A 114,993-nucleotide genomic window follows, 5' to 3' on the forward strand; every position below is an offset into this window, starting at 1 on the left:
CCTGCTCAACTTCCCCGAAGTACTGTCCTGGCAGACATTGTGGACCGAGAGCCAGCGACAGCTGTACCGCGACATCTACGGCGTCACCAAGGCGATCTCGCCCGAGGTACAGGTCGGCTGGCACGTCTACCACAACATCTCGTTCAGCCCGTTCTACCGGGCGGACCAGGACTACACGGAGATGGCGAAGTTCTCGGACTTCATCAAGGTCGTCATCTACAACAACTGCGCCGGCCCGCGGTTCTTCACCTGGGTGAAGAGCATCTGCGGTGCGTTGTTCGCCGACGCGGAGCCCGAGGACGTGTACCCGCTGATGATGAAGCTGCTGCAACTCGACGAGGGCTCGTACGAGAAGCTGCCGCAGACGGGCTTCACCGCGGACTACGTACGCCGGGAGACCGAGCGGGCCGTCGCCGGTGTCGGCGGGCAGAGCGCGATCTACCCGGGGATCGACATCGACATCCCGGTCGGCGTCGCGAAGCAGCGCGGGCTGGAGAAGCCGCGTGACGTCGGCACGAAGATCAACTGGGACGACAACGAGGGCGAACTGACCGCCTGCACGCGCGAGTCCGTGCGGGACGCGACGCTGGCCGCGTTCGAAGGCGGCGCGGAAGGCGTCGTACTCAGTCGCAAGTACTCCGAGATGCTGCTCGAGAACCTGTCCGGTGCCGGCGATGCGGTCCGGAGTCTGAAGTGAAGCCTTGGTATCAAAGGACTTTGAGGTGGGCGCAGACGAATCTCACCGAGAAGGACCCGGCCCGGTACGACGCCGAGTGGTGGCGGGAGCACTGGCGTCGTACCAAGGTGCAAGGGGTGATCGTCAACGCCGGCGGGATCGTCGCGTACTACCCGAGCAAGTTCGAGCTGCAGCACCGCGCTGAGCACCTCGGTGACCGCGATCTGTACGGCGAGATCGCCAAGCTCGCGCAGGAGGACGGGCTGACGGTGCTGGCCCGGATGGACTCGAACCGGGCGCACCAGCCGTTGTACGACGCGCATCCGGACTGGTTCGCGATCGATGCCGACGGCAACCCTTATCGGGCCGGGGAGCTGTACGTCGCCTGCGTGACCGGGCCGTACTACAAGGACTTTCTGACCGGGATCCTCGAGGAAATCATTGAACGCACTGAACCGGACGGGCTGACCGACAACAGCTGGAGCGGCCTCGGACGGGACTCGATCTGCTACTGCCCGAACTGCCGCGACACCTTCGGGCAGGACCTCCCGGCGTCACCGGACTGGGCCGATCCGGTCTACCGGCAGTGGATCCGCTGGAGTTACGACCAGCGGCTCGCGGTGTGGGACCTGAACAACGAGGTGACGCGGCGCGCGGGCGGTCCGGATTGTTTGTGGATCGGGATGAACGGGGGCGAGGTCGTTGCCCAGAGCAAGAGGCTGCGCGACGACGTCGAGATCTGCAAGCGGGCGTCGATCTTCATGCTGGACTCGCAGTGGCGGCACGAGGAGTCCGGGTTCCAGGCGAACGCGGACTCCGGCAAGCGCCTGCACGGGCTGCTCGGTTGGGACACGCTGATCCCGGAGAGCACGGCGATGTACGACGCCGGCGTACCGACGTTCCGGCTCGGGAGTAAGCCTGAGCCCGAGGCGCGGATGTGGGCGATCGAGGGATGGGCCGGCGGGATCCAGCCGTGGTGGCACCACATCGGGTCGGTGCATGACGACCGGCGGCAGTATGCGACGGCGCAGCCGCTCTTCGAATGGCATGAGGCCAACGAGGAGTTTCTCGTCGATCGGGAGCCGGTGGCCACTGTCGGGCTGTTGTGGAGTCAGCGCAGCGTGGACTTCCACGGGAAGGACTCGGCTGAGGAGGTGAGCCAACTGCCCTACCGTGGGTGGGTGGATGCGCTCGTTCGTGCGCGTATCCCGTACTTGCCGACAAGTGAAGTAGATGAACGCTTCCAGGTCATAGTCGTGCCCAACGTGGGCGTGCTGACCGACGAGCAGATCACGCAGCTGCAGGCCTATAGCGGCCGTCTGGTCGTGACCGGGGAGTCGGGGCTCTACGACGAGTGGGGCGATCGCCGGGATGACTGGGCGTTGGGCGACCTGCTGGGGGTCCGGCACGCGGGCAAGCGGCTGGGCGACGGGACGGTGACCGACTGGGAGAACTACGACAGTCACAGCTACCTGCGGATCGAGGACCGATCGGTTTTCGACGGCGACACCGACGTACTGCCGTTCGGCGGGCAGTTGGAGGTGGTGGAGGCCGACAAGCCGGCGCTGACCTGGATTCCGCCGTTCCCGATCTATCCGCCGGAGAAATCGTGGATGGAGGAGCCGCGGAGCGATACCCCGGCTCTGGTCCTCGGCGAGCGTACGGCGTACTTGGCGGCGGATCTCGATCGGCAGTACGCGAAGCATCACCACCCGGATCACGGGAAGGTGCTCGCGAACCTGGTCCGGCACGACGGCATCCCGCTGCGCGTGGACGGCGCCGGCGTACTGGATTGTCAGCTCTACAAGCAGGGTGACCGGCACATCCTGCACCTGGTCAACCTTGATCAGGGCGGCGCCTGGCGCGGTCGTCTGGAGGAGTTCACGCCTGCTGGCCCGTTCACGGTGTCGCTCAGGGTGACCGGGTCGAGTGCGCGACTCCTCGTCTCGGGTGATGAGGTAGAAGTGAAGGAGCAGGACGGCTGGATTACGGTCGAGGTAGACCGGATCACCGATCACGAAGTCGTAGTACTGAGCTAAGGGAGCGACACGTGTCCATCGACGTCACCGGCCCGATGAACGAGCGGTACGACGAGATTCTCACCGAGCGTGCGCTCGGACTCATCGAGACGTTGCACCGCACGTACGACGGGCGGCGGAAAGAGCTGCTGGAGCGCCGCGAGCAGCGGGTCGCGGAGATCGCGGCCGGGGCGTCGCTGGGGTTCCTGCCGGAGACGAAGGACGTCCGGGACGACCCGGAGTGGCGGGTCGCGCCCGCCGCTCCGGGCCTGATCGACCGGCGGGTGGAGATCACCGGCCCGACCGACCGCAAGATGACGATCAACGCGCTGAACTCCGGCGCCAAGGTCTGGCTGGCCGACCAGGAGGACGCGAACACGCCCACCTGGGAGAACGTGGTCGGCGGCCAGCTCAACCTGTTCGACGCAATCACCCGGCGCATCGACTTCAGCACCGACGCGAAGAGCTACGCGCTGAAGCCGGACGAGGAGCTCGCGACGATCGTCGTACGGCCCCGGGGCTGGCACCTGCCGGAGAAGCACATCCAGGTCGACGGTGAGCCGGTCAGCGGTTCGCTGGTCGACTTCGCGCTGTACTTCGCCGCGTGCGCGGAGCTGCAGATCGCCCGCGGACAAGGACCGTACTTCTACCTGCCGAAGATGGAGTCGCACCTCGAGGCACGGCTGTGGAACGACGTGTTCGCGACGGCACAGGACACGATCGGGATCCCGCGCGGGACGATCCGGGCGACCGTGCTGATCGAGACGTACCCGGCCGCGTTCGAGATGGAAGAGATCCTGTACGAACTGCGGGACCACTCCGCCGGGCTGAACGCCGGACGCTGGGACTACATGTTCAGCGTGATCAAGACGCACCGGACCCGCGGCACGGACTTCCAGCTGCCGGACCGGAACAGCGTGACGATGACCGTGCCGTTCATGCGCGCGTACACCGAGCTCCTGGTGCGGACGTGCCACAAGCGCGGGGCGCACGCGATCGGCGGGATGGCGGCGTTCATCCCGAGCAAGGACCCGGCGGTCAACGAGCAGGCGTTCGCGAAGGTCGAGGCCGACAAGACCCGCGAGGCCGGCGACGGCTTCGACGGCTCGTGGGTCGCGCACCCCGGCATGGTCGAGACCTGCCGGACCGTGTTCGACTCGGTGCTGGGCGACAAGCCGAACCAGGTCGACAAGCTCCGCGAGGACGTTGCGGTGACAGCCGATCAACTGCTGGACGTCGCCTCCACGCCCGGTGAGGTCACCGAGGCCGGCCTGCGCAACAACGTCAGCGTCGCCGTGCAGTATCTGGCCGCCTGGCTCGAGGGCACCGGTGCCGTCGGCATCTTCAACCTGATGGAGGACGCCGCCACCGCGGAGATCTCCCGCTCGCAGATCTGGCAGTGGCGCCGCAACCAGGTCGTCCTCGACACCGGCGAGACCGTAACCACGGATCTGGTCGAACGGATCGCGGACGAAGAGATCGACAGGCTCGGCAACCCCGACCGCTACGCCGCCGCCCGCTCGCTGTTCCTCGAGGTGGCCCTCGCCGACGAGTACACCGACTTCCTGACGCTTCCGGCGTACGAACGCTTCAGCTGACAAGGAGCTCTGCCGCCTTTCGGGATCGCTGGTCGCGATCTTTTCGGTAATGGCCGTAAAGCGTTGACATCGACGCTCTGACGGCCCTACGGTCGCGACCATAAGTCGAGTTCCGGACGCCAGAAAGGCGGCACTCCCTTGCCCAAGCCTGTGTGGTCTAGCTCGGTGCCGCCGGTCGGTCAGACCCGGCGCGACTTCCTGCGACTGTCTGGTCTGACCATCGCCGCACTCGGCGGCAGCTGGTCGCTGACCGGCTGCGGACTGTTCGGCGACGACAACGACAAGGCCGCCAACGGCCAGTCGACGCTGAAGATCGACTACGTCCCGGTCGAGGTGCTCGACCCCCAGGTGATCACCAACGGCATGTGGATCCTCAGCCGTGGGATCTCCGAGGGCCTGGTCACCCAGACGGAGAAGGGCGACAACGTCCAGCCGGCCGTCGCGTCCGAGTGGAAGGTCTCCGACGACCACCTGACCTACACGTTCACCCTCCGGGACAACGCTCAGTGGTCCGACGGCAAGCCGGTCGTCGCCAAGGACTTCGAGCGGACCTACAAGCGGCTGTTCACCCCGGCCGGCGGCTCGGCCGGCGGCACGACACTCGGTGCCAACAGCTACCAGACCGCGACCGGGATCAAGGGCGCGCAGGACTTCCTGTCCGGCGTCCTGACCGACTGGTCGAAGGTCGGCGTGAAGGCGAACGGGGACCATGAGTTGGTCCTCACGCTCTCGAACCCGAACCCGGACTTCCTGCTCGCGCTCACCCATCCGGCGATGCTGCCGCTGCCGATGGATCTGGTCGAGGGCAAGCCGAAGGACTGGCAGAACCCGCCGAACTACGTGTCCAACGGCCCGTACACGGTGACCGAGTGGGTGGCGAACTCGCGGCTGATCCTGGTGCCGAACGAGAAGTACTGGGACCGCGACAACGTCAAGGTGAACCGGATCCAGGTCAACCTGGTCGAGCCGAGCGCGGCGGCGACCGCGACCGTGCCGTACGAGAACGGCGAGACGGACCTGGTCCAGCTCGCCGGCCCCGACGTACTGCGGTTCCAGAAGGACGCGGACCTGTCGAAGCAGCTCGAGCAGACCGAGAACTACAGCATTCTCTACCTGGCGAAGCTGCGTAGCCAGCACAAGGCGATGGAGGACGTCCGGGTCCGCAAGGCGTTGTCGCTCGCGCTCGACCGCAAGACGCTGGCCGGTGTGCAGCCCGGTCAGGAGCCGGGGGTTTCGCTGGTGACGAGCCGGACCGCCGGCTGGGACGAGAGCATCGGGATCAAGGACGACGCTGCCGAGGCGAAGCGGCTGCTCGCCGAGGCCGGCTACCCGAACGGTCAGGGTCTGCCGCCGGTGCGGCTCCTGGTCGGCGTACCGGACACCACGCTCGCCGACGCGATCGTGGACAGCTGGACCAAGCAGCTCGGCATCAAGGCGAGCGTCGACCACGTCGAGGCCGGTGTGTACACCGAGCGGCGCTGGCAGGTCCAGAAGGGCAACTACATCGGCTTCTACTACGGCACGTTCGCCGGGCTGCCGACGTGGCCGACGATGGTCGGGTCGCTCTGGTCGCCGAAGAACGTGCAGGAGATCAGCCTGCCGAGCGATCAGTGGCAGAAGTACCAGGCGTTGCAGGACAACAAGAACCTGAAGCCGGCGGACAAGACCGCACAGCTCAACGCCGTGCTGGCCGAGCACGCGACGGCTCCCGCGCGGGAGATCGGTGCGCTGGTCGACAAGGCCAATGTCGAGCCGGACGACGCGAAGCGGATGGACCTGTACAAGCAGGCCGCGAAGCTGCGCGAGGAGCAGTACCTGTACCTGCCGGTGCTCTGGTTGAGCCTGTTCCACGCGGTCAAACCGAAGGTGCACGGTCTGCAGTTGCGCGCGTACCCGGACTACTTCTACCTCAAGCCGCTGAGCGTAGGGAGCTGACCGTGGGGCTCGCCACCTACATCGGCAAGCGGCTGGTGCGGTTGGTCCTGTCCTTGATCGCGGTATCGATCCTGACCTTCACGCTGCTACAACTTGCCCCCGGCAACTTCGCCGACCTGCAGCGGGTGAACAGCGGCGCGACGAACTTCGGCGGCGTCGGCACCGAGTCGATGGTCGGCGAGCTCGAGACCCGGTACGGCGCCGACGTACCCGTCTGGAAGCAGTACCTGATCTTCATGAAGGGCGCGGTCGTCTGGGACTTCGGGCCGTCGTACAAGTACGCGAGCCGGAATGTGCAGGACATCATCGCGGAGGCGTTCCCGGTGTCGGCCACGTTGGCGTTGCTCGCGGTCCTGCTCGCGCTGCTGATCGCCGTACCGGTCGGGGTGTTCGCGGCGTTGCGGCAGAACAGCAAGACCGATCACGGGACGATGTTCGTGGTCACGCTCGGGCACGCCTTGCCCAGTTATCTGAGTGCGGCGTTCATGATCTTGTTGTTCTCGGCAACCTTGAAGTTGTTGCCTTCCGGTGGTTGGAACGGTCCGAAAGATCTGATTCTTCCGGTGCTTGCTTTGAGTCTCGGGCCGGCGGCCGTGTTGGCGCGGTATGTGCGGTCGAGCATGTTGGAGACGTTGCGTGAGGAGTACGTCACGGCTGCGATTGCCAAGGGCGGCCCGCGGCGTACGGTCATCGTCCGTCATGCGTTGCGCAACTCGTTGATCCCGTTGGTCACAGTGGCTGGTCCGCTTCTGGCAGCGCTGATGACGGGAACTGTCTTTGTCGAGGCGCTGCTGCGGATCCCCGGCCTCGGGTTGTACTTCGCGAACGCGGCGGCGAGCCGGGACATGCCGCTGCTCATGGGTACGGCGTTGTTCTTCGCGCTGATCCTGATGGTGACGAACCTGGCCGTGGACCTGATCTATCGCTTCCTCGATCCCCGAATCCGCACCGTGGGAGGTGTGTCCGATGACGGCCACTGAGGGCATCTCAACCGTCGCCGGCGAGTCCTCGCGCGCCGCGCGTGGGCCGTTGGCTCGGGCGTGGTCGCGGTTTCGCAAGCATCGGTTGGCGTTCGGCAGTCTGATCTTCTGTTCGCTGCTGATCATCACCGCGATCGCGGCGCCGCTGATCGCGCCGTACGGCTATGAAGAGACCGACATCCAGCACAAGCTGGCCGGCCCTTTGTCCGAAGGGCATCTGCTCGGCACTGATCTGCTCGGGCGGGACATTCTGAGCCGGCTGATCTACGGTTTGCAGACTGCGTTGACCGTTGCCTTCGGCGCGGAGTTGACGGCCCTTGTGCTGGCGTTGGCGATCGGGCTGCTCGCTGGGTATCTCGGCGGCCGGGTCGAGTCGTTGCTGATGGCATTCACCGACGTCATGTACGCGTTCCCGAGCTACCTGTTCGCGGTGGTGATGGTGACGGTGCTCGGTCGCAGCATCTTCGCGCTGGTGGTCGCGATCGGGATCGCGTCGTGGGTCACTCAGGCCCGGCTGGTCCGGGCGCAGGTGATGACGATCAAGGAACGCGAGTACGTCGAGGCGGCGAGGTCGATGGGTGCGAAGGGCAGCACGATCGCGATCCGGTACATCCTGCCGAACGCGATCGGACCGATCCTGGTCACCACCAGTTTCGCGATCCCCGCCGCGATCGCCGCCGAGGCCGGTCTGGCTCTGCTCGGTCTCGGTGTCCAGCCGCCGACGCCGTCGTGGGGCGCGATGATCAGCGAGGGCAGTCGGTACCTGCTGGCGGCGCCGCACATGCTGGTTGCCCCGGCGGTGCTGTTCGCCTTGACCCTGTTGGCGTTCACGTGGATCGGTGACGGCGTACGGGATGCCTTCGACCCGAGCGGGGAGCAGCGATGAACGACGAGGCTTTGCTGTCGGTGCGCGACCTGCGTACGACGTTCGGCGGTTCGTTGACCGCGGTCGATGGGGTGTCGTTCGACGTACGGCGTGGGCAGGCGCTCGCGATCGTCGGCGAGAGCGGCAGCGGCAAGAGCGTGACGATGCGCAGCGTGATGGGGATCCTGCCGCGAACCGCGCGGATCACCAGCGGCCACGCGTACTTCGGCGGCCGCGACCTGCTGGCAATCGGCGACAAGGAACTACGTCGCGTCCGCGGGCGCGAGATTGCGATGGTCTTCCAGAGCGCGATGGAGGCGATGAATCCGACGCTGACTTTGGAACGCCAGCTGACCGAACATCTGATCTGGCACGGTATTTGCAACAAGTCTGAGGCTCGGAAGCGGGCGGTGCGGGCGCTTGGTGATGTCGGGATCCCTGATCCGGAGAAGCGGATCCGGACGTACCCGTTCCAGCTGTCCGGCGGGATGCGGCAGCGGGCGATGATCGCGATGGCGATGGTGACCGAGCCGGACCTACTGATCGCCGACGAGCCGACGACCGCTGTCGACGTCACTGTTCAGCGTCAGATCCTGGATCTTTTGAAGGGGCTGAAGGATCGTGGCACTGGCGTCATCATGATCACGCACGACCTTGGTGTGGCGCGCTACTTCTGCGACGACGCTGTCGTGATGTACGCCGGGCGTGTGGTCGAGCGGGCGCCGATGGCTTCGCTGCTTGACGATCCGCGGCATCCGTACACCGTGGGCCTGCTCGGGTCGAGCGTCGAGGTCGGCGGGCGGGAGCTGGCGCTTCGGCCGATCCCTGGTAGTCCGCCGGATCTGTCGCGGCGTCCTGTTGGGTGTGCGTTCCATCCCCGCTGCCCGCGCGCCGAGCTGCCTCGATGCCAGACCGAACAGGAGATCCTGACGATCGGCCCCGACCGGGACGCCGCCTGCTGGAAGGTGACCGTCGATGCCTGACGAACTAGCCCCCGCCCCGACGCGTGACGAACTGGCTCACACCCTGTCGGCTGACGAGGTGGCCCGCGCCTCGGCGCGTGACGAGTTGGCTCACACCGCGTCGGCTGATGAGGTGGCCCGCGCCTCGACGGGTGACGAGCTGGTCCGGGCCGAGTCGGTCACGAAGGTCTTTCGTACGCGCGCGGGTGAGGTCCGCGCGGTCGACGACGTTTCGCTGACGGTGCATCGTGGCGAGACGCTCGGCCTGGTCGGCGAGAGCGGCAGCGGGAAGTCGACGGTGGCCCGGCTGATGATGGGGTTGCAGCCGTGTACGTCGGGCCGGGTCGTATTCGACGGAAAGGATCTCGGCCAGCTGCCAGCACGCGACCTACGGATCCTGCGCCCGCGAATGCAGATGGTCTTCCAGAACCCGTACGGCTCGCTCCTCCCACACTTCAGCGCCATCGGCAACGTCATGGAGCCGCTCCGCCTGCACGACCGCGGCGACAAGACATCCCGCCGTACCCGCGCACTAGAACTCCTAGACCTAGTCGGCATCAACACCCACAACGCCGAGCTGTATCCACGCCAGTTCTCCGGCGGCCAACAACAACGAATCGCAATCGCCCGAGCCCTGGCCCTCGAGCCCGAACTCCTGGTCTGCGACGAGCCGACCTCCTCCCTGGACGTCTCAATCCAGGCCCAGATCCTCGAACTCTTTACCGACCTGCGAAACCGCCTAGGCCTCTCCATGCTCTTCATCTCCCACAACCTCGCCGTAGTAGAACGCCTAGCCGACCGCGTAGCCGTCATGAACAAAGGCCAAGTAGTAGAGGAAAGCCCCACCGAAGCCCTCTTCCGCGCCCCCCAAGCCCCCTACACCCGCCAACTCCTCTCCGCCGTCCTCCCAGTCCGCCAGCACTAACCCCCGCGAGCAGTCGGTCCTTGCGCCGAGTCGTGGCGATTGGCGATCGGGCCGTGGACCGAGTCGTGAGTTTCGGCGGTTTTCGGCAGCCCGGATCCACGACTGGACGGACCGCGCCGCCGCGAATCCCCACGACTCGGTGGTTCGCCGTACCTGGCCTAGGTGTCTGTCGTAGGCTTACCGCGATGTGCGAAGTTGGCTCGTCGCATGTGGGGGAAGCGGGGTTGCTCGGGGTGTTGCCTGGGCGCTTCGAGGGGGTAGGGCTCCGTTAGGGCGGGGTGTTGACGGCAACGTGGGGGGCCACGTGAAGGTTTTCGTGGGCGGGGAGCGGGGGCCCGATCGCGGAAGAGCGTCGATGCCGAGCCTCAGGTCGCTGCGCTCCTTGGCTTCGCTGTCCTCGGACTGCGATGGGCCGCGTTTTCTGCCTAGATTTCAGGAGTTGGCCGATGGATGACGAGATTCAGCTGATCAGTGACGATGATGGGTTGGCGGTTCTCGGGGATCCGGCGGTTGTCGAGCGCTTTCTGGTCTCTGAGGGGCTGCAATCGAAGGATCTTGGGCTGCCGCGGCTCGGATCTGTTCTTAGTGCCGGGGCTGTTGCCGCACAGGCGGGTTCGGAGATTGCGGCGAACTCGGGTCGTTGGGTGAAGATGACCAAGGAGTCCGCGCAGTTCGCCAAGAAGCTGGGGCTGAGGCGAAGCTCCAAGGGCTACAGCACTGGTGTGTTGAAGGGGAATCACGGCCAGATCAAAGGGTTTGTTGAATTCACCAAGGGGTCGCTGCTGACCAACCCGGCGGTTCTGGCTGGGGCGGCGGGGATCATGGCGCAGCTTGCTATGCAGCAGGCGATGGATGAGATCACCGACTATCTCGCCACGATCGACAAGAAGGTCGACGACGTACTCCGTGCGCAGAAGGATTCTGTGTTCGCGGACCTGATCGGCGTGGATTTCGTACTGCGGGAGGCCATGACCATCCGGGAGCAGGTCGGCAGGGTTTCCGAGGTCACGTGGTCGAAGGTGCAGGCCACCACGCTGACGATCGCGACAACTCAGGCGTACGCGCTGCGTCAGCTCGACGCACTCGCGGAGAAGCTGGAGGGCGAGTCCAAGATCGGTGAGCTCGCCAAGACGGCCAAGGAAGCCAAGGCCAAGGTTGAGGAATGGCTCGCCGTACTGGCCCGCTGCTTCCAGCTACAGGACGCGATCGCCATCCTCGAACTCGACCGCGTCCTGGACGCCTCTCCGGACGAACTGGACCACCATCGCCTCGCCCTCCGCGCTGCACGGAACAACCGGCTGGATCTCATCTCCAAGAGCACTGAGCGCCTGATGGCCCGCATGGATGCCGCCGCCGGTACGGCGAACACGAAGGTCCTGCTGCATCCGACCTCCTCCCGGGAGGTGGTGGACTCGAGCAACCAGGTCGCGCAGAACGTCGTGGAGTTCCACGGGCGGCTCGGGATCGAGCGCGGTCGGGAGTCGTTGGAAGCGAGAAGGTGGACGGACGCGGCCACGGAGGCGCGGGACAAGGCTTTCGATGCGGGGGCGGATGGCGTCGACGCTGCCAGGCGCCTCGGTAACGAGACCTTCGACCTGGCCAAATCGACGACGGGCAAGCTCTCCAGCCGACTCACCGACCGAGTGTGGCGCCGACGTACGGACGACGCGGAAGCCGACCAGCAAGACTGAGTCCGCGCCGGCGCTAAGCGAGGCCGACGCTGGAGGTGAGCTGGCGGAGGTGGTCGAGCTTGTCGGGGAGGCCTCGCAGTAGGTCGGCGATGGCGGCGTCGATCGTGGCAGGCTCGCCCATCCAGCGAGCGGCTGTGTCCTCGCCGACCGAGACGCGGATCTGCTCGGCGAGGATCTGGATGTGATTGCGGGTCACGCTCAGGAAGAGGTCAGGTCCGGCCCATCCGAGTTCGCCGCCGGCTCCGACGTACGCCGTGAGGATCTTGTTGATCTGCTCGGGATCGCCGGCGCCGAAGATGTACGCGACCCGTCCGGCCTCGAGCGCTGCGCTGTCGGTACGCACGCTGTCCCAGTCCACGAGCACGGGGCCGGAGTCGGACATGACGATGTTGTGGGTTTTGAAGTCGCCGTGCGTTGTGATGATGTCTGGAGCGACGTCGAGCAGCTCGGTGATGCGTTCGGTGGCCGAGAGGATGTGCGGAAGGCTGTCTGTGCACGGACCCGCCCAGGAGACGTCGCGATCCCTGGCCTTTGTGAACCAGTCCTGCCAGGTCTCAGGTGGTTGGATTGCGGGCCGCCACCAATCAGGCAGGCCAACTGGTCCGGCTGGCTGCAGTTGATGGACCTGCACCATCGTCCGCCCGAGCCAGGTCGAGACGTCTCGGTCGTACGGCCGGTGGTCGATCCAGCGGTAAACCCGAAACAGCCGATCCTCGATGCGGGTCACACAATCCAGAACAGGATCGATCGGCATGACCGGCTCTGGCATGTCGATGCCAGCTGCACGCGCCTCGCGCTCGAACGCCATCGCGACTGCCAACTGGTCGATCAGCTGCTCGCCGTTGAACTGACTGCCGATCGTCGGAAAGTACCCTTTGACGAAATAGCTTCCGCTTGAGGTGTCAAGCCGCCAGGTATCGGTTCCGCCTCGCCTGAAATGCACGACCTCGCCGTCAGGTTCGCCCAAGCCAAACGCGAGCGCGATCTCCTCGGCGGTCGGCGTGTGCAACTGTTCCTCCAATGACCCCTGCAGTTACCTGACTGCTTCGGTGATGGTGGTGGCGATCGTTCGGGTTTGGTCTTCGGTACCTAGTAGATACGTCTGGGGGAGCCAGATCGTGTCCGCGGACACGGCGTCGGCGTGAGGGCAGTTCGCGGTTGGGTACGGCTGGCCGAGCTTCTCGGTGATGGCTTTTGATTCTCGGAGTACGGCGGCGTTGCGGTGCAGGGGGACATAGCCGGTGGAGGCTCGGGTGAGGCCGGCTGCGGTTAGGGAGGATAGGACGGCTTCGCGGTGGTTGGGGAGGCGGAGTAGGAAGAGGTGGCGGCCGTGGGCGGTGATTGCGGGGTCTTCGGGGGCTAGGTGGATGCCGTCTACGTCGCGGAGCAGGCTGATTAGGAGGCGGGCGTTGCGTTCGCGGACCTCTTGGACGGCCGGGTGGCGGCGGAGTTGGACGCGGAGGATTGCTGCCTGGAACTCGGTTAGGCGGAGGTTGTAGCCGACCGCCTCGTGTTGGTACCAGCCGCCACCGGGCACCCGGCCGACGTTCACGAGGGAGTACAGGGCACCGGCCAACTCCTCGTTGTCGGTGAGTACGGCGCCGCCCTCGCCCGCGGTGATGTTCTTGCTGCTCTGGAAGCTGAACGTACCCAGGTCACCAAGAGCGCCCACTGGACGACCCTTGTACGCCGCGCCGTGCGCCTGGGCCGCGTCCTCGATGATCGTGAGGCCGCGCCGCGCACCCAGCGCGGTGAACGCATCCATATCAGCAGGCCGACCCGCGAGGTGGACGACGATGACCGCCTTTGTCCGCTCAGTAATCGCAGCCTCGGCAGCCACAGGATCGAGCAGGTGCGTGTCCGGGTCCACGTCCGCGAAGACCGGAACCGCGCCAACGAACAGCGCCGCCGAAGCAGTCGCGATGAAGGTGTACGGCGGCACGATCACCTCGTCGCCGATGCCAACCCCAGCGGCACGCAGGGCTGCTGCGATGGCCAGCGTCCCGTTGCTCAGGCAGATCCCGAAACCCGCCTGCTGGTACGCCGCGAACTCCTGCTCGAACGTCGCGACGACATCGCCGCTCGTGCTGCCCCAGTTCCCCGAGTTCAGTACCTCGAGCAGGGCCTTCGCCTCATCGTCGTCGTACTGCGGCCACTCAGGCATCATAGTGTGATCACCCATCTGTTGTCTCCGGCAACGAGATCTGCGGACAGTTCGACGAAGGACCGGCCGTGCCGTACGACGATCCGGGCCGATCCCTCGCCTTCCTTGACGATCGGGTCAGAACCACCTTCGGGTACGGCGAGCAGCACCGCGGCACCCTCGACCGGCTCAACCGCAAACGCCTGCACAGCAAGCCCGTCCGCCACCGGCTCGACCGACAGCGTCACGCCGCGCCGACTGCGTTCCCACGCGTTGATCCGACCGGCCGTCCACCACGGCATACCGCGCCGCCGCGCCTCGGCGGCCAGCTCAAGACATGCCGCCCGCGTCGCCGGGCGCTTGTGCAAGTGCGGACCGTGGAACAGAAAGTGCGCAACGCCGTGTACAGCCGCAGCTCCGTCCAGGATCACATCGCGTACGGCAGAGTGCCCTGCCCAAGCGAGATCCTGCGTGTGCAGCGGCAGATTCAGTACGTCGAACAACCGGTTGCCCTCAGCAACCGGACCCATCGGGTACGACACGTGTGCCGCGCCGAACACGAACCCCACATCACCCTGCTTGCTCGGCCCACGCGACTCGTCGATTTGGATGCCGAGCCGCTCGCACCAGAGGTAGAACTCGGTCCAGCCTTCCCAGCGGGTGTAGTGGTTCTTGTTCGAGATGATGTCCTCAGTGCTCGTCACGGCCTGAGCCCAGGCGTACTGCGCCCGCATCTGCGGCCAGCCCCACACCGCAAGGTCGGCGTCGCCCATCGCGTTGTAATGCAGGGCATTCTCGTGTCCGGCCGCGGTGATTTCCGCGTGCAGTTCAGCGGAGTACCCACCGGGGAACACATGGCACCAGGTGACCGAGACGTCGGCCTCGGCGAACGCGTCGAGCGCCGCCTGGCCTTCCTCTTCTTCATTGCCGTCCGAGTCGTGCGACATATGCGCGACCGCATCGACCCCAGCCGGCCAGTACCCGAGCCACGGCACCACCGCACCGCTGTGCGACGCGCCCCACCACAGGCTCTGCGCGAACAGCGAGCACCACCAGTCGGCCTGCGGCTGGTCGAACATAGGTACGGCGCTGGGCGGTGGATACGTATGCATGAACGGCTCGACCAACTCCGGCTCGCCCGGCGGCATCGCCCGGTCCCGTTCGAAGCTGAGCGTCATCCCGTCCTCGCACTTGAGGACGCCGTCGTCGATCGGCGCAGTGCCGTCGGCGGCCGGCTCACCGTCGGCGGTCACGACGTACCCCTGCTGGATGCGGACGATGCTCTGCCACAGGTCGACGCCGTACGTCAGCACGACGCCCGCGCCGAGCCGGCGCAGCGTGATCGCGGCCGCATCCGAGGACTCCCAGGATGCGAGCACCTCGACATCCGCGCCGATCAGCCGACTCCCGCCGACGGCGTGCAACGCAACAGGCGGTCGCGACGACCACACAGGGCTGTCTGCAACCGCGACGTGGTCCTCTAAAACGGAGCCGTCAGCAGATACCCCAGCGAGCCCAGCCAGTGGGCCCGGATCGCCAACCAGGATCAATACGCCGCCGTCGCGCACCCACTGCTCTAGCCCAGGGTCCGCCTCAGCGGTGGTCGCGAAGACCAAGACATCGCCATCCGAAACACCAGCTTCGGACAGAGGGATCTTCCGGTATGGCAGGCGCAGATGCCCGAGCACCTCATCCAGATAGACCCACCAGGCGTCCTGACCCGCCTGATGGGCCTGCTCTGTTGCCACCTGATTGTCCACGACCGAGACCGCATGACGTTCTGGCACGCGGCCAACCCTGCCGTACCCCTAAAACTTCGGCAAGACCCAAATATCAGTTATGGACGCCCGTAATAACTACCGAGGTGAGTCGACGTTGACCGTGGGGATGCCGCCGCCCGCCCGCGCGATGATGGCGAGGGACGGGTCCGAGCTGGGGTTGCTTTCGCGGTGGATGGTGAAGGCGGGGACGTGGACGAAGTCGCCGGCCACCGCGTCGAGGTACTCGCCGGTGCCTTCGAACTCGAGGCGGAGTACGCCGCGGACGATGTAGAGGCTGCTCTCGTTCTTGTCGTGGTGGTGCCAGCCGGAGATCGCGCCGGGCTGGGTGATGACCTGGCCGGACCACAGGATCGGGAGTTCGAAGGCTCGCATCCGGAGCATGCCGTCGGTGGGATCGGCGGCGACCAGCTCGCCGGCCTTGATGACGCGGACTGGTTCGGGCATACCCCTCAGTGTTGCAGCAATGCTTTCGCGACGGCGGCGGTTTCGGCGTAGACGCCGGGCTTGCCGGCCTGCGCGCAACCTTGTCCCCACGAGACCACGCCGAGCAGTCGGCCGTTCAGCACCAGCGGTCCGCCGGAATCGCCTTGGCAGGCGTCGATCCCGCCGTTGAGGTATCCGGCGCAGATGTTGGTCGACGCGGCGTACCCGTTGCTGACGTAGCTCTTCACCGCCAGGCAGGTCTTGTCCCCGAGGTCCGGCACCGCCGCCTTCTGCAGGGTGTCGTCCAGCCCGGTCCCTTCCGTGTCACCCCACCCGTAGACCGTCGGTACGACGCCCTTGCGATCCGCCCGCACCCGCGTCTCCAGCGGCAGCACCGGCACACCGGTGAACGGCCGCGCCAACGTCAGTACGGCGAAGTCGTAGCGGTTGTCCTTCGTGTTGTACCCGGGATGGATCCACACCTTGCTGATCGCCGACGTCCGCCCCACGGAGTCGTCAGCGAGGTTCGCCCGCCCCTGCACGGCGTAGTACGTCGAGATGTCCTCGTCCATACAGTGCGCGGCGGTGACGATCTTGTTCGGCGTCACCAGCGCGGCCCCGCAGTACCGGCCGCTGGAGTCCGCGGACTGGGTGTTGTTCAGCGCGATCGCCCACGGCGCCTCGGTGGAACTCGCCAACGTCCCGCCGACGACGACCGGTTTCGCGCCGGCCGTGACGGCCAGCAGAACCCCGACAACAAGTGCAGCCCGCTTCAACATTCACTACTCCATGTGAGATGACGATCGCTGCAAGTAAACTCCCACGCCGAGCAGGATCGTCCACAGCCCCCACGCCGTGCTCCCGAGCAGTCCGGCCGCATCCCACACCGGGAAGCCGGGCACGGCGGTCGCGAGTACGTCGCCCTGGTTGGCCAGGTAGAGCAGACTCGCCGCCAGTCCGACCCAGCCGATCCAGCGCGGCAACACGCCGGTCTGCAGTACGACGACGCTCACCAGAATGCTCCACACAATCGCCAGCACCTGCCCCAGATGCTCACCCAGCAACGCCCCGCCGAACTGATGCTGCGCGGTCCACGCCGCAGCCGCCGTACTGTCGCCGTCCATGTAAGCGTGAGCCAACGGCGGTACGACGAAAACCCAGCGCAGGAAGCCGATCAGCGACAGCAGTACCGACACGGCCCCCAGGGCGGTCGCCACTCGCAATACCGTCGAATCTGTGCGTTTGATTGCCTGTGGCAACATCAGGATCGGGATCGCCAGCAGCCCGTACGTCCAGGCGGTGGCGAACCAGGTCCAGGTCAACCCGGCGCCGCCGTCGACGTACGACCTCAGCACCTTGTCGGCCGGCTCGCGCAGGATGTCCGGCCAGTCGAACGTCGCGGACAGCACGCCCGCCGCGACGGCGAAGCTCGCGGCGGCGATGACGAACAGGATTCCAGTGGTACGGCGCATGATCCCCTCCAAGAAATTGTACGGTGTACAGAGATAGTCTGCAGGTAACTCTGTACGCTGTCCAGAGATGGCTACGAGAGGGCGGCCCGGGCCGCGACGAACCCTGACCGAGGACGAGCTCCTGACCGCCGCGCTCCAGCTCCTGGACGAGGGCGGCCAGGCGTCGATCCGCGGCATCGCAGCGAAGGTCGGCGTCGCGCCGAACGCCGTCTACACCTACTTCCCTGATAAGTCAGCGGTGATCGCGGCGCTGGTCGAGAAACTGCTCGGCGACGCCGACCGCGGCGGCTTCGCCGACGACAATCTGCCGTGGCGCGACCGCATCGAGGCCCTCGCCCTCGACGTCCGCGAGAACCTGGTCGCACACCCCGGCGCCGGCGCGCTGCTGATGACCGGTCCGATGGACGGTCCGCGGACGACGGCACTCAACGAGCGCCTGCTCGGTCTCCTCATCGACGCCGGGATAGACCCGGTCGAGGCCGCGCGGTCGACGTACCTGCTGATCGTCTACGTGCTCGGATCGATCGCACTCGAGGTCTCCGACGAGACCGACCCCGGCCCGCTTCCGCCCGAAGATGTCCGCGTCGCACGCCGTCGCGCTACCTACGAGCAGATCCCCGCCGAGGTCTTCCCGCGCTCCGCCGCCGCGGTCCCCACCATGGCCCGCTTCGTCACCACCGAGCAGTACCTCTGGGGCCTGCACCGCATCCTCGACGGCATCACGAAGTAGTAGTAGGCGCCTGCAGGCTGCCGTAGCGCTCCATGCGTTGCCAGCGGAGCCGGGTGCCGGCCAGTGCGGTGAAGACCGACTGGATGACGACCAGATACATCAGCTGGCGGTAGACGAACTGCTGCAGCGGCAGCGTCCACAGCGGACCGGCACGTTCGCCGTCCAGACGGAACGCGTAGAAACCCATGGTCAGTTGCAGGAGCATGAAGCCGAGCCACACCGCCAGCACGCGGACCGGGTTGAGGAACACGAGGCCGTAGATCGCGAACACGTCCACTACCGGCGCCAGCAGCGGAAGCAGTACCTGGAAGAGCATCAGGTACGTCAGCCCGCGTCGCCCGAACTTCCCGGCCGTACCGCGCTGCACCATCGCGCCGCGATGCTTCCACATTGCCTGCAGCGTGCCGTAGCACCAGCGATACCGCTGCCGCCACAGTGCATCGAGCGAGGCCGGCGCCTCGGTCCACGCCACCGCACTCTCCTCGTAGACGACCCGCCACCCGTCCCGGCACAGGGCCATGGTCAGGTCGGTGTCCTCTGCGAGCGTCACGTCGCTCAGCCCACCGATCCGCTCCAGCGCCGTACGACGGAATCCGCCGACCGCGCCGGGGACTGTCGGCATGCACTCGGCCAGGTCGAACAGCCGCCGGTCCAGGTTGAAGCCGATCACGTACTCGATGTGCTGCCAGCGACCGAGCAGGCCGCGCCGGTTGCCGACCTTGGCATTGCCCGACACCGCCCCGACGCTCGGATGTGCGAACGGCTGGACCAGATTCCGGACCGCATCGGGTTCGAAGACCGTGTCGCCGTCGACCATGACGATCAGCTCGTACCGCGCGGCGCGCAGGCCGGTGTTGAGCGCGACCGGCTTGCCCGCGTTCGCCTGGCGGATCACCCGGACCCCGGGGATACGCAGCGCCTCGACGAGATCCGCCGTACCGTCGGTTGACCCGTCGTCGACAACGATCACTTCGACTGGATGGTCCGAGGCCACCAGCGACCGGACAGCCGCCTCGATCCCCGCGCTCTCGTTGTACGCCGGAACGATCACGCTCACGGGCTCGGTGACCGGCGGACCCCAGGTCCAGCCACGCATCCGGGCATGGCGACGGGCCGCGATGACGGTGGTGATGGCACGCAGCACGCTCAGCGCGCCGGCGGCGTACAGGAGCCAGGTGATCAACGACAGAACTGCGTCGCTGATCCGCATCACCCAGATCACCGCGAGACCCCGGCCGCGGTCGAGCACGCCGGCATGGCGCGTCGGGTCCGGCAGACCGACGGCGTCGCTGACGGTGGCGAACCGGAACCCGCGGGCTTTCAGCCGGGGCAGCAGTTTGCTCAGCGCCTCGACGGTCTCGCTGCGGTCGCCTCCCGCGTCGTGCATCAGCAGCACCTGTCCGGCAGTGCTGCGCGGCATCGAGTTGGCGATCACCTGGTCGGTCCCGGGCCGCCGCCAGTCCTCACTGTCCTGACTGGTCAGTACGGCGAGGTAGCCCGCCTCCCGGGTCTTCTGCAGTGCGGCCCAGTCGCGATCGGTCAGCGCGCCCGGCTCGGACGAGTACGGCGGCCGGAGCAGCGTCGTACTGACTCCGGTGGCACCGGCGAGGATGAGCTGGCTCTGCCGGAGCTCGAGCGAGCGCCGCCAGGCCGCAGTGGTCGACAGATTCGCGTGAGTGAAGGTGTGCACGGCGATCTGATGGCCTTCGGCGACAATCCGGCGGGCCAGCTCCGGGTGCGCGGCGACCGCCGTGCCGACGACAAAGAAGGTCGCGTGGACCTTCTGCTCGCGCAGCAGGTCAAGGATCTTGGGTGTCCAGACCGGATCGGGTCCGTCGTCGAACGTGAGCGCGATGGTGCGCGCGTGTGGTGACACCGAGCGCGGTACGCCGGAACCGGCGTCGATGACCGGTCCGCCGGTGACGATCGACCGCGGCACCGTACTGTTTCCGCCGGCCGACTTGACCGCGCCGTCGGGCTCCGCCCCGAACATGTGGTGCGTGTAGCCGTTCAGCAGCAGCATCGTGGACAGACAGACCAGCAGCATCGTCAGAACGATCCAGTGCGTCCGGAGCGGAACCGGTTTGGCTCGCCGCGCGACCGGCCGGCTCACGGCTTGTTCGGCGTCTTGGTATGGCCGGGTGGTGTCGTCGGCTTGTTGCCGTGCGTCGTGGTCGTGGTCGTGGTCGTCGTGGTCGGCGTGGCGGTCGTGCTGGGTGAGTTGGTCCGGCCCGGTGGGGTCGTCGGTGCGACGGTCAGCGTCGGGGGCAGCACGGTCGCCGGCGGGACAGCCGTTGCGGTCGGGACGGCGGTGGGGTCGCCGGTGGGAGCCGTCGTACCTGTGGTCGACGACGGCTGCTCGGTGGGTCCGTCACCTGGCGTCACCGTGTGCTCCGCGGTGGGCCGGGGTGTCTGCGCAGCGGCTTCAGCAGGCGGCGTGGCCGGCCGGTGGTGAGGCTTCGCGGCCTCGGGGAGCGGGATGAGCGGGGTGTCCATGCGCGGCCCGCCGAGGAGGCTACTGGCCATGAGGAGGAGGTAACCGACAGTAGGCACGGCCAGGAAGGCGCCGGTTCTTCGGATAGTGCGACGACGACGCCCGGTCGAATCCAGGAAAACGGGCCGCCGAGGGGAAGGCGGTTTCACAAGCGCTGGAGCTTAGTCGAACTGTGTCGGTTTTGGGATGTTAAGGCTCTTGCAGCTTCGTGCAACCCCTTGCCCGGTGAATTCTCGGGACAGAAACACCCCGCCGTGGAGTGACCGGGGGTGGAGGTGGCTACTGTCGTCAGGTGCAGAAATGGCCTGGTCGTCCTTACCCTCTCGGTGCCACGTATGACGGCGCCGGGACGAACTTCGCGGTGTTCTCGGAGGTTGCCGAACGAGTGGATCTGGCGCTGGTCGGTGACGACGGCAGCGAGCAGCTGGTGCAGCTGACCGAGGTGGACGGCTTCGTACACCACGGGTACCTGCCGGCGGTGCAGCCGGGGCAGCGGTACGGCTTCCGGGTGCACGGGCCGTACAACCCGGCCGAGGGTCACCGCTGCAACCCGTCCAAGCTCCTGCTGGACCCGTACGCGAAGGCGATCGACGGGCAGATCGACGGGGACGAGTCGCTGTTCAGCTACCGGTTCGAGAAGCCGGACGAGCTGAACACGATGGACAACCGCGAGCACACCATGCTGTCGGTGGTCACCAACCCGTTCTTCGACTGGAGCAACGACCGCCCGCCGGGCCACGCGTACCACGAGACGGTGATCTACGAGGCGCACGTCAAGGGCCTCACCAAGACGCACCCCGGTCTGCCGGAGAACATCCGCGGCACGTACGCCGGTATCGGGCACCCAGCAACCATCGAGCACCTGAAGGAGCTCGGGGTGTCGGCGATCGAGCTGATGCCGGTGCACCAGTTCGCCCAGGACGGCCACCTGCAGGAGCTCGGCCTGTCCAACTACTGGGGCTACAACACGATCGGCTTCTTCGCGCCGAACAACGCCTACTCGTCCACCGGCACCCTCGGGCAGCAGGTGACCGAGTTCAAGGCGATGGTGAAGGCTCTGCACGAGGCGGATATCGAGGTCATCCTCGACGTGGTCTACAACCACACCGCGGAGGGCAACGAGTTCGGCCCGACCCTGTCGTTCAAGGGCATCGACAACGCGGCGTACTACCGGCTGGTCGACGAGGACAAGCGGCACTACTACGACACCACCGGCACCGGCAACAGCCTGCTGATGCGGCACCCGCACGTGCTGCAGCTGATCATGGACTCGCTGCGCTACTGGGTCACCGAGATGCACGTCGACGGCTTCCGCTTCGACCTGGCTGCCACGCTGGCCCGTCAGTTCCACGAGGTCGACCGCCTGTCGGCGTTCTTCGACCTGGTCCAGCAGGACCCGGTGGTGAGTCAGGTGAAGCTGATCGCCGAGCCGTGGGACGTCGGCGACGGCGGCTACCAGGTGGGCAACTTCCCGCCGCTGTGGACGGAGTGGAACGGGAAGTTCCGCGACACCGTGCGCGACTTCTGGCGTGGTGAGCAGTACACGCTGGCCGAGTTCGCCTCCCGGCTGACGGGTTCGTCGGACCTGTACCAGGACGACAGCCGCCGGCCGCTGGCGAGCATCAACTTCATCACCGCGCACGACGGGTTCACGCTGCGCGACCTGGTCTCGTACAACGACAAGCACAACGACGCGAACGGCGAGGGCGGCAACGACGGCGAGAGCCACAACCGCTCCTGGAACTGCGGCGTCGAGGGCCCGACCGACGACCCCGAAGTACTGCGACTGCGGGCCAACCAGCAGCGCAACTTCCTGACCACGCTGCTGATCTCGCAGGGCGTGCCGATGATCGCCCACGGGGACGAGCTCGGCCGGACGCAGCAGGGCAACAACAACGTGTACTGCCAGGACAACGAGATCGCCTGGGTTGACTGGGAGCTGTCCGAACCGCAGAAGCACCTGCTGGAGTTCACTCGCTCAGTGGTCCGGCTGCGCAACAACCACCCGGTGCTGCGTCGTCGCCGCTTCTTCCACGGCGACACCGGCGTAGACGGCCTCGGTGACCTGGTTTGGTTCACGCCCAAGGGCACCGAGATGCAGAACGGCGACTGGCAGCAGAACGACGCCCGCTCGATCGCGGTCTTCCTGAACGGCGACGCGATCTCCGAGCCGGACCCGCGCGGCGAGCCGGTGGTCGACGACTCGTTCCTGGTGCTGATGAACAGCAACTACGAGCCGGTGGACTTCCTCCTGCCACCGGAGGAGTACGGCGAGAGCTGGACAGTGGCTGTGGACACGGCGAGTGCCACCGGCGGCGCGAGCGACGAGCCGCATCCAGCTGGCAACACCGTCCAGCTGGAGGCCCGCAGCACGCTCGTCCTGACCCGCCCGAGGCAGGCCGCCGGATGAGGGGGGTCCCGCAGGCCACCTACCGGTTTCAGCTCCGCGCGGAGTTCGGCTTCGACGCCGCCGCCGCGGTAGTCCCGTACCTGCAGAGCCTCGGGATCTCCCACGCGTACCTGTCCCCGATCCTCCAGGCTGCGCCCGGTTCCACGCACGGGTACGACGTGGTCGACCACAGCAGGCTGTCCGAGCCGATGGGCGGACGGCCCGCGTTCGACCGGCTGTCGGCCCGGCTGGCCGAGAGCCGCATGGGCGCGATCGCGGACGTCGTACCGAACCATGTCGCCGTACCGACGCCGGCCAGCTTGAACAAGGCGCTCTGGTCGGTGCTGCGGCTCGGCCCGGGTTCGCAGTACGCGGAGTGGTTCGACGTCGACTGGGGTTCCGGCAACCAGCCGCTGTTGATGGCAGTGCTGGGTCAGCGGATCGGCAAGGTGCTGGCCGACGGCGAGCTGTCCGTCGACGACGGCGTACTGCGGTACTACGAGCACGAGTACCCGCTGCGTCCGGGGACTGAGGACCTGCCGATTGCCGCACTGGTCACTGAGCAGTGGTATCGCCTCGCGCACTGGCGGGTCGCTGACGAGGAGCTGAACTACCGGCGCTTCTTCGACGTCGACACCCTCGCTGCGATCCGTCAGGAAACACAGGAGGTCTTCGACGCGACACACCAGCTCCTGCTGGCGTTGCTGAACGAAGGCGAGCTCAACGGCTTCCGGATCGACCACCCGGACGGTCTGGCCGATCCACGCGGCTACCTGCGCCGACTGGCCGAGCGCACTGGCGGTGCGTGGGTAGTAGTGGAGAAGATCCTCGAGGGCGACGAAGAACTGCCCCGCGACTGGCCCTGCGCAGGCACGACTGGGTACGACGCCCTGCTGCGTGTCGGAGGTCTGTTCGTCGACCCCTCCGGCGCTGCACCACTCGCAGCCCTGCACTCCGAGCTCACCGGTGCTCCAGCCGACTTCGGGCCGGTTGTGGAGGAGGCGAAGCGCGAGATAGTCCAGCACGGGCAGTACGCCGAGGTGCATCGTCTGGTCGAGCTGCTCGCGCGCATCTGCCAGGACGACGTACGGCTGCGTGACCACACGAGGCGGGCGTTCCACGAGGTCGTCGCCGAGCTGCTGGTGCACTTCGACGTCTACCGCGCGTACGTCGTACCGGGGGAGGAGCCGTCGCCGACTGCGGTGGCTGCGTTGGAACGGGCTGCGGAGAAGTCACGCGACAATCTCGACGAGGACCGGCAGGCCACGCTCGACCTAGTACTGCACCTCCTGCTCGGTCGGGAGACCAGCACGATCGACGAGCGGGCGCGGGCCGAGCTGATTGTGCGCTTCCAGCAGACGTGCGGTCCGGTGATGGCGAAGGGCGTCGAGGACACCGCGTTCTACCGGTGGTTCCGGCTGACGTCGCTGAACGAGGTCGGTGGCGACCCGGAGCACTTCGGTGTCACGCCGGAGGAGTTCCACGCGTACTCCACCCAGCTGAACAAGCACTGGCCGAAGACGATGACCACGCTGTCGACTCACGACACCAAGCGCTCCGAGGACGTGCGTGCGCGACTCGGCGTACTGTCCGAGCAGCCCGCGGCGTGGTCAGAGGCGGTTCGCGAATGGCGTCGCCTGTCGGAAGACCACCGGAGTCCGCTGCTGGACGGCAGTACGGAGTACCTGTTCTGGCAGACGCTCTTTGGCACGTGGGATGACGGGCCGCTCGCTGAGGACCGCATGCAGGCCTATCTGCTGAAGGCGATCCGTGAGGCCAAGCGCAACACGTCCTGGATCTCACCGGACGAGGAGTACGAGCAGACGGTCGCTGCCTTCGTCAACGCTGTCCTGCATGACGAGGGCGTCCTCGACTCGGTACGCCGCTTCGTTGACGACCAGAGCGCCTACATCAGGGCAGCCACCCTCGGGCAGAAGCTCGTGCAGCTCACGATGCCCGGCGTACCGGATGTCTACCAGGGCACCGAGCTGGTGGACCTGTCCTTGGTTGACCCGGACAACCGGCGGCCGGTGGACTACGAGCGGCGCATCGAGCGGCTGCAGCATCTGGACGGTGGTGGCAAGCCGGAGAACCTGTCCGACGAGAAGCTGCTGATCACCTCACGGGCACTCCGGATCCGCCGGCAGTACCCGGAGGCCTTCGCCGGCAGCTACACGCCGCTCCCGACGTCCAACGGGCATGCGGTCGCTTTCGCCCGTGGCGACGCGGTCATCACCGTGGCGACCAGACTGCCCGCTGCGCTGCACCGTCTCGGCGGCTGGGGCGAGAGCGCGGTCGTGCTGCCGAGCGGGCAGTGGAAGAACGTGCTGACCGGTCGCGAGGTGGGTAGTGGTGCTGCCAGAATCGAAGACCTGCTGACAGACCTGCCAGTGGCCCTGCTGGTCAGGAGCTGACATGCATACCTTCCGTGTCTGGGTGCCTGAGGCAACCAACGTCGACCTGGTACTGCGGGACGGTGTGCTGCCGATGCGCTTCGCACCGGACGGCTGGTGGGAGCGGCACGTCGTCGAAGCACACCACGGCACCGACTACGCGTACTCCGTCGACGGCAGCGACCCGATGCCCGATCCACGCAGCCCTTGGCAGCCGGACGGCGTACACGGGTTCAGCCGGGTCTTCGAGCCGGACCGCTTCGAGTGGAGCGACGACAACTGGACCGGTCGCGACGTACGCGGCTCTGTCTTCTACGAGCTGCACCTGGGCACCTTCACCGCAGGCGGCACGCTGGACGCGGCCGCCGAGCACCTGGACTACCTGGCCGTGCTGGGCGTGGAGGTGGTCTCGCTACTACCGGTCGCCGCGTTTCCCGGCGTACAAGGCTGGGGGTACGACGGTGTGGACCTGTACGCCGTCCACGCGCCGTACGGCGGACCTGAAGCGCTGCAGCGGTTCGTGAACCACTGTCACGAGGCCGGACTGGCCGTTTGTCTCGACGTCGTCTACAACCACCTCGGCCCGAGCGGGAACTACCTCGCCAGCTTCGGTCCGTACTTCACCAACCGCCACACGACGCCATGGGGTCCAGCGGTCAACCTCGACGACACCGGCAGCCAAGAGGTACGCCGGTGGATCTGCGACAACGCACTGCGCTGGTTCCGCGACTTCCACATCGACGCGTTGCGGCTGGACGCCGTACACGCGCTGGTGGACGACAGCCCGACGCATCTGCTCCAGCAGTTGTCTGACGAGACCGCCGAGCTCTCGGGTGAGCTCGGACGACCGCTAGGCCTGGTAGCCGAGTCCGACCTCAACGAGCCGCGCACCGTCGAGCCGGTCTCCAGCGGTGGGATGGGCATGACCGCGCAGTGGAGCGACGACTTCCACCACGCACTGCACTCGCTGCTGACCGGCGAGCGCTTCGGGTACTACGTGGACTTCGGCGACCTTGCGGTGTTCGCGAAGACGCTGACGCGGGTGTTCATGCACGACGGGACGTACTCGACGTTCCGCGGCAAGATCTGGGGACATCCGGTCGATCCGCGCAAGGAACACGGCAGCCAGTTCCTCGCGTACACGTCGAACCACGACCAGATCGGCAACCGGGCTCTCGGTGACCGGCCGGCGCTGACGCCGGGGCAGCTCGCGATCGGCGCCGCGCTGGTACTGACGTCGCCGTACACGCCGATGCTGTTCATGGGTGAGGAGTGGGGCGCCTCGACCCCGTGGCGGTTCTTCACCGACTTCGGCGAGCCCGAGCTGGCCGAGGCGGTCAGGACCGGGCGCCGGCGGGAGTTCGCGGAGTTCGGCTGGAATGCCGACGAGATCCCGGACCCGCAGGATCCCCAGACCTGGCGCAGCTCGGTCCTCGATTGGTCGGAGCCGGACGAGACTCCGCATCATGAGGTGCTGATGTGGTACCGGCATCTGCTCACGTTCCGGGCGCGGATGCCGGAGCTGCGGGACGACCGGCTCGAGTCCGTCGGGATCTCGTTCGACCCGGCCGGTGCGTGGTTGGTGGTGGCACGCGGGAGCCTGCGGGTGGTGGCGAATCTGGCCGCCGAGGACGCCGTGGTGCCGGTCGATGCGGACCCGGACTACCTGGTGATGTCGTTCGGCGCGGCCGAGCTGGCCGACGGCGGACTGTGGTTGCCCGGTCACGGCGTCGGCATCGTCTCCGTCTGAGACTTTCCAACGCTGCACATTTGTGGGGCAAACCAACAGAACTCGGCGTTCGAGCATGTTGATCCGTGGTGATTTCCGGAATCGCTTGTCTGGTGGCGCGGTCGTGACGGACTGTTGATGGGCCAGCAGGGGACGGGGGTCAAAGGGAGGACCGGATGACTGTCGGAGGCGTCGATACTTACTACGACTACGAAGAGAAGCAGTGGAAGAGCCGGAGGCTGGGCGGCGGTCCGATCCGTCGCGGCCCGGTGTGCCCGGCTCCACGTGCTGCAGACCACGCGGTGCACGACACGACCCACGAGCGGCGCGCGTCCGGCCGCGACCAAAAAGTGCCGAAAACCACGCTGGACTAACGACACCCGGTGGCAGGGCCCGCCAGACCAGGCCACCGTTCACCTCTGAACCAGCCGTATGAGCGGCCGTCGCCCCAGCCCCCGACGACGGCCCCTCCGGCTTGGCTTTGACGCACGGACCCGCGAGGGCGCAATCACGATGCTCGCTCCAGGAGCCAGCCGCGATCAGCAGCCTTGACGCCGGCCTGGAAACGGCTGCGGGCGCCGAGGCGGTTCATGATCTGCGCGACCATCCGGCGTACCGTCCGGACCGAGATGCCGAGCTGCGCGGCGGCGACCTCGTCGGTCGCGCCGAGGGCGAGCAGGCGGAGCATCTCCTGCTCCCGCAACGACAGGTCGGTGTCGTCCGGCAGGTCGCTGTCGGCCAGCGGTACGGCGTCCGGCCAGATCCGCTCGAACAACTCGAGGGCCGTGACGACGACGCTGGTCAGCCGCAGTACGGCGACGCTGCCGTTCGTGGTGTCGGCGGGCAGCACTGCGACGGCGCCGTCGATGACGATCGCGTTCATCGGCACCTGTGGGGTCGTCCGCACCGCGACGCCCGCCAGCGATAACGCACCGAGGTGTCGGCCCAAGGTCGGCGTGGTCCGTGCGTGGTCCGGGTAGATCGCCCGGTAGCGCACGCCGTGCTTGACCTCGCGCGGCCCGAACGTCGGCCCGGCCGGGGTCAGCGTGCTCATCGCGATCACCTCGTTCTCCGCGGAGGCGAGGAGCTCGGCAAGGCCGCCGTGGGCGGGGATCTGCTGGAAACCGGTTGGCCGGTTGAGCATCGTGACAGTCATAGGAGAGGTACCCCCCAAGGGAAGGGTGGTCGGGACGGAGTAGGCCGCGGCCGGGTGTGACGCGCTCATGCGACCAGCTCCGCTTTCGGTCCGGTTGCGATCAGCAGCTGGTTGGCGTGGTCGCGTACGACGGGCTGGACCTCGAAGCGTCCCGGCGCCGGCTCGGTGACCAGGTTGTGGTCCATCAGTACGTCGACCATGAGCTCGGCGTCGGCCCGATCCGTGCCCGTGACTCGCGCAGCCTGACGGAGATCGAACCGCGGTGTCATCGCGATCAGCCGGTACAGCCGCTGCGCCGGGCCGGGCAGTGCGTCGTACACGTCGTCGAAGTGGGCGAGCAGGTCTGCCAGCGCCTGGCTCCGGGCCGCCGGATCTTCGAAGCGGGCAGCCATCCGCGTAACGGTCCAGGGCTGCCGGTTGCGTAGCCGCTCGGCCAGCTGCCGGATCGCGCCCGGATGACCGCCGCAGCAGCTCAGGATCTGCTCGACATCGGTCAAGCGCGCAGCATCGTCTGGTGACAGCACGTCGAGCGTGATCGCCGCCGTACGGTCCAGGCCGGCGAGCCGGCGGCGGCTGATGACCAGTACGAGCGCGTCCGGGTCGTTCGGCAGCATATGCCGGATCTGGCCCGCCTCCTCGGCGTTGTCCAGGATCAGCAGATCGGTTGCCGTGGGCAACGACGTCGGCCGGTCCAGGTCGACGTACTGCTGGGTCTCGATACCCGACGCCGCGGCGACCTCGAGCGCGAAGGCGGTTTTGCCGATGCCGGGCATCCCGTCGATCGTGACCACGCCGCGGGCCCCGCGCAGGGCGCGCAGCTCGGGCTGACGGCCGACGAAGCCGGGGACGCGCGGCGGCAAGTTCGAGCTGACAGGCGTCGTGACTGTGACCGGCCCAGGCTCCTCACTGAGGATCTGCTGGTGCAGCGCGGTCAGCTCAGCGCCCGGCTCGATCCCGAGGTCGCGGACCAGCGCGGTCCGAGCCCGCTGGTACGCCGCCAGCGCGTCGTGGCGGCGTCCCACCTGCCGGTACGCCGCCATTAGTCGGGCCCACGCCAGTTCGCGGAGCGGCTCCTCCTCGGTGAGCGCACGCAGTACTGCGATCGCCTCGGCGGGCCGATCGAGCAGCAACTGGGCGTCCGCCAGGTCCTCGCGCAACGCCCGGTGCAGCTCGGTCAGCCGGTCGACCGTCGACGTGGCATCCGCAGTCAGACCGTCGTACGGCGCACCACGCCACAGCCCTAGCGCTCGCTCGACGACCTTGATCGCCTCGGCGGAGTCTGAGTGGGGGTCTGCTGGTTCTGTGCCTACTGCGCGGCACCTCGTCACAGCTCCCCTCTGACGGCTGAGCAGCTCGCGGGCCTGGTCGCCCAGGGCGGTGGCGACGTCGGCGTCGAGTTCGCCGGCGCGGACGTGCACCCGGTACGCGCCCGGACGGCTCTCGATGCGGTCCTCCGGGAGCGAGCGGCGGAGCTGCCACACATACGTCTTGAGGTTGTTCTGCGCGGATGCCGGCACGTCCCGGCCGGCCCAGACCGCGTCGACGAGCTGTTCGGTGCTGACCCAGGCATTGCGGTGCAGCAGGAGCAGGGTCAGCACGGTCGCCGGCTTGCCGCCGCAGAGGTCCAGCGGGTGTCCGTCGGGCCCGTCGACCTCGAGCGGGCCCAGCACCCGGAAGCTCAACCGGTCCAGTGTGTGCGCGGCGTGACCGTTCATGCCACCCACGATCCGGGGAGCCGATGACATTTTGATGACACCGGGAGATGGCTGCGCGCGTACGCGAGAACGACGGGGCGCGCCGGGTGAGCTGTCCGACCTCGAGCCGGTGCCGCCGGAAGGCGTTGCGGCGGTGTTCGGGAAGCGGTCGGTGGAACGTGACTGGCCGGGGTCCGGAGCGAGGTAGTTTCCGCGTCGCATAGAGTGACAGCTGTCTCGACAGGAAGGACTCCGCGCGATGGCTGACGCAGGCGAGCAGGTGGGCTCGGCGTACCCGTTCGACACCAGTAAGCCGAGCATCGCCCGGACGTACGACTACCTGCTCGGGGGCAAGGACAACTTCGCCGTCGACCGCGCGTTCGGGGACCGGTTCATCAACGAACTGCCCGGCTCGCGGATGATCGCGTACGACAACCGCGGCGCACTGATCCGGGCGGTCCGGGAGATCGTCACGAACACGCCGGTACGGCAGTTCATCGACCTCGGCAGCGGCCTGCCGACGGCCGACAACGTGCACCAGGTCGCCCAGCGGTTCGAGCCGGACGCGAAGGTGGTGTACGTCGACAACGACCCGATCGTGCTCGCCCACGGACGCGCGCTGCTCGCCGAGAACGACAACACCACCGTCATCCAGGCCGACCTGCGCGAGCCGAAGGCGATCATCGAGCACCCCGACACCGTGCGGCTGATCGACTTCAGCCTGCCCGTCGGCGTGATCTTCAGCGCCACCCTCCACCACGTCAACGACGACGAGGACCCGGCCGCCATCGTCCGCTTCTGGCACGACCGCATCGCGTCCGGCAGCCACATCTTCATCACGCACTTCCGCAGCGAGAACGACCCCCGCAGCCAAGAGCTCGAAACCCTCCTCCAGGGTTCGCTCGGCCGCGGCCGCTGGCGCACCGACGACCAGATCCTCGCCCTCTTCGGCGAAGGCTTCACAGTCCTGGACCCCGGCCTCGTAGCAGCCTCGGACTGGCGCAACGACAACCCCCCCGAAGACCCCAACGACTACCAACGCCTAATAGCCGCAGTACTCGCCCGCAAGAACTAAGTCCCACGATGTGGGGTTACGTGGGTAGGTGGATCGACAGGGTTGTGGATAGGTGTTGGCGGGCTGCGTCTTCTAGGGGTTGGGGCCAGGGGAGGGCGCATTTTGTGTGGAGGGTGCGGGCTAGGGGGAGGAAGTGGGTGGCGCAGGTGAGGTTGGCGGTTATTACTGCGTCGCGGGTGGCTTGGAGGGGTGGGAGGCTGGCGAGGAGTTGCTGACGGTCCGCTGGTAGCAGGCGGTCTAGGTGTAGGGCGCCGCCTCGGTCTTCGACGGCGACGTCTTCGAGCATCAGGTCGATCAGCATCTGTCGGAGCAGGCCGGCGCCTGACTGGCCGACGACGTACTCCTCGCGTCCGATGGCGACCGGCAGCAGGCCGAGTACGCGGAGGAACTCCACAGTGATGGACTCGACGCGGGCGGGGTCCGGCTGTTTCGGTGCGCCTGGTGCTGCGAGTCCGGCACTCAGACCGTGCGGGTCGTACAAGGGCTTGGCGGTCGATCGCGTACGGCTGCCGATCGCGTCCGGCGTACTCACGGAGACGTCGAAGCGAAGCCAGTCCGGCGTGATGTGGTTGAAGACCCGCGGGCCGAGCGCGCGACGGAACACCGTCGGCGAGATCTCGTCCGAGGTCTTCGGCCAGTCGTCGCAGAAACTCTCGGCATCGTCCGCGGCGACGACGACCCACAGATCGACGTCGCTGAACCGATCGTGCGTACCCCGGCCGAAGCTACCCACCAGCCACACGCCCAGCACCCGATCATCCTTGCTGAGAACGTGTTCAGCCCGTTCGATCAGCGCTTGCTGCCCCGAGTCCGCCGCACCGCTGCTGGCCAAGTATTCGCGAGCATTGTCAGTCATGGACGTCCATGATGCCCCTAGGCAAACAGCTTCACCGGGGAGACCCATGCGCGTTAGAGCTGGTCGAGGGCTGCCTCGAGGAACGCATCGCGCCTCGCAGTCGCCTCGGGGCTGTAAAGAGTCGTCGGGGTGTTGAGGGCGGCGACGGCGTCCCAGTACGGGATGTTCGTGGCCGCCGTACCAGAGGCTTCTTCCCAGGCTTCCACGATGTCTGCGGTTGTCGCGCCGTACGTGATGGCGATCTGCTTGCGCAGTTCGCCGAGATCGACGCCGGGGTTGCCGACACCAGCTGTCTTCCAGTCGATCAAAGTGCAGCTGGCGTCGTCCGTCCAAGCCATGTTGCCCGGCCAGACATCGCCGTGGACAAGGACGGTTTCGCCCTCCGGCTGAGGCATGCTCCGGATCAGGTCGTCTGCTTGTCTGAGGAGTGGCGTCGTCGGCATCTGACCCAGCCGGCGGTCTCTGGCGAAGTAGTCGACCGCGATCGGACGTATTCGAAGCGGCAGGTGCGGGCCGGGCTCGAGCCGGATCGCATGTACCTGTGCGAGTGCCGCACCGGCTGCGCGGAGCCGCCGCGACAGGCAACGCCGACGGCCACGTTGTGTTGCCTGCAGCAACAGTTTCGAGCGTTGCCGGTACGCCGGCCGCGCGACCGTCGAGGTCCTTCGCGACGAGCCGCGGAGCCGGCAATCCGTGTACTTCGGCAACCTCGAGAGCGGCCGCGCCCGTAGCGATCAACTCCGCGTCAATGCGTGGCGTGAGCGAACGCAGTACGAAATGTCTCTCACGACCACGTACGTCGGCACGCAGCCGCCATGGGCCTTGGTCGTCGTGCAGTGTTTGCACCGACTCGATCGTGGCGTCGCCGCCGATCGAATCGACGGCCCAGTTCACTGTCCGCTCGGTCGGCTGCGCGCCGCCTGCACCTCTACCCGTCCCGCACTCGGAGATCCTGGCACGTGACCGGGTAGGGGTCCAGGTCTATGGGGTGAACAGCTTCCACTGGCCCTCGGAGACGACCTCGACGGTGCCGTCGACCACCTTGATGGCCGAGTCGTCGTCGATCGCGTACGTCGGCGCAGGGATGTGCGCTGCCCACTTCTCGGCGTTGGCCAACGAGGCGTCGGTGTGGTCGGGGTGTTCGAAGTGCGGGATGACCGCGAAGTCGACCAGCCCGACTCCTTCACCGGTGACGAGGAGCCGGTGGAGGTCGCCTTCGGGGGTGCTGAAGACGATGTCTTCCGACTTCAGCGGTCCGTCGGTGCCACGGGGCTGTTCGGTGTACGTCTCCACGAAGGTCGAGGCGGCGGTGATGGCGCCGGCGCTTACCCCGACGTACACGGCCTCGGGACGCAGCGTCGGCAGGAGGTCGGCGAGACCGGAACGGCGCATCCAGTTGGCGAGGAACAGCGGATCGCCGCCCCAGAACAGCAATGCGTCGGCCTCGCGGACCGTCGGCACCCAGGCGTCCTCTTCGATGCTGGGCAGCACCGACAGTTCGAGGAGACCCAGCGATTTCCAGCCCAGGCCGGTCAGACGCGACGGTCCGTTGCCGGAGAGCATCCGGTACGCGCCGAACTGCCCGCCGCGGAACGGGTAGATGGCGGTCGGGATGACGAGTGCGGTGGACTCGGCGATCGGTTTGCCCAGCAGGTCGACCAGCGCGTCCTCGATCGTCGCGTTGTGAATCCCGGCGGAAGTCAGCAGAAGCTTCATGGTGCCTTTCCTTGGTTGTCCGTACGGCGGAGCGTGCGGCCGCTCACCCCTGCAACGAACAGCCCCGCCCCGATCCGACACCGCCGCCAAGAATTTGTCCAGAACCGCGCTGTGGTCTCGCCGCGGAGTTGGGCAGATGATGATGGCGTGACCGTCGCGGACGAGACGTCGCAGGCGCAGGCACCGGTGTGCTGGTGCTGCGGCAACCAGTTCGAGGAGAACGACCTCGTACGACTCGGCTCCCACCCCGAGGTGGGCGTCTGCTTCGGTTGCGCCCGATTCCTCCACCGCCGCGCCGTCGGCCAGGAGGACCAACGCCGTACGTCGCTCGCCGGGCGGATCCGGTCCGCGATCAGCGGCGTACGCGAATGGGTCATCGCCCACAACTGGCACCGGCTACCGCTGGTCGGCCTCCTCCTACAGCGCCTCGACCGCCACCTGCCCTAGCTGTCCGCCAATCGCCGTGCGGCCAGCGCAGCCCGCAGTTGTTCGGTGGACGGCACTGGGACGATCCGGCCGGCCTCATCGCGATACAGCCGGCAGGCGAGCCCACACTCGGCCGAGGCGGCCTCGGCGAAGGGATCGATCCCGTCGATCAGCAGGGTCGGAGAGCCCGCCATGCCCACCTTGACAGCGTCGTCGTCGCTCCGGATCTCGCGAGTGGTAACAGGACGATCGGTGACTTCCGCAAGCCGCTCCAGCATCGGAGCCAGGTTGGGACAGTCCGGCACATGCAGGACTTCAAGGGTCATTTCGAGTCCCGGAACTGCGCCTTTGTGAGGAAGGCGAATTGGGCTGTCTTGGTCGAGCCGTCGGGCTGGGGGATCTTGGCTTCGGGGCCGAGGGTGAAGCCAGTGCGGTGGAAGCGGTCGATGGCTCGGGTGTTGCGTACGTCGGGCTCGACCACCAGGCGCGGATGCCCGAGATGCTCGAACATAAACTGTGCAAGGGCTTTCAGCAGGTTGGCGGTGAACCCCGGCTGCGGATCACCGGGTGCGATCAGCAGATGCAGCCCGAGATCGCCCGCTTTGATGTCGTACGCCGCCCCGGCTGGATCCGCCTGCGGATCATAGGTTTGCAGCAGCGCAACCGGCATCTCATCCAGCCGCACGACGTACACATGATGCGTGGGCACCGAGTCCAGGAAGCGATACGTGGCAGCGATCTCGTCGCGCGACAGCTCGCCCATACCCCAGTACGTCGCCCGCTCGGCCGTTACCCACTCGTGAATCAGATCGAGGTCCCGCGCCGGATCGGCCTCCTCGAGCCGGACCGTGCCGAACCCGTCCAACTCAACCGAATACCCGCGATCCTCACGACCCGTAGCAGCGACCGCCGAAGCCAACGATCCGCTCAACCACAACGGCAGTTGGTCGTGATGATGCGGATCCCCGAGTACGCCGGACGCGCCGAGCGGCACGATCCACTTGCTGGCCGAACGATCGGCAAGATCCCAGGCGTACCGCGCCGCCGACGCACGGATGCAGACGTCGGTGAGCCCCGGCAGGCTTGACGTCGACATGACGCAATGATGATCGCCGGAGAGGGCCAGATCGTAAGGCTCCTCATCTCGCGTGAACACCGGCCCGCGCAACGCATGCAACGGCGAGAGCTGATGCGTCTCGCCCCACGGCGGTCGAGGCTTGTGCGCGGCAACCTCCTCCAGCCCCTCCCGCGCCAACCAGCCGAAGTTGATCTCTGGCAGGTCCGCCGCCACCAGGTTCTCGAGCGCGTAGGAGACGTGCGTCAACGGATCCATCCACGGCGCGAAGACCTCCGCGACCTCGGCGTTCTCGAGGATCGTGAAGTGGTCGGTGAGCCGCGATATCAAGGCCTTGCGGAGCGCGGCGTACGACGAGGCCGTCGTACTCTCCGCGTTCATGTGGCGGTCCCAGGCGAGCAGTTCGGTGCGCAGGGCAACGGCCCGCGTGGAGAGATCTTCGAGGTCGATCAGGAGGTCGAGGATGGAGCCGGCCGAGCCGAGGAACGTATCCTTGTGGATCGACGGCATGTCGTCGACGGACCAGTCGTCGCGGGCGTTCACCAGTTCTCGGATCCGGTCCGAACGATGCATTGCTGCGAACTCGACGCCCAACGGCGACGCCAGTTCACGAGCATTCGCCATCACCGCGGGACCGTCCACGTCCTCCCGCGGCATCGGGTCGTACCACCCGTCCCACTGATGCTCCGCCTCCCAAGCCGGTACGACGCGCATCCGGTTGCTCGCATGCCGTCGCGGCACCAGCCCGGCCGTACGGTGCAGCAGCCCGCCCGCGGTGTCGGCCGCCATCACCACATTCACCGGTTCGATCCACTCGTCGAAGGCGGAATCGACGTCCGCGACAGTGGTTGCCCGCAGCAACTTAGCCATCACCTGGAATCCGAGCCGGCCGGTCACCCGCGGCGGGTACCGCAGACTGATTCCGTCCTGGATGACCGGACCGCGCTCGGTCTCGATCACCTCGACCTCGATCGGGTCCGCGCCGGCGACCTCGACCACCTCACGATGCGCAGCGGCCGGCTTCCAACCGTCCGGGCCCAGGGCCTCCACCCCGGTAGCAGTTCGACGGAGCTGCTCGGCGTACAGGTCCTGGTAGTCGGCCATCGCGTTCGTAATCGCCCACGCGACACCACCCGTGTGCCCGAAGTGCGCCAGGCCCGGAATGCCGGGGACGGCAAGCCCCAGTACGTCGTACTCCGGGCAGGTCAGCCGGATCTGCTGGTAGACGCCCGGGCTCTCGACGTACCGATGCGGATCGCCGGCCACGATCGCCTGCCCCGACGCCGTCTGCGATCCCGGGATCAGCCACCCGTTACTTCCGGCCCCGTGCGGTCCCTCGGACGTGAACAGATCCAACGCGTCCTCACCGAGATGCCGCGCGACATGCGTCCGCCACAACTTCGTCGGGAAGCCGGCGAACAGCACATGCACCGCCAGCCAGATCCCGAGCGGCGTCCACGGCTCCCATTCCTGCAACGTCAACCCGGTCTCCGCGAACTCCGGCGCCCGCAAGGCCCCACCGGGCAGCGCATGATTCACGCCCTCGACGTACGCCGTGACCCACTCGCGCGTCTCGTCGTCGAGCGCCTCGAAACACCGCTGAGCCGTGTCCGCCAACCGGGCCTGTCGCGCGAACACATCCCACCCGGCCGCCTCGGCCCCGAGGAACGCCGCGCTGGTGCCGAGGTAGCGGCGGCGCTCCAGCTCGATCTGCCAGGCACGGTCCCGGGCGGCATTGACGCCCTGCAGATAGACCAACGCGAGAGGGTCGCCGGCCTGGAGGTGTGGCACGCCGTACGTGTCCCGGAACACTCTCGCATTCACAACGTGCCTCGTTTCAGTTAGGTTAGGCTGCGCTAACTTACGCAGCAGCAATCCGTCGCCGCAAGAGCAATTGTCGCTGGAGGTGTGTAGTGGGGCACGGCTGGGAAGGCGTGGTGCTCAAGCTGTTTCGCGGGAAGGACTTCGTCTTCACCGTGACGGGTGCCGAACAGGTCACCGAGCGCTATCGTCGGGTGCATTTCACCGACGGCGGGCTGCTGCAGGCGACCGGCGTACATCCGACGATGTGGGTGCGGCTCTGGTTCGACAACGCGGGCAAGCCGCATCAGCGCGCGTACACGCTGGTCGATCCGGACATCGAGGCCGGCACGTTCAGCCTGGAGTTCGCGCTGCACGACGGATGTGCGAGCGACTGGTCCCGGAAGGCCGAGCCCGGCGACACGATCGAGGCGACGGTGCAGGGGACCGGCTTCGAGGTGCCGGACCCGCTGCCGCCGCGGATGCTGGTGATCGGCGACCCGGCCTCGTTGCCCGCTATCAACTCGCTGCTCGCGGTCGCCCCGAAGCTGCCGGCGACGATCTGGTTCGAGACTACCCACGACCTTGACCAGGAGCTGCCGTTCCGCACCGAGGAGCATCACGACCTGAGAACCGTCCCGCGGTCGCGACTGGTCGAGCATGTGAAGACCGAGCTCAAGGACGAGATCAGCCCCGACACGTTCGTCTGGATCGCGTGCGACACCGCGACCACGCGCGCCCTCACGTCGTACGTCCTGAAGGATCTCGCCGTGCCGAAGCATCGCGTGAAGTCCCTCGGCTACTGGAAGGCCGCGTAATCTTGCCGGCGTGATCACGCCGCTCGACCTCACCGACCAGATCCTCGCCGAGCGGTTGCTGCAGATCCAGCACGCCGCGTACGCCGTCGAGGCCGAGCTGATCGGCTTCGACGGCATCCCGCCACTCCAGGAAGACCTGGCCGGACTCTTGCAGTCCACCGAGCACTGGCTCGGCAGGTACGACGGAAGCATCCTGGTCGGCGCGGTTGCGTATGAGTTCCCGGACGACGACACGGTCGAGATCGCCCGCCTGATCGTCGACCCTGCCCACGCCCGCCGAGGCCACGGCAAAGCCCTGCTCGACCATCTCGACCATCTCGAACCGCGACCAACCAGCCTGGTCTCGACCGGCTCGGCCAACACTCCCGCAGTCAACCTCTACAAGTCCCGCGGTTACGCAGAGGTCAACCGGCTGGAAGTTGCCCCCGGCATCTTCGTCACCCAGTTCAGTCGCGGGTCCTGACCTGCTCGAACCCGTAGTACAGGGCGAGCAGGAACACGATCAGCAGGGTCACCTGGGCCGAGATGAACGAGATCCCGATGCAGGCTCCGTAGATCACCGTGCCCATGGAGTAACGGATCAAGGACCTGCGCATCTGCGACTTCGTCATCTCGTGCTCGACCAGATGGTGGCGCAGTACGTACCACCAGATCAGGCTGAACGCGATCGCCGCCAGCGTCAGGTTCGCGCTGTAGACGGCAGCTGCGACGTTCGCGTTGATGGAGTGGTCCTCGAGATGCTCGGCGAACAGACTCGTCGGGAACGGCAGCAGCGTCGCCCATAACAGCAGCAACAGGTTGAGGAACATCAGCCCGCGATCCGCGCGCTGGATCTGGCGGAACATCGAGTGGTGGTTGACCCACATGATGCCGAGGATCGCGAAGCTGGTGAGGTACGCCGCGAACTGCGGCCACTCGTCCAGCAACGCCGGCCACAGCCGCTGCCCCTCCTCGAGCTCAGGGCTGTGCAGCTCGAGGACGAGAAGGGTGATCGCGATCGCGAAGACGCCGTCGCTGAACGCTTCCAGCCGGTTGGTCTCCGCGAGGTCAGACTGAGTGCTCACGAGCACCCAGTCTGACCTAGTACACCGGTGAACGGACCGCGGAACTGATCGCCTTGAGCGTAATCGACCTCAGTCCGTCGACAGTGAAATGGCTGTCCAGCTGATGGCCGGGAGGGTAACGGTCAGTTTGCCGTCGACGAGGGTGGCCGCGTCGAGCTGTTGCGGTACGACGCGGTCGGGGTTGGTCGCCGAGTTGGTTGCCAGTGGGTCCGCGTCGTGCACGATCAGCGCTTCGGCGACGGTCGTGACGCCGGTGCGGCTGACGTCGACGGTCACCTCGATCGGCCCCTCGGTCGACCGGTTGACGGCGAAGATCGCGACCTTGCCTTCGTCGTACGTCGCGACCGCGTCGACCGCCGGTACGTCGCCGTACTTCTCGGTCGTGGTGAGAGGCGAGTCGGTCTCGACCCGGAGGACCTGACCGGACGCGAGCCGGGACGTGATCGCGAACGGGTGGAACGTCGGCTGCCGCCAGGCCGCGCCGCCGGGCTCGGTCATGATCGGAGCGATCACATTCGCGAGCTGGGCCAGGCAGGCGACCCCGACCCGGTCGCTGTGCCGGAGCAACGAGATCAGCAGGTTGCCGAGGACAACGGCATCGGTGACGTTGTACTCGTCCTCGATCCGTCGCGGCGCCACCTCCCACTGGTCGTGCGGGCCGTCGGTACGGCGGGAGCGCTCGCCGTACCAGACGTTCCACTCGTCGAACGAGATGCCGATCTTCTTGCTGCTCTTGAGCTCCGCGCCGACGTGATCGGCGGTCGCCACGACGGACTCGATGAAGTGGTCCATGTTCACCGCGGACGCCAGGAACGAGGCGGTGTCGCCGTCGTCGTTGCCGTAGTACGCGTGGCAGGAGATGTACTCGACGAACTCGTACGTTTCCCGCAGTACGTCGCGCTCCCAGGTCCCGAACAGCGGCATCCGCGACGACGACGATCCGCACGCCACGAGTTCCAGGTCCTTGTCGACCATCCGCATCACCCGCGCGGTCTCGGCCGCGAGCCGTCCGTACTCCGTCGGCGTCTTGTGACCGACCTGCCACGGCCCGTCCAACTCGTTGCCCAGGCACCACAGTTTGATCCCGTACGGCGCTGCGCCGTGCTGCTCACGCAGGTCGGACAACGCCGTACCGCCCGGGTGGTTCGTGTACTCGAGCAGGTCGAGCGCCTCCTGGACACCCCGCGTCCCGAGGTTGAGCGCCATCATCGGCTCGACGCCGGCCTTCACACACCACTTGCTGAACTCGTCGAGGCCGAACTCGTTGGTCTCGATGCTGTGCCAGGCCAGGTCGAGCCGGCGCGGCCGCTCGTCCCGCGGACCGACACCGTCCTCCCAGCGGTAACCGGAGACGAAGTTGCCGCCGGGGTAACGCACCACGGACACGCCGAGCTCACGAGTCAGCTCGAGGACGTCCTTGCGGAAGCCGTCCTCGTCGGCGGTCGCGTGGCCGGGTTCGTAGATGCCGGTGTAGACACACCGGCCCATGTGCTCGACGAAGGTCCCGAAGGTACGACGGTTCACGGGCGCGATCGTGAACGCAGGGTCGATGGTCAGATTGGCAGCGGGCACCAGGTTGCTCCTGTCATAGTTTGTCTAGCCCTTGATCCCCGCGTCGCCCACACCGCGGACGACGTGGCGCTGGAACAGGGCGTAGACGATCAGCAACGGAAGTCCGCCCAGTACGGCCGATGCCATGATCTGGGCGTAGCGCAGGCCGTACGAGCCCTGCACGTTGGCGAGGCCGACCGGGATCGTCATCATTGACGGGTCGGTGGTCACGATGAAGGGCCAGAGGAAGTTGTTCCAGGCCCCGATGAACGTGAAGATGCCGACGGCAACGAGGATCGGCCGCGACATCGGCACCATCACACTCCAGACGATCCGCCACCGAGACGCGCCGTCGACCCGGGCGGCGTCCTCGTAGTCGCGGGAGATGCCGTCGAAGAACTTCTTCAGCACGAACACCATCACCGGCGCGACCACCTGCGGAAGCACGATGCCCCAGTAGGTGTCGACCAGGCCGAGGCCGGTCATCTCCTGGAACAGCGGCACGATCAGCACCTGCGGCGGCACCAGGATGCCGGCGATGATCAAGCCGAACAGCACCCGCCGGCCCGGGAACGTCGTCCGCGAGAAGCCGTACGCCGCCAGGACGGAGACGATCAATGTCAGCGCCGTCACCAGGATCGAGACGACGGTGCTGTTCAGGAACCAGCGGATCAGATCACCCTGGTCGATGACGCTCCGATAGGCGTCGGCGGTCGGCGTCTGCGGGAACCAGGTGATCGGCGCCCGGGTGGTCTCGGGCTCCGGCTTGAGCGAAGTGTCCAGGGCCCACAACAATGGAACGAGCCAGACGACGGCGAGGATGACGGCGCCGACGGCGGTCGCCGCCTTCGGAAAGGTCCAGCGTGGTGGGCGGCTCGCCGCCGACTTGGTGGCTGTAGGCAACGCGACGGTCGTCATTCCGCCTCCCCTCGACCGGAGAACAGTTTGAACTGCAGCAGCGCGACCACCACGATGACCGCGAAGAACATGTACGAGATCGCCGACGCGTAGCCGATCCGGTAGTTGGTGAAGCCGTTCTCGTAGATGTACTGGATGATCGGCCGGGTCGCGAAGTTCGGCCCGCCGTCGGTCATCAGGTAGACCTGGTCGAAGATCTTCAACGACGCCACCAGTTGCAGTACGACGATCAGCCCGGTGGTCCGGCTCAGCAACGGCAGCGTGATCCGGAACAACTGCTGCCGGCCGTTCGCCCCGTCGATCGCGGCCGCCTCGTAGACCTGGGCCGGGATCCCTTGCAGGGCGGCGAGATAGAGCAGGAAGTTGAACCCCACGGTCCACCAGACCGTGGTGATCACGATCGCGAGCATGGCGCGGTTCTCGGTGTTCAGCCAGTCGATCTCGGCGAACCCGCCGGCCGTCAGCAGCCCGTTCACCAGGCCGAAACCGGGTTGGAATATCCACACCCAGATCAGCGTCACCACAGTGGCCGGCAGGACGAACGGAGCGAAGTACGAGAAGCGCAGCAGCCAGCCGAGCAGTCCCTTGCGGTTGGCCAGGAGCGCCATCACCAGCGCGACGATCACCAGCGGCGGCGTGCTCATCGCGGTGAAGACCAGGGTGTTCTTCAGCGACGACCAGACGGCCGGGTCGCCGGCCATCTCCCGCCAGTTGGCCAGGCCGAGAAACTGGTGTTTCACCCCGGCCAGGCTGGTGTTGAAGAAGCTGTTCCACAGCCCGGACACGATCGGCCAGAGCATGAAGACCGCGAAGAGCAGCAGGAACGGCGCCACGAAGAGCAGCCCGCCCCAACGCTCCTGCCAGGGCCGGCCGGCGGCCTGCTTGGTCGCGGCCGGCGGGGTGGCGTCGATGGCACGAGAGGGTGTTTGCACAGCCATGATGGGCCTCCTTTCAGACCGGGGACGGGGTGTCGAGCAGCTTCTGCGTCGCTGCCTTGAACTGGGCGAGGGCGGTCTTCGGAGTGGCCTGTCCGCTCGCGATCCCGCTGAAGGCGGCCGCCGATTCGTTCTCCAGTTGGGCTCCCGACCCGCTGAACCACGCGTCCGGGTCGTACAGCACGTTCGGCGCGACGCTGCGGTACTCCGCCTGCGGCTTGAGGTTCAGGTACTCCGTGCTCTTCACCACCGGCTGGTACGCCGGGATGTGGCCGCCGGCCGCCCACTCGGCGCTGTGCTTCAGCATCCAGGCGATGTACTCGATCGTCGCCTTGGTGTCGTCGGCGTTGCGGTGCGCCTGGTGCGGCAACACGAACGTGTGGGAGTCGCCCTGGAACTTCGGTACGTCGTACACGACCGGGAACGGCGCCATGCTGAACGGCAGCTTCGCGGTCTGGTACGTCGTGACCTCCCACTCGCCGTTGAAGCTCATCCCCGCGTCGCCGTTGGTGAACTGCGCCACCAGCGCCGCGTAGTTCGCAGACTTCGGGGTCAGCCCTTCACTGGCGAGCTTCGCGATCAGATCCAGGGCTTCGAGCGCCTTGGCATCGTCGAGCACGAGCTGCGTGCCGTCCTCGTTGAAGAACTTGCCCTCGAGCTGGCCGTACAGCGTGTACCAGAGCCGCCAGGGGCTGGTGGTGTCGACCGAGACAGCGTACTTGCCGGTGACGTCCTTGACCGCGCGGAGCATGTCGAGGAACGGGTCCACGCCCTTGACCGGCTTGATCTTCCCGTCCGCGTCGAGCAGCCCGGCCTTCTTGCAGATGTCGGTGTTGTAGTAGAGGACGAACGGATGCTGGTCGAGCGGTACGGCGTACAACTTGCCGTCGATGACGCAGCGGTCCCAGGTCGCCGGCAGGAAGTCGGACTGCTGCACCCCGGCGGAGTTGAGCAGGTCGACCGGAATCGGGTCGAGCATCGTCGTCGGGCTGAATCCCTTCAGCCGGGACATGTGCATGGTCGCGACCTCGGGTGCCCGGCCGCCGGCCGCCGACATCGCGAGCTTGGTGTAGAACGGCGGACCCCAGGCGAGCGTGGTCGCGCTGAACCGCACGTCGGGGTGCTCGGCGACGTACTGCTGATGGATCTGCAGCAGCCGGGCGCCGTCACCGCCGCCGAACAGGTTCCATTCGCGGACCCTCGGCTTGGATCCGACGGATCCGCAGCCGGTGAGGGCGAGTGCACCGAGCAGGCCACCAAGTACTGCTCGACGCCCGGGGCGCAGGGGTGGTGAATCAGGGGGCATGAGTCTCCTCCAGGCGGGGGCGGAGCGCGCTTCTACACCGATGTACTACATCGGTGTAGGGATCATGCCCGGACGCTCGGGGAGCGTCAAGGTCTCAGTTGATACCGAGCGTGGATTCGCGGATGTGGAGCTCGTACCGCGCCGCGATCTCCTCGTGTTCGGAGTCGTCCCCGGCCATTCGGCGTACCAGCAGGTCGACGGCCCTCTGCGCGATCTCCGCGCGGCCCGGGTCGACCGTGGTCAGGCTCGGGGTGCTGTAACTGGCCTCGTCGATGTTGTCGAAGCCGGCGATCGCGACGTCGTCCGGCACGCGGATGCCACGCTGGGTGAGCACTCGGAGTGCCCCCAGCGCGAGGGTGTCGTTCAGCCCTAACAGAGCGTCGAACTTCAGGCCTGACGCGAGTAGTCGCTCCGTCGCCTCGGCTCCGGTCGAGCGGTGCCAGCGCCCGGCCGGGAACGCCAGCTCCTCCGGGACCTTGAGACCGTGCTCGGTGAGGGCCTCGGCGTAGGCGCCGTACCGGATGGCCGCCGTACCGATCTTCTCGCCGGGATGTACGCCGAGGACCGCGATCCGGCGGCGCCCCAAAGCCAGCAGATGTTCGACCGCGGCCTTGGTGGCCGGGACGTTGTCGATCATCACGTGATCGACCGGGCTGTGGAAGATCCGCTCACCGAGCAGCACCATCGGCGTGTTCGACTTCAGGTGGCCGATGTCTTCCTGGCCGAGGCCGAGCGGACTGTAGAGCAGGCCGTCGACCAGGTGGCCGCGAGGGCGCCCGAGGACGCTCAGCTCGCGATCACGGTCTGCGCCGGTCTGTTCGATCATCACGGTCAGGCCGTGATCGTCGGCCGCCACGATGACCTGGTCGGCGAGCTCACCGAAGTACGGCAGGCTCAGCTCCGGTACGGCGAGGCCGATGACACCGGTCCGCCCGGACTTCAGGTTCCGGGCGGAGATGTTCATCCGGTAGCCGAGGGCATCGATCGCCGCGAGCACCTTCGTGCGCGTCTCGGCGCGGATGTACGGATAGCCGTTCATCACGTTCGAGACCGTCTTCGGAGACACGCCGGCCTCGCGCGCGACGTCGCGCATCGTCACCGCCATGGCATGTCCCTCATGGGCAGCCACGGTAGTGCAGAGCTCACTCCTCCGGGGCCGCCTCGTTGTGCGGCGGACGGCGTGGCGGGTTCGGCTGCGGGCCGGCCGAGCGGCCGCCCGGGTGGTCGGCGATGTCCGGCTCGTTGTCGTCGTCCAGCTCCACACCCTCCTCCCGCAGCACGTCCTCCACCGCAGGATCCACCTCATAACCGGGATTTGGCAGCCCTGGCCTGTCGAAACTCATCGCACCCTCCCTGGCAGTTCGTTCCTGAGGCCACGATACGCCTCCCGCCATCAACCGAAAGATAACAACAAAAGAAGAGAAGCTTTAAAGACGATTGAAGAAAATACGAAAGACAGGCTCTGAGCAGGCTTCAGGAAGAGACTAAAGAAAGAGCAAAAGGAACAGATTTAGGGTAGTGGTCGGCTCCGGTGACCGCCCGCAAGCTCACTGAGCTGCGAAGCGTGTCAGGAAAAGACCTTGCCCCCCGTGGCGGAGGAATCGGAGCTGGGGCGCACCGTGCCCGCCGGCTCCGGGGCGTGCCGACCGGCACTGGAACGGCGGCCGTCGCCGAGACCGGCGATCTCGACCGCAAGCCCTGACCGCGATGGCCGTTGCGCGTCCGTTCGGCTTGTAAATAAGGGGTTCCGCGGCTCGGCCGATTTGGCGTGCTGATCTCGAACAGATAGAATCGAACACATGTTCGACACGGATCTGGAGACGCTGTCGACGGCCGACCTGCTCGAGTCGGCCGCCGAGCACCGCGCGATGGCCAATCAGGCCGACGCGCGGCTGCTGCAGCATGCCCAGATCTACGCCGACCGCTTCCACCCGTCGGTCTGTGGCCTCAGGCCCGGTCGCCGGACCGCCGATGGACGCGAGCGCGCGGTGGTGCTCGGCGGTGACGGCTGCCCGGAGATCGCGGAGTTCGCGATCTCCGAATTCGCTCTGATGCTCGGCATCTCCTCGACAGTGGCCGCCGGCTTCCTTGGTGAAGCGCTCGCGCTGCAGCACCGGTTCCCGCTCACCTGGGCCCGCGTCCTGTCCGGTGATGCCACCCCGTGGAAAGCCCGCCGCCTCGCCTCGGCCTGCCTGAAACTGTCCGAACAAGCCGCCCGCGCCGTCGACAAACGCGCCGCATCGCTGATCGACTGCATTACGCCGTACCGGCTGGACAGGATCATCCGTGCCGCCAAGGCACACGCCGACCCCGACCTGGCCCGCGACGAGGCGGCCGAAGCAGCCGACGAGCGGGGCGTGTTCGTCGGCCGCAGCGATGAGAGATGCCATGAAGTGACACACTGGGGTCATGAGCAGGATTGTTGCGCTGTACTGCCGGATTTCGAAGGATCGGAACGGCAAGACCGAGGGTGTGAAGGCTCAGGAGAAGTGGGGCCGCGAGTATGCGGCCACCGCGTGGCCGGGTCAGGCGGTCGAGGTGTTCAAGGACAACAACATCTCGGCGGCGAACGGCGATCACCGGCCGGAGTTCGAACGGTTCCGGGAGTGGGTCGCGGCGGGGCGGGTCGCGCACGTCTGGGCGGTGGAGCAGTCCCGGTTGGAGCGCCGCGAGGTGGGCTGGTTCGTACTGGCGGCCGAACTGGATGCGGCCGGGATCACCGAGTTGCACACCAACCGGGACGGCATCGTTCGGGTGCGGGATGAGGTCGCCGGAATCAAGGCGGTGCTGAATGCGGGTGAGGTGCGCAAGCTGAAGAAGCGCGTGACCGACCGATTGGCCGAGGTCGCCGCGTCGGGCCGTCCTCCGGGGGGCACCGTATTCGGCTATCGGCACACGAAAGATGCTGAGGACAACAAGACGTTGGAGATCATCCCGGAGCAGGCTGACGCGATTCGTTGGGCCGCTGATCAGGTGTTGGCCGGGTGGTCGCTGACGAACATCGCCGCCGAACTACGGGCGCGCGGTCTGACCGGTTCCCACGGTGGCCGGATCGGCGTGAGCGCGGTCCGGTCGATGACCACGAATCCGGCGGTGTCTGGCCTCCGGGTTTATCGGGGTCGCGTGGTTGGCCCGGGTGTGTGGGAACCGATCCTGGACGAGCAGATCCGGCGGGCGGTGAAGGCCAAGCTCGACGTGGACCGGGTGGTTCGGCGTAAGGACGGCGGTACCTATGCGGTTGGTGCGCAGCATCGCGGACACGCCAAGGGCCGCAAGTACGAGTTGACGGGGCTCGCGCACTGTGGTGTCTGCGGCGCGCCGTTGGTTGGGACGCTAAAGCAGCGGAAGAAGACCAAGACTGGCAAGGTCACGAGTACGCCGTACCTGCTGTGCACGCCGGGACGGCAGTGGACCGATGAGAACGGCGTACGCCGCAACGGGCGCGGCTGTATCGGCATTGCCCTTGAACCGACCAGCCGGTTCGTGGTTGACCAACTGTTCGCTGAACTCGACAAACCCGAGTTCCTGGAAAAGGTTGCCGCCGACAACCATGCTGACCGCCGGCAGAGGATCGCTGCCGCGCTGGAGGCCGTCGAGCGCAAGCGGGAGGAGCTGGCCCACTTCTGGAACCTCCCCGCCGGACACCCGGACGCACTGACAACGGCGGAATGGCAGACTGCGCGGCGTGCACAGAATGAACGCGAGGAGGAGCTGAAAGCCGAGCTGCGCGCCGTGCCGCCGCCGGTCGTGAACGTGGATATCGCAAAGGTCCGTGCGACGTGGCCGCCGACGCCGGAGGACCGTGGTCGGGACGGGCGTATGACTTTGGATGAATGCCGGGAGTTTTTGCGGTTGTTCATCGATACCGTGGCTGTCCACCGGGCCGCACCAGGAACGCGGGAATTCGACGGGGGCAGGGTCGAGATCAGGATGCACCCATGAACGTGTTGATCGAGTGTCCTGGTTGTCACCGTCCCGTGGGCACGTTGCATTGGGTCGGTACTCGCGCCGAGTTCGCCGGAACGATCGTCCCCGACAGCGGCGACCCCGGCGGGACCTTGACCAGTTCGGGCGGTCGCCGGGGACAGGCGGGTTGGGTGACCCGCGTTGTCGATGCCGACCTGACTGGGGGCCCGGACTCGTCATCGAGCGTCGGCCGGAAACGGCTTGAATGCCGAGGTCGCGGGCATCGCGGCAGGACCCTGAGCAAGACCATCGGGCAGCAGACTCTGGATGCGAGCTACCACCGGCTGGTCAGGGAAGGCCGGACCCGCGCATCCTGGCTGGACCTGCACACCTGACAGGTCTGGGCCGTGTACTGTGGGCCGCACAACACAGATGCGGTCCGCAGCGAAGCCGCCCGTCAAGTCGCTCCCCGGCACTCCCCAGCAGGAGGGCTTGAGGAGCGATGTTCTATGTTCGCCCAGTCCAACGCGGCTCGTACCGCGCCTGCGCGCAACGCGGCATTGCGCAACGCGGCTTTGCGCGCGACCGATGATCCTGTCCGACTCGCGCGCGCCGCCCGGATCGTTCGTGCCGCTCTGGAACGCGGCAGGCTCACTACCGACGACCTGAACGGCGAAATCGTTGCTTCCGCCAACGACACGTCAGGTGGTGGTGAGAGTGACGCCGTCTAGAAAGAGGCGAGGGGCACCCGCTGCCGAGTGCCCCTCCAAGACCTACCGCCACCAAGCCGTTGATCTTTCCCACAGCGTACGCGAAGCCGCCGACGCGTTGGAATCACCCGAGTGCGTTGCACTGGCGGATCTGGCCCTTGCGGGTAACGGGATTGCCGAAGGTTCGGTACGCGGTGTGCACGTGATTGCGGTGTCGGATCTGGTGCTTGCGCTCGCGCCGGCCAAGTTGCCTGAGGCCCCAACTCTGGTCCGCGCGGACGGCCGCTGGGTCGTCCTTTTCCGGTCGCCGGATGGTGCGCGATGACCGGCGCACTGGTCCCGGAGCTGGTGGAGGTCGCCCGGCGATGGGCTGCGGCGGGGTTCGCCGTGATCCCGGCAGCGACCAACGGCAGTAAGGCCCCGGCCGTGGCCTGGAAGCAGTATCAGGAGGAGCGACCGAGCGAGGGCCAGCTCACGGCGTGGTTCGGCGGCGATGCGTACGACGGCCTCGGCCTCGTCTGCGGTGCGGTCTCTGGACAGCTTGAGATGTTCGAGGCAGAGGGGCGCGCGGTCGCTGACGGCACCTTGGAGGCGTTCCGGCTGGCCATGGTCGACAACGGACTCGAGGATCTGTGGGACCGGCTCAACGCGGGGTATGTGGAGCTGTCACCGTCCGGCGGGATGCACTGGCTGTACCGCGTCGACGGTCCTGCCTGCCCAAACACGAGGCTGGCCCGGCGTCCAGCGACTGCCGTTGAACTCGGCAACGAGCCGGACGAGAAAGTCAAGGTGCTGTTGGAGACGCGGGGTGAGGGCGGCTTTGTGGTGGTCGCCCCCTCGGGTGGTCGCACGCACCCGAGGGGGAAGCGGTGGCGTGTCTTGCTCGGTCGCCCGGACACCATCCCCGTGATCACGATTGATGAACGCGACGCGCTCTATGCCATCGCGGCGATGTTCGATCTGATGCCGGTCACGGTCCCCGAGGTGCCGTCCGGCCGGGGCATGCTGCACGGTGATGGTGCTCACGGCAACCGGCCCGGCGATGACTTCAACGCCCGTGGGTCGTGGGATGACATTCTAAACGGCTGGACTCGTGCGCGTCGGTTCGGCGGCAACTGCTGGACGTGGGTGCGGCCGGGGAAGAATCCGCGCGACGGGATCAGCGCCACAACCGGCCGCAACGACGGCGACAACTTGTATGTGTTCTCTACGTCGACCGAGTTCGAGGCCGAACACCCGTACAGCAAGTTCGCCGCGTACACGCTGCTTCATTATGGAGGCGACTACAGCGCCGCCGCCAGTGCGCTCCGGGCCGATGGATACGGCTCGCCAGCGCCGACACCGGCTCAGCCGGCCGACGTAGTCATGGACCACGAACCAGTTGCTATCGGCAACGAGGTGGCCGAGGTCCACGGCGGTCGGACCGGACACCGGCCCTGGCAGCCCGTCGACCTTTCGCACGTGCTGGACGGCACCTGGCAGGCCCCGGAACCCACGGTGGGACAGCGCGCGGACGGGGTCGGATTGTTCTACCCGGGCAAGGTCCACACCGCCGCGAGTGAGTCCGAGGGCGGCAAGACATGGTTTGCGTTGGGGGGGTGCTTGACCGAGATGGACCGGGGCAACAGTGCGGTGTACCTGGATTTCGAGGACGACGAAGGTGCGATCGTCAACCGGCTGCTGGACATGGGGGCCAAGCCGAACCAGATCCGCGACCACTTCACCTACCTACGGCCGGACGCTGCCCTCGGCAGCGGCATCAACCGTGACGACCTCGCTGCCGTGCTGGCCGACAGCCGCCCAACGATCGTGATCCTGGACGGTGTCACCGAGGCTCTGGCGTTGCACGGTCTCGATGCCAACAAGAACAACGAGGTGGCCAGGTTCGGCCAGATGTTGCCGAGCTGGATTGCCAGGCGCGGGCCTGCTGTCGTCAGCCTCGACCACGTCGTCAAGAACGGCGAGAACCGTGGCCGGTACGCGATCGGCGCGGTACACAAGCTCAATGGCATCGACGGCGCGGCGTACGTGCTGGAGAACCGGCACCCATTCGGCGTCGGGGTTCGGGGAGTCTCCTACCTGAAGCTGTCCAAGGACCGCCCCGGGCAGTTGCGCCGCTACGCCGTTACCTCCGCGGGAAGGCTGCACTGGTTTGCTGACCTCGTGGTCGATGCCACCGGCAACACAGGGGATGAACTGTTGATCGAGGTACTGGCACCCTCGCCGACCGAAGACGAGTTTCGGCCGACCGTGATCATGGCCGAGATCATGGCACTGGTCACCGAGAAGGGGGCATTGCCCAAGCGGCTGATTCGTAAAGGGGTCAGGGGTCGCCACACGACGATTGACGCTGCGTTGGACGTGTTGGTCCTGGACGGATACCTGACCAAGACGACGCCGCACAGCAAGCTCAAGGACTGGGCCGAACAGTGACCACGTGCCCCCGTGCCCCAATGTGCCCCGGACACGTGTGCCCCGTGCCCCGACCTTTAGGGAGGGGCACGGACACGGCACACAACCACACCCAAAGCGTGTCCCGACTTTTCCGCCCGCAACTCCCACGTCAGCGAAGGGTGAAGACCACCATGACGCCTAACCCCTTGGCCCTGGGCCGACGCGCACGGCACCTCATGGTCCGGACGGCCTGCTTCCTGACCGGCCACCGTTCGGTCCTGACGGTGGTTGTACGGCCCGGCGGAGAGCTGGCCCTGGTGAGGTGTACCCGTTGCCGTTGGCAAGCTCAGGCACCCTGCCGAGCCGCGCCGGCCAAACCGCGTCGTACGACGAAACCGCCCACGGTTGCTGATCGGCACAACTCGTTGGCGGCTGCCGCCGATCGGTTGGGGGTGGTGCTGGTCGATCAATCCATCATTGACCTGATCCGGCTGCGGAACTCCGTGGACGAGGCACTGATGCATGTCGACCTGACGGGTGGCCACCGGTGAACGAATGGCCCCCGGCGGCGGAAGCATCGACGGCGTGGCGTGTCGCCCGTACGGCCGATGGTCAGTCGGTGCGCCTGTGTGCGGCCCGGTTGTGGGGTGAGCGGGTCGAGATCGACGCGCGGGGTCTGGTGTTCTGTCCGTACTGCTTCCGGATGGTCACCGTCGATGAACTGGGGCAGGCCACCAACACCCACGGCATCGGGTTGCGGCGCACTGGAACATTGCTGCTGCCGATGAACGGTGACAACGCCACACTGCGTGAGCCGTCGATCATGGACGAGTCGTGGTGACACCGCCGCCCGCCGGGAACGTTCCGCTGGTGATGCCGGTCAACGGCGCGTTGCTGGTCCACGGCCGGGCTGTCGTAACGCTGTACTGGTTGGCGCGGTCTGCGGCCGACACGGTGTCTAGGCGGGACGGGATCGCCCAGTCGGCCGAGGTCCGGTCGTTGCTGACGGCCCTGGAGTCCGCCGCGCGGCAGGTAAGGAGTTCCGCAGTTCCCGCGTCGGAGTTCCGTAGGTCGGTGCCTGAGGCAACCTGTGAACCAGACGACGAAACCGACAGTCGGGAAGTGGCCAGGATGCTCGGATGCAGCACCAGGTATGTGCGGTACCGCGCCGTTGAACTCGGCGGCCGGAAGCGTGCCGGGCGCTGGCTGTTCTCCCGCCGCCAGATCCTCGAACAGCGACAGGGGGTTTCATGACCGGCATCGTGGCCGCCCACATCAAGGCCGAGGCGCGCCGTCTGGGAGTCGGCAACGACACGTTGAAGGCACTCACCGGAACCGGCGCGGGCGGCCGGGTCACAGTGGCCGACGTACGCGCCGCCGCCCCACGACCCCAAGGTCCCCGGGCCACCGCGACGGTGGCCCGGCCCACGCCGGTCCCGCAGCCCCTGCATGACCCTTGGGGCAGTCCTCGGACCGGAACCGTGGTGATGGTCGATGCGTACAGCGAAAGCCCGATGCTCGACTACGTCATGGCGACCAGTGGCCCACCGGGCAGAGGTGCCCCGCCGCCGCCCGATTTCTTCAACTCTGGCCCCCGGCCGCCGATCACTGCCAGTGGAGCCGACCCGGCCATCTTGGTCAACGTGCATTGGCGTTTGCGACACAGCGCCGCGTTGGCCGGGGACCTCAGGTCCGTGCTCGCCATGGTGGAAACCGATCCGGACCTGGTCGGCGACAACGACCCGATGCAGTCACCGAGCGGACGCGGAGCACTGTTCGACTACATCGCCCGCGTGCGGAACTGGGCACTGTGGACGCCGCCCAACCAGATGACCGAGCCCGAGTATGTGGCCATGTTCGGAGGTGAATCGACGTGACGACGGACAAGACCACGTACGCCAAGGTGGCCGCGCGACTCGGTGTCGCCCCGGATGCTGACCCCACGACCCTGCTAGCCGCCTTCGATGAGGTCCAGGCCGAGAAGGCGCACGTCCGTACCAAGGCCGCGGGAGTCCATGCCGAGGGCAACGAACCCGCCCCGCCGGCCGAACGGACCACCACCAGGTACGAACCGCCGGACGGCACCGTGTTGGTCGACGCGATCACCTTCGACAGCGCGAGGGACTACGCACAGACGCTCGACCGGTTCCGTGCGCAGGTGGCCGAACGCGTGGGTGTCGACCCCACCGCCGATCCATCAGTCGTCCTCGCTGCCGTTGAGGAAGCGTTGGGCGAGAGCGCCGACACGGCCGAGGGCGTGGAGGTTGTCGACACCGCCGAGTTGCAGAGCCTGCGCCAAGACGCCGAGCAACACCGCACCGCACGAGAGCGCGCCGTGGTCGAGGCCGCCGTACATGACGGCCGCCTTCGGTCCTTCGAGCGGCGGCGCTGGGTCAGCCTCTTACAGCAGAGTCCGGACGCCGCTGCCGTACTCGCCGGGCTACCGAAAGGCCGCGTCCCGGTCGACGGACCGATCGGCTACACCGGCGCTCTCGATGCGGTCGGTGAAGGGCCACCGGACGACGACCTCGACCGGTTGTTCGGCGATGACCGGCGCTGACCCCGAGATGTTCCCGCGTCAACGTCACGCTCAGTCGTCGCGATCAGGGCGACCACTGACGAACGAAGGCGGGCAAGACCGGCTTTGGTTCTTCCTGTACCCGGTCGATGACCCCGCCTGCGCGGGACACACGCGGGTGCGCGCCAGGGCACCCCTTACCGCTGGCGCGCACCCACACCCCGCCAGAAAATCCGGACGGGGTGGCACCCACCGGGACCCCCGCGCCAGTCCGCCACTCTGCCCGATGACCTCGGAAAGGTGAACCCGTGGTTAACCGCGATGAGAAGCTGACCACGATGGCCACGAAGTTGCCTACGGCATCGAAAGAGGCATTCGAAGCACTGGCCAGACGGCGCAACGTCACGCCGAGCGCACTGTTACGCCGTCTGGTTGAAGGGGAGCTGGCGGGTAGGGCTGATTGGGACCGTGGCGAGGTCGAGCGGAGCACGGCAGAACAGTTGGAGCTGTACGGCGGAGATCCGGCCAGAAGTGCGGCGGCACTGAATCTGGCACGCAGACTGGACCGCGACCCAACGGCCGGAGCCGCAAACGCCGCGCAGTGGCGACTGCTGCTGAGTGAACTGATCCCCGTCCGCTCCGATGGGGACGTCGACGCGGTGACGCTGATGCGCTTTGCGGTCGCCTTCCGGCGGCGTGGGTGGCGGCTGTCTGATGACGTCGGCTCGTTTGACCTCGGGACGCTGGACGCGGCCACGAGGGCCGCGCTCGTTGAGGAGATGCGCGGCAGGCGCAAACCCGGCGGTGTCCCGGCGTACGAACCCGCTGCGGCAGTCGACGTGGGTTGAGGCGTGGGGGGTCGCTTCGTGTTCATTGCCGAGGGCAAGCACGTTCGGATCAGGTTCCACAGAGGGGCCTAGCCACGCCAGTACGTCGGCGGGTCCCGTCGCGGATCGACGATGTCGTATCTGCGCTTGCTGGGATCGATCCCGGTGATGTGGACCAACCGTTGCCCATCGGCCGCAATGAGTTCGGCCATCACGGGAACGATGGCCGCCAGGACGGACCCCATGGCGATGGACAGCCCCAGCAGGCCGACATGGCGTTGCTTGAACGCGACACGATGGAGGCCCGACTTGCGAACCATGGTCACATGAGGCGGGTCGCTCAGCTGGTTGCGGTCCTTGGTTACCAGTGCGTCGTACCGACGTTTCTTAGCGTCTGCATACACTGCAGAGTCCGCCTTGCCGGACCACCCACGCAGCCCGGTCACGTGGTCGATCTGATGACTCGGCAGCACGTGCTTCATCGGCTCGATCAGCTGTACGGGCGTGTCCTCGTCGAGCAGAATCCGCATCAGGCCGCCTGCGGCCTTCGGGGGTCCAGGATCGATCGATGGAAGTCGAGGGCGTCGAGCGCTGCGGCTGCGGCGACGTTGGGGTAATAGTTCTTGATGTTCTCAGCCGGTACGTCGTGCATGAGGGACGCGACGTCGTCGAACGGAACGCGTGTGCCAGCGATCACCGGATGACCGCCCTGGATCGCCGGGTCCACGACCAGACCAGGGCGAGGCCGCTTGAAGTCCGGCACCTCGACACCGTTACTCGTTACGAACGGACGGAAGACATCCGCCAAAGCCGCGATGATGTGCTGCCCCGGCCGCCTCAGCAAATCAGTCATCTCGTCACCCTGGACGAGCGCCACCGTGTCGCCATCCGTGACAAGTCGGTAGGTCGCGAGGTGTTTGGTCTCGCCGAGATCCCTCAGCCGGCCAACGGCTTTGCGGATGCCCTGCAGAGGCAGCTCATCGCGCAGACGAACAAAGGTCCGCAGAGCAATGAGGTCCCGATATGAGTACAAGATCGGCCGCTGTCGGGAGATCTCCGGCACCAATAGAGGATCAGACGGGGATCGCCAATGCGACAGTTGGCGCTCGCTCGCGCCCGTGAGTGCAGCAGCTAGTTGAGGCGAGAACGCCATTCCGCGCCACCCCCTGAAAGTGCGGTTACTTCACCTTACGAGACCGCCCGGCCGCCATCCGGTACATCGGACGGAGGCATACTCATCGTTACTGAGATCGGACGCTATGCATAGGGTGTGAGCGTCGATAACCGGACCAGCCCTCTCCGCGCAGAGACCTCGTGACCGAGTTCGAAGAGAGGCTGCACGGCGTCTGAGCGTCGACCGAGAACGCTAAGCGCGTATACACCTTCACGAACCCATTTCGGCACACGACACGCCGGTATCGGTGCAGATGCGTTGTGTGCGGGTGTCGCGCGCCTACCGTCGCGCTCATGAACAACGCCAAAGCACTGCAGAAGGCAGCGCAGATGATCGACTCTGCGACGACCGAGGTCAGCAGCATCTTGAGCAAGCTTCACGACGATGTGCGCTTGCTGCTGGACGAAGGCGCCCAGACAGACGAGCAGCGAGTCTGGGCCGTCTACGAGCAAGTCCAGGCGAGCGGCCAGCCGGTGATCAACGTGGCTCAGTTCGCCCGCGACCACTTCCCCAAGCTCTCGGTTCGCCGGGTCCAGCAGTACGTGGCGAGCTTCAACAGGCTGCAGCAATACCACGGCGAGCCACAACCCCAGCCCTGACCTCTGCGGGGTCCCAGACGGCCGGACCTAACCGCGACGGATGATGCTCGACCGGCCGACACCTCCCACCGCACTACTGCCGCCGCGTAGGAGTCTCTGCGATCGTTGCTCACATGACCGCCAACGACAGCACGGACGATGGCCGACCCACAATCCCCGAACTAGCGAGACTTCTCAGAATCACTGAGGACGAAGCCGCTCAAGTGCGGGTCGATGCCGATCGGGACGATGCGCTCAAGGCCGAGCTCATCGAGCTCGCGGCGCAGGTCGGATTCGAGCACGGCTGGATCGAAGCGTCCGGCGATTGGGTGAGCGTGCCGAAGGCGTCACTACTGGCCTTGCTGCGCCGAGTGCGTGACATGGAGGCTGCAGCCGACAGCAGCGAGCACAGCGCCGATCCTGTCGGCTGATGGACCCACTGGCGAGGCATTTGCAACGGCCTCCCGACCGGCATCGAGACTCACACTGCCGCAGGCGTGACCGACTGAGCGCAGCTAGAGGTGTGTGCTAGTTCACAACCGTGCTCCGACGACCACGGCAACAAGACCATCTACGCCAAAGCCCCCGCCGGCGCCGTCATCCGCCACGACGCGACCATCGCGGCCATCGCCGAAGCGCTCAAAACTTTCGGCGACACCCGCCGCCTCCAGCACCGCCGCGCGGACGCGATCAGCATCATCGCCGACCCCCGCTTCACCCAAGAACTCCTCACCCAAGCCCACAACCGCCCCACGCCAAGCACCTCATCGGCCGACACGTCGAGCCCGGCTCCAAGCCCCGGCCGGCAACCGGCGAAGGCGAGCCCTGAAGCAGCCCCTGGCTCGCGTTGCGTGGAAGCAGCCTCGCAGTCAGCCGTTAGCACGCGTCCGGCGGCGACCGGCTGCAGCGCGTCCAGCCCACGCAAGCGCTCCAACGACACGCCGAGTACGCCGGCAGAGCCGACACGCGGTGAGGCTGCGACGCTCCCAGCAAGCTCCGCAAGCCCGTCGTACGACAGCCCGCGCGACCGCTCGAACCGCACACCGTGTACGTCTGCAGACCCGGCTCGCGGCGACGCGTTCGGCCTGCGCGGCCGGTCGAACGACACACCACGTACGTGCGCAGACCCGGATCTTGGCACCAACCCGGTGCGCGCCGAGAATCCGCCGTACGAACGCCCGGATGCCGGCGACGCCCACCTGGCCAGTTCCCTCGCTGATGCCCTCCCTGGTCCCATGGCTGAGCCCGTCGAGTTGCGCGAGCCGCCATTGGCCGAAGGCGAGGGGCCCTACGATCCCGATCCGCCAAGTGACCCGTTCGACAACCGAGCACCGGCATACGTTCCCGGTCCACGCAGCCAACCCGACCACGGCATACCCATGGACACCGCCGCCCAACGGGCCCTCGACGCACGCCTCGCGCAGATCAAACGCGACGCCTACACGAACTCCATCAACGCGGCGGACTCCGGGAGCGCGGGTGCGCAAGTGCGCCCTGGGCAGACCGACGTCTTCGTGCACCTCACCGACCTCACCCTCGCCACCCGGACCGGTGTGCTCCGCGCCGAAGGCATCGGCCCGCTGCTGGCCGACCAACTCACCGAACTCGTGGGCCACGGGCCGTACACAGTGAAGCCCGTGATCGACCTCAACGATGCCGTGAGCGTGGACGCCTACGAAATCCCCACCCGGATCCGCGAACGGGTGCGGCTCACCTACCCGGTCGAGCTCTTCCCCTATGGCACCCGCGAGACTCACGGCGCCATCGACCTCGACCACATCCAGCCCTACGACCCGCACGGCCCCGCCGGCCAGACCAGCACCACCAACCTCGCACCGCTCAGCCGATTCGCCCACCGGGTGAAGACCCACGCCCACGGCTGGAACGTCGACCGCGTCGACCACAAAACACTCGAATGGACCACGCCACACGGGTTCACGTTCCAGGTCGACCCCACCGGAACCCACCGCGTCCCCAACCCCACACCAGACAACTGATCCAGGACTAGCGAGAAGACCCACCGGAGAACCCTCGGCTGACCACTCAAGCCAACAACCACCAGATCTCTTCTTCGAGGGTTATTCAGAGTGGTGGTTGGCTTCGGTGGTCGGGCCGGGACCATGGTCGGTTCGCGTGCAGGCGACCTTCGGACGTCACAACACACCTTGGCCCATCACGGGTGAGGGATTTGGAGCTTCCACATCCAAGGGTTGCCGCCTTGCGGCTGATCACCCAAGCCAGCCGCCACTCCAACTCTGAGGGTTATTCAGAAGTCACCTGCCGAGCCGATGGAACTCGAGGAGGCTCGTGATGCAGATGATGGTGGGTAGTTCGGTGAGTGGACCGCGGTAGCCAGTGGCGAGGATTTCTAGTTTCCTGAGGTGGCCGATGGCGCGTTCGACTGTGGACCGTCTGGTGGAAATGATCCGGTGACGGTTTGTTCGTAGCCGGTGAGGTCGCGGTTGTACCGAGATAGGCTGCATCGGCGTACCAGGGATAATCGTTCAGGACAGGTTCCCAGCCGCATTCGGTGACCGCGCGCCGGTCGTGGGCGGCCGCCGGTGACTGGAGTGGATACGCCGAGCAGGGTTCCGTCGACGAGCTCCTCGCGGGTGGCGAACGCGCTGGTCAACTCCGGTTCGTGCAGCCGCGCGCGACAAACTTCCGGTCGATCACCTAAACCGGCCACCACTCTAAATCTCTTCTCTTCTTTTACTCTTGTTCTTTAATCTCTTCCCTGAAACCTCGGCCGAGACTTCTGAATAGCCTCTCTTTTAGGTTTCTTCTTCTTGGGTTTTCAGTTGCTGGGATTCAAGGGGCGCCCGCAGTGGGGCCAACTAGGGTGGTGGGTATGGAGATTGAAGGGCTGTGGGAGCCGGAGCCGGGCTGGTTGAACACTGCGTCGTATGGGTTGCCGCCGAAGCCCGCCTGGGAGGCGTTGCAGGCGGCGCTGGGGGACTGGCGGGTGGGCAGGACGAGCTGGGAGCCGTGGGACGAGTCGACCACCCGGGCGCGGGAGTCGTTCGCTCGGCTGATCGGGGCGGACGCTGCGGACGTGTTCGTCGGTAGCACGGTGTCGGCGGCGATCGTGCCGATCGCGGCGGCGTTGCCGGACGGCGCGAAGGTGCTGACCGACGACGTCGAGTTCACGTCGAACGTGTTTCCGTGGCAGGTGCACGCGGACCGCGGTGTCGAGGTGATCGCCGTACCGGGTTCCGAGTTGGCGGCGGCGATCAAGCCGGGGATCGACGTGGTGGCTGTGAGCGCGGTGCAGTCGTCCACCGGCGTCGTGCTCGATCTGCCGGGCGTTATTGCTGCCAGCAAGGAGATCGGCGCATTGCTGGTGATCGACGCGTCGCAGGCGGTCGGCTGGCTGCCGATGCGGATCGACGGCATCGACGCGTTGATTGCCCACAGCTACAAGTGGCTGATGTCGCCACGCGGCGCAACGCTCGGTTACCTGTCGCAGCGTCTCCAGGAGCGTTGCCGCCCGTCGGCCGCCGGATGGTACGCCGCCCGCGACGTCCACGCTTCGTACTACGGACCCGTGATGGAGCTCGATCCCGGCGCACGACGGTTCGACCAGTCGCCGGCCTGGTTCAGTTTCGTCGGCGCGGCGCCGGCCCTCGAGCTGATCGAGCAGATCGGCGTCGACACGATCAACCGCCACAACCTCGATCTCGCGAACGCATTCCGCGCCGGCCTCGGCCTGGAACCGTCGAACAGCGCGATCGTCAGCACGAGCCTCCCCGGAGCGCAGGAGGCCTTCGCGGGCGCGGGCATCCGGGCCGCCGTACGGGACGGGAAGCTGCGCGCGTCGTTCCACATCTACTCGACGGATGACGACGTACAGCAGGCTCTCGAGGCGCTCAAACCCCTGCTCTGAGAGCTGGTTGCGGAGTTAGGGTGCCCCATGCGTGGATTGAGTATCGGGCAGGTGGCGGAGCGGACCGGGTTGAGTGTGCACGCCCTCCGGTTCTACGAGCGTGAGGGTCTGCTCGCAGATCCGGTACGGCGTGAGTCGAACGGCCGGCGTGTGTATACCGAGGACGATGTCGACTGGCTGGACATGTGCATCAAGTTCCGCTCGTCCGGGATGCCGCTCGACACGATCCGCAAGTACACCGAACTGGTGCGGCAGGGCCCCGGCAACGAGCAGGACCGGCTGGCCCTGCTCCGCAGCCATCAGGATCACGTCACGTCCCAGATCCAGGACCTCACCGAGTGCCTGAACGTCATCAGCCACAAGGTCGGCGTCTACCAGGAGCACCTCGAAGCCGGGACGGCCGAGTGCCTGTGGGTCGGCCCGTCCCAGTCCAGCACTAGCGAGGCTTCCTGAGCGTTGACTCCATGGCGGTGAGGGTCGATCGCATGTTCGCCGCCAGTTGACCGAGCCGGCGCTGGATGACCTCCGCGGCGCGATCCGGGTCCTGAGCCGCGCCCCACCGCAGGCCGCTGTTGCCGGGGCCGTGGGTGAAGGACTGGCGGACGAGCGTCTCCGCGCCGTGGTCCTCCAGCTCGTACTCCCAGTGCGCGAACGGCACGTCGTCGTCGCCATACACGTCCCAACCGAAGCGGTACGGCGCCTCGGCGACGGTAACCGTGCAGGTCACGTGCGTCTCGAAGCCGTCCTTGAAGCGGTTGCCCGCCTCGAAGCGCGCGCCCTTCTCGATCCGCTCATCGAGCCAGGTGCCGTAGTAGCACTCCGGGCTCCACTCGCCGTACCGCTCGATCGCCGTGATGCCGGACCACAGTTCCTGGATCGGCAGCTTGATCATTACCTCGACGCCGGTGGTCGAGCCGGTCACTCCGTAGTCTTTCATGCCCGGTACGTCGGACGTCCATCGCCGGCCTCGACATTTAGGTGATTCCCGGATCGAGGGGGAGGAGCCGGGCCGCGATCGCCTCCGACGGACCGGGCGCAACGACGGCCAGCGCATCGGCGACAGCAGGACCGCGGAGCATGGCCGCTCCGCCATGTCCGATTGGTACGGCGCCATGTGCGGTGAGCCGGACCGGGACGAGCCGGGTGCTGGTCGGGTGACACCTGACACCGCCGGGTACGGCGATGTGGCCGAGCTCGGGGAGCCGGAGGCCGCGCATGCGCGTGATGGCCGCGACGCCGAGCGTCAGGAACGCGACGAGGGCGGCGAACGGATTGCCGGGCAACCCGAGCACGAGTCGTCCGTCGGTCAACCGCGCCAAGGCTTGGGGATGACCGGGGCGGCATGCGACACCGTCCACGACGAACTCCGCACCGAGGGAGGAGAGCGCTGGCCGCAGATGATCGGCGGGTCCCGCCGCCGATGAGCCGGAGACCAGGATCAGGTTCGCTTGAGTCTCGCCGAGCGCGCGGGTGAGCTCGTCCAGCGAGTCCCGCAGATGCGTCACCGGGGACAGCGGCGCGCCGGTCCGCTGCTCGTGGCCGGACGAGCGGCCGGGGGCGACCAGCTGCGCGCCCGCGCGCAGGATCAGGCCCGGGAGCATGGGCCCGATCGCGTCGCGTACGCGCCCGGGTCCGGACGGTCCGCGGTGGACCAGTTCGTCGCCCGTCACGAGCGCGGCGACCGTCGGCTGGGGGATGACAGTCAGCCGGTTGAGCCCGACGGTCGCGGCCAGCCCGAGCACGGCTGGGCCGACAACCACGCCGGCGGGCAACAATTGGTCGCCGGGCCTGCACTCCTCACCTGCTCGCCGGATGTGGCGGCCGTCCTCGGCCGGTCCATCCAGCCGATCGCCGGTCACAACCGCGTCTTCGTAGCGCAGCACAGAGGTCGTGCCGCTCGGTATCGCCGCTCCCGTGACGATCCCGGTCGCTTGCCCGTCCGCCAGCGTGCCCGGATCCGCCGCGCCGGCCTCCACATGTCCGTTCAGCTGCCAAGGACCGGGCCCACGTACGGCGTACCCGTCCATGGCGGCCCGATCGACCGGAGGGACCGCGCCCGGCGACACCAACGGCGTACCCAGAACGCATCCGTCAGCCTCGGCCAGCCCGCGCGAAACTGCCTTCCCTGGTCGCGCCGCGGCGTGAGCCAGTACCCGGGCCAGATCCCAGGCCACGGCTGCTCGCCGGGCTCGAAGACCGCGGCCCTCGTCCTCCACACGACTACCCTCTCCAACCCACACCCGGTTGTCGAACGGATCCGGCCCGCCGGACTGTGTGGGATGGGTCACCGAGCGGCCTGGAGGCGGCGGGCAGCCAGCACTGCAGCGGGGGAGAGATCGGTCGCGCCGGACTCGGCGTGCGTGATCAGCGCCTGCTTCATCCGCGGGTCCCAGGTCGCCTTCACATGGTTGGCGATCACGGTCGCCGCGTCCTCGGGGGAGCGGTGGGCGAACTGGGCCGCGATCTCGTTCGCCAACCGCACGTACGGCGGCACGCCGCCACTCATCGGTTGCCTCCTGCAACGACTGTCTCGCGGACAGCGGTGACCGGCGCCACGATGAGATCCACCTGCACCGCGGTGACCTTGTACTCCGGGCAGTTGGTGGCCCAGTCCGAGTTGTCCGTGGTGACGACGTTCGCCCCGCTGACCGGGTGATGGAACGTCGTGTAGCAGACGCCGACGGGCATCCGGTCCGAGATCTTCGCCCGCAGCTCCGTCCGCCCGACGCGACTCGACAGTGCGACCAGGTCGCCGTCCGTCACACCGCGCACCTCGGCATCGTGCGGATGGATCTCCAGCACGTCCTCGGCATGCCACGCGACGTTCGCCGTACGACGGGTCTGCGCGCCGACGTTGTACTGCGAGAGGATCCGCCCGGTCGTCAGGATCAGCGGGAACTTCCGGGTCGAACGCTCCGACGTCGGCACGTACATGGTCTCCATGAACCGGCCCTTACCGCGGGTGAATTCGTCGGAGTGCATGATCGGCGTACCGTCCGGGTGCTCGACGTTGCACGGCCACTGGATCGACCCGAGCTCGTCGAGCTTCGCGAACGAGACCCCCATGAACGTCGGTGTCGTCAGCGCGATCTCGTCCATGATCTGTGCGGCCGAGTCGTAGTGCATCGGGTAGCCCATCGCCTGCGCGATCTCGCAGATGATCTCCCACTCCTGCTTCCCGGTCCGCGGCGCCATGATCGGCCGCACCCGGTTGATCCGCCGCTCGGCGTTCGTGAACGTCCCGTCCTTCTCCAGGAACGATGTCCCCGGTAACAGAACGTGCGCGAACTTCGCGGTCTCGTTGACGAAAAGATCCTGTACCACCAGGAGATCCAGCGCACCCAACGCCGTGAAGACGTGCTGGGTGTTCGGGTCGGACTGCGCGATGTCCTCGCCCTGCACGAACAGCGCCTTGAACGATCCGTCGATCGCGGCGTCGAACATGTTCGGGATCCGCAGCCCGGGCTCGTTGAGGATCGGCGTACCCCAGAGGTGCTCGTAGATCCCGCGGACGTCGTCGTCGGACACGTGCCGGTACCCGGGGAGCTCGTGCGGGAACGAACCCATGTCGCACGAACCCTGCACGTTGTTCTGACCGCGCATCGGGTTCACGCCGACGCCGGCGCGGCCGATGTTTCCGGTCGCCATCGCGAGGTTGGCCATCCCCATGACCATGGTCGAGCCCTGGCTGTGCTCGGTGACGCCGAGACCGTAGTAGATGGCCGCGTTCCCGCCGGTCGCGTACAACCGCGCCGCGGCCCGGATTTCCTCAGCCGGTACGCCGCAGATCTCAGCGACTGCCTCGGGACTGTGCTCGGGCTGCGCGATGAACGCCTCCCAGGTCTCGAAGTCCTCGCAGCGGCTCGTGACGAAGTCCCGATCCACGAGTCCTTCGGTGACGATGACGTGAGCGAGCGCGTTGATGATCGCGACGTTCGTCCCCGGCCTCAGCTCGAGGTGGTGCGCCGCCTCGACATGCGGCGAGCGGACCAGGTCGATCCGCCGCGGGTCGATCACGATCAGCTTCGCGCCCTGGCGGATCCGCTGCTTCATCCGCGACCCGAACACCGGGTGCGCGTCGGTCGGGTTCGAACCGATCACGAGGATCACGTCGGACTCATCGACCGACCGGAAGTCCTGCGTGCCGGCGGATTCGCCGAACGTCTGCTTAAGCCCGTATCCGGTCGGCGAGTGGCAGACCCGCGCGCAGGTGTCGACGTTGTTGTTGCCGAAGACGGCTCGCACCATCTTCTGGACGGCGTACACCTCTTCGTTGGTCGTCCGCGACGATGTGATCGCACCGATGGAACCCTGTCCGTGCTCTGCCTGGATCTCCCGCAGCCGGCGCGCGGTGAACGTGATCGCCTCCTCCCAGGAGACGGTCCGCCACTCGTCGGCGATCGTGTCGCGGACCATCGGCTCCATGACCCGGTCCGGGTGACTCGCGTATCCGAAGGCGAAACGGCCCTTCACGCACGAGTGGCCCTCGTTCGCGCCGCCGTTCTTGTACGGGACCATCCGGACCAGCTCGTCACCGCGCAGCTCGGCCTTGAAGGAGCAGCCCACGCCGCAGTACGCGCAGGTCGTCAGGACGGTCCGCGTCGGCATGCCGAGCTCGACGACCGACTTCTCCTGCAGCGTCGCGGTCGGGCACGCCTGTACGCACGCGCCACACGACACACAGTCCGATTCGAAGAACGGCACCCCGGCACCGGCCGCGACCTTGGAATCAAACCCACGCCCCTCGATCGTCAGAGCCAGAGTCCCTTGTACTTCGTCGCACGCGCGGACGCAGCGCGAACAGGCGATGCACTTGGACGCCTCGAAGTCGAAGTACGGGTTGGAGGCGTCGGTCTTGAGATCCATGTGGTTGGCGCCGGCTTCGACGCCCGAGCCGTAGCGGACCTCGCGCAGACCAGTGACGCCGGCCATGTCCTGCAGTTCGCAGTCGCCGTTGGCCGAACAGGTCAGGCAGTCGAGCGGGTGGTCGGAGATGTACAGCTCCATCACGCCGCGGCGCAGCTTGCCGAGCCGCTCGTTCTGGGTACGGACGTTCATGCCGTCGCGGACCGGCGTCGTACAAGAGGCTGGAGTGCCTTTGACCCCGTCGATCTCGACGACGCAGAGCCGGCACGACCCGAACGCTTCCAGGTTGTCGGTCGCGCACAACTTCGGTACGTTGACGCCGGCTTCCTTCGCGGCGCGCATGACCGACGTACCGGGTGGAACCTTGACCGGCACGCCGTCGACGGTCAGCTCGATCGTTGCTTCGCCCGGGCGGGCCGGAGTACCGAAGTCTGGTTCCTTGAGCAAGCTCATGCGGTGAAGTCCTCTCCGAAGTGGCGGACGGCGCTGCGTACGGGCATCGGGGTCAGGCCGCCCATGGCGCAGAGCGAGCCGTCGGTCATCAGTTCGCACAGGTCCTCGAGGACGACGAGGTTCTTGTCGCGTTCGGTGCCTGCCACGATGCGGTCGATGGTCTCGACGCCGCGGACCGCGCCGACCCGGCACGGCGTGCACTTGCCGCACGACTCGGCCGCGCAGAACTCGAATGCGAACCGTGCCATCGCGGCCATGTCCACGGTGTCGTCGAAGACCACGATCCCGCCGTGCCCGACCATCGCGCCGGCTTGTGCGAACGCCTCGTAGTCCATGGGGAGTTCGAACTGCTCGACCGGGAGATAGGCGCCGAGCGGGCCGCCGACCTGGACGGCTCGCGTCGGCCGTCCGCTGGCTGTTCCGCCGCCGAAGTCGTTCACGAGTTCGCCGAGGGTGATGCCGAACGCGGTCTCGACGATTCCGCCGCGAGCGACGTTCCCGCCGAGCTGGAAGACGCTGGTACCGCGCGAGCGGCCCGAGCCGTAGTCGGCGTACGTCTTCGCTCCGTGCGCGAGGATCGTCGGGACTGTTGCCAAGGACAACACGTTGTTGACCACGGTCGGCCGGCCGAAAAGCCCTTCCAGTGCAGGGATCGGGGGCTTGGCGCGGACCATGCCGCGTTTGCCCTCCAGGCTCTCGAGCATCGAGGTCTCTTCGCCGCAGATGTACGCACCCGCGCCGACCCGGACATGCAGGTCGAAGCCGAACCCTGAGCCGTGAATGTCCGGCCCCAACCAGCCTGCCCGGTGCGCCCGCTCGATCGCTGCCTTGAGAGTCGCGACCGCATCCGGGTACTCCGAACGCAGGTAGACGTACCCTTCCGTCGCGCCGACCGCGTACGCCGCGATCGTCATCCCCTCGATCAACGTGAACGGATCGCCCTCGATCAGCATCCGATCCGCGAACGTGCCGGAATCCCCTTCGTCCGCGTTACAACACACGAACTTGAGATCCGACTCGGCGCCGAGCACGGTCCGCCATTTGATCCCGGTCGGAAACCCCGCGCCGCCACGTCCGCGCAACCCCGACTCGACAACGGCCTCGACCACGTCGGCCGGCGTCATCGCGAGTGCTTTCCGCAGCCCGCTCATCCCGCCATGCGCTTCGTAGTCCTCGGCCGACAGCGGATCGATGACGCCGACCCGCTTGAACGTCAACCGCTCCTGCCGCCGCATCCACGGCAGTTCCTCCACCAGCCCAAGACTCTCGCCTTCGCCGGCGAGCATCCCGGCGGCGATCAGCCCGTCCACATCCTCCGGAGCAACTGCGCCGTACCCGACCCGCCCGGCGGCCGTCTCCACCTCAACCAACGGCTCGAGCCACAACATCCCGCGAGACCCGGTCCGCACGACCTCGACGTCGCGGTCCTGGGTTTGTGCTGCGATCCGCTCAGCTACCTCATCCGCTCCCACCGAGCGGGCCGCCGAGTCACGCGGTACGTAGACCCTCATCGCGTTTCCCCCAGCAGCGCGTCCAGCCGAGCCGGCGTGACCCGCCCGTGCAATTTCTCGCCGACCTGCACCGTCGGCCCCAGCGCACAATTCCCGAAGCAGAACACCTCGTCGAGCGTCACCCGCCCGTCGTACGTCGTCTCGCCGAACTCGCACCCGACAGCACGCTTCGCATGCTCGGCCAGCGGTACGGCGCCAACAGCCCGGCACGCCTCCGCCTGACAGATCGCCACCGTCGTCCGTCCGGCCGCCGTACGCCGGAAGTCCTTGTAGAAGGTGACAACACCGTGCACCTCAGCGACAGCAAGGTTCAGCACGTCGGCGATCACCGCGACATCGTCCTGAGCGACGTACCCCAACTCCTCCTGCACCGCATGCAGGATCGGGATCAACGACCCCCGCAACCCCCGCAGCTCACCGGCGATCTCACGCACTCGCTGGGCACGCCCGGGAACCGGGACGGGGCCGGCGGCCACAACCTCACTCGTCATGTATACAACATTCCGTCGCCAACCCCACCCGGTCAAAGCAATGCTGCCTATCACCCGATAGGCAGCACCTATGAACTGCCGGCTCAGCTCAGCTGGTCGACCCAAGCACGCCGTTCGACGGCAGCACGGAACAGGTCCGCATGAAACGCCGCGCCGCGCTCGTCACCCTGGCCGTCGTTCCAGGACGCATTCATCAGCACCTTGAACCCGGCCCACCAGTAGACGGCTGCCTCGAGATTGCCGGCATCGCTCAGCCCGACTCGCTGGAGAAACTCCGCCCACCGCCGCTGCCGGAGAAAGCCCCAGATCTGGTACCCGACGTCCCGCATCGGATCGGAGAGATCGATGTGCTCCCAATCGATGAGGTACGGCCGGCCGGATGCGATGACGTAGTTGTTCCAATGCGGGTCCGGGTGGATCGGCCGCAGTGGAAGCCTGACGATCGTCTCGGACTGCTGTTGCCAGTGTCCGAACGCCGCTTGGAAGCTCGGGTCCTGCAGCGCCGCGGATCGGGGCGCTGGGGTGTCATCGAAGAATCTCGCCGCGTCGTCCACGCTCACTCGCCAGCGGCCGGGGACGGCGGCGAGCATCTGTCGGAGCGGTACGTCGTCCAGGTAGCACCGAACCATGTCGGCCCACTCCGCAACGTTGGACCCGAACCAGTCGTGGTCTGGATGAGGTCCGGTGACGACCTCCTGGACCATGTACGGCACGCCCTCGTGCTCGCCTGCTGTGATGACCTGGGGAGTCGCGCCGAGCTCGGACAGCCGCTTCATGATGTCGAGCGGTGTGTCGACGAGCTTCACCACGAGCGCAACCCGCCCCCGCTGCGCCATCCTCGTCGTGCCCAGGCTCCCCAGCGGCTCAGACACCTGCCAGTTGGAGGTGCCGAGATCCCGGCGGAGTACCTCGTGCACGTAGGTTGCCGACAGCGCGGGCATGCCGCCTTGTCTAGCAGATCTGTTGGAGCTCGGGCGACTGGAATTGTGGGCCGTAGAGGGCGGCGGGGTGGTCCTCGATGTAGGCCCAGTAGCGGTCGCCGTAGGACCAGTGCCACCACTCGGTGGGGTAGTTGACTAGGCCGGCGGCGGATAGGACGTCAGCTAGGAGGGCGCGGTTTGTGTGGGCCTCGCGGGTGATGTTGGTGGCTGAGAAGAAGCAGGCGCCGTTGCTTTGTTCGGGAGTGGCGTCGATCGGGGTGCCCAGGTCGAGTGGGCCGTGGGCGCCTACCAGGGTGAGGTCGACCGCTGCGCCGGCTACGTGGGGCGCGACGTCGACCGGGGACACGAAACGACTGGCGAGCACGTGTACGTCGTGGTCGGGGATGCCGGGATGGAGTCGTTCCAACTCGGCGCGATAGCCGTCGTAGATCTCCTGCTGGCTCTCGAGCGGGCGCAGTCCTTCGACGACATGCAACCGGATGCCAGCCGGCAGAAACGTGTCGGCGAGGGCGAGCCGGTCCGCCACGCTCTCGCGTGCGAATTGGCGACCGGTCGTCGCCAAACCCCGCGTGAACAGCTCGACCAGCGGTTCGCCGTTCTCGATCGCCGGGATGCTCGTGATGCGGTCGTCGCTCAGTAATACGGTCATCCGCGCGCCACCGCCGTACGGATCAGCGTGTCGACCACCTCGGCGTACGACATCCCGGCTGCGGCCCACATCCGCGGGAACTGCGACGCCGGCGTGAAACCGGGGAACGTGTTGATCTCGTTGACCACCGGCTCTCCATCGCTCGGTACGAAGAAGTCCACCCGGGCGAGCCCCGCACACCCGAGGACCTCGAAGACGTCGATCGCCGTACGCCGCAACCGCCCGGCCAACTCTGGATCCAGCGGAGCCGGTACGACGAACCGCGTGGCGGCGCTGTCGTACTTCGCGGTCGCGTCGAAGAACGGCTGGTTCGGGTCGGCGTGGATCTCCAACGCCGGTGCTGTCTCGACTCGCCCGTCCGGGAACTCCAGCACCGCCAGGTCGATCTCCCGGCCGAGCATCTCCCGCTCCACCAGAACATGCGGATCGAGTACGGCGGCGTCTGCGATCGCGGCCAGCAGCGTCGGAAGGTTCGTTGCCCTGGACACCCCAAAACTCGATCCCCCGTTGCCCGGCTTCACGAACAACGGGAAGTCCAGCCCGGCCGCCTTCAGCTTCTGTAGACCTGCTTCGGTGTCGGTCAGCTCGACCCCGCGCAGCGTGACGCTCGGCGTGACCGCGATTCCGTGTGCTCTCAGGACCGCTTTGGTCAGGTGCTTGTCCAGTCCGACAGCGCTGGCGGCGATACCGCTGCCGACGTACGGAACGTGTAGCTGCTCGAGGAACCCTTGCAGCCGACCGTCCTCGCCACCCTCGCCGTGCAACGCCGGGATGGTGACGTCGCACGCCTGCAGGATCTCGATCGCCTCATGTTGCCCGTCCACCCAGTTGCCATCAGCATCGATCACCATCGGGATCGCTGTATGGCCGAGGATTTCCACCGCCTTCGCAATCCCCTTGCCGCTGGCAAGCGAAACCTGATGCTCCGGGCTCGCTCCACCCATCACGATCGCGACCTTCATCAGTTGCCCTCCTCGTAGCGACGAGGCACCCGGGATCCGATGCCGCAGTAGATCTCGTGCGGGATGGTGCCCGCCCAGTCAGCCCAATCGGCGGCGGTCGGTTCGCCGGAGGATCCGTCGCCGAAGACCGTCACCGGTTCACCCGGTTCGACTGCGATCTCACCGGCATCGACGACGAACTGGTCCATCGCGATCCGCCCGATCACCGGCATCCGTACGCCGTGGCACAACACGCTCGCTTGCCGCACGGCGACGCGCGGGATGCCGTCGGCGTACCCGATCGGGACGAGTCCGATCGTGGTGTCCCGATCCGCCACGAAGTCGTGCCCGTACGAAACCCCTTCGCCGGCACGGATCCGCCGTACCTGGGCAAGCTTGCTCATCAGCCGCATCGCGGGCCGCAGCCCGAGACCCATCTCGTCGATCCCATAGAGACCCGCGCCGATCCGGACCAGGTTGCAATCCGGAGCGTCGAGCGTGACCGCACCGGCCGAGTTCGCGAGGTGTACGACGCTGGGTCGCAGGCCGGCCCGGTGCGCGAGACTCAGCCCGGTCCGCAGGAGCTGCAACTGCCGCTTGCTCTGCACGGCATCGGCGGAGTCGCCGTGCGAGAGATGCGACCAGATCCCGCGGACCGTGACGGCGCCGAGCGCCTCGTAGTGCGCCGCCGTTCGGGTGAGTTCGATCCACTGGTCGGGTGCACTGCCGGCCCGGTGGAGACCGGTGTCCAGCTTGAGGTGCACGTAGTGGACGGATGGGATGGAGACGACACGCTGCAGTTCGGCGACGGTCGAGACGCTCACGTCGACGTCCACATCGCCGAGCAGCATCAGCTCCGCAGCGTCGTACAACCAGGTCAGGATCGGTACGGTCAGCCCGGCCGCGCGGAGCTGCAACGCCTCGTCGGCATGCGCGACACCGAGCCAGGTCGCCCCGGCCTCGACCGCCGCCCGGGCCACCGGTACGGCGCCGTGCCCGAAGGCGTCGGCCTTGACCACGGCCAGGACCTCCTGCGGCACACGCCGCCGGAACGTCCGGACGTTGTCACGAATGGCGGACAGGTCGACGACGGCCTCCGACAGTCCGGTGATCCCACGTGTCGCCGGGCGGTGGCGGGACTGAACCAGGTACATGTCAGTCATTGTTGTTTCCGGCAACGATCCGCTTCATCGGATCGCGGACGGATGTGCACAGCCGCTGTCTACGACCCTGGTATGACCCACGTCATCCATCTGAATGAACCTCTGCTGGATGCCGCGACTCCGTCGCGGCGGGTCATGGGGCTGTGACTCCCGGCCTTCCCTCGTCGCTCCGGTCGCTTCGCTCCCTGCGCTCCTCAGTCCAGGCCGGGAGGCCCCATGACCGGCCCCGGTCACCGAACTTTCCGGGGGATACTGGAGGAGTGGAGGCCACCGATCACCTGAAGGCGTCGCTGTCCGCGGCGATCGCGCTGGCGAACACCTTCGGATCCGACCCGCGCCAGGGCCGCCCGGCGACGACTCCCGACGCCGAAGCCGTTCGCGCGGCACTCCGGCTGACGACCAACCGCGTCCCCGAGATCGACATCGCCGACTACGAGGCCGGCGCGAAGATCCTGTACGACGCTCTGCGCCGCCTGCCGGATGTCGACGGCGCCGTCGACCTGGTGAACGGGATGCTGCGAGAGACCAAGGCAGCACCCCAACTCGTCCGCCGCGCGGGCGCGCCGTGGCACCTGCACTTCGGCAGCCCGGAGGAGGCCGCCGGCTGGCTGGCCGAGCTCGCTACCGCGGTGGCGATGCTCCTCGGCAGCGACGAGGTCGAGCGCCTGCGCCACTGCGAGGCGACTCGTTGTGAAGACGTATTCCTCGACTCGACGCGCAACCGCACGCAGCGGTTCTGCTCAACGGCCTGTCAGAACCGCACCAAGGTCGCCGCTCACCGCGCGCGCGTCTCCTGACGCCGTCACCATGGTTGCCTCGGGCAACCAGCCGAGCGTGCGGTAGAGGTGGAACCCGGCGGTGGTCGCCATCAGCAAACCCGTGCTCGCACCACGCTCCAGCGCCCGCCGGCTCAACGCCCCCATGACGATGCTGCCGAGGCCGCGCCGCCGGCACGCCGGATCGGTCTGGATGTCATGCATCACCGCGTCGTCGCCCACGATCGCCACCATGCCGTGGGCCGCGACCGCGCCGTCGATCAGCACCCGCGCGTACTCCAACGAACCGTCCGACTCGAACTCCGCGGTCGCCGGCGGGTGTTCGTGCAGGTTGATCGACATCAGCGTCTTCTGCTCCTCGAACGGCCGTGCACCGGCGGCTGCGAGTCGACGCGCGATCTCGTTACCGGTTTGTGTGGTAACAGTCAGCCAGGTGTCCGGAGTCAGCTCGGCCGCGAGCCGATCCACGGTCCCCGCGTCGTCGCTGCGCGCGAACAGTTCCCGCTCGCGGCCGGGCATCCGCAGTACGGCGGCATAGGCGTCGTCGTACTCGATCACCGGCTCCAGCCCGCGGCACAGCCGCCAGCCCTCCAACCATCGCCTCACGATGTCCATGACCGCGAGTGTAACTGTTTATCTTGGATTAGTCAGTTACGTCGTTCCGAGAACGAAGGTTTGGATCGCGACGACGGCGGCGCCGCGGGCCCACTCGCTGAAGTCGGCAGGCTGCAGGACCATCGGCAGCTCAGCGGCCGACGGATGCCGGTCGGCGTGCAGCGCAGCCAAGAGGTCGTCGTGCGCGACCTCGGCCAGCCGGACACCTTCACCGCCGAGGACGACGAGTTCGGGCATGGTGAAGTTCGCCGCCGCCGCGATCAGCTTGCCGAGCGCCCGTCCTGCACGGCTGATCACCTCGCGCGCGGCGGGATCACCTTTCGCGGCGAGATCGAGCGCCTCGTCGTACCCGACCGGCCGGCCGATCGCCGTACCGACCTGTTCGGTGATGGCGCCGACTGTCAGCAGACTGAGCGCACAGCCGCGATGGCCGCGGTCGCATCGCGGGCCGTCCGGCAGCAGCGGGTGGTGTCCGATCAGGCCGATGGTGACGTCGGGGCTGTCGACGATCTGGTTGTGGATGACCAGCCCGTACCCGACGCCGGCGCCGATCGTGACCAGTACGAAGCGGTCCGAGTTCCGGCCGGCGCCGAACCAGTGGGTCGCTTCGGTGAGCGAGGTCAGGTCGTTGGTGACCACGACCGGGACGCTGGTGTGCGCCGCGAGGATCTCGCCGAACGGGACGTCGACCCAGTTGAGGTACGGACCCCAACGGACGGTCGATCCGTCCGCAACACGACCGCCGATCGAGACGCCGAGCCCGGTGATCGCAGTACCGCTCGGGACCTGGACCTCAAGTTCGTCGAGGATCTCGAGAACGAGCTCGGCCACGGCCGACGGGGTGGGATCGGTGAGCGGACGCTCGACGCTCGCGATCACGTCTGCCCGCAGAGTCGTGAGTACGCCGATCGCGGAGTCGCCGGTGAGCTTGATGCCGACGAAATGGTGCGCGTTCGCGTCGAGGTCGAGCGGCTGCGACGGGCGGCCGACCCTGGCGTCTGTCGGACCGCCGTCAACCTCGACCAGCAGGCCCGACTCGACCATCGGTTTCGTCAGGCGGGTCAGGCTGCCGGGCGACAGGCCGACGCGACGGGAGAGCTCGGCGCGCGACAACGGTCCGTCCAGCAGGATCTCCAACGCCACCTGCCGTGACGGACCGGACAACGGCTGCCAGGCACCCACTGCGTCAGAGTAACCGGCAGATCAGCAGATGAGTCGAGGGCGCGATGGGTGAGGGACGCCGGGACGTGACCCGGTCCGCCGTTCTGGCCGCACAAATCCCGGCGTCAAGCTCACCCAATGACAGTCAGATGTCCACAACCCCTCGAATCGAGTGAACACCGTGGAGGCGCAGTACCCAACTCTCATCGAAGTATGCATCGGATTTCACTCCGCGTTGCCTGGACAACGCTGTCAGAATGCACGGCGTCCGGTCAGTGCGGGAGCTTCCGGGTGTCGATCAGGTGTTGCGCGACGTCGCGGAGCTTGGTGTTGGTGTCCTGCGAGTACCGCTTGAGGATCGCGAACGCCCGATCGGCGTCCACGTCGAAGCGCTCCATCAGGATGCCCATCGCCTGGCCGACCAGCTTCCGCGCGTCAACCGCGTGCGCCATCGACTCCTCGTGCCGCGCCGACGCGACCGCAACCGACGCGTGCCGAGCAAGAATGTGCGCGATCGCCTCGTCGTCCTCGGTGAACGCGTCCGGGACCGGGCTGTACAACCCCAGTACGCCGACCGTCTGTCGCGTTGCGTCACCGGTCGCAAGCGGTACGTCGAGAACGCTGCGCACACCCAGCGCTGACACCTTCGCCGCCCACTCGGGCCAACGGTCGTCGGAGTCTGTGTCGCGGATCAGGATCGCCGTACGCTCGCGGAGCGCGGTGACCAGCGGACCGTTCTCCGTGTCGATCTGCAGCTCGTAGACATCCGCGACAACCGGGTCGGTGACGGCTGCGATTTCTGCCCGCGAACCACGGGTGTAGAGCGTCACGCCGGCGTACGTGCAGTTGAGAGCCTGTAACGCAAACTGCACAACAGCGTCGATGGTCTCCTCGACACCAGGCGCATCATGCAACTCGATCGCCAGCCGGGCAAACGTATCCGCCGACGTAGCGAGGTCAGGCTCGGTCACAGGGGCTCCAGGGCATGGTCGTGCAATAGGCACGGCAATCATGCAGCCCAACGCCCCTGGAGTGTTAGCTGGTCCACCAAAAGGATACGAAGACCCCTACGGTGCTACGCGCGACTCCTTCGTCACCGTGCTCCGCGCCGCCCCCGCCTACCCCCGGGCTCATCGCCCGGAGCATCCTCTTGCGGCTGTCGCCGAGGTCTTCCGGCTGCTGCCGCACGTGCGGGCTGTCGCCCGAGCTGCGCGCTGCCGCGCGGTCGACCGCTCCGTGGTGCGGCTGGTCCGTAACTGTTGAGGTGGATTGTGGGAGTCCCTCGCGGTGCTACGCGCGACTCCTTCGTCGCCGTGCTTCGCGCCGCCCCGCCCGCCCCCGGGCTCATCGCCCGGAGCATCCTCTTGCGGCAGTCGCCGGGGTCTTCCGGCTGCTGCCGCACGTGCGGGCTGTCGCCCGAGCTGCGCGCTGCCGCGCGGTCGACCGCAGCGTGGTGCGGCTGGTCCGTACCTGTTGAGGGGGGGATTGTGGGGAGCTCCCGCGGTGCTACGCACTGCTGCCCGCACCCGTGCTCGTGACCCCGCGGCGACGACCTTGGTTGCCGCGCGCACGTTTTCGGCGAACCGGCCGCGACGGGCGTACATCAAGGTGTGCAGACTAGGTCGGTGTCTGATAACCGAGCTCTCATCCGCCCAGCTCGCCTAGACGATGGCCAGCAGGTGTGGCCGCTTGCGCGTGACTTCGCCACCTCGTTCACGCCCGAGCGTGCTGCGTTCGACGCCACTTGGGCTCAGTTGGTCGGCGCTCCGCACACACTTCTGCTCGTCGCGGAGACCGGTGAGCGCGGCGTCGTCGGCTACCTGCTGGGGAACAGCCATCTCACGTTTCTGGCCAACGGCCCCGTCGCGTGGGTTGAGGAACTCATGGTCGATCAGCAGATGCGGAACACCGGCGTCGGACGTCGCCTGATGGATGAAGCCGAGAGCTGGGCCCAGTCCATCGGCGCCTCCTATCTCGCGCTCGCCAGCCGCCGAGCCGGCGACTTCTACCTCGCCCTCGGGTATGAGGACTCCGCAACCTTCTACAAGAAGACATTCAACTGAACGACACTCGACTCGGCCACAGCGCCACCCGAGCCTGTCCGGCAGGGTCGGCGGCCAACTCGGCAAGCATGCACCAGGCGGTCGAACGAGCCGGCAGCGCGCAACTCCGGTGGCAGCCTGAAGGGCCCGGCGATAGCCCCGGAAGGGATGCTTTGGGCGATAAGCCCGGGGTGGGTGGTGGGAGCGGCGTGGAGCACGGCGACGGAGGAGGCGTGCATAGCACCGCGTGGGCCTGCTGTAGTCACCTCGACGGGTGCTGCGAGCCGGCGGTGCCACGCGGCGGTCGGTCGCGCGGTAGCGCGCGGGTACGGGCGGCAGCCCGCAAACTCCGGCGGCAGCCGGAAGATCCCGGCGGTAGCCGGGAAAGGATGCTCCGGGCGGCAGCCCTGGGGGTGGGTGGGGCGGCGCGGAGCACGGCGACGCAGGAGCCGCGCGTAGCACCGCGAGGGATCCCCACAATCCACCTCAACAGATACGGATCAGCCGCACTAAGGAGCGGTCGACCGCGCGGCAGCGCGCAGGTCCGGCGGTAGCCGGAAGATCCCGGCGGTAGCAGGAAGAGGATGCTCCGGGCGGCAGCCCGGGGGTGGGTGGGGCGGCGCGGAGCACGGCGACGGAGGAGTCGCGCGTAGCACCGCGGGGGATCCCCACAATCCCACCCAACAAGTACGGACCAGCTGCACCACGGAGCGGTCGACCGCGCGGCAGCGCGCAGGTCCGGCGGTAGCCGGAAGATCCCGGCGATAGCCGGAGAAGGATGCTCCGGGCGGCAGCCCGGGGGTGGGTGGGAGTCGGCGCGTAGCACGGCGAGGAACGAGTCGCGCGTAGCACCGCGATGGGCTCTCCCCACACTTCCTAGCCAGCCTGGTTACAGTTCCTCTGTGGCGGACTTGACTGGTCTGTTCAGTGGGCGGACTAACTGGCGGCGAGAGGTTGCCGCGCCGATGCGGTCCTTTCTGCGGACCGAAGCGGGTAGTTCCGGCGTACTCGCGGCAGCGATCGTCCTCGCGCTGCTCTGGGCGAACCTCTTCCCGGGCATGTACGACGACCTCTGGCGCACCCACCTCTCGATCGGCCTCGGCGACGACGTACTCAGCTTGGACCTAAGGGAGTGGATCAACAGCGGCCTCATGACGCTGTTCTTCCTCGTGGTCGGACTGGAAGCGCGCCGCGAGTTCGACCTAGGCGATCTCCGGGACCGCACCCGGTTCATCCTGCCGATGCTCGCGGGGATCGCCGGCATGGTCCTGCCTGTACTGATCTATCTCGCGTTCAACGCCGGCGGACCGGGCTCGCACGGTTGGGGTGTCGCGATGTCGACCGACACCGCGCTCGCCCTCGGCCTGCTCGCGCTCGTCGGCCGCGGCGTACCAGATCGCGTGCGGGTGTTCCTGCTGACCGTCTTCGTCGTCGACGACCTGCTCGCACTGGTTGTCATCGCGGTCGTCTACAGCGAGGACATCCAGCTGATGCCGCTCGTGCTGGCGATCATCGCGTTCGCCATCGTGCTGACCCTCTCGCTGTTCCACGTCCGCAAAACCTGGCTGTACGCCGTGCTGGGCGTACTCATGTGGGCCGCCCTGCTCAAGTCCGGTGTCGACCCGGTCGTAGCCGGACTGGCGATCGGCTTGACCGCCCCGGCGTACTCACCCGGACGAGAAGAGCTCGAGCAGGCGACCGGCCTCTTCCGCCTGTTCCGCGAGCAACCGACCCCGGAGCTCGCGCGCTCCGCGACCGTCGGCCTCACCACGACGATCTCGCCGAACGAGCGCCTGCAGTACCTCTACCACCCCTGGACCAGCTACCTCATCGTCCCGCTGTTCGGCCTCGCCAACGCTGGCGTGACCATCGACATGGCGTTCCTCGGGCGCGCGTTCACCTCGCCGATCACGCTCGGCATCCTGCTCGGGTACGTGATCGGCAAGCCGGTCGCGGTGACGTCGGTGTCCTGGCTGCTGGAGCGTCTCAGCGCCGGCCGGATCCGGGCGGGTGTCGGCTGGGCCGCGGTGCTCGGCAGCGGCACGATCGCCGGGATCGGGTTCACCGTCTCCTTGCTGATCGCAACGATCGCGTTCGACGGACCGCAGCTGGCCGAGGCGAAGGTCGGTCTGTTGTCGGCGGTGGTCGTCGCGTCGGCGCTCACCTGGGTGGTGTTCCGCGCGGCCAAGTTGCTCTCCCCGCCGAAGAAGGCGTTCGCGCTGCTCGGCAACGCGGAGCAGTTGCAGGACCTGACCGACCCGGTCGATCCGGAGCGCGACCACATCCGCGGTCCGAAGAACGCATCGGTGACGCTGGTCGAGTACGGCGACTTCGAGTGCCCGTACTGCGGTCTGGCCGAGCCGATCATCCGCGACGTCATGCAGGACGACGACCTCCGCTTCGTCTGGCGGCACCTGCCGCTGTCCGACGTACACCCCAGAGCCCAGATCGCAGCGGAGGTGGCTGAGGCGGCGGCCGAGCAAGGCGCGTTCTGGGAGATGCACGACCTGCTGCTCTCGAACCAGGACGACCTTCAGCCGGCCGACCTGCTCCGGTACGCCGAGCAGCTCGGCCTGGACGCGGACAAGCTGCACGACGAGGTGAAGCGGCACGTGGCCGCGGCCCGGGTCGCGCAGGATGTCGAGTCCGCCGACACCAGCGGGGTGTCCGGTACGCCGACGTTCTTCGTGAACGGTCAGCGGCATTACGGCGCGTACGACGTGGAGTCGTTGAAGGCGGCGATCAAGGTGGCGCGGGCGCGGGCCAAGATCACACAGCGTCATGGCTGAATTTTGATGTACTAGGGCATTTCTGCCACTGTTCGCATATCGCCGGATGGCTGACGCTGGCTGCATGACCAAACAGATCGACCAGGCCGCCGTCGCGCACTTCGCCGAGCGGCTGGCGTACGAGTCAGACGTGTCGGATGTCGCCTCGGACATCGGTGGCGGGGTGACGGGCTGGGTGCTGATCGACAGCCGCAGTCAGGAGAGCTGGGACCAGGGGCACGTCCCCGGTGCGGTCCACCTGCCGACCAGGGAGATCGCGGCGCGCGCGGCATCCGTCGTACCTGAAGGTGTGGATGTCGTGACGTACTGCTGGGGGCCGGGCTGCAACGGCGCGACCCGCGCGGCGCTGGAGTTCGCGAAACTGGGATATCCGGTGAAGGAGATGATCGGCGGGTTCGAGTATTGGACCCGTGAAGGGCTGCCGGTGGAGACCGCCGACGGGGTCGATCGCCGGTTACCGGATCCGCTCACCGCGCCACGTGGAGTTGCGTGCGCGTGCTGAAAGCCCTGTGAGCGTTGAGGTTTTACACAGATCGAACTCGCCGTGGTGAAACGCTGACTCTCTGTGCGTTACCCTCGTACTGGACGTTGGACGCCTCGACGCGAGGAGACAGTGTGACCGATCAGCCGACACATGACGGCGGGCTGGTCGCGCACGGGATCGACACCACGCGTCCGAGCGTGGCGCGGGTGTACGACTACGCCCTCGGCGGCAAGGACAACTACGAGTCCGACCGCGCGCTGTACCGGCAGATCATGAAGATCGCGCCGGAGACACCCGTCTGGGCCCGGGCGAACCGGGCCTGGCTCCGCGAAGTGATCACCTGGCTGGCCGACGAGGTCGGCGTGCGGCGGTTCATCGACGCGGGCTCCGGCCTGCCGACCGCGGAGAACACCCACCAGATCGCCCAGAAGGTCAACGCCGACGCCTCGGTGATCTACATCGACAACGACCCGTCCGTGGTCGCCCACGGGCGGGCACTCCTGCTCGACAACGACCGGACGCAGTTCACCGCCGCGGATCTGACCAAGCCAGACGCGGTGCTGGCGGACCCGGCGATCAGGGACCTGCTGGCCGGCGGTGAGCCGGTCGCGCTGGTGATGGCGCTGATGCTGCACCACATCGCCGACTACGAGCAGACGCGGGAGATCGCCGCGAAGTACGCCGACGCGCTGCCGCCGGGGTCGTATCTGGCGATCACGCACGCCTGCAACCCGGGCGACGGCGGTCCGGTCGATGTGCTCGTGACCGAGCTGCTCGAGAACGTCAAGGACGCGTTCCCGACCCTGGCGTTCCGTTCGGTCGAGCAGATCTCGTCGCTGTTCGGCGACCTGGAGCTCCTCGAGCCGGGCGTCGTCCCGCTGGGCGAGTGGCACGTCCCCGGCGGTCGCGTCGAGGAGGAGCACCCGGCCGACATCCGCGACGCCATCTACGGCGGAGTCGGCCGCAAGGCCTCGAGCTAGCCCGGCAACCAGCCCAGGACCTAGCCCAGGTTGGCCAGGTAGTCCGCGTTCCCGCGGATCGCGGCCTCGTAGCGCTTGATCTCGGCCGAGTCGACCTTGTCGGCGATCACCAGCAGCAGTGTGGCCAGCGCCTTGCCATGTTTCCCGGCAGCGTTCAGCGTCAGCGCCTTGAAGACCCGGAGCGAGTCCGATTCCGGGTACTCCGCGCACGCGTCCTTGAACACCGCCAGCGACTCGTCGAACCGCTCGAGGTTGCGCAGCGTGCTGCCGTACTGCAGCAGGCACTTGCGGCGCGTCTCCCCGGTCAGCCCCGGCAGCGCGCGCTCGTAGTACCCGACCGCCTTTTCCTCCTGGCCGGCGGTGTCGTACGACCCGCCGACCTCGTACAGCACATGCGGGTTGTCCGGATGCTCGCTCAGCAGCTTCTCGAAGAAGGCGATCGTCGGGCCCATGTTCGCCCGGTCCCGCTTGGCGAACGCCTCCTCGATCGTCGCAGCCAGCTCCGGCGTCAGATCAGTCGTCACATCTCCATCATGCCGCGTCGGACTGGTCGGTACGTCGCTGCTGCCACGGCCAGGACCCCGAAATCTCTACTTCGAGCGCAAAGCTCAGCACGGTCCGGATCACCACGATCAGCCCGAGCACGAGCACGCTCTCCACCGAGGTCTCGACGATGATCGTCCGGATGATGTCGCCGACGATCAGGATCTCCAGCCCGAGCAGGATCACCCGGCCCAGGTTCACCCGCAGCTCGGTGTAGCTCCCCGCGCCTTTGCGGACCACGTCGTACACGTACCGGAAGAGGACGGCGGCGAGGCCGATGGCCATGATGACCACGCCCGCGCCCTCGATGACGCGGGCGATATCGGCGAACACCGACTCGAAGTCCACCCTCCAGAGGTACCAGTCAGGCGGCGCTCTCCGCACCCGCCTCGCCGGGGAGGATGTTCTGGTTGAGGTGGAAGACGTTCGCCGGGTCGTACGCCGTCTTCAGCGCGACCAGCCGCTCCAGCTTCGCCGACGGGAACGCGCGCTGGATCGGGTCGCCGTTCAGCGTGTTCACATACGCCCCGTTCGCGTACGGCGCCAGCGTCGCGGCGTACTCGCGCAACTGGGCGATCCGCGCCTGGTCCTCGTCCGCGTCCTCCCACCGAGTCGCGGTGACGAACTCGAACAGCGTTTCCCGGTGGCTGAACGCCGCATCCCCATCCGGTACGTCGGCGATCGCGCCGCCGTATGCCTGGAGGCTCGCGGACGGTCCCGGCGTACGCAGCAGAGCGCGGATCGCGTCGTCGGGCAGGGACTTGAAGTAGTGACCCTTCCAGTAGCGCCGATACCTGTGACCCTGCACGCTGTCGTCGCGGGTCTGCAGCTTGAGGTACGTCGTCTCCTCGACAACCTCATCCACCACGGGGCCGAGCGCGCGGAGCGCCGGCAGCAGGCTGTACCCGCCCTCGCCGACCCACACATATCCGACCGTCACCGAGTCCGGCTTGATGCTTGCGGCAAACGTCGCCTCGCGTGGAGCCTGCTCGTTCAGATCACGCCAACCGCGCAGTACGTGGAAGCCGGCCGACCCCGGGTAGGTCAGCTCGACGATCAGTGCCCGCGTCCCGATCTCGTGCAGCTGGAACTCGAACCGGGTGACGATCCCGAAGTTCCCGCCACCGCCGCGCAGACCCCAGAACAGCTCGGGGTTCTCGTCCGCACTGGCCCGCACAACCGCACCGTCCGCGGTCACGACCTCGTACGACACGACGTTGTCGCAGGCCAGGCCGAACCGCCGCGCCAGCCACCCCATCCCGCCGCCGAGCGTCAGCCCGCCGACGCCGGTGTGCGAGACATTCCCCGCCGTCGTCGCCAGTCCGTACTCCTGCGCTGCCTTGTCCAGCTCGCCCAACAGCGCGCCGCCCTGGACCCAGGCTCGCTTCTGCGAGGGGTCCACGTGCACCGCGTTCATCGGCGTCAGGTCGATCATCAGCCCGCCATCGGGGACCGAGAGGCCGGCGATGTTGTGACCGCCGCAGCGGACCGCGATCTCCAGCCCAGCCGTCCGGCCGAACCGCACTGCCTCGACGACGTCAGCGGTGCTCGAGCACCGGGCGATCGCGGCCGGACGGCGGTCGATCATCGCGTTCCAGACGGTCCGGGCCTCGTCGAAGCCGGCGTCGCCGGTGCGCAGCATCGTGGTCATCGCTCTCAACTCCCTGTCGTTCTGGTCTGTCGTTTTGGTCTGTCCACAACCCTGACAGCGAAGCGGTACTCCGATAAGGTCCAGTTCTGTGAGCCGAATGAGGACCAGTTCCGGGACCGGTGAACTTCTGGTCGAGCTGCAGCGCGACAACGGCGTACCGCTGCATCAGCAGTTGGAGAGCGGGATCCGGACGCGGATCCGGGCCGGTCTGCTGCGGCCGGACACAGTGATGCCGTCCACCCGCGCGCTCGCACAGGACCTCGGGCTGTCCCGCGGCGTGGTCGTCGAGGCCTATCAACAACTCGTCGCCGAGGGCTATCTCGTCAGCCGGGGTGGCGGGTACACGCAGGTCGCAGACATTGCCGTGGTCGAGCCGACCGCCACGCTGAGATCCGCGAGCGGTCCGCCACGGATCGACTTCCGCTACAGCCGGCCGGACGTCTCGCAGTTCCCCCGCGCCGCGTGGCTCCGATCGATCCGCCGGGTGCTGAACGAGACGCCGTACCGCAGCCTCGCGTACCTCGACGGTCGCGGCACGATCGAGCTGCGTACGTCGCTCGCCGACTACCTCAACCGAGTCCGCGGTACGGCGGCGCGCCCGGAGAACATGCTGATCTGCAACGGGTTCGCACAGGGATCACGGTTGCTGCTGCAGGTGCTGGCTGCGCAGGGGTACAAGCGACTGGCTGTCGAGGATCCGTCCGACAATGATCTGCGCGAGGTCGCAGCGGCGGCAGGGCTCGAGGCAATCGGCGTACCGGTGCTCGAGTCGGGGGTCGATGTCGATGCGCTCGAGCGGTCGGGCGCGGACGTGGTGCTCGTGACGGCAGCCCATCAGTTCCCGACCGGTGCGGTGACCTCGGCGGAGACCCGGGCGGCGCTGGTTGCCTGGGCTGCTCGGCGCGACGGGCTGGTGATCGAGGACGACTACGACGCGGAGTACCGCTACGACCGCGAGCCGATCGGCGCGATGCAGGGTTTGGCGCCGGAGCGCGTCGCGTACGCCGGGACGGCGAGCAAGACGCTTGCGCCCGGGCTCCGGCTCGGATGGCTGATCCTGCCGGCGTGGCTGGTCGAGCCGATGGCGCACGCGAAACTGATGGACGATCGCGGGTCGCCGGTGTTCGATCAATTGGCCTTCGCGGACTTCGTCGCGCGTGGTGAGTTCGATCGGCACCTGCGCCGGATGCGGCCGCGGTACCGGCTGCTGCGGGACACGCTCGTCGACGAACTGGCGGCGCGGATCCCGGAGCTCGAGCCGGTCGGGGTGTCGGCCGGTCTGCATGTGATGACGTTCCTGCCCCCGGATCTCACCGAGGACGCGGTGCAGACGGCGGCGTCCGAGCGCGGGCTCGGTGTGTACGGGCTGGCGCCGTACTGGGTGGCCGGATCGGGGCCGGCCGGGCTGGTCTTCGGGTACGGCTCGCTCAACCAGAAGGAAGTTGTCGAGGGCATCGAACTGCTCGCCGACGCCGTTGCGACGATCCGCGGCGGCCGCTGAACCATACCAAACCGTATGGAATGGTTCAGTGAATAAGTATCCATTCAATTGCAATTCGATCCGAGCGGTTCTACTCTTGGTGGAGTGATCGCCGAAGCTCGCATGGACTCGCTGATGAATCAGGCCTGGCCGGCCGCCGACACCACGGAGCTCGACGGCTGGCTGGTCCGCCGCAACGCGGGCGTCACGCTCCGAGCCAACTCAGTGCTGCCGGCCACTGCACCCTTCGACGTCCACAGGGCCTTGGACTACGTCGAAAACCTCTACGCCGCGCATGACATCACGCCGTCGTTCCAGATCAGCCCGGCGGTCCAGCCCAGCGACCTGGACGTCCACCTCGAAGCCCGCGGTTACACGGTTCGCAACCCCACGCTGGTGCAGTGTGCCGCGCTCCCCGACGTGCTCGCGAAGCTGCCCGTGACGGCGGACGAGGTGAATATTTCCACGACCCCGTCCGCCGCCTGGATGGACTGCTGGTGGAGCGTCGACGGCCGCGGCGGCGCAGCCGACCGGACCACCGCCGAGCAGATCCTTGCCCGCGGCAAGGCTCTCTACGCGACCATTCCCGACGGCGAACAGGCGAAGGCGATCGGCCGGCTGGCCCTCGTCGACGACACCGCCGGCCTCTACTGTCTGGCCGTCGACGAACGCTTCCGGCGCCAGGGCCTCGCCTCCGCCGTCATCCGCGGTTTGTTGCAGGCGGCAACAGCCAGGTGGGTCTGGCTGAGCGTGCTGGAAGACAACGCACCGGCCCGCACGCTCTACGACAACCTCGGCTTCCGGACCGTCTCGCGTTACCACTACCGCGTCAAAGCGTGACCTGCTGCAGGTGATCGAGGACGACGAACTCGGCGCCGGTTCGCTCCACCGACTGGCGGAGCGGGGTCAGGTCGGTCCAGGGGATACCGGGGTCGTCGAGGGGCTTGTCGAAGTCGTCCCAGTGCGTCGCGATCACCTTGCGCACCGGCTTGATGGTCTGCAGCAGGCGATCGGTGATGCCCGGCTCGCCGCCGGGGGCCGCGAAGATCACGTCGACCTGGAGATCGCGCAAGGCGTTCGGGTCGAAGTTCGCCGTACTCAGGCTGAGGATGCGCAGGCCGCCGATCGTGATCACGAACGCGAGTGTGCCGCCCTCGACCAGGTCCTCGATCACCCGCGGACGCTGCGGTACGTCGTACCGGTAGCCCGGGTATGCGTACGTGTGCCGCTTGCCGCTGCAGGAGTGCAACGACGGAAACACCTCGATCGAGAAGCCGTCGAACGGCAGGTACTCGCCGCCGCGGACCGGTGAGAGCAGCTCATTCGGCGTTCGCATGGCGCGGAGCAGGTTGGCGTGCGTCTCGGTGCACAGCACGGTCGCCTGCGTCTTCTTCGCGACGTACGGAACGTCGGCCATGTGGTCGTAGTGCCCGTGATGGACCAGGATCGCGTCGGCCGTGCTCAGGTGCTTGTCGATCACCTCGGGCTCGATCACAAGCTTCGTCTTCGGGTCCGCACCCTCAGGCGTGAACGTTCCGGTCTTGAACCGGGTCAGCCACGGATCGGTCAGTACGACGCTCTTCCCGCACTTGAGCTGCCAAGCGTGTGTCCCGAACCAGGTCAACTCCACCGGCTCGCGCTTGGCGGCCGGCGCCGTCGCTGCCTCACTGCTGCCTTCAAGCCCGACCACACCGGCCGCCCCGACCGCGGCCGCTCCAACAGCCGCCGCGCCGGTCAGCATCCCTCTCCGACTCATCTTCACGCTGTCTCCTCTTGTCGTCCGGACCATCAGTCAAGGCGAGCGCAGCAGAGGGTGTCGAATATGCTCTCAGGCATGAGGCGATTGTCTGGAGATATCACTGCAGGTCAGTCACGTCATGCTGACTGAAAGACATCTGCAGATTTTCATCGCGCTCGCCGAGGAGCAGCACTTCGGCGACGCGGCCCGGGTCGTCGGCATCACCCAGCCACCGCTGTCCCAGGGCCTGCGTCGCCTCGAGGCCCTCGTCGGCGTCAAGCTCTTCGAGCGCGGGGCCGGGCGGGTCGAGCTCACTCCTGCCGGAGCCGCCCTGCTGCCGTACGCACGCCGCGCGCTGACCTCGATCGAGGAGCTGCACCAGGCCGCGGTCGACCGCGATCCCGAAGGCCCGGAGATCCGGCTCGGTCTGGCGCCCGAAGTCCCGCCATCAGCCGGTGCTGCCGTGGCCGCCGCGTCCGGCGCGGTGATCCCGGGCAGTCGAGTCACAGTCGTCACCGCCTCGACGAGCTCGCTGATCAACCAGGTCAACACGGGTCGGCTGACGTTGGCCGCCGTACTGCATCCCGTCGTACTGGATGGCTTGGAAGCCGGCCCGGTCTCGCTGCTTCCGACCTGGGCGCTCGCGCCGGCCGGGTTCGTGGACGACGAGGTCGTGGGGTTGCCGCAGCTCAAAGGGTTGCCGGTAGCAATTCGCCCGCGGACGGAGGCTCCGGCGGCCCGTGACCTGTTCCTGGACACGCTCGCCTTGCATCGACCCACCGGCGGCACGGTCGTCGTCACCGATGAGCGAGCAGGGTTGGCGATGACCGCGGCGGGCCAGGCGATCGTGGTGACCGCCGACCCCGCACTGACCGCGCCCGGGGTGACCCGCCATCGATTGGCCGACGATCCGCTGCCGTTGCGGCTGAGGCTCGTGTGGTCGAGGACGCGTACGCCGTTCCTCCGGCCGAACGACGTGATCGCGCAACTGACCGAAGCGCTGGTGGCGTCGTGAACGCCCGCATCCGCGCGGTCTTCGAGGACGCCGGCGTACGCGGGTGGCTGCACGCGGTCGCGCTGGACGAACCCGACGCGACGGTCGAGGTCGACGCGGACGGAATCGTGCCGCTGGCCTCGGTGTACAAGCTGCCGTTGCTGGCCGGGTTCTGCCGGCTCGTGGATCTCGGCGAGCTCGATCCACGGCAGCAGCTCACGCTCGATCCGTCGACGAAGACCGGCGGGCCTACCGGGTTGTCCACCTTCGCGGATCCGGTCACGGCCTCGCTGCGGGACCTGGCGCTCTCGATGATGACGCTGTCCGACAACGCTTCCGCGGATGCACTGCTGGAGGTTGTCGGGCTGCCGCGGCTGGCCGAGCTGCTCAAGTCATTCGGTCTGCAAAGGACCTGGGTACGCCGCGGTACCGCGGGCAATCTGCGTGATCTGCAACGCCGGACCAGAACGAACGATCCGGACGCGGCCCTCGCCGTACTGGCGGACAACGACCAGACCGATCCGGCCGGGGTCTATGAAGCAGTGAACGCCTCGGCAGCCAGCGCCCGCGACATGACGCTGTTGCTGCGGCGGTTGTGGGCGGGGGAGTTGCTGTCGCCCGAGCAGACCGAGTTCGCCAAGGCGACGATGCAGCGGCAGGTGTTTCTGCACCGGTTGGCGTCCGGCTTCCCGCACGACGGCGTACGCGTCGCGGGGAAGACCGGGACGTTCGGGGCGTTGCGGCACGAGGTCGGCGTGGTCACGCTGCCGGGCGGTACGGCGTACGCGGTCGCGGTCTTCACGCTCGCCGCGCGCGGCGACGTCCGCCAGCCACGCGTGGACGCCGCCATCGGCGAGGCGGCCCGCGTAGCCGTCGACCTCCTGCGTTAGACGATCTGCTGCGTTAGACGATCGCGAATGCTTCGATCTCGAGGAGGACGTCGGGGTTGAACAAGGCGGCCACCTGGACGGCGGAGGCGGCCGGTTTGGTGCCGGGGATGTACCTGTCGCGCACCGCGCGGATCGCGGGCATGTGCGCCATGTCGGTGACGAAGATCGTCATCTTCGCGATGTCCTCGAAGGTCGCGCCCGCGCCGGCCAGGCAGCGCTCCAGGTTGGCGAACACCTGCTCGGCCTGGGCGCCGGGATCACCGACGCCGACGAGCTTCCCGTCGGCGTCCAGGGCGACCTGTCCGGCGATCGCCACCCACTGCCCGTGACCGGTCACGACGTGGCTGTAACCGTTGCCCGGGGCAACTCCAACTGCGCGCGGATACTCCAGGTTGCTCATGCACCAGATATACCCCGGCAAGGGTTGAGAAACCGGTTTCCATCGGGAGAGGATACGGGTGTGGGCCGGACACCGAAGGACTCGATCACGATCGCCGACGTCGCGCGGCTGGCGGAGGTGTCGCGGGCGACCGTGTCCCGGGTGATGAACGGCCGGCTCACTGTCGCACCCGAGATCGTCGCCCGGGTGCGCGCGGCCGCGGACCGGCTCAACTACCGTCCGAGTGACCTGGCACGCAGCCTGTCCCTCGGCCGGACGAACATGGTCGCACTGGTGGTCCCCGATCTGGGCAACCCGCTGTTCCAGCAGATCCTTCGCGGCATCACGAACGCGTCCGCGGCGGCCGGTTACCGGGTGCTGGTCGCGGAGACCGACGAGGACCCGACCGCCGAGGCCGAGATCGCGATCGAGGCGCGCCGGCGGTGCGATGCGCTGATCATGGTCTCGCCGCGGTTGGACGAGGAGCGGCTGCTCGAGCTGTTGCCGCAGGTGCAGCCGGTCATCCTCGTCAACAGGCAAGGCCCGGAGGATGTCTCGTCGGTGGTGGTCGACTACGGCCGCGCCGTACGGATCGTCGTCGATCATCTGGTCGGGCTGGGGCATCGGCGGCTCGCGTTCCTGTCGGGGCCGGCGGCGAGTGCGTCGAACACGCTTCGGCTGCGGGCTCTCGAGGTCGCGCAGCGGGAGATCCCGGGGCTGGAGCTTGTCCGGCTCGAGTGCGGGCGGTCGATCGAGGACGGGTACGCCGCAGTTGAACGGGTGCTCGAGTCGCATGTGACCGCGGTGGTCGCGTTCAACGATCTGGTCGCGTTCGGTCTGCTGGCGAGGCTCAACGAGGTCGGTGTCGCCGTACCGGCTGATGTGTCGGTGACCGGGATGGACGACATCGGGCTGGCGCGATTCGCCGTACCGTCGCTGACGACGGTTCGCGTGCCGCAGAAGGACCTTGGGGAGCTGGCGTGGCGGCGGCTGCACGCGTCGATCGCTGCACCGAACGGCGATGCGGACGACGTACCTGAGCTGCGGCTGGCGGTGCGTGCGAGCACGGGGCCGGTGCCGGAGCCGCGATTGCACGGCGGTACGGCGGCTGGTCGGCTCGGGTGGCAGCAGCAGGGCGACATCTTCGCGCTCGGGAGCGATTCGGGCATGCTCGCGCGGTACGAATTCGGACGCCGGATGCCGCAAGTGCACGCGCCCCGGCCATACCTGCACCCGGTCCGCACGCTCGGCGGACACCCGTTGACCGAGGTCAGCCCGGTCGATCATCGGCATCACTACGGCGTCTCGCTCGCCGTACCGGTCGTCAACGGCACCTCGCACTGGGGCGGCCGGACGTACGTCCGCGACCAGGGCCCGACCCTGCTGACGAACCACGGTCAGCAACGCAGCCGCGGCGTCATCGCCAACGATCACGAGCTGATCGACGACATCACCTGGTACGACGAACAAGGCCGGCCGCAGCTCGTCGAACGCCGTCGTCTCGCCGGAGAACTCGCTGCCGGCGGCTGGCGACTCGACTGGCAAAGCGTCCTGACCGCGCGCTACGGCTCGATGCAGATCGAGAACCCGACGACGGCCGGTCGAGAAGGCGCCGCGTACGGCGGGATCTTCTGGCGATTGCCTGTGGCCGAGACGACGGTGCTCTCAGCTGATGGTGAGGGCCTCGACGCCGCGTTCGGTTCGACGAGTCCGTGGCTGGCCTTCGTCCAGGGCGACGTGAGTCTGTTGTTGGTGCAGCCCGATGGCGTACGGCGGTGGTTCCTCCGCGTCGACTCGTACGTCGGCGCGTGCCCAGCGCTCGCCTGGGACAGCCCGCTCACGCTGCAACCCAACCAGGAGCTGAGGCTGTCGCTTACCGCGCTCCTGCTGGATCGGCCGGTGGAACTCGCCGAGGCTAAGTCGTTGGCAGACCAGTTGTAGGCGACGACGCCAGCGCGGATTGCCAGCGGCGAGGGACCCGTCCGGCGAGGCGTGCGGCTCGTCCTGCGGAGACAGCGTCACGCATCGCGGCGGCCATCAGGGCAGGCTTCTCCGCACGTGTCACTGGCGTCGCGAGCATGACCGCATCGCAGCCGAGCTCCATCGCCAGCGCGGCGTCGCTCGCCGTACCGATCCCCGCATCGACGATGACCGGAACGTTGGCCGCGTCCGCGATCAGCGCGATGTTGTGCGGGTTGCGGATCCCGAGCGCCGAACCGATTGGTGCTGCCAACGGCATGACCGCCGCGCACCCTGCCTGTTCGAGCCGGCGGGCGAGGATCGGGTCGTCGTTCGTGTACGGCAGCACGGTGAAACCGTCCGCCACCAACGCTTCCACGGCATCGAGCAGCTCGAACGGGTCGGGCAGCAGGAGGTGATCGTCGGCGACGACCTCGACCTTGATCAGGTCGGTCTCCAACGCCTCCCGCGCCAGCTTCGCCGTCAGCACGGCCTCGGCGGCGGTGTGGCAGCCGGCCGTGTTCGGCAGTACGTCGATGCTGTGCTTCTTGAGTACGTCGAGCACCGAGCCTTCATGCCCCGTGCCGAGGCGGCGCATCGCGACCGTGGTCAACTGGGTGCCGGAGGCAATCAATGCCTCCTCCATCACTTCCAGGTTGGCCGAACCGCCGGTCCCCATGATGAGCCGGGACGTGTACGTCCGTCCGCCGAGCTCCAGTGGATCGTCCATCTCAGCCTCCCTGCGTCGCGCTGACGATCTCGACCCGGTCGCCACTCCGCAACGCGGTCTGCGCCCACTCGGCCTTGGTCAGCACGTTCTGATTCACGGCGACCGCGATACCGGTCGTGCGATCGGAGTACTCCGTGATCAGCTCGGCCACGGACTTGCCGGCCGGTACGTCGATCGCCGTACCGTTCACCCAGACGGATTCCATCGCGCTTCCTCCCTACGCCGGAATTACCCGATTCAGGTTCAGCGGTCGGTGACGGCGTAGTCACCCTCTCAGCCCACTCCCTGCGAGCTCCCGCGGACTTCTCAATTATAGCGTGGCTATCGTGACCGAAACTGCCTGGGGAGGCGACCGTCTTGGCGAAGCGGGTTGGGATCTCGGATGTGGCTGCTCGGGCCGGAGTCAGCCCGACGACGGTTTCACATGTGCTGTCGGGCCGGCGGCATGTCTCGGAGGCGACTCGGGCGCGGGTGCGGTCGGTGATGGACGAGCTCGGCTGGGAGCCGAACCAGCTGGCCCGCAGTCTGCGGACGCAGCGGACGCAGACGATCGCGCTGATCGTGCCGGACATCACGAACCCGTTCTACCCGTCGGTCGCGCGCGGTCTGCTCGACGTGGTCAGCGAGCCCGGGTACCAGGTGCTGATCGGCAACACGGACGGCTCGCCTTCGGCCGAGAAGGATCTGGTCGCGCGGATGGTGACTCGCAGCGTCGACGCGATCGTGTTCGCCGGCTACTACAGCAAGGCGAGCGACGTCGCGGCTGCCGTCGAGGCGGGGATCCCGGTGGCGCTGATGGGCGGGCGTCGAGCCTCTGCGGGGATCGACGTACTGACTTCCGACGACCTCGCAGCGGGGGAGATCGCCACGCGATATCTGATAGGCCGGGGCTATCACCGGATCGGCTTCATCACCGGTCCTGTCGGTGAAGGTCCGCCCGCCGACCGCGTGAAGGGTTATCGGCGCGCGCTGACCTCGGCCGGGCTGCGGTTCAACGGTCAGTTGGTTGTCCGTGAGGAGTTCTCGCGTGCCGGCGGTACGGCGGGGTTGCAGAAGCTGCTCGAACTGCGCAAGCCGCCGCGGGCCGTGCTGTGCACGAACGACATGGTCGCGATCGGCGCACTCGACGTCGCGCGTGATCGCGGGTTGCGGGTTCCCGACGACCTTGCAGTGATGGGTTTCGACGACATCGAGGCTGCCGCGCTCATCTCGCCGTCGTTGACCACGATCGCGGGCGATCCGCGCGAGCAGGGTCGCGCGGTCGGCCGGGTCCTGCTGGGCAGGCTGGAGGGGACGGCCGCCAGCCTGCCGCAGCGCATTCTGTTCGCGCCGTCCGTCGTACCGCGGGAATCCGCCTAGGGCGCGGTGACCGACGTCACCGTCGAGCCCGAGATGTACGTCGGCCAGACGCCTACCGTGACTGTGATCTGGCCGTTCGCATTAGGTGTCATCGTGCTGGTCAGACCGTAGAGGCTCGTGACCTGGACGGGGCCGGTCGCGTTGACCGTCACCGTCGTGTTGGATCCGGACGCGGCCCAGATGGCGCGGAACGGCGTACCGTCGTTCGCCGCGTAGACCTGGTCGATCAGGCCGTTGCCCGGGTTCTCCTTGCCGAGGAACGTCGCGCCGCGGAGCTGCCGTGCGGCTGTGGCATAGGCGACGTACGACGGCTTGGGGGTGTACTTGCCGAGTGCGTCGGCCTCGTTGTGAACCAGCCCGAAGTTGTTCTCCGCCGCGGCCGGGTCGATGCCGTCGTTCTTGAAGTCGTACATGTAGAACCGGTCGACGTCGTGCCCGGGCACGTTGAGCATCTCGCGCGCCATGTACATCGCCTGCGTCGGCTCGTCGACAGGGACCGCGCTGCCGGAGCCGGTGTACCAGCCGGCCTCGGTGATCCAGATCGGCTTGTCGACACCGCCGTTGTACTGCCGGATCGTTGCCCGCACCTGATCGATCGCCGTACCGAGACTCTCGGGCGCGTGCAGGAAGTTGTACGGGTGGATGGATACGACGTCGAGGTACTGCAGCCCGCCGAGCTGGCAGAACGTCTGGAACCAGGCCTGCTGGGTCACGTCGGTGTCGCCGCCGGCGACGATGTTGAGATCGGGATGGGTGGCCTTCACCTTCGTGTACGTCGCCTTCAGCAGCGCGAGGTAGCTATCGGGTGTCTTGTTGGCGGGACCGGCTGCGTTGACGTCCCACTCGTTCCACACCGCGAGGTTGTGGACCTGCGGGTTCTGGTTCGCCAGTGCGTTGGCGTAGTTGGCGAACGCGGTCCGGCCGGCGTCGGTGTACGGCGCGTTGAAGAGCTGATCGGGGCAGTCGTAGAGGCAGTTGCCGTAGTCCGCGACCATCAGCGGGTCGAGCCCATTGGATTGGAACGACTGCAGGTACGTCGTGACCTTGGCCGGGAAGGCGTACGTGCCTGCTGTGGTCTCGGCGGCGGACCAGTACGCCTCATCTCTCGCCGTCCGAGCACCGGCCTGACTTACCAGCGGGATCACATCGGGCGCCCAGGAACCGGCGAAGTGCGTGCCGACCCCGTTGTACGTCGTGGGCGTGGTCGCCGCGACCGCGTCGACGTTGACGGAGGCCGTCGTACCGCCGCCGATGATCAGGCTCTTGTCCAGCGTGAGCATGATCGCCTTCGCCGGCCCGTGCCAGACGCCGTCGTCGGCGCCGCCGAAGTGCAGGTAGCCGGCGCCTCCGTTGAAGGTGGTGACATTGAGCTGCTGCCAGGCCGTCGAACCCGACAGCGTGAGGCGTTGCTGGTGGACCTGGCCGGTCGCGTCGGTCAGCCGGAGACCGATGGCCGACAACTGACTCGTCTTCACCCAGAGGCTGAGGGCGGTCAGGTTGATCGGCGTCATCGTGCGCTGGATCGCGACGTAGTTGCCGCCGCCCGTGAAGTCACCAGAGAGCTTCGCGGACTGCGCGCCGGCCTGCAGGTTCGTCGTGTCGTAGGTGAGGCTGCCGGTCGCGCCGGCGAACTCGCTGCCCGGGTAGAACGACCAGCCCTCGGCCGCGCTCTCGTAGTCGCCGAGCGGCGTCGTCGGCTTGGTGGACTGCGCGTTCACGGTGAAGTCGTCGAGGCTCACGCTGCTGCTCGTCGCGCCGGTGATCGCGCCCTTGTCGAGAACGACCTCGAGGCCCTTGGCCGGACCGTGCCAGACACCGTCGTTGGCACCGCCGAAGTGGACGTACTGCTTGCCGCCGTCGAACCGGGCGACGCTGAGCGGCTGCCAATCAGTTGCCCCAGACAACGTTAGGCGCTGCTGATGGACCTGGCCGGTGGAGTCGGTGATGCGGAACGTGAGGAAGGTCAGGTTCGGGGACTTGGCCCAGAAGCTGACGCTGGACGCGTTGACCGACGGGAGCGTGCGGTTGACGCTCACGTAGGCTCCGCCGGCGCTGAAGTTTCCGGACAGTTTGCCCGAGCTGGTGCCGGAGTGGTTGTCGGTGGTGTCGAGTGCGAAGCCTCCGGTGGCGCCGGGGAATTCGCTGCCTGGGTAGAAGGTCCAGCCTTCCGCGGTGTTCTCGAAATCGCCGACCCGATTGGTGGTGAGGCCGGCGACCGACGCCGTACTGAGTGGGCTGAGGATCGCGAAGGTTGTTTGTGCGCTGACCGTGCCTGCTTGGACTGTCAGCTTGTACCAGCCGCGGGTGGTGACCGAGACCTGGAGCGTGCTCGCGGTGGCTTGGCTGCCGGTGGCGACGACGGTGCCATTGACGTCGGCCGCCGACCAAGTGACTGACGACGCGTCGGTGCTGAGGCCGATCTTCACCTGCTGGCCGTCGGTGAACACGTTGCCGAGGGTGAGGGGAGTGAGGGCGAGGGTCGCCGCGTGGGCCGGGGCGACGGTGCCGAAGCAGAGGAGGAGAACTCCGAGAACGATGGCAAGACTACGTCTCATGCCGACTCCTTGAATCAGGGCGGTGTAGGTGAGACGTCGGCTGCCACGACGTGATGCAAATCGATTTGTACTATCGCTGTGGGTGATCTCCGTGTCAACAGCTCGCCACTGTCCGCTTCCGGCGCCTTTGCTGAGGTCGGCCCCGTGTCAGCTGAGGTCGGTCCCACGTTTCCTGAGCTCGGTCCCACGTTTCCTGAGCTCGGTCCCGCGTTAGCTGAGGTCGGCCCGTGTCAGCTGAGCTCGGCTCCCGTGAGGAGGGCGGCGAGCTCGGTCGGGCGGTACAGCACCTGCTTGCCGGTGCGTTGCGGCTCGACGAGACCGGTACGGCGGAGCAGCTGGAGATGCTGGCTCACGGCCGACGGCGTCACCTTCAGCTCGCCGGCCAGGTCCGTTGTCGTGCGGGGATGCGTCAGTAGTTCGAGAATGTGCGCGCGCGGCGTACCGATCAATTGGGCCAGATCTTGCTGCGACGGCGGCTCGACGACCGACCACAGGTTGGCTTGGCCGCGGGGCGGGTAGCCCAGTATCGGTTCGGCTCCCGGGTCGAACGGGATCACAGCGTGCGGCCCGAACAGGCTCGGCTGGAGCACGAGTCCTCGGCCCTTTATCGCCTCGGTCCGGCTGACAGCGGCCACCCGGTCGACTTTCAGCAGCCCGTCCGCGTAGCTGATCGCCGGCGCCAGTCCATTGAGCATCGCGCCGGTCCCGTGCTGGGTGAGGACATGCCCGCGGTAACTGATGTCTGCCGAGAGGAGGGTTCGCATCCGGTCCCAGTACGGCGCCATCATGGCGTCCCAGTACTGGCGCAGTGCATCGAGGACCTTGTCGATGGTCAGGTCTTCCGGGAGCTCGCCGTTCACCGCGACGAGTTGCCGCTCGTACGTTTCGCGGTCCACGTCGCCGATCAGTTGCAGCTCGTCGGCGAGCTGCGTGAGCGGGGAGGTCGGGCGCGGGGTCAGGAAATCCGGGCTCCCCATCGTGTCGTTGACGAGCCACCGCAGTACGTCCCAGTCCAGCTCCGCCACGCGCGGCTGGACCGCCCTGACCCACCCCAACTGCAACGGGAACCGACCCGGCTCCCGCAACGCACGCAACGACAACACCATCTCCGCAACCGGCGACACCGCAAACCGCACCTCCGCCAGATCCCGCGAAGTCAGCTCGTAAGTCAGCACGACCCGCTACTCAGGCCGGCCCGTTGCCGTAGCCAAGGTCATCGGCAATATCAAAACTCTCCGACCCGTACTGCGCCTGCGGCTCCGCCACATCCGTCCCCAGATCAAACCCGACCTCGGTCTCCTCCTCCACCAGATCCGGCTCAACCTCATCCGGCTCACGATCACTCATAAACCCCTCCTAGGTCCGTCGTACGCCCGCAGTATGAACCACCAACTTGACCCCCCAACCACATCCCACCCGTTGACCCCTCCCATCCCACCTCCCCATACTGACGTGAACCTTCCCGTGAACGATCACGGCAATCGCCACACCCCATCCACACCCCGCCGACCGCACCCCGTCATGGCGATCAACCCGCCCACCCACCCGCCCGCCCCCGGGCGACCACCCGCCCCTCCGCCCACCGCGTCGGCCGCCGCACCCCCACCGGCTGCGCGCCCACCCGCCGCAACCCCACCGCATTCGCCCACCGCATTCGCCCCCGAGCGACCGCCCTGCTCCACCGCTCTCCGCACTCCGCCCACCGCACTCCGCCCACCAACCCGCCGACCGCTCTCCCCGCCTCCACCGCTCACCAACCCGCCCACCGCTCACCGCACCGCCCATCGCTCACCGCACCGCCCATCGCTCACCGCACCGCCCAACAGGCGCGCGCCCTGCCCCCGCCCCACCGCACCCAGCGCGCGGGCCGCCCAACACCCATCGGGTGCCGCCCTCCCGCCGCATTCGCCCAGCCACTCGCCCACCCGACCGTCCCGGCCGACCGCACCCGTCCACCGGGCGACCGCAATCGGCAGTCCGCCCACCCCCAGTCCGCCCACCCCCAGTCCGCCCACCGCACTCCGCCCACCGCCACCTCCCACAGGCCGCCCACCGAGCGAGCCCCCGCCCCCGCCCACCACCGGGCGACCCCCGCCCCTTCGTCTCCTGAGGAGAGACCTATGACGCTGCGCTTGAGGCTTGCCGCCGCTGTCTCCGCCGCCCTCGCCGTGCTCGTGGCTGTGACGCAGCCGATGGCGTCCGCCGCGCGGGCCGTTCCCGGCGCGGCGCCCGCCGCCGTGAGTACCTCGGTGGCACTCGACGGGCGCGCAGGCGGCCGGACTTTCGACGGTGTCGGCGCCATCAGCGGTGGAGGCGGGAACAGTCGGCTGCTCGTCGACTACCCCGAGCCGGCCCGCAGCAGGATCCTCGACTACCTGTTCAAGCCCGGGTACGGCGCCAACCTGCAGCTGCTCAAGGTCGAGATCGGCGGCGACACGAACTCCACCGACGGCGCCGAGCCCAGCCACCAGCACACCGCGAGCGACCTCGACTGCAACCGTGGGTACGAGTGGTGGCTGATGGCCGAGGCCAAGAAGCGCAACCCGGCGATCAAGCTCTACGGCCTCGCCTGGGGAGCCCCCGGCTGGATCGGCAACGGCCAGTTCTGGTCGCAAGACATGATCGACTACGTCATGCGCTGGCTCGGCTGCGCGCAGAACCACAAGCTCGCGATCGACTACCTAGGCGGCTGGAACGAACGCGGGTACGACGAACCCTGGTACGAAAACCTCCACACCACCCTGGCCTCCCGCGGCTACCGAACCCAGGTAGTCGGCGCGGACTCCGGCTGGGATGTCGCCGACTCGATGGCAGCAGACCCGGCGTTCAACTCGGCCGTCGACATCATCGGCGCGCACTACCCGTGCGAGGGCGGCGACGGCGGAAGCGCCCTGTCATGCTCATCCAGCGACGTTGCGCAGGCCAACGGCAAACCCTTGTGGGCCAGCGAAAACGGCTCCCTCGACCTCGACGCCGGCGCCGACGAGCTGATCCGGTCCATCACCCGCGGGTACATCGACGCGCGCATGACGGCGTACCTGAACTGGCCGTTGCTAGCAGCAATCTACCCCGGAATGCCTTACGACACAGTCGGTCTGGCGGTAGCCGATCAACCCTGGTCAGGTGCCTACCGCCTAGGCAAGAGCCTGTGGACCACCGCCCAGATCACCCAATTCGCCAAACCGGGTTGGACATTTGTCGACGCGGCATCGGGCTATTTCGGCGGCGACCGCGCAAACGGCTCGTATGTATCGCTACGAGCGCATGACAACTCGGCGTACAGCGTGATCGCCGAGACAACAACGGCGACCTCCCCACAAACACTCAACCTCAACATCACCGGCGGTCTGCCCACGACGACCGCGCACGTCTGGACAACGGACGTAAGCAGTCCGACCGCCCACGACAATCTCGTGCACGTCGCCGACGTCGTACCGGCCAAGTCGGGAGCGTTCACCGTCACCCTCCAGCCCGGCCGGGTCTACACGATCACGACCACAACCGGCCAGGGTGCCGGCCAGGCCGTCAGCCCGCGCCGAGCCGACCTCCCACTCCCGTACGTCGACAACTTCGAGCGCTACCGTCCCGGGTCGCAAGCGCGGTTGCTCGCCGACATGCAGGGCTCGTACGAGACCGTCCGCTGCGCCGGCCGACCGGGTACTTGCCTTAGGCAAATGGCGCCCGTGAAACCGATCCTCTGGCAGGACGACTCCGACGCGTTCGCGCTCATCGGCGACACAACGTGGAAGGACTACACCGTCTCGAGCGATGTGTACTGGGACAAGCCCGGAACCATCGAGCTCATCGGCCGCGCCGGCCACCAATCCCGGCCGCAGAGTCACCAGGAGGGCTACTTCCTCCGCATCGACGACCGCGGATCATGGTCGATCGTCCGGTCCGCGATCGACTCCACCCTGACCACCCTCGCGTCCGGCAAGACAGTTGCCCCAGGCATCCACTGCTGGCAGCAGGCGGCGCTGCAGCTGTCGGGTACGACGCTAACCGCGATGCTCGACGGCAAGGCGATCGGCGTTGTGGACGACCCGACGTACGCGACCGGCAACGCAGGTATCGGCGTCGTCGGCTACCAGACCGACCAGTTCGACAACCTGCGGATCACTCCGGCGAAGCATGGCCCCGCTCCTGCGACCGTGACGGTGACCGCTCCTGCCACGTTGCAGCGCGGCGAGACCGGCACAGTTCAGGCGAAGTTCGCCGTACCAGCAGGAGCTCCTGCGGCGCACGATCTCGAGCTAACGCCGAGCGGTCTGGCGGGCTGGACGTTCGACCCGGCGTCAGTCCACTTCGACCAGGTCGCTTCCGGTACGACGGTCACCGCGACCTGGCAGGCGACCGCGCCGACTCTGCGCGACACGCCGACCGAGAACCCGATCACCGTGACGGCCACCTATGCGCAGCGGTCCGTCCAGCATTGGTCGTATGGCAAGGCTGTCGTCCAGGTTCCGATCCCGCCGCCGACAGGTACGGAGTACGTGAGCGACCTGGCCTTCGTCTCCACCAGCAACGGCTGGGGTCCGATCGAACGCGACACCTCGAACGGCGAACAGGCCGCCGGCGACGGCCTGCCCATCACCCTCAACGGCACCGTGTATCCCAAGGGTGTCGGCATGCACGCCAATGGATCTGTCGACCTCTATCTCGGCGGGGCTTGTACCCGCTTCACCGCCGTCGCCGGCGTTGACGACGAGGTCGATCCCTATGGCTCGGTCCGTTTCACCGTTGCCGCCGACGGGTCGACCCTCACTACAACGCCTGTCCTCACTAACTCCTCCGACCCATTTGCCGTTGACGTCGACGTGACCGGCGCCCAACACCTGACTCTGACCGTCGACGACGCCGCTGACTCCAACGCTCACGACCACGCCGACTGGGCCGACGCCAAAGTGGTGTGCCAGTAATTGTCGGTGGCTCGTGGAAGGGTCGGTGGCGACTTCACGAGTGGAGGAAGCATGGGGTTTCGCACGATGGAGGATGACGAAGCGGCTGAGTTTCTGGCGCAGCCGCTGGTTGCTGTGCTGGCGATCGACGATCCGGGCTGGTCGCCGCATGTGACGCCGGTGTGGTTTCACCACCTGCCCGGAGAGAACAGATTCCAGGTGATGACGCCGGCGAAGTCGAAGAAGGCGAGGCTGCAGCGCGAGGGCTCGGGCGAGTTGTCGCTCTCGGTGCAGACGGCTGACGGACCAACCGCGAAGTACCTCAATATGCAAGGTGTTGCCCGGCTGCTTCCGCTGAGCCCTGACCTGCTCAACGCGATGGTGGACAAGTACCTGGCGGAGGAGTTCCGCGCGGCGTACCTGGCCGATCCGCCCGAGGACTCGATGTTCGACATCACCCCGCGACGCATCACCACGGGGGTCATCGGCTGACACTTCGACTCGCTGCTTCGTCGTACCCGGCATGACGACGACACTCAACCAGCTCACCGGTGACTACGTGCTCGACGCCGCGCGGACGCGGCTCGGGTTCGTCGCGCGCCACCGGATGGCCACCCGGGTGCGCGGCCGGTTCGACGTGTTCGAAGGCGCCGTGCACCTGGACGGCGACGATCCGGCCAGGTCGAGCGCCCAGCTCACGATCCGCGCGGACAGCATCGAAACCGGCGACCGACGCCGCGACGCCCAACTCCGCAAGGACTTCCTCGGCGCGGCGACATACCCGATCATTACCTTCGTGTCGACGAAGGTCGAGCAGGTCGACCCATCCGCCTTCGAAGTAACCGGCGACCTGACGATCCGCGGCATCACACAGTCGGTAACGGTCCCCTTCGAACTCGTCTCCACGCCCGCCGGCGGCATCGCCTTCGCAGCCGCACTGACTATCGAACGCGCCCGGTGGCAGGTCAACTGGAACGCCTTCACCACAGCCCTGGTCGGCCCGACCGTGGTCCTGGACCTCCAGGTCTTCGTTGCCGCCTAGTCCTCGCAGGCGATCCCGTCGTGATCGGAATCCAGACGATAGATATCAGTACCGATCACCTCGATCGGCCCAGCAACGTACTCCGGCCCGTTGCCACTCCCACCCGAACAGTCGACATCACTCGCGATCGGAACGCACCCGGAGTAGTTCGGGTCGCAGTCCGAGGGCTGTTCCGGCTCGTCGACCTTCGTACCGACGGCGGTGATCTGTGTACGCGGTTCCTTAGCAACCTCCTGCCTGAGCAGGTGTTTCGCCGTCTGTACGCCGTTCACGAACGTCACCCGGTACGTCATGCGACGCGTGCCGTTCACGCCTTTGGTGCGGACCGTCTTCTCGCCCTTCGGGAGCGAGTCGTCGGTGACCGTCCTCTTCTTGAACGGGATGGTGCGGAGCTCGACGACCTCCTTCGACGTGGTGGTCGTCGTCGGCTTCGGTGTTGTCGGCTTGGCCTTGGTGATTGGCGTCGGTGCGGTCGTGGGCTCGCTGATGATCGGTGATGGTTGCGGTGTGGTGGTGACGTGGACGCTGGCGATCGCGGCCGGCTGGTCGGCCGTCGTACCCGAGTCCGTTCCACATCCGACGGCGAGTGCGCCGACCGCCACGATCAGCGCAGCACGAATGAATAACACGGTGTTCCCCCCAACCCGCCGTCGGTTCCCCCCGCGGCGGGATTGTCAGCACCCGGACTACCCGAGCGAATTCTGATCTGTACCACCATCCCGAACGCGGGCGCGAGGCCTCGCCGCGGGCTGTGTCGGTTCTGTGACCTACCGTGCGGTACCGCAACAGCACCAGGATCACCCCCGCCAAGCAATCCCACCCCAAACCTGACACACTGTTCCCCTCACCAACTGAGGGCCTCTAGCTCAACTGGCAGAGCAGCGGACTTTTAATCCGCGGGTTGTGGGTTCGAGTCCCACGGGGCCTACAAGTTTCTGTCTGAGTCCGGGTCTTCCTTGACAGGTTGGCTCGGGTTCTTGCTTTACGTGGCTCCGGTAGATGCTTGACGGTGGCTTCGGTTGTTTCTTGACACTCGACTCATGTTGCAGGAGTTGAGCGTGCAGGAGCAGAAGTACCAGGCAGTACTCGCGGTGTTGTCCGACGGCCGGTCGGTGAGCGAGGTCGCGGAGCAGTGGGGTGTGTCACGCCAGTCGGTGCACGCATGGCTTCGCCGTTACGAAGACGAGGGGCTGGTGGGTCTGGTCGCGGTCGCGCCGGCCAGCGTCGTGTCCGCATCAGCTCGGCGGAGTCGTCGAAGCCAAGACCCTCGAGCTGCGCCGGTTCATCCTGGCTGGGCCCCACGGCGGATCCTGTAGGACCTGCAACACACCGCGCCGGGAGTGGCCGACGAGATGGTGCCGTCACGGTCAGCGATCTATCGAGCTTTGGTCCGCGCCGGAGTGATCGACCCACAGACCAGGCGGCGCGACGAGCATTGGCGACGCTGGGAACGGGCCGAGCCGATGGAGCTGTGGCATGGACGTCGTGGGCGGGTTCCTCTTAGCCGACGGCCGCCGCGCGAAGGCGCTCACCGGGATCGGCGACCACTCCCGGTACTGCGTGTGTGCGTAGCTGATGTTCCGCGAGACCGCGCTCAAGGTGTGCGACGGGTTGGCGCTGGCGATGCGCACCCTACGGCGTGCCTGAGCAGATCCTGATCGACGACGCCAAGGTCTTCATCGGCCGGTCCAACCATCCACCGTCGAGGTGTTGTTCGACCGGATCTGCCGCGAGGACGGCATCACCCACCGCCTGACCGAACCCCGCTCATCCTCCACCACCGGCAAGGTGGAACGCTTCCACCGCACCCTGCGCACCGAGTTCCGCGCCGACCGGATCTTCCCCGACTTGCCCACCGCCCAGGCCGAACTCGACACCTGGGTCAGCGGCTACAACCACTCCCGGCCGCACCAGGGGATCGGCATGATCCCACCCATCGAACGCTTCCAGCGCCGCACCTCAGACGCCCTGATCTGGATCCGCTCGGTCCCGAGTTCGGGAGCAAGCCACCGGATACCGAGAAGCTGCGCCGACAGCGGTTGGAGCGGCACGGCACGCGGCTTACCAGCAGGCAGGAATGCGCTCGCTCTCACTCGTTGACATGGCGCCGGCGAATGCTGTCGGGACGTTCGACGTACTACTCGTCAGGCAGCTGCAGACGGTTTGAACAGCCGTCGGATGCCCATTCGATGCGAGCATCGTCCCCCCGAAATCGGGCGTGGTCGCCATCGGCATCGTCCGTCAGCAGGTGACCGAAGACTCGATGCGCGAGATGAAGCGCGACGTGTCGTCCAATGAGAGTCACAAACCACCTTAGGGATCGGGAAGAGCGGGACTCGCCGGTACGGCGAACGCATTTCTGTATGGATCACTACGCTACGAGACGGTGTGACGTCGAGGAGCTATCTGGGGGAACTCTATGCAGTGGTCGTTGGTTTCAACTGAGCTCGGCGGGGTGCCGGTTCTCGTCGAGGCCGTGGCCTTGCCCGGAACGCAGCAGACCGCGAGACCAGGCAGCGTCGAGCGGGCGCACGACATGTTCACCCGGGCACAAGCCATCATCGAGCAGTTCGCCTTGTCCGCCGTGCAGGTCGGCGAGCGAGTCGCCGCCCACAGCCGTCAACCCGATGAGATCGAGATCCAGTTCGGACTGAAGTTCTCGGTGCAGGGCGATGTCGTCATCGCGAGCGCAGGCACCGAGGCGTCCCTGAGCGTCAAGATCGTGTACGGCGATGCGCTGGCAGACCCCACGGGGACGAGCATCGCAGGCCAGGGCGAGGCGAGTGCATCATGAGCGTGCCGTCAATTCAGTCTCACGGCCGGATACTCGATGCGCAGGATCGTCCGGTAGGAACCTGCTTCCAGGTCACGCCAGGAGTGCTGGTGACGGCTCTGCATGTGGTGGATGATGCGTCCCAGGATCAACCTGAACGTGTGGTCCGCTTCGAGCCGTTGGCGGGGCGGGCTGGCGAGGACAGGGCAGAGGCGAGACTAGTTGCTTCCGATGTCGAGCATGACCTCGCGGTCTTGACGACCGACGGGCATCTGCCCACCAGCGCGTCGTACGTCGCGTACTCGGACGATCAGGTTTCCGATACCAGGTTCACGTTGACCGGGTACGCGATGTTGCCGGAGGGCACGGGGTACGCCTCCTACCGGGAGATGCCGACGGCTGGCCGATGGGAGGGAACGGCGACTGACGAGACCGGAGCGAAACTGGGCTGGGCTCGGGCGGACGGTGTACAGCAGGGGATGAGCGGAGCACCAGTTCTCCGCCATGGTGACGGCGCTGTCATCGGGGTGCTCACGGATCGGTACAACAGCCAGGGAGTCTGGTCGTCGGGGCGCATCAAAATCAGCCGAATCGAGTCGATGCTTGCACTCCTCGGAAAGCGTGCGACGTTTGCCGTCGAGTCAAGCCCGGTCCGGGACTTGAAAGACCAGAACCGGCTATCCGAATCCACGATCAATCGCGAAGGACGCCGCACCGACAAGACCTTCGTTCCGCCACCGAGGTGGGAGCAGCACTGCAACGAGGCTCGCGATGCTTTCGCACGAGGCGATATCGTCGTCATCGTGGCCGCGCCAGGGGTCGGGTCGACGACGTTCGCCGAGCAGTTGCTGGCTCATGAGGCGCCGATGGGTATGCAGCTCACGACCTTCGAGCCTGGCGACTGGGACGGCCCAACGACGGCGGTCCTTCGCCCGCGGCCCTGGTACGCGCACGTTCTCGACCTCCGCGATCCGGACACGGACCGGCTGTCCCCGCAGTTCCTGGATGGTCTGACGCAGCTCGCGGATTGCTACCGGGACATGCAGGCCTGCCTGGTGCTGACCGTTCGGGCTGACCTCTGGCGGGCAGTCGCGAGCCGACCGATCGCAGGCATCCATGTTCTCCGGCTCGACGAGGGGCCGGACTCGCTGAGCTTGGTCGAGCGTCGAATCAAGCAGCCGGCTGCCGCCTTGGTGCCGCACCTAAATGACCCGAAGGTCAAGCCGCATCTTCAGGAGTTGAGCGCTGTCCAGGCTGCCGAGGCAGCGCAGACGATCCTGCACGAGTGGGCCTTGTTGTCCGTCGAAGAAGATGAAGCCGAGTGGTGCGATCACCTCGCGAAGGTTCTCGACAATCACACCGGCGAGCTGAACGGCGTGTTCGTACCGTCTGGAACCCCGTCGCAGGCAGAGCTGTTGTCGAACGATGATCGGTGCCTGCTCATCGCTCTAGGGTGCCTTCGGAGCGTTCAGCTTGCCGAACTGGATTCGGTCAGCAAATCCCTCTCCGCGTACCTTCAGCGGATACCGCAGCCCAGGGACGATGGCAAGGCATCGGCATACGAGGCCCTCGGCGGCCCCGGGCTCCGTGGGCGCATCGCCCGCATCAAAGCGCGTGTGCGCCCGGGTGAAATCGTCGTCTTCAATCAGTCCGCTTTCGGCGATGCGGCAGTCCGTTATGTTTGGGACAACTATCCGACGTCGCGCCCGCCGATCGCTGAGTGGCTGATCCGCCTTGCGGTCAAGGACGCGGGTCGGCAACAGGTCGCGAAGGAGTGGCTGTCCGAGCTGGTGCGCCGTCACCAGGACGTGGACTTCATCAAGAAGAAGATGCAGAAGCTAGCCATCGAGCAGGATTGCCCATGGCTGCTCGCCGAGGTCCTGTACGACGGGGCGAAGGATCCTCACATGAGACGTCGGTGTGAGCGCGTCCTCTACGACTGGGCTCTCAATGAGGAGCTGCAGGGCGTCGTCGTCGCGGTGGCAGAGCGACTGCTGCTGGATGGTGAGCGATCGGAGATCGCCGTGCGACGGCTACAGCGCGTCGCTGACGAGACGAGCAAGGAGACGATCAGCGCGTCTGTTCTCGCGGCGTTCGAAGCAGCTCTGCAGCATCCGGGGGCGCGACCGCATTTCATCGCGAGCGCGGCGGTGTGGCTGAAGCAGGATGCTTCGAAGCCCTCGGCAAAGCTTGCGCTGCGTGTGCTCGTGAGTGCGGATGTCGGCAGTCTACCTTGGCTGCTGAGCGAGCAAGCGGCCGAGATCGATCTGCAGCTTGTGCTTGGGGAGGCGTTGGCCGACGACATCACTCATGATGCGATCGTGACAATCCTGGCCAAGGCGAGCCTCGTCGAGACTCACTACGCACGTGTTGTGGACGCCGTGGCGGCGGCTGCTGTCCAGCAAGGCGCGGGTATGGCGCTCTATAGGCTCCTCGCACGTTTCGGTAGCGAGGATCGGTTCTCGGGACGCGATCCTGAGGGAGACATCCAATCGAAGGTGAAGCTGGTCGCTGCCGGAGGTAATGCGCCACCTGAGGCCCTCACGGTTATATGAGGTGGCGCAGACGGCGGGTCGAGTTGGCGTTCCCGGAGACGAACCGGCTTCGTACCGCACTCGACGGCGTGAACTTCGACGCCCGCGTGATCGTCAGGTTCGTGCCCAGTCGCAAGGACCACTTCGATCGGGAGAGCCTGGTGCGGACGCGGGTTGTCGAGAGCGCGTCCAACATCTCGAGGGCGTACGCCGCCGACGACCTGTCGGCGGCTCAGGCCGCGATCAACGCGGAGCTAGGGTGCCCGAGCGACTGCGCGGACGGCTACTACCGAAGGCTGACGGCCAGAGTTGAGCTTGGGGTGAGCGCGGACGCGGCGCGGGCCGCGGCGCAGAATCGACAGGATGAGGAGCGTGTTGCCCGGCTGCGACATCTGAGGTCAGTGCTCTACACGGATCCGGGTCTGCTGGCCATCGATCATCTCGATCGCAACCCAGGTGCCCCGGTGGACCGCAAGGTGATTCGGGAGTATTACGCAATAGCCAATCATTTCCGGGAAGCCGAGGAGTGGTGGTCGCCGCTGATGCTGGCCTGGAGCGAGCTCGCTACCGAGGCCGCAGGATCGCCGAACGGAGGCACCGTGGCGATGGACGGCCTGCTGGAGGCCATCAACAACCTCGACGCCAGGCTGGCGGCTAGGCATTCGGTGCCACGCCGGCCATCTGGCAGCTAGCTCCCCGACATCACGCTCGCATCGAGGAATACCAGTTGACGATTATCCTCGGTGCCGTCCGCCGTCTGGTCTGTTCCGCGTACCGGAGCCCGTTCGTCGTCTTCCTCGAGCACGAACCCGCCATCCGAGTCGGGCACGAGGGTGACGAGGTCGCTGGCCAGGAACTCGGCAGTATTCGCCACGTTCCGGAGCAGGTGGCGCATCTCGTCGGCGGTGTGCCGCGGTCGCGCCGAAAGGTACTGCCGAGGGATACGTATGAGCTGAGGCCAGTCGGTCTGTCCGCACAGTTGAAGTGCTCCCCAGAACTGGCGCCACGGTATGCACGATGGTGGCGGCATCGTCCCGGTCGCGCCCCAGGCTTCGGCTGGTCGGCGCTTCTTGTGTGAGAAGTCGTAGCGCACCAGTCGCTTGCGGTTTCCGCGTTTCGGCGAGCCGTGCGTGGCGAGCTCGGGTGAGAGCGCCCGGGCAACGTCGGCTGTGGTCAGTAGGACCATCCACTCGGCGAACCACCAGGCCGATCCACTGCGACGGAACGCGAGCTCAGTTACAGGCACACCGTCTTGCTGCGCTTCCTGCGCAAGCTCGCCGGTCCAATCGGGTTGTGGGAAGGCGTAGAACGGCTGGCGACTCAGCGGTCGATGGAGATACTCCCACAGCTGTCCGATGTCGACCTTGACGTCCTGAAGGTCCGGACCAGTCATCGTCAAGGTCTTGAGCTCGATCTGGACAGCCTTGCCCGGTCGAGTCGGTAACCAGTCGATGTTGATGTCCTCGCCCGTGGCCGGCCACCACAGTGCCGCATTCGACCTGTACCGGTACGCCAGGTACAGGCTCGACCAGTGCTCGAGCGTCTTCTCAGGTACGGAGACCGATGCCACCCCCGGATGCTACTCGCGCTCCGAGCCAGTCGAATACACGCTGCACCAAGGCGGACGATGACGTGTGCTGGTGGAGCGAAGAGGCAGCAATCCGGAGGACTGCTGATACCAGGAGCAGTCTGGTCGACCTCAGTGCTGGTGCCGTCGTGCTGTTCGCCATTGTTGTCGCGGCCGAAGACGCAATCTCGAGCATGTCCCGATCCCAGAGGATCTGCCGACAAGTCCTCGCCGCGCCAGCAGCCGCGGCACCGTGGCGAAGCAGGTCCCCTCCGACAACGTCCCCTGCCGACATAGGTTTGTGGAGGCGGCGGTCGATGGCTGAAGGCCCTACGCACGACCGACCGTACGGGCAGCGAGTCGATGTCGCGCCGCGCCGCGCCGCCCCTGATCGTGACCGGCCAGGCGCCGCCGATGGAGAGTGAGCTCGGGCGTCATGGGATCGAGCCTCCACCGATAGATCGGGCCGCGAGACAGTGGCCCGCATGCTCTCGTTCGCAGGACGAACAGCCACGGTTGCCAATGTAGAAATCTGCGGCTAGGGACGCTGGCGCGTCTTCTGCAGCTTTGGCCGCTTGCTGAGCGGTGTGAGCCCGCGGCGAGTCTTCAGTAGGCTCTCGTCCTTCGTGTTCTCGCGCACGGTCAATCGGCTGAGGATTCGTTGCTGCGTTTCCGGTGTCCAGAACACGGCAAGCTGTTGGCGAGCTCGGGTGATCGCCGTGTAGAAGATGTTGTGAGAGATCCGTTCTTCGCTGGCGTCAGTGATGACGACCTTGACCGAGTCGAATTCGAGGCCTTGGGCCTTGTGGATCGATACTGCGTACGCAATCTGAAACGGGATCAACGTGTTGACTGTGTCGTCATCATCGTCGCTGCTCGCGCGCTCGAAGACGTCGAACTGGACCGTCGTGCCCTCGACCCAGCGCAGATCCGTGCCGAGCACGTCGCGTGCCGTGACGTCCCGTTCGAGATCGACGTCGAACGTGATCCGACCGGGCACGCGGTCGATGCCGACGATCGTGCCCTTCATGTTGTTGAAGATGACGGGGCGGAATCGGTCGGAGTCGCTAAACAGCACAGGGTCGTTGACCTTGTAGATGGACTCGCCCCAGCTCACAGCGGGCCTGGGACTGCTCGCTTGAAGGAACCGATTCACGTTGTTGATGCCGTAGAGCCCGTCGTAGTTCAGGCAGAGCACGATCTCGTCGTCGCTCTGGCGCGTGAAGAGCGAGCTCCCCAGGACAGCTGAGTAGCCGTTCTTCGCGAGGGACTCTTCGATGCGGTCGTCGAGGTTCCGCACCCTGTCCCACAGCGTGAGCAGCGCCTGGTCATCGGTCCGGAAGGGCTTGGTGAGTTCGAAGACAGACTCGGGCGGGATGTAGGAGCGGGCGATGCTGAACCAGTTCCCGAACTCGATCGACTCGATCTGGTAGACGTCGCCGACGAGTACCAGCATGTCAAAGCTTGTGTTCTCGAGCACCTCGAGCAGGCTCGCGTTGCTCACGATGCTGCACTCATCGATCACCAATACGTCGTGGTGCGAACTGAATGACGAGTTTCGTTTAAGGTGCTTTGTGATCGTGCTGAACTCCGCATTCGGCGCGTCGACCCGTCGCCTCAGGTTGTCGACCGCTGGGTTGGTGTGCGCGAGGAAGAGTTTGCGCTCGTCAGAGAAATAGTTGGCGATGTGCTTCACCATCGTCGACTTGCCGGTGCCGGCCGCGCCGTAGACGAGGGCTACCTTTGAGTGCCGGAAGAGGGCCTTCAAGGCGTCCGCTTTCAATGGGTCGTCGATCGCGTCCGGGTTTGCATCCAACCACTGCTGGACACCGTCGCCGTGCTCATCGAGTCCCTCGCCGGCGATGTCCTGCAGTTTCTCGATGATCGCGACGGTACCGTCCTCGTATCCGACCATGAACACGTGCCCGATTTCGTGTTTGAGCTTCCGAGGTGCGTGTCGAGCAGTTGGTGGGAGCAGCAGGTTGTAGCGGTTAATTAGCGAGTCGACGTCGCCAAGGTCCTCGAACTCTGCAGCTGGCGTATAGATCGTGCCGTCCTGTTCGACGTTGATCCTGACTCGGCGTGCCAGCAGCTCATGCGGTCGAGTCGTGGCATCGAGGCTCGCGGCGAGGTCCGCGAAGCGGGGGTTGTGTCCGCGAGGTGACGTGCAGAACGGCATCGTGTCGAACGGAAGGCAGCTCCAGGACAATCGCAGGTTCGACAGGCGGGCGCAGGGAGCCGGGTCGAACTGGGCCTTGATGACCTGATTGCGCATCTGAAGCAACAGATACCGCAGCACGCTGGATCCAGGACGCTCGGCGCGAATGAGCTTCCGCGCTTCGTCGAGCACCGGAAAGATCTGGGCTGCTCGTTGCGAGCCCGTGAGCGCCCAGCTGCGGAGCTGGGCGTAACTCTGGTCGGTCATGTCGACGAGATCGAGGAGGCTCGAATGCATCGTGGTGAGGTACTGCATCAGGTTGCGGTACTCGGTGTGACCCGACTGGACTCGCGACACCTGGTTGAAGAAGCGAGCGAAGTTGTTGAACTCGCAGGGGCGGATCGAGACCTCCCACGAGCGGATGATCAAGATCGGCATGGTCTGGCCTAGCACTGTGATCGAGTCGCTCGACAGGCCCAGATGCGCCGCGTACTTGTCCGTCATATCGATGTCGGTGAACGCGATCGTGCGGTTGAACTTGCTCGTCCAGTCGTGGGCCGGCGAGAAGGTGACTTCGTAGTAGATACGACCGCCCAGGAAGAACGGTCGCGAGCTGTGGACGTAATAGCGCTCGCGACGAGGCTCCGTCGACGCTACGCGGGTGGCTTCGATGCGCGCGGCGATCTTCTCGTGGTACTCGCGCAATGACGGATCAAGGTCGATCGGGAATGTCTCGAGGTTGTCGAGGATCGCGATGCCGAACTGCTTCATCGCGAGATCTCGGGTTCGGAGCAGATACCCGTAGTACTTGAGCATCAGGCGCTCAGACGGATCGCCATCCAGGCTGTAGTGCGAGGTACTGGCCTGAAGCAGGTCGTGGAACCGGCTCAGCAGCCGATACCTTGCGATCGCCCTGACGAGGTCCAGCGCTGGCGCGACCTGGTTGTAGTGGAACTCGACCGAGCGGTCGTTGAGATGAGCCCAGACCACGAGCCCCTCGACTAGATTCCGGAGCTGCGCGAGCACATTCTGAGAGATGAAGCCTCGATCGCCGACAGAGCTGGCGATGTTCTGGCAGATGACACTGTTCGCGCTCCGAACCTGTTGCTCTACCGACGCCATCGCTCTTACCCCGTCTCGCTTGTCGCCCTGAGCCCCGCGACCGGAGAACATGTTCGCAGACAACCGATGGGTCGCAACAGTCCTGAGTTGTCCGCCATTAGTCAGCAAAATCAACGGACGACGTTGGTTGAGCACCATCACCGATGAGAAGGCTGGCGCTGTGAATCCGCAGGTGACGGGTAGATTTGCCAAATGATGACAAATGCTGAGCGCATTCTTGCCAGAATCCGCGGGTTGTGGGTTCGAGTCCCATGGGGACCGCGAGCAATTGGGGGCTGAACTGGGGTCAGGTCGCTGTTGGTTGCTGCCGGGTCAGGGTGGCGTAGTGGTGGAGGAATAGGGCTTCGGTTAGGGACATGGATTCTAGTTCGGTGGGGTCTACGCTTTCGTTGGGGGCGTGGATGAGGGTCTGGGGTTCTTCGACGCCGATCAGGATTAGTTCGGCTTGTGGGTAGGTTTCCTGGAAGACGTTGCACAGGGGGATCGATCCGCCCTGGCCGAGGCTTGTCATCGGTCGGTCGTAGGCCTCCTGCATGGCGGTGGCCATGGCGCGGTACGCCGGGCCGTCGGTGGCCGCCTCGAACGGAGCGCCGGCGGCCTCGACGTCCACCGTGAGGTGTACGCCCCACGGGGCGGCGGCAGTCAGGTGTTCGATGAGGGCACGCTGGGCGACCTCGGGCGACAGGCCGGGCGGGATGCGCAGGTTCAGTCGCGCGGCGGCCTTGGGGACTACGGCGGCAGCCGAGCCGACTACCGGTGGGCAGTCGATGCCGAGGATGGTCACCGCCGGCCGGGCCCACAGCATGTCGGACACACTGCCGTCTCCGAGCAGCGAGACTCCCTCCAGGACTCCGGCGTCCGCGGTGAACTGGTCGGTCGGGTACGGCGCACCCGACCAGGTGCGGGTGTTGTCCAGCCCGGTGATCGTGGTGTTCCCGTTCGCATCACGCAGTGAGGACAGCATCGACACCAGGGCGGCGAGGGCATCAGGCGCGGGACCGCCGAACATCCCGGAGTGGATCTCCGAAGCGAGGGCCTCGACGGTGACGACGACGTTGACCATGCCGCGAAGGCTCACGGTGGCTGCCGGGTGGCCGACCGCGGCGTTGCCGGTGTCGCAGACCAGGATCGCATCGGCACGGAGGAGCTCCGCGTTGTCCGGAACGAACGCCTCGAGGCCGCCGGTGCCCTGCTCCTCGGAACCCTCGACCACCAGCTTCAAGTCGACCGGGAGTTCATCCCCGAGCGCCCGCAGCGCCGCCAGGTGCATGACGATATTGCCCTTGCAGTCGGCTGCTCCGCGGCCGTACCAGCGGCCGTCGACCTCGGTCAGCTCGAACGGGCGCGTGCGCCAGGCGGCGTCGTCGAGCGGAGGCTGTACGTCGTAATGGGCGTACAGCAGCACGGTGGGAGCCCCTGCGTCAGAGCACTTCCTGGATCCGACGACGGCCATGCTACCGTCCGCGGTCTCTTCGAGATGGGCGTCGGCGAACCCGATCTCCGCGAACTTCTCCAGCACCCACTGAGCGGCGCGCTCGCACTCCGCCGCGGGGTACTGGCGGGGGTCGGCCACCGATCGCAGCGCGACGAGCTCGGCGAGTTCGTCGCGTGCCACCGGCATCAGTTCCGCGATGCGCTGCCGCAGGTCCGCCATCTCAGCTGCCTGCCACGTCGTCGGTCTTGAGGTCGTCGACGAACTGCTGGAAGTCCTCCAGTTCGTCGGGACAGTAGATCTTGATGATCAGCAGCTGACCGCGAACGATGCCGCTGTCCGCGATCACCGGCCGGATGCCGGGCCCGGCGGCGCCGTTGGTCAGCAGTGACAGGAAGGTTCCCTTGCTGAGCGCCTCGTTCGGGTTGTTGCAGGTCGCTCCTCCGTCGTTCCCGAGCACGCGGACGATCTGGTCCCGATCGGGGGTGCGGGCCCCCGCGGCCGCGAGCGCGGCGATCAGCTGGTCGGCCTTCTGGTCGGCCTCGTTGCTCTGCTTCTGGGAGCGGAAGGTGAGCAGCCCCACGAGCAGCAGGACGCCGAGGACGATACAGGCCGTGACGTAGATCCACGTCCGTTCGTGGCGGGGTTGGGTCTCGACAGGTGTGGTCATGACGGCGGCACCGCCTCGGGCTCAGGCTGCTTCCAGGAAGGCTTGCGGAACCGGTAGAACAGGAACGGCACGAGCAGGCCGAGACCGAGGGCACCGCCGGCGACGATCAGCAGGTACCACCAGGTGTTGCCGGACTCGAACTGTGAGGGCGGGATGAACCCGACCAGCAGAGCGGCGAGCGAGGCCGCGAACCCGACGCCGCACATCGCGACGAGCATCGGCGCACGATAGCCACGGGCGTGGTCGGGGTCCTTGCGTCGCAGCTGGACCGCGGCCACGAACATCAGCAGGTACATGATCAGATACACCTGCGTCGTGATCACCGAGAAGACCCAGTACGCGCTCGACACATCGGGGATGAGCGCATACGCGAGGCCGATCACGGTGGTGATCAGGCCTTGCACGACCAGGATGTTCTGCTGGACGCCGTTCTTGTTGAGTCGCTGGAGGTACGGCGGGAGGTAGCCCTCCTGGCGGGAGATCATCAGCAGGCCCTTGGACGGTCCGGCCAGCCAGGTCAGCATGCCGCCGAGGGACGCGGTGACCAGCATGATCCCGACGATCGGGGTCAGCCATTGCCAGCCGAAGTTGGCGAAGACCGCGTCGAAGGCCTGCATGACGCCGGCAGTGAGGGAGAGCTCCTTGGCGGGGACGATCCAGCTGATCGCCAGCGCGGGGAGGATGAAGATCGCGAGCACCAGGCCCATGGCCAGGAAGATCGCCTTCGGGAACTCCTTCGGCGGGTTCTTCAGCGAGCCCACATGGACCGCGTTCATCTCCATACCGGAGTAGGACAGGAAGTTGTTGACGATGAGCACGAGACTCGACAGGCCGGCCCAGGCCGGGAAGATGTTGTCCGACGTCATCGGTGCGGCCGAGGCGTTGCCTTGGCCGAGGAAGACGATGCCGAGGGTGACCAGGACGACGCCCGGGATCAACGTCCCGATGATCAGACCGCCGCTGGCCAGGCCGGCGACGCCCTTGGTGCCGCGCGAAGAGACCCAGACGCCGGACCAGTAGACGACGATGATGACCGCCGCGGTCCACACGCCACTGCTGGCAAGGTCGGGATTGAACACGTAGGCGAGGGTGCTGGCGACGAATCCGAGCAGGCTCGGATAGTAGAAGATCGTCATCGCGAACTGGCACCACACCGCCAGGAAGCCCATCGGCTTCGAGACGCCTTCCGAGACCCACCGGTAGACGCCGCCGTTCCAGCCGGACGCCAGTTCCGCCGACACCAGCGAGGTGGGCAGCAGGAACACGACCGCCGGCAACAGGTAGAGGAAGACGCACGCCAGGCCATAAACCGCCATTGTCGGTGCCGCCCTGAGGCTAGCCACCGAACTCGTCGTCATCATCCCCAGCGCGACCCACGAGATCCACTGGGTGCTGGCAGCACGTGTGCGTCCGGCGGCAACGGCATCGGCGCCGTCTGCCGGTACGTCCGCTGCGCTCATGACATTCCTCGAGGTAGCGCTCGGATGTCCATCACAGAGCCTCCGCCCCGGGCCCCAGTCAGTGGGCCCCTGATGACAGTCTGGAACCGGCCGGTTTGCCCGAGCCTCATCCCCGCCGGATGAAGGTGCCGGGGGGCGCCATCACCTCGGCATCAGTCGTTTGATCGGGCCCTACTGAACGATTCGAAGGTCGCGCTCGGTGTTGTTGAGCCGACGGCCGCCGGCCTCGGTGACGGTCACGATGTCCTCGATCCGTACTCCGAACTCGCCGGCCAGGTAGATGCCAGGCTCGACGGAGAAGCACATCCCGGGCACCAGCGGCTGCTCCTCACCCTCGATCATGTACGGCGGTTCGTGGGTCGTCGTACCGATGCCGTGTCCGGTGCGATGGATGAACCGCTCGCCGTAGCCCGCGTCCGTGATCACCTTCCGCGCGGCCCGATCGATCTCCTGACATGCGACCCCCGGCCGGACCGCCTCCACACCGGCCTGCTGAGCCAATCGCACGATTTCGTGCACCTCACGGGCCTTGGCCGACGGCTCGCCCACGCAAACCGTGCGGCTGGTGTCCGATCCGTACCCGTACATCAGCCCGCCGAAGTCGAGGACGATCACGTCCCCGACCTCGATGACGCGGTCACCGGCTTCGTGGTGGGGATTGGCGCCGTTGGGGCCCGAGCCGACCACGGTGAAGTCGACCTGCTCGTGCCCGAACTCCCGCAGCAACCGCGCCAGATCGGCCGCGACGTCGGTCTCCTTCCGGCCGGCGAACCGGACTCCGACGATCTGCTCGTACGTCGCATCCGCCGCGGCGCCCGCCGCGTCCAGCCGGGCGAGTTCGTCAGCGTCCTTGACCGCCCGGAGCATCGGTAGGCTCCGCGTGAGCGATCGGTACGAGCATCCGGGCACCGCCTCCTGCAAACCGAGCAGGTGCATCGCCCACGCCGAGTCCGCGATGCCCATGACGCCGGTCTCGCCGAGGTAGCGGGCGGCCCTCGCGAACGGGTCCTCCCCGTCGGCCCAGTCCACGATCGTGAGGCCCGGCGCGCCCACGGCCCCTTCGGCGTCCGGCCGCTCCAGGGTCGGCACCAGCAGCGTCGGCTCCCGGCCCGGGGTCAGGACGAGCATCGTCAGCCGCTCGGTGATGGCGGTGGGCTGGTACCCGGTGAGCCAGACCAAGTCCGGCCCGGGGGTAATGAGGAGCCCGTCCAACCCCGCGGTCTCAGCGTCAGCCGTGACGCGTCGCATCCGGGCCGAGTAGTCCTCGGCCGTGAACGGAGCCGGTGCCGTCGGCTGGGTCGTTGTCATCTGTTCCTCCCGGAAACGGGCTTCGCTTCAGGCTTGCTCTGGGCTGGGTCGTCCGGCGGATGCCGAGGTCGGCAGGGTGTGGGTGTGGGCGGCTGCTGCTGCGGCGGCGTCGTACAAGGTCCCGGTCGCCGCGCGGTGCCGTCCGATCACGAACGCCATCAGAACGCCGAGGAAACTGAAGATCGCCATCGTCCAGGAGGCCGCGGCCAGGCCCGAGGCCAGCGCATCACCCTGCGACTTGCCATCGGCGGTCCGGTTGCCGATCACCGTGCCGTAGATGGTGGCGGCCAGAGCGGTCGCCA

The 114,993-nt window shown here is 67.0% G+C and carries 105 protein-coding genes, 1 tRNA gene, 1 pseudogene and 1 riboswitch (2 of these 108 running past the window's edge); of the genes and pseudogenes, 51 read left to right on the top strand and 56 right to left on the bottom strand.

Translation table 11 applies throughout. The annotated features are described in order from the left end of the window. From ACQPYH_RS03950 to ACQPYH_RS03990, 9 genes are all read left to right on the top strand, one after another. On the top strand, nt 1-697 hold the final stretch of the coding sequence (locus tag ACQPYH_RS03950; protein WP_432886658.1) for a hypothetical protein. Its footprint begins 767 nt before the window's first position; the window shows 697 of its 1,464 coding nt (coding positions 768-1,464); its start codon lies beyond the left edge, outside the window; its stop codon occupies nt 695-697. Between the two features lie 20 nt (nt 698-717). Beyond that, complete coding sequence (locus tag ACQPYH_RS03955) at nt 718-2,715, top strand: alpha-amylase family protein (protein WP_432886661.1); 1,998 nt, start codon at nt 718-720, stop codon at nt 2,713-2,715. An 11-nt stretch (nt 2,716-2,726) separates the two neighbouring features. Beyond that, a complete protein-coding gene (aceB, locus tag ACQPYH_RS03960; RefSeq protein ID WP_432886664.1) occupies nt 2,727-4,292 on the top strand; it encodes a malate synthase A in 1,566 nt (521 codons plus the stop codon). Nucleotides 4,293-4,457: 165 nt separating this feature from the next. Beyond that, nucleotides 4,458-6,227, top strand: coding sequence for a peptide ABC transporter substrate-binding protein (locus ACQPYH_RS03965; protein WP_432886667.1), 1,770 nt, complete (start codon nt 4,458-4,460; stop codon nt 6,225-6,227). 2 nt (nt 6,228-6,229) lie between these two features. After that, nucleotides 6,230-7,207 carry an ABC transporter permease gene (locus ACQPYH_RS03970; RefSeq protein WP_432886670.1) on the top strand — a complete coding sequence of 326 codons (978 nt, stop codon included), beginning with the start codon at nt 6,230-6,232 and terminating at the stop codon, nt 7,205-7,207. Continuing rightward, a complete protein-coding gene (locus ACQPYH_RS03975; protein ID WP_432886673.1) occupies nt 7,194-8,093 on the top strand; it encodes an ABC transporter permease in 900 nt (299 codons plus the stop codon). Before ACQPYH_RS03970 ends, ACQPYH_RS03975 begins: the two co-directional genes overlap by 14 nt. Further along, nucleotides 8,090-9,055 (top strand): ABC transporter ATP-binding protein, encoded by a 966-nt coding sequence (locus ACQPYH_RS03980; RefSeq protein WP_432886676.1) that lies wholly within the window; start codon nt 8,090-8,092, stop codon nt 9,053-9,055. The genes ACQPYH_RS03975 and ACQPYH_RS03980 overlap by 4 nt, the downstream gene beginning before the upstream one ends. Next, nucleotides 9,048-9,959, top strand: a complete 912-nt coding sequence (locus tag ACQPYH_RS03985) for an ATP-binding cassette domain-containing protein (RefSeq protein WP_432886679.1) — start codon at nt 9,048-9,050, stop codon at nt 9,957-9,959. The genes ACQPYH_RS03980 and ACQPYH_RS03985 overlap by 8 nt, the downstream gene beginning before the upstream one ends. Nucleotides 9,960-10,405: 446 nt before the next feature. Beyond that, nucleotides 10,406-11,650 (top strand): hypothetical protein, encoded by a 1,245-nt coding sequence (locus ACQPYH_RS03990; RefSeq protein WP_432886682.1) that lies wholly within the window; start codon nt 10,406-10,408, stop codon nt 11,648-11,650. A gap of 13 nt (nt 11,651-11,663) precedes the next feature. Here ACQPYH_RS03990 and ACQPYH_RS03995 read toward each other — a convergent pair whose 3' ends face one another. The 6 genes from ACQPYH_RS03995 to ACQPYH_RS04020 all read right to left on the bottom strand — a co-directional run bounded on the left by ACQPYH_RS03995 (nt 11,664) and on the right by ACQPYH_RS04020 (nt 17,469). Next, nucleotides 11,664-12,659, bottom strand: coding sequence for a phosphotransferase (locus ACQPYH_RS03995; protein ID WP_432886685.1), 996 nt, complete (start codon nt 12,657-12,659; stop codon nt 11,664-11,666). A gap of 24 nt (nt 12,660-12,683) precedes the next feature. Beyond that, nucleotides 12,684-13,832, bottom strand: coding sequence for a DegT/DnrJ/EryC1/StrS family aminotransferase (locus tag ACQPYH_RS04000; RefSeq protein ID WP_432886688.1), 1,149 nt, complete (start codon nt 13,830-13,832; stop codon nt 12,684-12,686). Beyond that, the gene (locus tag ACQPYH_RS04005) at nt 13,814-15,244 is read right to left on the bottom strand and encodes a hypothetical protein (RefSeq protein WP_432886691.1); all 1,431 of its coding nucleotides are present in this window, start codon (nt 15,242-15,244) and stop codon (nt 13,814-13,816) included. The genes ACQPYH_RS04000 and ACQPYH_RS04005 overlap by 19 nt, the downstream gene beginning before the upstream one ends. Nucleotides 15,245-15,649: 405 nt before the next feature. Further along, nucleotides 15,650-16,018, bottom strand: coding sequence for a cupin domain-containing protein (locus ACQPYH_RS04010; protein ID WP_432886694.1), 369 nt, complete (start codon nt 16,016-16,018; stop codon nt 15,650-15,652). Between the two features lie 5 nt (nt 16,019-16,023). Beyond that, nucleotides 16,024-16,776 (bottom strand): S1 family peptidase, encoded by a 753-nt coding sequence (locus ACQPYH_RS04015; RefSeq protein ID WP_432886697.1) that lies wholly within the window; start codon nt 16,774-16,776, stop codon nt 16,024-16,026. A gap of 3 nt (nt 16,777-16,779) precedes the next feature. Beyond that, nucleotides 16,780-17,469, bottom strand: a complete 690-nt coding sequence (locus ACQPYH_RS04020; RefSeq protein WP_432886700.1) for a DUF4386 domain-containing protein — start codon at nt 17,467-17,469, stop codon at nt 16,780-16,782. A 67-nt stretch (nt 17,470-17,536) separates the two neighbouring features. On the opposite strand from ACQPYH_RS04020, the gene ACQPYH_RS04025 reads away from it, so the two are divergent. Further along, nucleotides 17,537-18,199 carry a TetR/AcrR family transcriptional regulator gene (locus ACQPYH_RS04025; RefSeq protein WP_432886703.1) on the top strand — a complete coding sequence of 221 codons (663 nt, stop codon included), beginning with the start codon at nt 17,537-17,539 and terminating at the stop codon, nt 18,197-18,199. Here the strand turns inward: ACQPYH_RS04025 and ACQPYH_RS04030 are convergent. After that, complete coding sequence (locus ACQPYH_RS04030; protein WP_432886706.1) at nt 18,189-20,246, bottom strand: bifunctional polysaccharide deacetylase/glycosyltransferase family 2 protein; 2,058 nt, start codon at nt 20,244-20,246, stop codon at nt 18,189-18,191. The genes ACQPYH_RS04025 and ACQPYH_RS04030 overlap by 11 nt on opposite strands. Nucleotides 20,247-20,308: 62 nt before the next feature. Beyond that, nucleotides 20,309-20,725: a hypothetical protein gene (locus tag ACQPYH_RS04035; protein WP_432886709.1), complete on the bottom strand. Its 417-nt coding sequence runs from the start codon at nt 20,723-20,725 to the stop codon at nt 20,309-20,311. A 260-nt stretch (nt 20,726-20,985) separates the two neighbouring features. Between ACQPYH_RS04035 and glgX the strand changes: the two genes are divergently transcribed. From glgX to ACQPYH_RS04055, 4 genes are all read left to right on the top strand, one after another. Beyond that, nucleotides 20,986-23,103, top strand: coding sequence for a glycogen debranching protein GlgX (glgX, locus tag ACQPYH_RS04040; RefSeq protein WP_432886712.1), 2,118 nt, complete (start codon nt 20,986-20,988; stop codon nt 23,101-23,103). Beyond that, a complete protein-coding gene (gene treY, locus ACQPYH_RS04045; protein WP_432886715.1) occupies nt 23,100-25,496 on the top strand; it encodes a malto-oligosyltrehalose synthase in 2,397 nt (798 codons plus the stop codon). The genes glgX and treY overlap by 4 nt, the downstream gene beginning before the upstream one ends. A 1-nt stretch (nt 25,497) precedes the next feature. Beyond that, complete coding sequence (gene treZ / locus ACQPYH_RS04050) at nt 25,498-27,225, top strand: malto-oligosyltrehalose trehalohydrolase (protein WP_432886718.1); 1,728 nt, start codon at nt 25,498-25,500, stop codon at nt 27,223-27,225. 155 nt (nt 27,226-27,380) lie between these two features. Then, nucleotides 27,381-27,578: a hypothetical protein gene (locus tag ACQPYH_RS04055; protein WP_432886721.1), complete on the top strand. Its 198-nt coding sequence runs from the start codon at nt 27,381-27,383 to the stop codon at nt 27,576-27,578. A 134-nt stretch (nt 27,579-27,712) separates the two neighbouring features. On the opposite strand, the gene ACQPYH_RS04060 is transcribed toward ACQPYH_RS04055, so the two are convergent. Both ACQPYH_RS04060 and ACQPYH_RS04065 read right to left on the bottom strand, forming a co-directional pair. Further along, entirely contained in the window at nt 27,713-28,360 is a 648-nt protein-coding gene (locus tag ACQPYH_RS04060) for a LuxR C-terminal-related transcriptional regulator (RefSeq protein ID WP_432886724.1), read from the bottom strand. Nucleotides 28,361-28,425: 65 nt separating this feature from the next. After that, nucleotides 28,426-30,075, bottom strand: a complete 1,650-nt coding sequence (locus tag ACQPYH_RS04065) for a BTAD domain-containing putative transcriptional regulator (RefSeq protein ID WP_432886727.1) — start codon at nt 30,073-30,075, stop codon at nt 28,426-28,428. 238 nt (nt 30,076-30,313) lie between these two features. Here ACQPYH_RS04065 and ACQPYH_RS04070 point away from each other — a divergent pair, with 238 nt between their 5' ends. Continuing rightward, on the top strand, nt 30,314-31,129 hold the full coding sequence (locus ACQPYH_RS04070; RefSeq protein WP_432886730.1) for an SAM-dependent methyltransferase: 816 nt from the start codon (nt 30,314-30,316) through the stop codon (nt 31,127-31,129). A gap of 16 nt (nt 31,130-31,145) precedes the next feature. Here ACQPYH_RS04070 and ACQPYH_RS04075 read toward each other — a convergent pair whose 3' ends face one another. From ACQPYH_RS04075 to ACQPYH_RS04085, 3 genes are all read right to left on the bottom strand, one after another. After that, nucleotides 31,146-31,985, bottom strand: coding sequence for a nucleotidyltransferase domain-containing protein (locus ACQPYH_RS04075; RefSeq protein WP_432886733.1), 840 nt, complete (start codon nt 31,983-31,985; stop codon nt 31,146-31,148). A gap of 53 nt (nt 31,986-32,038) precedes the next feature. Continuing rightward, a complete protein-coding gene (locus tag ACQPYH_RS04080) occupies nt 32,039-32,692 on the bottom strand; it encodes a phosphotransferase family protein (RefSeq protein ID WP_432886736.1) in 654 nt (217 codons plus the stop codon). Nucleotides 32,693-32,966: 274 nt separating this feature from the next. Continuing rightward, nucleotides 32,967-33,701, bottom strand: coding sequence for a Type 1 glutamine amidotransferase-like domain-containing protein (locus ACQPYH_RS04085; RefSeq protein WP_432886739.1), 735 nt, complete (start codon nt 33,699-33,701; stop codon nt 32,967-32,969). 147 nt (nt 33,702-33,848) lie between these two features. On the opposite strand from ACQPYH_RS04085, the gene ACQPYH_RS04090 reads away from it, so the two are divergent. Then, nucleotides 33,849-34,148 carry a hypothetical protein gene (locus ACQPYH_RS04090; protein ID WP_432886742.1) on the top strand — a complete coding sequence of 100 codons (300 nt, stop codon included), beginning with the start codon at nt 33,849-33,851 and terminating at the stop codon, nt 34,146-34,148. On the opposite strand, the gene ACQPYH_RS04095 is transcribed toward ACQPYH_RS04090, so the two are convergent. Next, nucleotides 34,145-34,453 carry a hypothetical protein gene (locus tag ACQPYH_RS04095; protein WP_432886745.1) on the bottom strand — a complete coding sequence of 103 codons (309 nt, stop codon included), beginning with the start codon at nt 34,451-34,453 and terminating at the stop codon, nt 34,145-34,147. The genes ACQPYH_RS04090 and ACQPYH_RS04095 overlap by 4 nt on opposite strands. Further along, on the bottom strand, nt 34,450-37,026 hold the full coding sequence (locus ACQPYH_RS04100; protein WP_432886748.1) for a GNAT family N-acetyltransferase: 2,577 nt from the start codon (nt 37,024-37,026) through the stop codon (nt 34,450-34,452). Before ACQPYH_RS04100 ends, ACQPYH_RS04095 begins: the two co-directional genes overlap by 4 nt. 113 nt (nt 37,027-37,139) lie before the next feature. Between ACQPYH_RS04100 and ACQPYH_RS04105 the strand changes: the two genes are divergently transcribed. After that, on the top strand, nt 37,140-37,820 hold the full coding sequence (locus ACQPYH_RS04105; protein WP_432886751.1) for a siderophore-interacting protein: 681 nt from the start codon (nt 37,140-37,142) through the stop codon (nt 37,818-37,820). A gap of 10 nt (nt 37,821-37,830) precedes the next feature. After that, on the top strand, nt 37,831-38,283 hold the full coding sequence (locus ACQPYH_RS04110) for a GNAT family N-acetyltransferase (protein WP_432886754.1): 453 nt from the start codon (nt 37,831-37,833) through the stop codon (nt 38,281-38,283). Here the strand turns inward: ACQPYH_RS04110 and ACQPYH_RS04115 are convergent. From ACQPYH_RS04115 to ACQPYH_RS04150, 8 genes are all read right to left on the bottom strand, one after another. Continuing rightward, entirely contained in the window at nt 38,267-38,884 is a 618-nt protein-coding gene (locus ACQPYH_RS04115; protein ID WP_432886757.1) for a TMEM175 family protein, read from the bottom strand. The two genes, ACQPYH_RS04110 and ACQPYH_RS04115, sit on opposite strands and share 17 nt — an antisense overlap. Nucleotides 38,885-38,953: 69 nt before the next feature. After that, a complete protein-coding gene (locus tag ACQPYH_RS04120) occupies nt 38,954-40,456 on the bottom strand; it encodes an alpha-N-arabinofuranosidase (RefSeq protein WP_432886761.1) in 1,503 nt (500 codons plus the stop codon). Nucleotides 40,457-40,480: 24 nt separating this feature from the next. Continuing rightward, nucleotides 40,481-41,353 (bottom strand): carbohydrate ABC transporter permease, encoded by an 873-nt coding sequence (locus ACQPYH_RS04125; RefSeq protein WP_432886764.1) that lies wholly within the window; start codon nt 41,351-41,353, stop codon nt 40,481-40,483. Next, nucleotides 41,350-42,291: a carbohydrate ABC transporter permease gene (locus ACQPYH_RS04130; protein WP_432886767.1), complete on the bottom strand. Its 942-nt coding sequence runs from the start codon at nt 42,289-42,291 to the stop codon at nt 41,350-41,352. Before ACQPYH_RS04130 ends, ACQPYH_RS04125 begins: the two co-directional genes overlap by 4 nt. Nucleotides 42,292-42,304: 13 nt before the next feature. Continuing rightward, the gene (locus tag ACQPYH_RS04135; RefSeq protein WP_432886770.1) at nt 42,305-43,594 is read right to left on the bottom strand and encodes an extracellular solute-binding protein; all 1,290 of its coding nucleotides are present in this window, start codon (nt 43,592-43,594) and stop codon (nt 42,305-42,307) included. Nucleotides 43,595-43,688: 94 nt separating this feature from the next. Beyond that, nucleotides 43,689-44,699 (bottom strand): LacI family DNA-binding transcriptional regulator, encoded by a 1,011-nt coding sequence (locus ACQPYH_RS04140; protein ID WP_432886773.1) that lies wholly within the window; start codon nt 44,697-44,699, stop codon nt 43,689-43,691. Nucleotides 44,700-44,736: 37 nt separating this feature from the next. Next, nucleotides 44,737-44,937: a hypothetical protein gene (locus ACQPYH_RS04145; protein ID WP_432886776.1), complete on the bottom strand. Its 201-nt coding sequence runs from the start codon at nt 44,935-44,937 to the stop codon at nt 44,737-44,739. A 204-nt stretch (nt 44,938-45,141) separates the two neighbouring features. After that, complete coding sequence (locus ACQPYH_RS04150; RefSeq protein WP_432886779.1) at nt 45,142-45,984, bottom strand: hypothetical protein; 843 nt, start codon at nt 45,982-45,984, stop codon at nt 45,142-45,144. A 19-nt stretch (nt 45,985-46,003) separates the two neighbouring features. Between ACQPYH_RS04150 and ACQPYH_RS04155 the strand changes: the two genes are divergently transcribed. From ACQPYH_RS04155 to ACQPYH_RS04190, 8 genes are all read left to right on the top strand, one after another. Next, nucleotides 46,004-47,536 (top strand): recombinase family protein, encoded by a 1,533-nt coding sequence (locus ACQPYH_RS04155; protein ID WP_432886782.1) that lies wholly within the window; start codon nt 46,004-46,006, stop codon nt 47,534-47,536. A gap of 473 nt (nt 47,537-48,009) precedes the next feature. After that, nucleotides 48,010-48,231: a hypothetical protein gene (locus tag ACQPYH_RS04160; RefSeq protein WP_432886785.1), complete on the top strand. Its 222-nt coding sequence runs from the start codon at nt 48,010-48,012 to the stop codon at nt 48,229-48,231. A 300-nt stretch (nt 48,232-48,531) separates the two neighbouring features. Then, nucleotides 48,532-50,643: a bifunctional DNA primase/polymerase gene (locus ACQPYH_RS04165; protein ID WP_432886788.1), complete on the top strand. Its 2,112-nt coding sequence runs from the start codon at nt 48,532-48,534 to the stop codon at nt 50,641-50,643. Nucleotides 50,644-51,151: 508 nt separating this feature from the next. Next, complete coding sequence (locus tag ACQPYH_RS04170) at nt 51,152-51,445, top strand: hypothetical protein (protein ID WP_432886791.1); 294 nt, start codon at nt 51,152-51,154, stop codon at nt 51,443-51,445. Continuing rightward, nucleotides 51,439-51,858 carry a hypothetical protein gene (locus tag ACQPYH_RS04175; RefSeq protein WP_432886793.1) on the top strand — a complete coding sequence of 140 codons (420 nt, stop codon included), beginning with the start codon at nt 51,439-51,441 and terminating at the stop codon, nt 51,856-51,858. The genes ACQPYH_RS04170 and ACQPYH_RS04175 overlap by 7 nt, the downstream gene beginning before the upstream one ends. Beyond that, entirely contained in the window at nt 51,855-52,481 is a 627-nt protein-coding gene (locus ACQPYH_RS04180; protein WP_432886796.1) for a hypothetical protein, read from the top strand. Before ACQPYH_RS04175 ends, ACQPYH_RS04180 begins: the two co-directional genes overlap by 4 nt. Next, nucleotides 52,478-53,164, top strand: coding sequence for a hypothetical protein (locus ACQPYH_RS04185; protein WP_432886798.1), 687 nt, complete (start codon nt 52,478-52,480; stop codon nt 53,162-53,164). Before ACQPYH_RS04180 ends, ACQPYH_RS04185 begins: the two co-directional genes overlap by 4 nt. 266 nt (nt 53,165-53,430) lie before the next feature. Then, nucleotides 53,431-53,970, top strand: a complete 540-nt coding sequence (locus ACQPYH_RS04190; RefSeq protein ID WP_432886801.1) for a hypothetical protein — start codon at nt 53,431-53,433, stop codon at nt 53,968-53,970. Nucleotides 53,971-54,038: 68 nt separating this feature from the next. On the opposite strand, the gene ACQPYH_RS04195 is transcribed toward ACQPYH_RS04190, so the two are convergent. Together ACQPYH_RS04195 and ACQPYH_RS04200 are read right to left on the bottom strand one after the other, a co-directional pair. Then, nucleotides 54,039-54,479 (bottom strand): DUF5615 family PIN-like protein, encoded by a 441-nt coding sequence (locus ACQPYH_RS04195; protein ID WP_432886804.1) that lies wholly within the window; start codon nt 54,477-54,479, stop codon nt 54,039-54,041. Then, nucleotides 54,479-54,802, bottom strand: a complete 324-nt coding sequence (locus tag ACQPYH_RS04200; protein WP_432886807.1) for a DUF433 domain-containing protein — start codon at nt 54,800-54,802, stop codon at nt 54,479-54,481. Before ACQPYH_RS04200 ends, ACQPYH_RS04195 begins: the two co-directional genes overlap by 1 nt. A 614-nt stretch (nt 54,803-55,416) precedes the next feature. Between ACQPYH_RS04200 and ACQPYH_RS04205 the strand changes: the two genes are divergently transcribed. From ACQPYH_RS04205 to ACQPYH_RS04230, 6 genes are all read left to right on the top strand, one after another. Further along, complete coding sequence (locus ACQPYH_RS04205; protein ID WP_432886810.1) at nt 55,417-55,722, top strand: hypothetical protein; 306 nt, start codon at nt 55,417-55,419, stop codon at nt 55,720-55,722. Between the two features lie 113 nt (nt 55,723-55,835). Continuing rightward, entirely contained in the window at nt 55,836-56,132 is a 297-nt protein-coding gene (locus tag ACQPYH_RS04210; protein ID WP_432886813.1) for a hypothetical protein, read from the top strand. Between the two features lie 90 nt (nt 56,133-56,222). Further along, nucleotides 56,223-57,698 (top strand): hypothetical protein, encoded by a 1,476-nt coding sequence (locus ACQPYH_RS04215; RefSeq protein WP_432886815.1) that lies wholly within the window; start codon nt 56,223-56,225, stop codon nt 57,696-57,698. Nucleotides 57,699-58,231: 533 nt separating this feature from the next. Continuing rightward, nucleotides 58,232-58,381 (top strand): hypothetical protein, encoded by a 150-nt coding sequence (locus ACQPYH_RS04220; protein WP_432886818.1) that lies wholly within the window; start codon nt 58,232-58,234, stop codon nt 58,379-58,381. Nucleotides 58,382-58,552: 171 nt separating this feature from the next. Continuing rightward, nucleotides 58,553-59,587 carry an aminotransferase class V-fold PLP-dependent enzyme gene (locus ACQPYH_RS04225; protein WP_432886821.1) on the top strand — a complete coding sequence of 345 codons (1,035 nt, stop codon included), beginning with the start codon at nt 58,553-58,555 and terminating at the stop codon, nt 59,585-59,587. A 27-nt stretch (nt 59,588-59,614) separates the two neighbouring features. Beyond that, entirely contained in the window at nt 59,615-60,040 is a 426-nt protein-coding gene (locus ACQPYH_RS04230) for a MerR family transcriptional regulator (RefSeq protein WP_432886824.1), read from the top strand. On the opposite strand, the gene ACQPYH_RS04235 is transcribed toward ACQPYH_RS04230, so the two are convergent. The 10 genes from ACQPYH_RS04235 to alr form a co-directional block, all read right to left on the bottom strand. Continuing rightward, a complete protein-coding gene (locus ACQPYH_RS04235; protein WP_432886827.1) occupies nt 60,024-60,524 on the bottom strand; it encodes an SRPBCC family protein in 501 nt (166 codons plus the stop codon). The genes ACQPYH_RS04230 and ACQPYH_RS04235 overlap by 17 nt on opposite strands. A 37-nt stretch (nt 60,525-60,561) precedes the next feature. After that, nucleotides 60,562-61,803, bottom strand: coding sequence for a molybdopterin molybdotransferase MoeA (locus ACQPYH_RS04240; RefSeq protein ID WP_432886829.1), 1,242 nt, complete (start codon nt 61,801-61,803; stop codon nt 60,562-60,564). 68 nt (nt 61,804-61,871) lie between these two features. After that, nucleotides 61,872-62,093 carry a formate dehydrogenase subunit delta gene (locus ACQPYH_RS04245; RefSeq protein ID WP_432886831.1) on the bottom strand — a complete coding sequence of 74 codons (222 nt, stop codon included), beginning with the start codon at nt 62,091-62,093 and terminating at the stop codon, nt 61,872-61,874. Further along, nucleotides 62,090-64,906 (bottom strand): formate dehydrogenase subunit alpha, encoded by a 2,817-nt coding sequence (gene fdhF / locus ACQPYH_RS04250; RefSeq protein WP_432886833.1) that lies wholly within the window; start codon nt 64,904-64,906, stop codon nt 62,090-62,092. The genes ACQPYH_RS04245 and fdhF overlap by 4 nt, the downstream gene beginning before the upstream one ends. Beyond that, nucleotides 64,903-66,417 carry a formate dehydrogenase beta subunit gene (locus tag ACQPYH_RS04255; RefSeq protein ID WP_432886836.1) on the bottom strand — a complete coding sequence of 505 codons (1,515 nt, stop codon included), beginning with the start codon at nt 66,415-66,417 and terminating at the stop codon, nt 64,903-64,905. The genes fdhF and ACQPYH_RS04255 overlap by 4 nt, the downstream gene beginning before the upstream one ends. Further along, nucleotides 66,414-66,908: an NAD(P)H-dependent oxidoreductase subunit E gene (locus tag ACQPYH_RS04260; RefSeq protein WP_432886839.1), complete on the bottom strand. Its 495-nt coding sequence runs from the start codon at nt 66,906-66,908 to the stop codon at nt 66,414-66,416. Before ACQPYH_RS04260 ends, ACQPYH_RS04255 begins: the two co-directional genes overlap by 4 nt. Nucleotides 66,909-66,991: 83 nt before the next feature. Then, nucleotides 66,992-67,849: a phosphotransferase family protein gene (locus ACQPYH_RS04265; RefSeq protein WP_432886842.1), complete on the bottom strand. Its 858-nt coding sequence runs from the start codon at nt 67,847-67,849 to the stop codon at nt 66,992-66,994. 10 nt (nt 67,850-67,859) lie between these two features. After that, nucleotides 67,860-68,498: a M15 family metallopeptidase gene (locus tag ACQPYH_RS04270; protein WP_432886844.1), complete on the bottom strand. Its 639-nt coding sequence runs from the start codon at nt 68,496-68,498 to the stop codon at nt 67,860-67,862. Then, nucleotides 68,495-69,460, bottom strand: coding sequence for a D-alanine--D-alanine ligase family protein (locus tag ACQPYH_RS04275; protein ID WP_432886846.1), 966 nt, complete (start codon nt 69,458-69,460; stop codon nt 68,495-68,497). The genes ACQPYH_RS04270 and ACQPYH_RS04275 overlap by 4 nt, the downstream gene beginning before the upstream one ends. Beyond that, nucleotides 69,460-70,593: an alanine racemase gene (gene alr / locus ACQPYH_RS04280; RefSeq protein WP_432886849.1), complete on the bottom strand. Its 1,134-nt coding sequence runs from the start codon at nt 70,591-70,593 to the stop codon at nt 69,460-69,462. Before alr ends, ACQPYH_RS04275 begins: the two co-directional genes overlap by 1 nt. A 269-nt stretch (nt 70,594-70,862) precedes the next feature. Here alr and ACQPYH_RS04285 point away from each other — a divergent pair, with 269 nt between their 5' ends. Next, on the top strand, nt 70,863-71,399 hold the full coding sequence (locus ACQPYH_RS04285; RefSeq protein ID WP_432886852.1) for a CGNR zinc finger domain-containing protein: 537 nt from the start codon (nt 70,863-70,865) through the stop codon (nt 71,397-71,399). Here the strand turns inward: ACQPYH_RS04285 and ACQPYH_RS04290 are convergent. The 3 genes from ACQPYH_RS04290 to ACQPYH_RS04300 form a co-directional block, all read right to left on the bottom strand. After that, nucleotides 71,343-71,993: a GNAT family N-acetyltransferase gene (locus ACQPYH_RS04290; protein ID WP_432886855.1), complete on the bottom strand. Its 651-nt coding sequence runs from the start codon at nt 71,991-71,993 to the stop codon at nt 71,343-71,345. The two genes, ACQPYH_RS04285 and ACQPYH_RS04290, sit on opposite strands and share 57 nt — an antisense overlap. 36 nt (nt 71,994-72,029) lie before the next feature. After that, the gene (locus ACQPYH_RS04295) at nt 72,030-73,175 is read right to left on the bottom strand and encodes an ROK family transcriptional regulator (protein WP_432886858.1); all 1,146 of its coding nucleotides are present in this window, start codon (nt 73,173-73,175) and stop codon (nt 72,030-72,032) included. 251 nt (nt 73,176-73,426) lie between these two features. Beyond that, nucleotides 73,427-74,125 (bottom strand): GAF and ANTAR domain-containing protein, encoded by a 699-nt coding sequence (locus tag ACQPYH_RS04300; RefSeq protein WP_432886861.1) that lies wholly within the window; start codon nt 74,123-74,125, stop codon nt 73,427-73,429. 654 nt (nt 74,126-74,779) lie between these two features. Between ACQPYH_RS04300 and ACQPYH_RS04305 the strand changes: the two genes are divergently transcribed. From ACQPYH_RS04305 to ACQPYH_RS04320, 4 genes are all read left to right on the top strand, one after another. After that, nucleotides 74,780-75,217: a GNAT family N-acetyltransferase gene (locus ACQPYH_RS04305; protein ID WP_432886864.1), complete on the top strand. Its 438-nt coding sequence runs from the start codon at nt 74,780-74,782 to the stop codon at nt 75,215-75,217. Between the two features lie 881 nt (nt 75,218-76,098). Continuing rightward, entirely contained in the window at nt 76,099-77,985 is a 1,887-nt protein-coding gene (gene nhaA, locus ACQPYH_RS04310) for a Na+/H+ antiporter NhaA (RefSeq protein ID WP_432886867.1), read from the top strand. Nucleotides 77,986-78,049: 64 nt separating this feature from the next. Continuing rightward, nucleotides 78,050-78,487: a rhodanese-like domain-containing protein gene (locus ACQPYH_RS04315; RefSeq protein WP_432886870.1), complete on the top strand. Its 438-nt coding sequence runs from the start codon at nt 78,050-78,052 to the stop codon at nt 78,485-78,487. A 113-nt stretch (nt 78,488-78,600) separates the two neighbouring features. Next, entirely contained in the window at nt 78,601-79,449 is an 849-nt protein-coding gene (locus ACQPYH_RS04320; RefSeq protein WP_432886873.1) for an SAM-dependent methyltransferase, read from the top strand. A 20-nt stretch (nt 79,450-79,469) separates the two neighbouring features. On the opposite strand, the gene ACQPYH_RS04325 is transcribed toward ACQPYH_RS04320, so the two are convergent. From ACQPYH_RS04325 to ACQPYH_RS04335, 3 genes are read right to left on the bottom strand one after another with little or no spacing between them, the layout of a single operon-like run. Further along, nucleotides 79,470-79,973, bottom strand: a complete 504-nt coding sequence (locus ACQPYH_RS04325) for a tetratricopeptide repeat protein (protein WP_432886876.1) — start codon at nt 79,971-79,973, stop codon at nt 79,470-79,472. 7 nt (nt 79,974-79,980) lie between these two features. After that, nucleotides 79,981-80,340: a DUF1622 domain-containing protein gene (locus ACQPYH_RS04330; protein WP_432886878.1), complete on the bottom strand. Its 360-nt coding sequence runs from the start codon at nt 80,338-80,340 to the stop codon at nt 79,981-79,983. A 16-nt stretch (nt 80,341-80,356) separates the two neighbouring features. After that, nucleotides 80,357-81,643 (bottom strand): FAD-binding oxidoreductase, encoded by a 1,287-nt coding sequence (locus tag ACQPYH_RS04335; protein WP_432886880.1) that lies wholly within the window; start codon nt 81,641-81,643, stop codon nt 80,357-80,359. A gap of 97 nt (nt 81,644-81,740) precedes the next feature. On the opposite strand from ACQPYH_RS04335, the gene ACQPYH_RS04340 reads away from it, so the two are divergent. Next, nucleotides 81,741-83,144, top strand: coding sequence for a PLP-dependent aminotransferase family protein (locus ACQPYH_RS04340; protein ID WP_432886883.1), 1,404 nt, complete (start codon nt 81,741-81,743; stop codon nt 83,142-83,144). Nucleotides 83,145-83,228: 84 nt separating this feature from the next. Next, entirely contained in the window at nt 83,229-83,963 is a 735-nt protein-coding gene (locus ACQPYH_RS04345; RefSeq protein ID WP_432886886.1) for a GNAT family N-acetyltransferase, read from the top strand. Here the strand turns inward: ACQPYH_RS04345 and ACQPYH_RS04350 are convergent. Further along, nucleotides 83,953-84,879: an MBL fold metallo-hydrolase gene (locus tag ACQPYH_RS04350; protein ID WP_432886889.1), complete on the bottom strand. Its 927-nt coding sequence runs from the start codon at nt 84,877-84,879 to the stop codon at nt 83,953-83,955. The two genes, ACQPYH_RS04345 and ACQPYH_RS04350, sit on opposite strands and share 11 nt — an antisense overlap. Before the next feature lie 121 nt (nt 84,880-85,000). On the opposite strand from ACQPYH_RS04350, the gene ACQPYH_RS04355 reads away from it, so the two are divergent. Together ACQPYH_RS04355 and ACQPYH_RS04360 are read left to right on the top strand one after the other, a co-directional pair. After that, nucleotides 85,001-85,876, top strand: coding sequence for a LysR family transcriptional regulator (locus ACQPYH_RS04355; RefSeq protein WP_432886891.1), 876 nt, complete (start codon nt 85,001-85,003; stop codon nt 85,874-85,876). After that, entirely contained in the window at nt 85,873-86,745 is an 873-nt protein-coding gene (locus ACQPYH_RS04360) for a serine hydrolase (protein WP_432886894.1), read from the top strand. The genes ACQPYH_RS04355 and ACQPYH_RS04360 overlap by 4 nt, the downstream gene beginning before the upstream one ends. Before the next feature lie 13 nt (nt 86,746-86,758). On the opposite strand, the gene ACQPYH_RS04365 is transcribed toward ACQPYH_RS04360, so the two are convergent. Beyond that, nucleotides 86,759-87,145, bottom strand: a complete 387-nt coding sequence (locus ACQPYH_RS04365) for a RidA family protein (protein ID WP_432886896.1) — start codon at nt 87,143-87,145, stop codon at nt 86,759-86,761. A 60-nt stretch (nt 87,146-87,205) separates the two neighbouring features. Here ACQPYH_RS04365 and ACQPYH_RS04370 point away from each other — a divergent pair, with 60 nt between their 5' ends. Beyond that, nucleotides 87,206-89,065, top strand: a complete 1,860-nt coding sequence (locus tag ACQPYH_RS04370) for a DUF6807 family protein (protein WP_432886899.1) — start codon at nt 87,206-87,208, stop codon at nt 89,063-89,065. Here the strand turns inward: ACQPYH_RS04370 and ACQPYH_RS04375 are convergent. Both ACQPYH_RS04375 and thiS read right to left on the bottom strand, forming a co-directional pair. Next, nucleotides 89,040-89,813, bottom strand: a complete 774-nt coding sequence (locus ACQPYH_RS04375; protein WP_432886902.1) for a thiazole synthase — start codon at nt 89,811-89,813, stop codon at nt 89,040-89,042. The genes ACQPYH_RS04370 and ACQPYH_RS04375 overlap by 26 nt on opposite strands. Nucleotide 89,814: 1 nt before the next feature. Beyond that, nucleotides 89,815-90,018: a sulfur carrier protein ThiS gene (gene thiS / locus ACQPYH_RS04380; protein WP_137252359.1), complete on the bottom strand. Its 204-nt coding sequence runs from the start codon at nt 90,016-90,018 to the stop codon at nt 89,815-89,817. Then, nucleotides 90,011-90,122, bottom strand: a riboswitch (TPP riboswitch). Its footprint overlaps the gene before it by 8 nt. Nucleotides 90,123-90,170: 48 nt before the next feature. On the opposite strand from thiS, the gene ACQPYH_RS04385 reads away from it, so the two are divergent. After that, nucleotides 90,171-91,172, top strand: coding sequence for a LacI family DNA-binding transcriptional regulator (locus ACQPYH_RS04385; RefSeq protein ID WP_432886904.1), 1,002 nt, complete (start codon nt 90,171-90,173; stop codon nt 91,170-91,172). Here ACQPYH_RS04385 and ACQPYH_RS04390 read toward each other — a convergent pair. The 3 genes from ACQPYH_RS04390 to ACQPYH_RS04400 form a co-directional block, all read right to left on the bottom strand. Then, nucleotides 91,169-93,727, bottom strand: a complete 2,559-nt coding sequence (locus ACQPYH_RS04390; RefSeq protein WP_432886907.1) for a glycosyl hydrolase — start codon at nt 93,725-93,727, stop codon at nt 91,169-91,171. The genes ACQPYH_RS04385 and ACQPYH_RS04390 overlap by 4 nt on opposite strands. Nucleotides 93,728-93,957: 230 nt before the next feature. Next, complete coding sequence (locus ACQPYH_RS04395) at nt 93,958-94,902, bottom strand: DUF5937 family protein (protein WP_432886909.1); 945 nt, start codon at nt 94,900-94,902, stop codon at nt 93,958-93,960. Between the two features lie 10 nt (nt 94,903-94,912). Further along, on the bottom strand, nt 94,913-95,074 hold the full coding sequence (locus ACQPYH_RS04400) for a hypothetical protein (RefSeq protein ID WP_432886912.1): 162 nt from the start codon (nt 95,072-95,074) through the stop codon (nt 94,913-94,915). A gap of 773 nt (nt 95,075-95,847) precedes the next feature. Between ACQPYH_RS04400 and ACQPYH_RS04405 the strand changes: the two genes are divergently transcribed. The 3 genes from ACQPYH_RS04405 to ACQPYH_RS04415 are packed head-to-tail and all read left to right on the top strand — an operon-like array spanning nt 95,848 to nt 99,667. Further along, a complete protein-coding gene (locus ACQPYH_RS04405; protein WP_432886915.1) occupies nt 95,848-98,646 on the top strand; it encodes an NPCBM/NEW2 domain-containing protein in 2,799 nt (932 codons plus the stop codon). Between the two features lie 51 nt (nt 98,647-98,697). Continuing rightward, entirely contained in the window at nt 98,698-99,117 is a 420-nt protein-coding gene (locus ACQPYH_RS04410; RefSeq protein WP_432886918.1) for a pyridoxamine 5'-phosphate oxidase family protein, read from the top strand. Between the two features lie 31 nt (nt 99,118-99,148). Next, nucleotides 99,149-99,667: a YceI family protein gene (locus ACQPYH_RS04415; protein ID WP_432886921.1), complete on the top strand. Its 519-nt coding sequence runs from the start codon at nt 99,149-99,151 to the stop codon at nt 99,665-99,667. Here ACQPYH_RS04415 and ACQPYH_RS04420 read toward each other — a convergent pair. Continuing rightward, nucleotides 99,664-100,296 (bottom strand): G5 domain-containing protein, encoded by a 633-nt coding sequence (locus ACQPYH_RS04420; RefSeq protein ID WP_432886924.1) that lies wholly within the window; start codon nt 100,294-100,296, stop codon nt 99,664-99,666. The genes ACQPYH_RS04415 and ACQPYH_RS04420 overlap by 4 nt on opposite strands. A gap of 226 nt (nt 100,297-100,522) precedes the next feature. Here ACQPYH_RS04420 and ACQPYH_RS04425 point away from each other — a divergent pair. The 5 genes and pseudogenes from ACQPYH_RS04425 (at nt 100,523) to ACQPYH_RS04445 (ending at nt 105,666) form a co-directional block, all read left to right on the top strand. Next, nucleotides 100,523-100,595 (top strand) — tRNA-Lys (locus tag ACQPYH_RS04425). 115 nt (nt 100,596-100,710) lie between these two features. Then, a pseudogene (locus ACQPYH_RS04430) lies at nt 100,711-101,629 on the top strand (IS481 family transposase); the annotation flags it as partial. A 469-nt stretch (nt 101,630-102,098) separates the two neighbouring features. Next, nucleotides 102,099-102,461: a CU044_2847 family protein gene (locus ACQPYH_RS04435; RefSeq protein ID WP_432886927.1), complete on the top strand. Its 363-nt coding sequence runs from the start codon at nt 102,099-102,101 to the stop codon at nt 102,459-102,461. After that, complete coding sequence (locus ACQPYH_RS04440; RefSeq protein ID WP_432886930.1) at nt 102,458-104,995, top strand: trypsin-like serine peptidase; 2,538 nt, start codon at nt 102,458-102,460, stop codon at nt 104,993-104,995. The genes ACQPYH_RS04435 and ACQPYH_RS04440 overlap by 4 nt, the downstream gene beginning before the upstream one ends. Continuing rightward, the gene (locus tag ACQPYH_RS04445; protein ID WP_432886933.1) at nt 104,992-105,666 is read left to right on the top strand and encodes a hypothetical protein; all 675 of its coding nucleotides are present in this window, start codon (nt 104,992-104,994) and stop codon (nt 105,664-105,666) included. The genes ACQPYH_RS04440 and ACQPYH_RS04445 overlap by 4 nt, the downstream gene beginning before the upstream one ends. Here ACQPYH_RS04445 and ACQPYH_RS04450 read toward each other — a convergent pair. From ACQPYH_RS04450 to ACQPYH_RS04480, 7 genes are all read right to left on the bottom strand, one after another. Next, on the bottom strand, nt 105,663-106,544 hold the full coding sequence (locus ACQPYH_RS04450; protein ID WP_432886936.1) for a hypothetical protein: 882 nt from the start codon (nt 106,542-106,544) through the stop codon (nt 105,663-105,665). The genes ACQPYH_RS04445 and ACQPYH_RS04450 overlap by 4 nt on opposite strands. 535 nt (nt 106,545-107,079) lie before the next feature. Next, nucleotides 107,080-109,689: an AAA family ATPase gene (locus tag ACQPYH_RS04455; protein WP_432886939.1), complete on the bottom strand. Its 2,610-nt coding sequence runs from the start codon at nt 109,687-109,689 to the stop codon at nt 107,080-107,082. A gap of 418 nt (nt 109,690-110,107) precedes the next feature. Beyond that, nucleotides 110,108-111,475 (bottom strand): dipeptidase, encoded by a 1,368-nt coding sequence (locus tag ACQPYH_RS04460; RefSeq protein ID WP_432886942.1) that lies wholly within the window; start codon nt 111,473-111,475, stop codon nt 110,108-110,110. A 1-nt stretch (nt 111,476) separates the two neighbouring features. Then, nucleotides 111,477-111,923 carry a hypothetical protein gene (locus ACQPYH_RS04465; protein ID WP_432886945.1) on the bottom strand — a complete coding sequence of 149 codons (447 nt, stop codon included), beginning with the start codon at nt 111,921-111,923 and terminating at the stop codon, nt 111,477-111,479. Further along, nucleotides 111,920-113,383 (bottom strand): APC family permease, encoded by a 1,464-nt coding sequence (locus ACQPYH_RS04470; RefSeq protein WP_432886948.1) that lies wholly within the window; start codon nt 113,381-113,383, stop codon nt 111,920-111,922. Before ACQPYH_RS04470 ends, ACQPYH_RS04465 begins: the two co-directional genes overlap by 4 nt. 171 nt (nt 113,384-113,554) lie before the next feature. Further along, nucleotides 113,555-114,691 (bottom strand): aminopeptidase P family protein, encoded by a 1,137-nt coding sequence (locus ACQPYH_RS04475; protein WP_432886951.1) that lies wholly within the window; start codon nt 114,689-114,691, stop codon nt 113,555-113,557. A 27-nt stretch (nt 114,692-114,718) separates the two neighbouring features. Continuing rightward, a protein-coding gene (locus ACQPYH_RS04480; RefSeq protein ID WP_432886954.1) for an MFS transporter crosses the window boundary here: on the bottom strand, nt 114,719-114,993 show its final stretch. The gene runs 1,231 nt beyond the window's last position; the window shows 275 of its 1,506 coding nt (coding positions 1,232-1,506); its start codon lies off the right edge, out of view; its stop codon occupies nt 114,719-114,721.

The sequence above is a fragment of the Kribbella sp. CA-245084 genome (assembly GCF_050942355.1).
In the GTDB taxonomy this organism is placed as follows: domain Bacteria; phylum Actinomycetota; class Actinomycetes; order Propionibacteriales; family Kribbellaceae; genus Kribbella.

Excerpts from the sequence above, each read along its gene's own strand:
- ACQPYH_RS03975 (WP_432886673.1), top strand. The coding sequence starts at position 7,194 with ATGACGGCCACTGAGGGCATCTCAACCGTCGCCGGCGAGTCCTCGCGC.
- ACQPYH_RS03980 (WP_432886676.1), top strand. The coding sequence starts at position 8,090 with ATGAACGACGAGGCTTTGCTGTCGGTGCGCGACCTGCGTACGACGTTC.
- ACQPYH_RS03985 (WP_432886679.1), top strand. The coding sequence starts at position 9,048 with ATGCCTGACGAACTAGCCCCCGCCCCGACGCGTGACGAACTGGCTCAC.
- ACQPYH_RS03990 (WP_432886682.1), top strand. The coding sequence starts at position 10,406 with ATGGATGACGAGATTCAGCTGATCAGTGACGATGATGGGTTGGCGGTT.
- ACQPYH_RS04000 (WP_432886688.1), bottom strand. The coding sequence starts at position 13,832 with ATGGGTGATCACACTATGATGCCTGAGTGGCCGCAGTACGACGACGAT.
- ACQPYH_RS04010 (WP_432886694.1), bottom strand. The coding sequence starts at position 16,018 with ATGCCCGAACCAGTCCGCGTCATCAAGGCCGGCGAGCTGGTCGCCGCC.
- ACQPYH_RS04015 (WP_432886697.1), bottom strand. The coding sequence starts at position 16,776 with ATGTTGAAGCGGGCTGCACTTGTTGTCGGGGTTCTGCTGGCCGTCACG.
- ACQPYH_RS04020 (WP_432886700.1), bottom strand. The coding sequence starts at position 17,469 with ATGCGCCGTACCACTGGAATCCTGTTCGTCATCGCCGCCGCGAGCTTC.
- ACQPYH_RS04025 (WP_432886703.1), top strand. The coding sequence starts at position 17,537 with ATGGCTACGAGAGGGCGGCCCGGGCCGCGACGAACCCTGACCGAGGAC.
- ACQPYH_RS04030 (WP_432886706.1), bottom strand. The coding sequence starts at position 20,246 with ATGCTGCTGGTCTGTCTGTCCACGATGCTGCTGCTGAACGGCTACACG.
- ACQPYH_RS04035 (WP_432886709.1), bottom strand. The coding sequence starts at position 20,725 with ATGGCCAGTAGCCTCCTCGGCGGGCCGCGCATGGACACCCCGCTCATC.
- treY (WP_432886715.1), top strand. The coding sequence starts at position 23,100 with ATGAGGGGGGTCCCGCAGGCCACCTACCGGTTTCAGCTCCGCGCGGAG.
- treZ (WP_432886718.1), top strand. The coding sequence starts at position 25,498 with ATGCATACCTTCCGTGTCTGGGTGCCTGAGGCAACCAACGTCGACCTG.
- ACQPYH_RS04055 (WP_432886721.1), top strand. The coding sequence starts at position 27,381 with ATGACTGTCGGAGGCGTCGATACTTACTACGACTACGAAGAGAAGCAG.
- ACQPYH_RS04060 (WP_432886724.1), bottom strand. The coding sequence starts at position 28,360 with ATGACTGTCACGATGCTCAACCGGCCAACCGGTTTCCAGCAGATCCCC.
- ACQPYH_RS04065 (WP_432886727.1), bottom strand. The coding sequence starts at position 30,075 with ATGAACGGTCACGCCGCGCACACACTGGACCGGTTGAGCTTCCGGGTG.
- ACQPYH_RS04070 (WP_432886730.1), top strand. The coding sequence starts at position 30,314 with ATGGCTGACGCAGGCGAGCAGGTGGGCTCGGCGTACCCGTTCGACACC.
- ACQPYH_RS04075 (WP_432886733.1), bottom strand. The coding sequence starts at position 31,985 with ATGACTGACAATGCTCGCGAATACTTGGCCAGCAGCGGTGCGGCGGAC.
- ACQPYH_RS04085 (WP_432886739.1), bottom strand. The coding sequence starts at position 33,701 with ATGAAGCTTCTGCTGACTTCCGCCGGGATTCACAACGCGACGATCGAG.
- ACQPYH_RS04095 (WP_432886745.1), bottom strand. The coding sequence starts at position 34,453 with ATGACCCTTGAAGTCCTGCATGTGCCGGACTGTCCCAACCTGGCTCCG.
- ACQPYH_RS04125 (WP_432886764.1), bottom strand. The coding sequence starts at position 41,353 with ATGACGACCGTCGCGTTGCCTACAGCCACCAAGTCGGCGGCGAGCCGC.
- ACQPYH_RS04130 (WP_432886767.1), bottom strand. The coding sequence starts at position 42,291 with ATGGCTGTGCAAACACCCTCTCGTGCCATCGACGCCACCCCGCCGGCC.
- ACQPYH_RS04135 (WP_432886770.1), bottom strand. The coding sequence starts at position 43,594 with ATGCCCCCTGATTCACCACCCCTGCGCCCCGGGCGTCGAGCAGTACTT.
- ACQPYH_RS04140 (WP_432886773.1), bottom strand. The coding sequence starts at position 44,699 with ATGGCGGTGACGATGCGCGACGTCGCGCGCGAGGCCGGCGTGTCTCCG.
- ACQPYH_RS04145 (WP_432886776.1), bottom strand. The coding sequence starts at position 44,937 with ATGAGTTTCGACAGGCCAGGGCTGCCAAATCCCGGTTATGAGGTGGAT.
- ACQPYH_RS04150 (WP_432886779.1), bottom strand. The coding sequence starts at position 45,984 with ATGGCATCTCTCATCGCTGCGGCCGACGAACACGCCCCGCTCGTCGGC.
- ACQPYH_RS04155 (WP_432886782.1), top strand. The coding sequence starts at position 46,004 with ATGAGCAGGATTGTTGCGCTGTACTGCCGGATTTCGAAGGATCGGAAC.
- ACQPYH_RS04160 (WP_432886785.1), top strand. The coding sequence starts at position 48,010 with ATGTTCGCCCAGTCCAACGCGGCTCGTACCGCGCCTGCGCGCAACGCG.
- ACQPYH_RS04165 (WP_432886788.1), top strand. The coding sequence starts at position 48,532 with ATGACCGGCGCACTGGTCCCGGAGCTGGTGGAGGTCGCCCGGCGATGG.
- ACQPYH_RS04180 (WP_432886796.1), top strand. The coding sequence starts at position 51,855 with ATGACCGGCATCGTGGCCGCCCACATCAAGGCCGAGGCGCGCCGTCTG.
- ACQPYH_RS04195 (WP_432886804.1), bottom strand. The coding sequence starts at position 54,479 with ATGCGGATTCTGCTCGACGAGGACACGCCCGTACAGCTGATCGAGCCG.
- ACQPYH_RS04200 (WP_432886807.1), bottom strand. The coding sequence starts at position 54,802 with ATGACTGATTTGCTGAGGCGGCCGGGGCAGCACATCATCGCGGCTTTG.
- ACQPYH_RS04205 (WP_432886810.1), top strand. The coding sequence starts at position 55,417 with ATGAACAACGCCAAAGCACTGCAGAAGGCAGCGCAGATGATCGACTCT.
- ACQPYH_RS04210 (WP_432886813.1), top strand. The coding sequence starts at position 55,836 with ATGACCGCCAACGACAGCACGGACGATGGCCGACCCACAATCCCCGAA.
- ACQPYH_RS04225 (WP_432886821.1), top strand. The coding sequence starts at position 58,553 with ATGGAGATTGAAGGGCTGTGGGAGCCGGAGCCGGGCTGGTTGAACACT.
- ACQPYH_RS04230 (WP_432886824.1), top strand. The coding sequence starts at position 59,615 with ATGCGTGGATTGAGTATCGGGCAGGTGGCGGAGCGGACCGGGTTGAGT.
- ACQPYH_RS04235 (WP_432886827.1), bottom strand. The coding sequence starts at position 60,524 with ATGAAAGACTACGGAGTGACCGGCTCGACCACCGGCGTCGAGGTAATG.
- ACQPYH_RS04245 (WP_432886831.1), bottom strand. The coding sequence starts at position 62,093 with ATGAGTGGCGGCGTGCCGCCGTACGTGCGGTTGGCGAACGAGATCGCG.
- fdhF (WP_432886833.1), bottom strand. The coding sequence starts at position 64,906 with ATGAGCTTGCTCAAGGAACCAGACTTCGGTACTCCGGCCCGCCCGGGC.
- ACQPYH_RS04255 (WP_432886836.1), bottom strand. The coding sequence starts at position 66,417 with ATGAGGGTCTACGTACCGCGTGACTCGGCGGCCCGCTCGGTGGGAGCG.
- ACQPYH_RS04260 (WP_432886839.1), bottom strand. The coding sequence starts at position 66,908 with ATGACGAGTGAGGTTGTGGCCGCCGGCCCCGTCCCGGTTCCCGGGCGT.
- ACQPYH_RS04265 (WP_432886842.1), bottom strand. The coding sequence starts at position 67,849 with ATGCCCGCGCTGTCGGCAACCTACGTGCACGAGGTACTCCGCCGGGAT.
- ACQPYH_RS04270 (WP_432886844.1), bottom strand. The coding sequence starts at position 68,498 with ATGACCGTATTACTGAGCGACGACCGCATCACGAGCATCCCGGCGATC.
- ACQPYH_RS04275 (WP_432886846.1), bottom strand. The coding sequence starts at position 69,460 with ATGAAGGTCGCGATCGTGATGGGTGGAGCGAGCCCGGAGCATCAGGTT.
- alr (WP_432886849.1), bottom strand. The coding sequence starts at position 70,593 with ATGTACCTGGTTCAGTCCCGCCACCGCCCGGCGACACGTGGGATCACC.
- ACQPYH_RS04290 (WP_432886855.1), bottom strand. The coding sequence starts at position 71,993 with ATGGACATCGTGAGGCGATGGTTGGAGGGCTGGCGGCTGTGCCGCGGG.
- ACQPYH_RS04315 (WP_432886870.1), top strand. The coding sequence starts at position 78,050 with ATGACCAAACAGATCGACCAGGCCGCCGTCGCGCACTTCGCCGAGCGG.
- ACQPYH_RS04335 (WP_432886880.1), bottom strand. The coding sequence starts at position 81,643 with ATGACCACGATGCTGCGCACCGGCGACGCCGGCTTCGACGAGGCCCGG.
- ACQPYH_RS04340 (WP_432886883.1), top strand. The coding sequence starts at position 81,741 with ATGAGGACCAGTTCCGGGACCGGTGAACTTCTGGTCGAGCTGCAGCGC.
- ACQPYH_RS04350 (WP_432886889.1), bottom strand. The coding sequence starts at position 84,879 with ATGAGTCGGAGAGGGATGCTGACCGGCGCGGCGGCTGTTGGAGCGGCC.
- ACQPYH_RS04355 (WP_432886891.1), top strand. The coding sequence starts at position 85,001 with ATGCTGACTGAAAGACATCTGCAGATTTTCATCGCGCTCGCCGAGGAG.
- ACQPYH_RS04365 (WP_432886896.1), bottom strand. The coding sequence starts at position 87,145 with ATGAGCAACCTGGAGTATCCGCGCGCAGTTGGAGTTGCCCCGGGCAAC.
- ACQPYH_RS04375 (WP_432886902.1), bottom strand. The coding sequence starts at position 89,813 with ATGGACGATCCACTGGAGCTCGGCGGACGGACGTACACGTCCCGGCTC.
- thiS (WP_137252359.1), bottom strand. The coding sequence starts at position 90,018 with ATGGAATCCGTCTGGGTGAACGGTACGGCGATCGACGTACCGGCCGGC.
- ACQPYH_RS04390 (WP_432886907.1), bottom strand. The coding sequence starts at position 93,727 with ATGAGACGTAGTCTTGCCATCGTTCTCGGAGTTCTCCTCCTCTGCTTC.
- ACQPYH_RS04400 (WP_432886912.1), bottom strand. The coding sequence starts at position 95,074 with ATGAGTGATCGTGAGCCGGATGAGGTTGAGCCGGATCTGGTGGAGGAG.
- ACQPYH_RS04405 (WP_432886915.1), top strand. The coding sequence starts at position 95,848 with ATGACGCTGCGCTTGAGGCTTGCCGCCGCTGTCTCCGCCGCCCTCGCC.
- ACQPYH_RS04410 (WP_432886918.1), top strand. The coding sequence starts at position 98,698 with ATGGGGTTTCGCACGATGGAGGATGACGAAGCGGCTGAGTTTCTGGCG.
- ACQPYH_RS04415 (WP_432886921.1), top strand. The coding sequence starts at position 99,149 with ATGACGACGACACTCAACCAGCTCACCGGTGACTACGTGCTCGACGCC.
- ACQPYH_RS04440 (WP_432886930.1), top strand. The coding sequence starts at position 102,458 with ATGAGCGTGCCGTCAATTCAGTCTCACGGCCGGATACTCGATGCGCAG.
- ACQPYH_RS04445 (WP_432886933.1), top strand. The coding sequence starts at position 104,992 with ATGAGGTGGCGCAGACGGCGGGTCGAGTTGGCGTTCCCGGAGACGAAC.
- ACQPYH_RS04460 (WP_432886942.1), bottom strand. The coding sequence starts at position 111,475 with ATGGCGGACCTGCGGCAGCGCATCGCGGAACTGATGCCGGTGGCACGC.
- ACQPYH_RS04465 (WP_432886945.1), bottom strand. The coding sequence starts at position 111,923 with ATGACCACACCTGTCGAGACCCAACCCCGCCACGAACGGACGTGGATC.
- ACQPYH_RS04470 (WP_432886948.1), bottom strand. The coding sequence starts at position 113,383 with ATGAGCGCAGCGGACGTACCGGCAGACGGCGCCGATGCCGTTGCCGCC.
- ACQPYH_RS04475 (WP_432886951.1), bottom strand. The coding sequence starts at position 114,691 with ATGACAACGACCCAGCCGACGGCACCGGCTCCGTTCACGGCCGAGGAC.